Annotated in this window: 102 protein-coding genes (2 of these 102 only partly in view); 59 read left to right on the top strand and 43 right to left on the bottom strand. The window is 67.3% G+C overall.

Annotated features, from left to right (window positions below):
* Positions 1-458, top strand: partial view of a DUF2306 domain-containing protein gene (locus ACFOPO_RS05925; RefSeq protein ID WP_386701891.1) — the 3' portion only. It extends 232 nt beyond the left edge of the window; only the last 458 of its 690 coding nucleotides appear in the window; its start codon lies beyond the left edge, outside the window; it ends in the stop codon at positions 456-458.
* Here ACFOPO_RS05925 and ACFOPO_RS05920 read toward each other — a convergent pair.
* Positions 429-1,547 (bottom strand): helix-turn-helix domain-containing protein, encoded by a 1,119-nt coding sequence (locus tag ACFOPO_RS05920; RefSeq protein ID WP_386701889.1) that lies wholly within the window; start codon positions 1,545-1,547, stop codon positions 429-431. The genes ACFOPO_RS05925 and ACFOPO_RS05920 overlap by 30 nt on opposite strands.
* 3 nt (positions 1,548-1,550) lie before the next feature.
* A complete protein-coding gene (locus ACFOPO_RS05915; protein ID WP_386701887.1) occupies positions 1,551-2,549 on the bottom strand; it encodes an alpha/beta fold hydrolase in 999 nt (332 codons plus the stop codon).
* Between the two features lie 79 nt (positions 2,550-2,628).
* On the opposite strand from ACFOPO_RS05915, the gene ACFOPO_RS05910 reads away from it, so the two are divergent.
* The 3 genes from ACFOPO_RS05910 to ACFOPO_RS05900 all read left to right on the top strand — a co-directional run bounded on the left by ACFOPO_RS05910 (position 2,629) and on the right by ACFOPO_RS05900 (position 4,388).
* Positions 2,629-3,030: a DUF2784 domain-containing protein gene (locus ACFOPO_RS05910; RefSeq protein ID WP_386701885.1), complete on the top strand. Its 402-nt coding sequence runs from the start codon at positions 2,629-2,631 to the stop codon at positions 3,028-3,030.
* Positions 3,031-3,103: 73 nt separating this feature from the next.
* Positions 3,104-3,832 carry a hypothetical protein gene (locus ACFOPO_RS05905; protein WP_386701883.1) on the top strand — a complete coding sequence of 243 codons (729 nt, stop codon included), beginning with the start codon at positions 3,104-3,106 and terminating at the stop codon, positions 3,830-3,832.
* Positions 3,833-3,962: 130 nt separating this feature from the next.
* Positions 3,963-4,388: a DUF2141 domain-containing protein gene (locus ACFOPO_RS05900; protein WP_386701881.1), complete on the top strand. Its 426-nt coding sequence runs from the start codon at positions 3,963-3,965 to the stop codon at positions 4,386-4,388.
* Positions 4,389-4,423: 35 nt separating this feature from the next.
* Here ACFOPO_RS05900 and ACFOPO_RS05895 read toward each other — a convergent pair whose 3' ends face one another.
* Together ACFOPO_RS05895 and ACFOPO_RS05890 are read right to left on the bottom strand one after the other, a co-directional pair.
* Complete coding sequence (locus ACFOPO_RS05895) at positions 4,424-5,245, bottom strand: energy transducer TonB (protein WP_386701879.1); 822 nt, start codon at positions 5,243-5,245, stop codon at positions 4,424-4,426.
* A gap of 138 nt (positions 5,246-5,383) precedes the next feature.
* Positions 5,384-6,130 carry an SDR family NAD(P)-dependent oxidoreductase gene (locus ACFOPO_RS05890; RefSeq protein ID WP_386701877.1) on the bottom strand — a complete coding sequence of 249 codons (747 nt, stop codon included), beginning with the start codon at positions 6,128-6,130 and terminating at the stop codon, positions 5,384-5,386.
* Positions 6,131-6,364: 234 nt separating this feature from the next.
* Between ACFOPO_RS05890 and ACFOPO_RS05885 the strand changes: the two genes are divergently transcribed.
* From ACFOPO_RS05885 to ACFOPO_RS05875, 3 genes are all read left to right on the top strand, one after another.
* On the top strand, positions 6,365-8,287 hold the full coding sequence (locus tag ACFOPO_RS05885) for a M14 family zinc carboxypeptidase (RefSeq protein WP_386701875.1): 1,923 nt from the start codon (positions 6,365-6,367) through the stop codon (positions 8,285-8,287).
* A gap of 70 nt (positions 8,288-8,357) precedes the next feature.
* Positions 8,358-8,891 (top strand): hypothetical protein, encoded by a 534-nt coding sequence (locus ACFOPO_RS05880; RefSeq protein ID WP_386701873.1) that lies wholly within the window; start codon positions 8,358-8,360, stop codon positions 8,889-8,891.
* Positions 8,892-9,003: 112 nt separating this feature from the next.
* Positions 9,004-9,873 (top strand): DUF3883 domain-containing protein, encoded by an 870-nt coding sequence (locus ACFOPO_RS05875; protein WP_386701871.1) that lies wholly within the window; start codon positions 9,004-9,006, stop codon positions 9,871-9,873.
* A gap of 150 nt (positions 9,874-10,023) precedes the next feature.
* On the opposite strand, the gene ACFOPO_RS05870 is transcribed toward ACFOPO_RS05875, so the two are convergent.
* From ACFOPO_RS05870 to ACFOPO_RS05860, 3 genes are all read right to left on the bottom strand, one after another.
* Positions 10,024-10,818, bottom strand: coding sequence for a type I restriction enzyme HsdR N-terminal domain-containing protein (locus tag ACFOPO_RS05870; RefSeq protein WP_386701869.1), 795 nt, complete (start codon positions 10,816-10,818; stop codon positions 10,024-10,026).
* Positions 10,819-10,999: 181 nt separating this feature from the next.
* A complete protein-coding gene (aceE, locus tag ACFOPO_RS05865) occupies positions 11,000-13,699 on the bottom strand; it encodes a pyruvate dehydrogenase (acetyl-transferring), homodimeric type (protein WP_386701867.1) in 2,700 nt (899 codons plus the stop codon).
* Between the two features lie 328 nt (positions 13,700-14,027).
* Positions 14,028-14,345 carry a hypothetical protein gene (locus ACFOPO_RS05860; protein WP_386701865.1) on the bottom strand — a complete coding sequence of 106 codons (318 nt, stop codon included), beginning with the start codon at positions 14,343-14,345 and terminating at the stop codon, positions 14,028-14,030.
* Between ACFOPO_RS05860 and ACFOPO_RS05855 the strand changes: the two genes are divergently transcribed.
* The 4 genes from ACFOPO_RS05855 (at position 14,344) to ACFOPO_RS05840 (ending at position 19,527) form a co-directional block, all read left to right on the top strand.
* Entirely contained in the window at positions 14,344-16,521 is a 2,178-nt protein-coding gene (locus ACFOPO_RS05855; RefSeq protein ID WP_386701863.1) for a TonB-dependent receptor family protein, read from the top strand. The two genes, ACFOPO_RS05860 and ACFOPO_RS05855, sit on opposite strands and share 2 nt — an antisense overlap.
* A gap of 166 nt (positions 16,522-16,687) precedes the next feature.
* Entirely contained in the window at positions 16,688-18,670 is a 1,983-nt protein-coding gene (locus ACFOPO_RS05850) for a SpoIIE family protein phosphatase (protein WP_386701861.1), read from the top strand.
* Positions 18,670-19,095, top strand: a complete 426-nt coding sequence (locus ACFOPO_RS05845) for an ATP-binding protein (protein ID WP_386701859.1) — start codon at positions 18,670-18,672, stop codon at positions 19,093-19,095. The genes ACFOPO_RS05850 and ACFOPO_RS05845 overlap by 1 nt, the downstream gene beginning before the upstream one ends.
* 39 nt (positions 19,096-19,134) lie before the next feature.
* Positions 19,135-19,527 (top strand): STAS domain-containing protein, encoded by a 393-nt coding sequence (locus ACFOPO_RS05840; protein ID WP_386701857.1) that lies wholly within the window; start codon positions 19,135-19,137, stop codon positions 19,525-19,527.
* Here the strand turns inward: ACFOPO_RS05840 and ACFOPO_RS05835 are convergent.
* Positions 19,524-21,821 (bottom strand): NADP-dependent malic enzyme, encoded by a 2,298-nt coding sequence (locus tag ACFOPO_RS05835; protein ID WP_386701855.1) that lies wholly within the window; start codon positions 21,819-21,821, stop codon positions 19,524-19,526. The genes ACFOPO_RS05840 and ACFOPO_RS05835 overlap by 4 nt on opposite strands.
* A gap of 126 nt (positions 21,822-21,947) precedes the next feature.
* Between ACFOPO_RS05835 and ACFOPO_RS05830 the strand changes: the two genes are divergently transcribed.
* Positions 21,948-23,288, top strand: coding sequence for a hypothetical protein (locus ACFOPO_RS05830; RefSeq protein WP_386701853.1), 1,341 nt, complete (start codon positions 21,948-21,950; stop codon positions 23,286-23,288).
* A gap of 4 nt (positions 23,289-23,292) precedes the next feature.
* Here ACFOPO_RS05830 and ACFOPO_RS05825 read toward each other — a convergent pair whose 3' ends face one another.
* Complete coding sequence (locus ACFOPO_RS05825; RefSeq protein WP_386701851.1) at positions 23,293-23,955, bottom strand: response regulator; 663 nt, start codon at positions 23,953-23,955, stop codon at positions 23,293-23,295.
* A 141-nt stretch (positions 23,956-24,096) separates the two neighbouring features.
* Between ACFOPO_RS05825 and ACFOPO_RS05820 the strand changes: the two genes are divergently transcribed.
* The 4 genes from ACFOPO_RS05820 to ACFOPO_RS05805 all read left to right on the top strand — a co-directional run bounded on the left by ACFOPO_RS05820 (position 24,097) and on the right by ACFOPO_RS05805 (position 28,330).
* Positions 24,097-25,287, top strand: coding sequence for an OprO/OprP family phosphate-selective porin (locus ACFOPO_RS05820; RefSeq protein WP_386701849.1), 1,191 nt, complete (start codon positions 24,097-24,099; stop codon positions 25,285-25,287).
* Between the two features lie 63 nt (positions 25,288-25,350).
* Positions 25,351-26,334, top strand: a complete 984-nt coding sequence (locus ACFOPO_RS05815) for a Bug family tripartite tricarboxylate transporter substrate binding protein (RefSeq protein WP_386701847.1) — start codon at positions 25,351-25,353, stop codon at positions 26,332-26,334.
* A gap of 18 nt (positions 26,335-26,352) precedes the next feature.
* Positions 26,353-26,829, top strand: coding sequence for a tripartite tricarboxylate transporter TctB family protein (locus ACFOPO_RS05810; protein WP_386701845.1), 477 nt, complete (start codon positions 26,353-26,355; stop codon positions 26,827-26,829).
* Between the two features lie 13 nt (positions 26,830-26,842).
* The gene (locus ACFOPO_RS05805; RefSeq protein ID WP_386701843.1) at positions 26,843-28,330 is read left to right on the top strand and encodes a tripartite tricarboxylate transporter permease; all 1,488 of its coding nucleotides are present in this window, start codon (positions 26,843-26,845) and stop codon (positions 28,328-28,330) included.
* Positions 28,331-28,452: 122 nt separating this feature from the next.
* On the opposite strand, the gene ACFOPO_RS05800 is transcribed toward ACFOPO_RS05805, so the two are convergent.
* Both ACFOPO_RS05800 and rsgA read right to left on the bottom strand, forming a co-directional pair.
* Complete coding sequence (locus ACFOPO_RS05800; RefSeq protein WP_386701841.1) at positions 28,453-29,715, bottom strand: flavohemoglobin expression-modulating QEGLA motif protein; 1,263 nt, start codon at positions 29,713-29,715, stop codon at positions 28,453-28,455.
* A gap of 117 nt (positions 29,716-29,832) precedes the next feature.
* Positions 29,833-30,975: a ribosome small subunit-dependent GTPase A gene (rsgA, locus tag ACFOPO_RS05795; RefSeq protein ID WP_386701839.1), complete on the bottom strand. Its 1,143-nt coding sequence runs from the start codon at positions 30,973-30,975 to the stop codon at positions 29,833-29,835.
* 205 nt (positions 30,976-31,180) lie between these two features.
* Here rsgA and ACFOPO_RS05790 point away from each other — a divergent pair, with 205 nt between their 5' ends.
* Genes ACFOPO_RS05790 through ACFOPO_RS05780 form a run of 3 tightly spaced genes read left to right on the top strand, consistent with a single transcriptional unit; the run spans position 31,181 to position 33,776 of the window.
* Complete coding sequence (locus ACFOPO_RS05790) at positions 31,181-32,434, top strand: aminotransferase class I/II-fold pyridoxal phosphate-dependent enzyme (RefSeq protein WP_386701837.1); 1,254 nt, start codon at positions 31,181-31,183, stop codon at positions 32,432-32,434.
* A gap of 5 nt (positions 32,435-32,439) precedes the next feature.
* Entirely contained in the window at positions 32,440-33,069 is a 630-nt protein-coding gene (locus ACFOPO_RS05785) for an SGNH/GDSL hydrolase family protein (protein ID WP_386701835.1), read from the top strand.
* Positions 33,066-33,776: a class I SAM-dependent methyltransferase gene (locus ACFOPO_RS05780; RefSeq protein ID WP_386701833.1), complete on the top strand. Its 711-nt coding sequence runs from the start codon at positions 33,066-33,068 to the stop codon at positions 33,774-33,776. The genes ACFOPO_RS05785 and ACFOPO_RS05780 overlap by 4 nt, the downstream gene beginning before the upstream one ends.
* Here the strand turns inward: ACFOPO_RS05780 and ACFOPO_RS05775 are convergent.
* Positions 33,726-34,580, bottom strand: a complete 855-nt coding sequence (locus ACFOPO_RS05775) for a polysaccharide deacetylase family protein (protein ID WP_386701831.1) — start codon at positions 34,578-34,580, stop codon at positions 33,726-33,728. The two genes, ACFOPO_RS05780 and ACFOPO_RS05775, sit on opposite strands and share 51 nt — an antisense overlap.
* Before the next feature lie 67 nt (positions 34,581-34,647).
* On the opposite strand from ACFOPO_RS05775, the gene grxD reads away from it, so the two are divergent.
* Positions 34,648-35,574, top strand: a complete 927-nt coding sequence (gene grxD / locus ACFOPO_RS05770) for a Grx4 family monothiol glutaredoxin (protein WP_386701829.1) — start codon at positions 34,648-34,650, stop codon at positions 35,572-35,574.
* Between the two features lie 48 nt (positions 35,575-35,622).
* Here grxD and ACFOPO_RS05765 read toward each other — a convergent pair whose 3' ends face one another.
* Both ACFOPO_RS05765 and ACFOPO_RS05760 read right to left on the bottom strand, forming a co-directional pair.
* Positions 35,623-36,174, bottom strand: coding sequence for a DUF924 family protein (locus tag ACFOPO_RS05765; protein ID WP_386701827.1), 552 nt, complete (start codon positions 36,172-36,174; stop codon positions 35,623-35,625).
* 152 nt (positions 36,175-36,326) lie between these two features.
* Positions 36,327-36,893, bottom strand: coding sequence for a lysozyme inhibitor LprI family protein (locus ACFOPO_RS05760; RefSeq protein WP_386701825.1), 567 nt, complete (start codon positions 36,891-36,893; stop codon positions 36,327-36,329).
* Positions 36,894-37,115: 222 nt separating this feature from the next.
* On the opposite strand from ACFOPO_RS05760, the gene ACFOPO_RS05755 reads away from it, so the two are divergent.
* Positions 37,116-37,415, top strand: coding sequence for a hypothetical protein (locus ACFOPO_RS05755; protein ID WP_386701823.1), 300 nt, complete (start codon positions 37,116-37,118; stop codon positions 37,413-37,415).
* 87 nt (positions 37,416-37,502) lie between these two features.
* On the opposite strand, the gene ACFOPO_RS05750 is transcribed toward ACFOPO_RS05755, so the two are convergent.
* Complete coding sequence (locus ACFOPO_RS05750; protein WP_200609089.1) at positions 37,503-38,279, bottom strand: AMP nucleosidase; 777 nt, start codon at positions 38,277-38,279, stop codon at positions 37,503-37,505.
* 216 nt (positions 38,280-38,495) lie between these two features.
* Here ACFOPO_RS05750 and ACFOPO_RS05745 point away from each other — a divergent pair, with 216 nt between their 5' ends.
* From ACFOPO_RS05745 to ACFOPO_RS05715, 7 genes are all read left to right on the top strand, one after another.
* A complete protein-coding gene (locus tag ACFOPO_RS05745; protein ID WP_386701821.1) occupies positions 38,496-39,971 on the top strand; it encodes an amidohydrolase in 1,476 nt (491 codons plus the stop codon).
* A gap of 38 nt (positions 39,972-40,009) precedes the next feature.
* Positions 40,010-41,287 (top strand): amidohydrolase family protein, encoded by a 1,278-nt coding sequence (locus tag ACFOPO_RS05740; RefSeq protein ID WP_386701819.1) that lies wholly within the window; start codon positions 40,010-40,012, stop codon positions 41,285-41,287.
* Positions 41,288-41,406: 119 nt separating this feature from the next.
* Positions 41,407-41,811 (top strand): DUF1761 domain-containing protein, encoded by a 405-nt coding sequence (locus ACFOPO_RS05735; RefSeq protein WP_386701817.1) that lies wholly within the window; start codon positions 41,407-41,409, stop codon positions 41,809-41,811.
* A 43-nt stretch (positions 41,812-41,854) separates the two neighbouring features.
* Positions 41,855-42,502 (top strand): 2-hydroxychromene-2-carboxylate isomerase, encoded by a 648-nt coding sequence (locus tag ACFOPO_RS05730; protein ID WP_386701815.1) that lies wholly within the window; start codon positions 41,855-41,857, stop codon positions 42,500-42,502.
* 355 nt (positions 42,503-42,857) lie between these two features.
* Positions 42,858-43,805, top strand: coding sequence for a DegV family protein (locus tag ACFOPO_RS05725; protein WP_386701813.1), 948 nt, complete (start codon positions 42,858-42,860; stop codon positions 43,803-43,805).
* Between the two features lie 56 nt (positions 43,806-43,861).
* On the top strand, positions 43,862-44,206 hold the full coding sequence (locus tag ACFOPO_RS05720; RefSeq protein ID WP_386701811.1) for a hypothetical protein: 345 nt from the start codon (positions 43,862-43,864) through the stop codon (positions 44,204-44,206).
* The gene (locus ACFOPO_RS05715) at positions 44,203-44,874 is read left to right on the top strand and encodes an ATP-binding protein (RefSeq protein ID WP_386701809.1); all 672 of its coding nucleotides are present in this window, start codon (positions 44,203-44,205) and stop codon (positions 44,872-44,874) included. The genes ACFOPO_RS05720 and ACFOPO_RS05715 overlap by 4 nt, the downstream gene beginning before the upstream one ends.
* Here the strand turns inward: ACFOPO_RS05715 and fghA are convergent.
* The 4 genes from fghA to ppc form a co-directional block, all read right to left on the bottom strand.
* Positions 44,871-45,701 carry an S-formylglutathione hydrolase gene (gene fghA, locus ACFOPO_RS05710; protein WP_386701807.1) on the bottom strand — a complete coding sequence of 277 codons (831 nt, stop codon included), beginning with the start codon at positions 45,699-45,701 and terminating at the stop codon, positions 44,871-44,873. The genes ACFOPO_RS05715 and fghA overlap by 4 nt on opposite strands.
* 68 nt (positions 45,702-45,769) lie before the next feature.
* Entirely contained in the window at positions 45,770-45,895 is a 126-nt protein-coding gene (locus ACFOPO_RS05705) for a hypothetical protein (RefSeq protein ID WP_386701805.1), read from the bottom strand.
* Between the two features lie 83 nt (positions 45,896-45,978).
* Complete coding sequence (locus ACFOPO_RS05700; RefSeq protein WP_386701803.1) at positions 45,979-47,088, bottom strand: S-(hydroxymethyl)glutathione dehydrogenase/class III alcohol dehydrogenase; 1,110 nt, start codon at positions 47,086-47,088, stop codon at positions 45,979-45,981.
* A gap of 150 nt (positions 47,089-47,238) precedes the next feature.
* Positions 47,239-49,995: a phosphoenolpyruvate carboxylase gene (gene ppc / locus ACFOPO_RS05695; RefSeq protein WP_386701801.1), complete on the bottom strand. Its 2,757-nt coding sequence runs from the start codon at positions 49,993-49,995 to the stop codon at positions 47,239-47,241.
* A gap of 167 nt (positions 49,996-50,162) precedes the next feature.
* Between ppc and ACFOPO_RS05690 the strand changes: the two genes are divergently transcribed.
* Positions 50,163-51,803 (top strand): tetratricopeptide repeat protein, encoded by a 1,641-nt coding sequence (locus tag ACFOPO_RS05690; protein ID WP_386701799.1) that lies wholly within the window; start codon positions 50,163-50,165, stop codon positions 51,801-51,803.
* Between the two features lie 95 nt (positions 51,804-51,898).
* Here the strand turns inward: ACFOPO_RS05690 and ACFOPO_RS05685 are convergent, their stop codons facing one another.
* Positions 51,899-53,263: a glutamate--cysteine ligase gene (locus ACFOPO_RS05685; RefSeq protein WP_386701797.1), complete on the bottom strand. Its 1,365-nt coding sequence runs from the start codon at positions 53,261-53,263 to the stop codon at positions 51,899-51,901.
* A 472-nt stretch (positions 53,264-53,735) separates the two neighbouring features.
* Here ACFOPO_RS05685 and ACFOPO_RS05680 point away from each other — a divergent pair, with 472 nt between their 5' ends.
* Positions 53,736-54,788 (top strand): LacI family DNA-binding transcriptional regulator, encoded by a 1,053-nt coding sequence (locus tag ACFOPO_RS05680; protein WP_386701795.1) that lies wholly within the window; start codon positions 53,736-53,738, stop codon positions 54,786-54,788.
* Between the two features lie 12 nt (positions 54,789-54,800).
* Here the strand turns inward: ACFOPO_RS05680 and ACFOPO_RS05675 are convergent, their stop codons facing one another.
* The 3 genes from ACFOPO_RS05675 to ACFOPO_RS05665 form a co-directional block, all read right to left on the bottom strand.
* Positions 54,801-56,495: an alpha-amylase family glycosyl hydrolase gene (locus ACFOPO_RS05675; RefSeq protein ID WP_386701793.1), complete on the bottom strand. Its 1,695-nt coding sequence runs from the start codon at positions 56,493-56,495 to the stop codon at positions 54,801-54,803.
* Positions 56,496-56,504: 9 nt separating this feature from the next.
* The gene (locus tag ACFOPO_RS05670) at positions 56,505-57,992 is read right to left on the bottom strand and encodes an MFS transporter (RefSeq protein ID WP_386701791.1); all 1,488 of its coding nucleotides are present in this window, start codon (positions 57,990-57,992) and stop codon (positions 56,505-56,507) included.
* Between the two features lie 110 nt (positions 57,993-58,102).
* The gene (locus tag ACFOPO_RS05665) at positions 58,103-60,391 is read right to left on the bottom strand and encodes a Six-hairpin glycosidase-like protein (protein ID WP_386701789.1); all 2,289 of its coding nucleotides are present in this window, start codon (positions 60,389-60,391) and stop codon (positions 58,103-58,105) included.
* A gap of 217 nt (positions 60,392-60,608) precedes the next feature.
* Between ACFOPO_RS05665 and ACFOPO_RS05660 the strand changes: the two genes are divergently transcribed.
* The 3 genes from ACFOPO_RS05660 to ACFOPO_RS05650 all read left to right on the top strand — a co-directional run bounded on the left by ACFOPO_RS05660 (position 60,609) and on the right by ACFOPO_RS05650 (position 66,284).
* Positions 60,609-62,246 carry an alpha-glucosidase family protein gene (locus tag ACFOPO_RS05660; protein WP_386701787.1) on the top strand — a complete coding sequence of 546 codons (1,638 nt, stop codon included), beginning with the start codon at positions 60,609-60,611 and terminating at the stop codon, positions 62,244-62,246.
* A 6-nt stretch (positions 62,247-62,252) separates the two neighbouring features.
* Positions 62,253-63,251, top strand: a complete 999-nt coding sequence (locus ACFOPO_RS05655; protein WP_386701785.1) for an alpha/beta hydrolase — start codon at positions 62,253-62,255, stop codon at positions 63,249-63,251.
* Between the two features lie 285 nt (positions 63,252-63,536).
* Entirely contained in the window at positions 63,537-66,284 is a 2,748-nt protein-coding gene (locus tag ACFOPO_RS05650) for a TonB-dependent receptor (protein WP_386701783.1), read from the top strand.
* A 362-nt stretch (positions 66,285-66,646) separates the two neighbouring features.
* On the opposite strand, the gene yihA is transcribed toward ACFOPO_RS05650, so the two are convergent.
* The gene (gene yihA / locus ACFOPO_RS05645; RefSeq protein WP_386701781.1) at positions 66,647-67,267 is read right to left on the bottom strand and encodes a ribosome biogenesis GTP-binding protein YihA/YsxC; all 621 of its coding nucleotides are present in this window, start codon (positions 67,265-67,267) and stop codon (positions 66,647-66,649) included.
* Positions 67,268-67,484: 217 nt separating this feature from the next.
* Between yihA and ACFOPO_RS05640 the strand changes: the two genes are divergently transcribed.
* The 4 genes from ACFOPO_RS05640 (at position 67,485) to ACFOPO_RS05625 (ending at position 70,917) form a co-directional block, all read left to right on the top strand.
* Positions 67,485-68,375: a c-type cytochrome gene (locus ACFOPO_RS05640; RefSeq protein WP_386701779.1), complete on the top strand. Its 891-nt coding sequence runs from the start codon at positions 67,485-67,487 to the stop codon at positions 68,373-68,375.
* Between the two features lie 139 nt (positions 68,376-68,514).
* Positions 68,515-69,186, top strand: a complete 672-nt coding sequence (locus ACFOPO_RS05635; protein ID WP_386701777.1) for a thiol:disulfide interchange protein DsbA/DsbL — start codon at positions 68,515-68,517, stop codon at positions 69,184-69,186.
* A 126-nt stretch (positions 69,187-69,312) separates the two neighbouring features.
* A complete protein-coding gene (locus tag ACFOPO_RS05630; protein ID WP_386701775.1) occupies positions 69,313-70,140 on the top strand; it encodes a thiol:disulfide interchange protein DsbA/DsbL in 828 nt (275 codons plus the stop codon).
* Positions 70,141-70,158: 18 nt separating this feature from the next.
* The gene (locus ACFOPO_RS05625) at positions 70,159-70,917 is read left to right on the top strand and encodes an endonuclease/exonuclease/phosphatase family protein (protein ID WP_200609119.1); all 759 of its coding nucleotides are present in this window, start codon (positions 70,159-70,161) and stop codon (positions 70,915-70,917) included.
* 776 nt (positions 70,918-71,693) lie between these two features.
* Here ACFOPO_RS05625 and ACFOPO_RS05620 read toward each other — a convergent pair.
* Complete coding sequence (locus ACFOPO_RS05620; protein ID WP_386701772.1) at positions 71,694-71,882, bottom strand: hypothetical protein; 189 nt, start codon at positions 71,880-71,882, stop codon at positions 71,694-71,696.
* Positions 71,883-72,047: 165 nt separating this feature from the next.
* Complete coding sequence (locus ACFOPO_RS05615) at positions 72,048-72,935, bottom strand: NmrA/HSCARG family protein (protein ID WP_386701770.1); 888 nt, start codon at positions 72,933-72,935, stop codon at positions 72,048-72,050.
* 316 nt (positions 72,936-73,251) lie between these two features.
* On the opposite strand from ACFOPO_RS05615, the gene ACFOPO_RS05610 reads away from it, so the two are divergent.
* Complete coding sequence (locus ACFOPO_RS05610) at positions 73,252-74,259, top strand: NAD(P)-dependent alcohol dehydrogenase (protein ID WP_386701768.1); 1,008 nt, start codon at positions 73,252-73,254, stop codon at positions 74,257-74,259.
* 20 nt (positions 74,260-74,279) lie between these two features.
* Here the strand turns inward: ACFOPO_RS05610 and ACFOPO_RS05605 are convergent, their stop codons facing one another.
* Positions 74,280-75,209: a LysR family transcriptional regulator gene (locus ACFOPO_RS05605; RefSeq protein ID WP_386701766.1), complete on the bottom strand. Its 930-nt coding sequence runs from the start codon at positions 75,207-75,209 to the stop codon at positions 74,280-74,282.
* Positions 75,210-75,923: 714 nt separating this feature from the next.
* Between ACFOPO_RS05605 and ACFOPO_RS05600 the strand changes: the two genes are divergently transcribed.
* From ACFOPO_RS05600 to ACFOPO_RS05590, 3 genes are all read left to right on the top strand, one after another.
* A complete protein-coding gene (locus tag ACFOPO_RS05600; protein ID WP_386701764.1) occupies positions 75,924-77,015 on the top strand; it encodes a sensor histidine kinase in 1,092 nt (363 codons plus the stop codon).
* Positions 77,012-77,773, top strand: a complete 762-nt coding sequence (locus ACFOPO_RS05595) for a LytR/AlgR family response regulator transcription factor (protein WP_386701762.1) — start codon at positions 77,012-77,014, stop codon at positions 77,771-77,773. The genes ACFOPO_RS05600 and ACFOPO_RS05595 overlap by 4 nt, the downstream gene beginning before the upstream one ends.
* Positions 77,774-77,906: 133 nt before the next feature.
* The gene (locus tag ACFOPO_RS05590; RefSeq protein WP_386701760.1) at positions 77,907-78,452 is read left to right on the top strand and encodes an ester cyclase; all 546 of its coding nucleotides are present in this window, start codon (positions 77,907-77,909) and stop codon (positions 78,450-78,452) included.
* Positions 78,453-78,493: 41 nt separating this feature from the next.
* On the opposite strand, the gene ACFOPO_RS05585 is transcribed toward ACFOPO_RS05590, so the two are convergent.
* Entirely contained in the window at positions 78,494-80,902 is a 2,409-nt protein-coding gene (locus tag ACFOPO_RS05585; protein WP_386701758.1) for a PAS domain S-box protein, read from the bottom strand.
* A gap of 214 nt (positions 80,903-81,116) precedes the next feature.
* Entirely contained in the window at positions 81,117-82,700 is a 1,584-nt protein-coding gene (locus ACFOPO_RS05580; protein WP_386701756.1) for an MASE1 domain-containing protein, read from the bottom strand.
* Positions 82,701-82,792: 92 nt separating this feature from the next.
* Here ACFOPO_RS05580 and ACFOPO_RS05575 point away from each other — a divergent pair, with 92 nt between their 5' ends.
* Positions 82,793-83,455: a response regulator gene (locus tag ACFOPO_RS05575; protein ID WP_386701754.1), complete on the top strand. Its 663-nt coding sequence runs from the start codon at positions 82,793-82,795 to the stop codon at positions 83,453-83,455.
* On the opposite strand, the gene ACFOPO_RS05570 is transcribed toward ACFOPO_RS05575, so the two are convergent.
* The gene (locus ACFOPO_RS05570; RefSeq protein WP_386701752.1) at positions 83,452-84,234 is read right to left on the bottom strand and encodes a hypothetical protein; all 783 of its coding nucleotides are present in this window, start codon (positions 84,232-84,234) and stop codon (positions 83,452-83,454) included. The two genes, ACFOPO_RS05575 and ACFOPO_RS05570, sit on opposite strands and share 4 nt — an antisense overlap.
* Before the next feature lie 234 nt (positions 84,235-84,468).
* On the opposite strand from ACFOPO_RS05570, the gene ACFOPO_RS05565 reads away from it, so the two are divergent.
* The 10 genes from ACFOPO_RS05565 (at position 84,469) to ACFOPO_RS05520 (ending at position 92,856) form a co-directional block, all read left to right on the top strand.
* Positions 84,469-85,425 carry an acyl-CoA desaturase gene (locus ACFOPO_RS05565; protein ID WP_386701750.1) on the top strand — a complete coding sequence of 319 codons (957 nt, stop codon included), beginning with the start codon at positions 84,469-84,471 and terminating at the stop codon, positions 85,423-85,425.
* A 3-nt stretch (positions 85,426-85,428) separates the two neighbouring features.
* Positions 85,429-86,739 carry an NAD(P)/FAD-dependent oxidoreductase gene (locus tag ACFOPO_RS05560; protein WP_386701748.1) on the top strand — a complete coding sequence of 437 codons (1,311 nt, stop codon included), beginning with the start codon at positions 85,429-85,431 and terminating at the stop codon, positions 86,737-86,739.
* Positions 86,736-87,527 (top strand): DUF1365 domain-containing protein, encoded by a 792-nt coding sequence (locus ACFOPO_RS05555; RefSeq protein ID WP_386701746.1) that lies wholly within the window; start codon positions 86,736-86,738, stop codon positions 87,525-87,527. The genes ACFOPO_RS05560 and ACFOPO_RS05555 overlap by 4 nt, the downstream gene beginning before the upstream one ends.
* Positions 87,524-88,792, top strand: coding sequence for a class I SAM-dependent methyltransferase (locus ACFOPO_RS05550; RefSeq protein WP_386701744.1), 1,269 nt, complete (start codon positions 87,524-87,526; stop codon positions 88,790-88,792). Before ACFOPO_RS05555 ends, ACFOPO_RS05550 begins: the two co-directional genes overlap by 4 nt.
* Positions 88,789-89,328, top strand: a complete 540-nt coding sequence (locus ACFOPO_RS05545; protein WP_386701742.1) for a DUF2878 domain-containing protein — start codon at positions 88,789-88,791, stop codon at positions 89,326-89,328. The genes ACFOPO_RS05550 and ACFOPO_RS05545 overlap by 4 nt, the downstream gene beginning before the upstream one ends.
* On the top strand, positions 89,325-90,104 hold the full coding sequence (locus ACFOPO_RS05540; RefSeq protein ID WP_386701740.1) for a DUF1295 domain-containing protein: 780 nt from the start codon (positions 89,325-89,327) through the stop codon (positions 90,102-90,104). The genes ACFOPO_RS05545 and ACFOPO_RS05540 overlap by 4 nt, the downstream gene beginning before the upstream one ends.
* Positions 90,105-90,112: 8 nt before the next feature.
* Positions 90,113-91,186, top strand: a complete 1,074-nt coding sequence (locus tag ACFOPO_RS05535; protein ID WP_386702671.1) for an SAM-dependent methyltransferase — start codon at positions 90,113-90,115, stop codon at positions 91,184-91,186.
* A 1-nt stretch (position 91,187) separates the two neighbouring features.
* Positions 91,188-91,742, top strand: a complete 555-nt coding sequence (locus ACFOPO_RS05530; RefSeq protein ID WP_386701738.1) for a lipocalin family protein — start codon at positions 91,188-91,190, stop codon at positions 91,740-91,742.
* Positions 91,743-91,865: 123 nt separating this feature from the next.
* Entirely contained in the window at positions 91,866-92,021 is a 156-nt protein-coding gene (locus ACFOPO_RS05525; RefSeq protein WP_386701736.1) for a hypothetical protein, read from the top strand.
* 85 nt (positions 92,022-92,106) lie between these two features.
* Positions 92,107-92,856: a hypothetical protein gene (locus tag ACFOPO_RS05520; protein ID WP_386701734.1), complete on the top strand. Its 750-nt coding sequence runs from the start codon at positions 92,107-92,109 to the stop codon at positions 92,854-92,856.
* Positions 92,857-92,992: 136 nt separating this feature from the next.
* On the opposite strand, the gene ACFOPO_RS05515 is transcribed toward ACFOPO_RS05520, so the two are convergent.
* From ACFOPO_RS05515 to ACFOPO_RS05505, 3 genes are all read right to left on the bottom strand, one after another.
* Positions 92,993-93,190, bottom strand: a complete 198-nt coding sequence (locus ACFOPO_RS05515; protein ID WP_386701732.1) for a DUF4259 domain-containing protein — start codon at positions 93,188-93,190, stop codon at positions 92,993-92,995.
* A 230-nt stretch (positions 93,191-93,420) separates the two neighbouring features.
* Positions 93,421-93,804 (bottom strand): YbjQ family protein, encoded by a 384-nt coding sequence (locus ACFOPO_RS05510; protein ID WP_386701730.1) that lies wholly within the window; start codon positions 93,802-93,804, stop codon positions 93,421-93,423.
* A 109-nt stretch (positions 93,805-93,913) separates the two neighbouring features.
* Positions 93,914-94,381 carry a VOC family protein gene (locus ACFOPO_RS05505; RefSeq protein ID WP_386701728.1) on the bottom strand — a complete coding sequence of 156 codons (468 nt, stop codon included), beginning with the start codon at positions 94,379-94,381 and terminating at the stop codon, positions 93,914-93,916.
* A 97-nt stretch (positions 94,382-94,478) separates the two neighbouring features.
* Between ACFOPO_RS05505 and ACFOPO_RS05500 the strand changes: the two genes are divergently transcribed.
* On the top strand, positions 94,479-95,108 hold the full coding sequence (locus ACFOPO_RS05500) for a dihydrofolate reductase family protein (RefSeq protein ID WP_386701726.1): 630 nt from the start codon (positions 94,479-94,481) through the stop codon (positions 95,106-95,108).
* Positions 95,109-95,118: 10 nt separating this feature from the next.
* Here ACFOPO_RS05500 and ACFOPO_RS05495 read toward each other — a convergent pair whose 3' ends face one another.
* From ACFOPO_RS05495 to ACFOPO_RS05485, 3 genes are all read right to left on the bottom strand, one after another.
* Positions 95,119-95,523 (bottom strand): hypothetical protein, encoded by a 405-nt coding sequence (locus ACFOPO_RS05495; protein ID WP_386701724.1) that lies wholly within the window; start codon positions 95,521-95,523, stop codon positions 95,119-95,121.
* Positions 95,524-95,695: 172 nt separating this feature from the next.
* Complete coding sequence (locus tag ACFOPO_RS05490) at positions 95,696-98,599, bottom strand: TonB-dependent receptor (RefSeq protein ID WP_386701722.1); 2,904 nt, start codon at positions 98,597-98,599, stop codon at positions 95,696-95,698.
* A gap of 299 nt (positions 98,600-98,898) precedes the next feature.
* Entirely contained in the window at positions 98,899-99,699 is an 801-nt protein-coding gene (locus tag ACFOPO_RS05485) for a sulfite exporter TauE/SafE family protein (RefSeq protein ID WP_386701720.1), read from the bottom strand.
* A 122-nt stretch (positions 99,700-99,821) separates the two neighbouring features.
* Here ACFOPO_RS05485 and ACFOPO_RS05480 point away from each other — a divergent pair, with 122 nt between their 5' ends.
* The 3 genes from ACFOPO_RS05480 (at position 99,822) to ACFOPO_RS05470 (ending at position 104,147) form a co-directional block, all read left to right on the top strand.
* Positions 99,822-101,915 (top strand): transglycosylase SLT domain-containing protein, encoded by a 2,094-nt coding sequence (locus tag ACFOPO_RS05480; protein ID WP_386701718.1) that lies wholly within the window; start codon positions 99,822-99,824, stop codon positions 101,913-101,915.
* Positions 101,916-101,941: 26 nt separating this feature from the next.
* A complete protein-coding gene (locus tag ACFOPO_RS05475) occupies positions 101,942-102,841 on the top strand; it encodes a complex I NDUFA9 subunit family protein (protein WP_386701716.1) in 900 nt (299 codons plus the stop codon).
* Between the two features lie 82 nt (positions 102,842-102,923).
* The gene (locus ACFOPO_RS05470) at positions 102,924-104,147 is read left to right on the top strand and encodes a multifunctional CCA addition/repair protein (protein ID WP_386701714.1); all 1,224 of its coding nucleotides are present in this window, start codon (positions 102,924-102,926) and stop codon (positions 104,145-104,147) included.
* 84 nt (positions 104,148-104,231) lie between these two features.
* On the opposite strand, the gene ACFOPO_RS05465 is transcribed toward ACFOPO_RS05470, so the two are convergent.
* The 3 genes from ACFOPO_RS05465 to ACFOPO_RS05455 all read right to left on the bottom strand — a co-directional run bounded on the left by ACFOPO_RS05465 (position 104,232) and on the right by ACFOPO_RS05455 (position 108,485).
* Positions 104,232-106,754, bottom strand: coding sequence for a TonB-dependent receptor plug domain-containing protein (locus ACFOPO_RS05465; protein ID WP_386701712.1), 2,523 nt, complete (start codon positions 106,752-106,754; stop codon positions 104,232-104,234).
* A gap of 148 nt (positions 106,755-106,902) precedes the next feature.
* Positions 106,903-107,289: a VanZ family protein gene (locus ACFOPO_RS05460; RefSeq protein WP_386701710.1), complete on the bottom strand. Its 387-nt coding sequence runs from the start codon at positions 107,287-107,289 to the stop codon at positions 106,903-106,905.
* 17 nt (positions 107,290-107,306) lie between these two features.
* Entirely contained in the window at positions 107,307-108,485 is a 1,179-nt protein-coding gene (locus tag ACFOPO_RS05455) for a class I SAM-dependent methyltransferase (protein WP_386701708.1), read from the bottom strand.
* Between the two features lie 122 nt (positions 108,486-108,607).
* Between ACFOPO_RS05455 and ACFOPO_RS05450 the strand changes: the two genes are divergently transcribed.
* Positions 108,608-109,348: a pteridine reductase gene (locus ACFOPO_RS05450; RefSeq protein WP_386701706.1), complete on the top strand. Its 741-nt coding sequence runs from the start codon at positions 108,608-108,610 to the stop codon at positions 109,346-109,348.
* 212 nt (positions 109,349-109,560) lie between these two features.
* On the opposite strand, the gene ACFOPO_RS05445 is transcribed toward ACFOPO_RS05450, so the two are convergent.
* The 4 genes from ACFOPO_RS05445 to tsaD form a co-directional block, all read right to left on the bottom strand.
* The gene (locus tag ACFOPO_RS05445) at positions 109,561-110,415 is read right to left on the bottom strand and encodes a DUF6159 family protein (RefSeq protein ID WP_386701704.1); all 855 of its coding nucleotides are present in this window, start codon (positions 110,413-110,415) and stop codon (positions 109,561-109,563) included.
* Positions 110,416-110,620: 205 nt separating this feature from the next.
* Positions 110,621-111,103 (bottom strand): 2-amino-4-hydroxy-6-hydroxymethyldihydropteridine diphosphokinase, encoded by a 483-nt coding sequence (gene folK, locus ACFOPO_RS05440; RefSeq protein ID WP_386701702.1) that lies wholly within the window; start codon positions 111,101-111,103, stop codon positions 110,621-110,623.
* A gap of 8 nt (positions 111,104-111,111) precedes the next feature.
* The gene (gene folB, locus ACFOPO_RS05435; RefSeq protein WP_386701700.1) at positions 111,112-111,465 is read right to left on the bottom strand and encodes a dihydroneopterin aldolase; all 354 of its coding nucleotides are present in this window, start codon (positions 111,463-111,465) and stop codon (positions 111,112-111,114) included.
* 40 nt (positions 111,466-111,505) lie between these two features.
* A complete protein-coding gene (gene tsaD, locus ACFOPO_RS05430) occupies positions 111,506-112,540 on the bottom strand; it encodes a tRNA (adenosine(37)-N6)-threonylcarbamoyltransferase complex transferase subunit TsaD (protein WP_386701698.1) in 1,035 nt (344 codons plus the stop codon).
* A gap of 178 nt (positions 112,541-112,718) precedes the next feature.
* Between tsaD and rpsU the strand changes: the two genes are divergently transcribed.
* Positions 112,719-112,934: a 30S ribosomal protein S21 gene (rpsU, locus tag ACFOPO_RS05425; RefSeq protein ID WP_031371286.1), complete on the top strand. Its 216-nt coding sequence runs from the start codon at positions 112,719-112,721 to the stop codon at positions 112,932-112,934.
* Positions 112,935-113,080: 146 nt separating this feature from the next.
* Positions 113,081-113,093 carry the start of a GatB/YqeY domain-containing protein gene (locus ACFOPO_RS05420; protein ID WP_386701695.1) on the top strand. Its footprint extends 434 nt past the window's final position, so 13 of the gene's 447 nt are visible here — the first part of the coding sequence; it begins with the start codon at positions 113,081-113,083; the stop codon falls past the right edge of the window.

Raw genomic sequence — 113,093 nt, 5'->3', positions numbered from 1 at the left:
TGGGAGACGCGATCCGCCGGCGCGTGCCGCGCCTGCACCGGCTCAGCGGCGGCCTGTACACCGCCGGCGTGCTGATCGGCGGCCTCGGCGGGCTGTCGTTGTCGACGCATGCCACCGGCGGTGCCGCGTCCGGGATCGCCTTCGCCCTGCTCGCGGTCCTGTGGATGAGTGTCACCGCCATCGGCATCCGCCATGCCATCGTCGGCGACCTCGCCCTGCATCGCCGCTGGATGCTCCGCAGCATCGCCCTCACCGCTTCGGCCATCACCCTGCGGCTCACCCTCGGCATCGGCCAGGGCGTCATGCACCTGCCGTTCGTGCCGGTATACATCTTCGCGGCGTGGAGTTGCTGGACGGTCAACCTGGCGCTGTGCGAGCTGTGGCTGCGCTGGCCCTCGATCCGCGCGAAGTGGCTGTCACCGCGCCCGCTATCGCGGGCGGGATTCGGCCACGGTTGATGCCTGCGCCTGGCGATACATGCTCGGCGTCAGCGCCAGCTGCTTCTTGAACGCGGCGTTGAAGGTCGACTTCGAGGTGAACCCGCAGGCGTAGGCGATGTCGAGGATGGTGCGCGTGTCGCCGGCATCGGCCAGGCAGGCGCGCGCGGCCTCGATGCGCTGGCGGTTGATGTAGTCCCAGAAGTTGCCGGCGAAGCGACGGTTGATCACCGCCGACACCAGGTACTCCGGGTAGCCGCTGCGTTTGGCCAGCTGGCCGATGGTCAGGGCCGGTTCGGTGTAGAGGTGCTCGCGCCCCATCAGCTGGGTGAGGCGTGCTTCAACTTCAGCGAAGCGGGGATCGTCCGCGGCCGGGAGTTCGGTGGTTGGCTCCTCCGCAGGAGGCACCTGCGCCGCCACCGCCACTTGGCTCAGGCTCAGGTAACCGACCACGAACACCCACGCCACGACCGCGCCGTAGATCAGCGGATAGTCGATCCACGGGATGTGCAGCTGCCACTGCACAACCGCGATGCACCAGATCACGATCTGCGACACCGCCATCGCATCGATCCAGTGCAGCGACATGCGATCGGCATCGGAACGGCGCTGGAGCAGCTCTCGGCGATAGCGACGCACCCGGACCAGGCCGGCCACCACGTACGAGAGGCTGTAGGCGAACAGCAGGACATCCAGCCACGGCCAGCCCGGCCAGTAACCGCCTGCCGCCAGGTCCGCCAGGAAGGCCTGCATCTGCGCGCGATCCATCAGGAACCACTGCGCGTTGGCCGCCAGCGCGACGACGAAGCCGATCAGGTGGATGCCATCGCGCAAGCCCGGCGCGCGGCCCTGAGTCAGGGTGCGGACGTACAGGTAGAACGCGCTGCCATACAGGAACGGGAACAGTCCGACGAGGCGATACAGCTTGAGCAGGTCGAGCGACGACTCCCGGAAGTACAGCGACTTCACCGCCAGGTCGAATCCGATCACGGCGATCCACACGGCCAGCGTGCGGTTGGCCGGCACGTTGACCGGCCGCCGCCACAACGCCAGCGCCAGCAGCGCGGCTTGCGCGGCACCGATCAGGAAGACGAGGCTCCAGGCGTTCATCGGTCAGCGAGTGGCGTCGATCACGCCGAGCACGGCGTCCACGACCGCCTGCGGCTGGTCGAGCTGGATGTCGTGCGAGGTGCCGGCGACGTCGACGCGGCGGCCCTTCGTGGACGCGGCGACCAGGCGTTCCCGGGTCTGGTTGCGCGCGTCCGTCAGGACCTTGCGCACTTCATCCGGCAGGCCCGGGTAGTCGTTGCCAGCCGACAGCACGACGACCGGCAACGAGCCGAAGCTCGCATCGGCAGGAACCGGGGCGGCGAAGATGGCGACGTTCTCGTCCAGTTCCGAGTGCAGCGTTTGCCAGTACAACGGCTTGAGCTTGTAGGCGCGCGTCGCGGCGGCGACGGCCGGGCTTTGCCACTCCGGCGGTGCGCGCAGGCATGACTTCAGCGGGCCGTCTGCCGAGTCGAGCGTGCCGGCAACGGCGGCCTTCGTGCAGGCGTCGAGGAACTCGTTGCGCTGCGCGCGCATCGCTTCGTCGTCGCGCTGCCATTGCTGCGGCATCTTTGCTTGCGCTCCCTGCTCCGGCGGGTCGACCAGCACCAGGCCGGCCACTTCGCGGCGATGCTGCTGTGCATAGCTGCGCACGATGTTGCTGCCGAGCGAATGGCCGACCAGCAGCACCGGCGTCTTCAGTTTCGCCGCCTTGATCAGCGCGTGCAGGTCATCGACGTCGGCCTGCAGGTTTCGTGGCATCGGACCCTTGTCGCTGAAGCCGTAACCGGCACGGTCGTACGAACACACGCGCGCGCTCGCGGACAGCAGCGACTGCACGCGGAACCACGTGGTCGAATCGGCATTGCCGCCGGCCTCGAGCACGACGGTCCGCGGACCCTTGCCGCTGCAGCGCAGATTGAGCGCGCGCCCGGGCGCGATGGTCACGCGCTCGCCGGGCCTGGCATACGTATCCGGCGTCTGCTTCGGGACATCAGGCGCGGCATGGATCGCCCCGCTTGCGAGCAGGAGGATGGACGCGACGGCGCGGCACTTCACCTTCATGATCGTCCCGGTGATGGAAGGCAGGGCCGAAAGCCTGACAGGCCATGGCGGTCACCCGCAACCGGTAGAGTCCACAGCCATGCAAACGCTGTCGCCCCACTGCGCGGCCCTGCTGGCCGACGCGATCCTGGTGCTCCACGTCGGCATCGTCGCCTTCGTCGTGCTGGGCGCCGTGGCGGTGCTGGTCGGCGGCCTGCGCGGATGGCGCTGGGTCCGCGGCTACCGATGGCGGCTGGTGCACGTGCTGCTGATGGTCTTCATCGCCGCGCAGGCCTGGCTGGGCGCGCTGTGCCCGCTGACCATCTGGGAGCAGGCGCTGCGCGAGCACGCCGGGCAGACGGCCTACCGCGAATCGTTCATCGCCCACTGGCTGTCGCAGCTGATCTTCTTCGAAGCGCCATGGTGGGCGTTCGTCGCGGCGTACTCGGTGTTTGCAGCGCTGGTGGTGGTGGAGTGGGTGGTGGTTCGGCCACGGACCTGACCCCCTCGCCCGGGTCCTTGCGTTGACCCGTAATGTCGGCCCGGATTCCGCCCGTGGCCGCCCCGGAGCCGCCATGACCATCACCAACCGCCAGTCAGGCACCAACGTCCACGAGATCGCCGAGCACGTCTACCGGATCAACACGCCGGTGGCGCTGCCGGGGAACACGCCGTTCTCGTTCAACCAGTACCTGGTCGTCGACGACGAGCCGCTGCTGTTCCATACCGGGTTGCGCGGGTTGTTCCCGATGGTGTCCGAGGCGGTCGCCAGCGTGATGCCGCTGGAGCGGCTGCGGCACGTGGCGTTCTCGCACGTGGAAGCGGACGAATGTGGGTCGATGAACCAGTGGCTGGCCGTGGCGCCGCAGGCCGCGCCGCTGTGCGGCACGATCGCGGCGATGGTGTCGATGAACGACCTCGCTGACCGGCCACCGCGCGCACTCGCAGACGGTGAAGTCGTGTCGCTGGGCCGCCATCGCGTCCGCTGGTTCGACGCAGCGCACCTGCCGCATGGCTGGGAGTGCGGGTACCTGATGGAGGAACACACCTCCACGCTGTTTTGTGGCGATCTGTTCACGCAGCCAGGCACCGGGCACCTGTCGTTGACGGAAACCGACGTGCTCGGGCCAAGCGAGGCATTCCGTCATCAGATGGACTACTACGCACACGCGACCAACAGCGGCGCGATCCTGGAGAAGCTGGCGCAAGCCAACCCGCACACGCTGGCGTGCATGCACGGCAGCGCGTGGCGCGGCGACGGCGCGGCGTTGCTGAGGGCGCTGTCGGCGGAGCTGGCGCGCTGAGCGGACTCACCTTACGAATGGCCGAGCGGATCGCGTACGCATCTTCAGGGGCAGCCCCTGATGCTGCGCGCTGCCTATGACGTAATTATTCCTTCCCAATTCAACAGAACGTCAGGCTTGGACGCCGCCCATGTTCCGATCTGCCCTCCTATTGGCACTACTGTCGACTACGCTCACTGCCTTCGGGAAAGACAAGGATCCTGCTGGGATCACCGTGGTTGTTTCCGGGGTTCGGCAAGCGAAAGGAACATTGCGCGTGAATTTGTGCCCCGAAGCGGAGTTTCTAACTCCCTGTAAACGCTACGAGAAGCGCCGTGTTCGTGCCGCTGAACCCATGAGGTTTGTATTCGACGCAGTGGTGCCTGGCGATTACGCCGTCCAGGTCATCCAGGACGCGAATGACAATGGGCGTTTTGACAAGGACGTCTACGGAGCGCCGGCCGAGCCCAATGGCGTCAGCCAGAACCCCAAGGTCGCTATGCGGCCGCCGACGTTCAGCGAGGCCAAGTTTCACTTCGACGGCTCGCCAATTGTCGTACACGTGCATATCAAGTGAGGCACCAGACGCCTGGTGTACATCCAGCCGCCTGGTCAGCGGACAGCGAACTCCCCTTGCCCGAGGATGTCGTCCTTCAAACGCACTTCGATCTGGTAACGCCCCGGCTTCCAACCACCGGGTTGCGCTCCGGACAGGACGAAACGCTTTCGCCCGCCCTCCTCCATCGGCGACGTCTGTTCGTGACGGATCACCGGATGGCCGGCGTCGTCCAGGTAAATCCAGCGGACGCTCAGTGACTCGCCCGCCGCGTCCGGCGACGTCAGCACGTACTCAACGACCGCGCTCACCTTGTCGCTGGGCGCGAACATCGGCGTGAACATCGCCGCGCCCGTGTCGCTGCCTTCGGCGCCGAGCAGCGTATAGGTGGTGAGGACGCGCACGCCGCGGCTGCAGTGCGGCCACTCCGCCGGCGCGACGAACTCCACCGGCACGCGTGCCCTCGATCGAACGGGGACGCCGTACTCGAATGCGGGCCGGAACTTCCACTCCATCCCCGCGGCATAGGCAGCGCTGTCCAGGGAGGGATATCCGCTGGACTTCTCGACGACCGCGTTCTCCACCGTCCCTGCCGGCGAGATGGTCAGCACCAGCTTGGCCAGCCCCGTCAGCTGCCGGCACAGCGCCTCCTCGGGGAACTTGGGCGGCTGGTTGGTCAGCTTGAACGGCGGGACATAAGAAGGCAGCCGCAAGGTCTGCGCGGGATCCGAAGCGGGCGGCGGTGGCGGCGGTGGAAGCGGCGGCGGGGCGGGCACGGGCGGCGGCGGCGTCACTACCAGGTCCGCAGCAAGACAGCTCCCGGCCAGCGGAAGGGCAATGGCGACCGCAATCCACGCGACAACGTTGCGTGCTCTCAAGAGATCCCCCAGCGGGGCGCGACGGCCCCTGCAGCTGCGCGGCCTCCCCAGGCCTCGCGTCAGCCGGGCGAGTTTCGCACGGCCCGGGGCCCGCCAGTGGGCGGGACGGAGGCACGGCGCCTCCGTCCCGCCGAACGGTCAGCGCATGCCGCCCGCAGCCTTCAACAGCTCACCCGTGAGCCAGCGCGAGTCGTCCGAGGCCAGGAACACGGCGATCGAAGCGATGTCGTCGGGTTGGCCGATGCGTCCCAGCGGCGTCTGCGCGACGGCGTGGCCGTGGAAGTCGGAGCCGATGAAGCCCGCCGCATGCGTGCCCTCGGTTTCGACCATGCCGGGGTTGATCGAGTTGACGCGGATATTGCGCGGGCCCAGCTCCAGCGACAGCACGCCGGTGATGGCGTCCACCGCACCCTTGGTGGCCGTGTAGACGGCGCTGCCGGGCGGGGTGATGCGGGTGACGAGCGAACCGATGTTGATGACGCTGCCACCCTCGCTCAGGTGCTTCGCAGCCGCCTGCGTGGTCAACAGCAGGCCGAGGACATTGATGTTGAAGTGGCGGTTGAAGTCAGCCTCGGTGATCTCTTCGAGTGGCGTGAAGTTGTAGACGCCCGAGTTGTTGACCAGGACATCGAGCCGGCCGAACTTCGTGACGGCCGCATCCACGATGGCCTCGGCATCGGCCTTGCTGGAGACGTCGCCGCGCACTGCGATGGCCTTGCCACCGGCCGCGGTGATCTTCGAAACGACCGCGTCGGCGGCCTCCTGGCTGGACGCGTAGTTGACGACGACCGACGCGCCTTCGGCGGCCAGTGCGGTGGCGATGGCGGCGCCGATACCCTTGGAGGCGCCGGTTACGACGGCGACCTTGCCTGCGAGCTTGCTCATTGATGTTTTCCGGAAGTGGGGAGTAAGGCGATGGCAACTGGCCATTGCTTCCCCGATGACTTGGCGACCCACCGGCCGGAAATAAGGGGTGACTTTAGGGAATGAACATCCCGTCCACGGGATGGACAGGCCGGCTCACCTGCCGCCTATCGGCCAAGCCCGCGGTTTCTGGCCGCCTCGCAGAGGGGTGGCCGTTGCCCTTGTTGTTGCGCACCAGCCACAGGAGGGCATGCCATGCACGCGTCCGGAAATGCGCGTCCGCACCCATCGAGCATGCGCTACTGCACCCTTGCCTGCCTGCTGCTTTGCATCGCAGTGGTGGCGAGCGGTTGCAAACGCACACCGAAGACCCCAGCAACGGCCTGGGCATCGATCTCGAGCGACGACAAACGCGCGTTTACCCCAGGTGCGGATCGCGACGGCGATGGCGTCACCGACGACCGCGAACTGGAGCTGCGCAGCAAGCCGGACAACCGCGACAGTGATGGCGACGGCTACGACGATGGCTTCGAGGACCGCACCGCCGAGTTCGGCTTCGACCTCATCCGCGCCGACGCCGACCGCGATCGCGACGGCCTCACCGATGCACGCGAAGCCGAGCTGAAGACGCGCGCGGACTCGCCGGACACCGACGGCGACAAGTGGAACGACTTCGACGAAGTGCTCAATGCGTACTTCGGCTTCGACCCGCGCGTGCCCAGCCCCGACACCGACTTCGACGGCCTGACCGATGCACTGGAAGCCCGCCTGGGCTCCTCGCCCGACAAGGTAGACAGCAACGGCGACGGCATCAGTGACTTCATGGCGTACGCCAACGACCAGCCGCCCAACGGTCCACCGCTCAAGGGCGCTCAGGCCGACATGATGGGCATCACCTACAGCCAGGCGATGGCCGATGCGCTGGAACTGATCCGCAAGGGCGGCACCTTCCCGGTGGCACTCGCCGGCGAGCTGCCGTACCCGAAGGTCACCGCATCGCTGCCCGCAGCTGGGCTGCGACCGTCCGCCGCCCTGATGCAGAGCGCGCTGTACAACCCGCACAACTCGCCCGGCATCTACCCCACCTACGCGGCGATCGAGCAGGCGCTGTACTTGCTGGCACAGACCTTTGATGGCAATCCCAACAAGGACCTGGTGCGGCTGTACTACTGGACGCAGCGTACGGTGGAAAGCTGCGATGGCCGTAAGCCACAGCCGGGCCGCAGGATCTATGCGATCAAGGTGTCGGCGCGCCCGGGCGACAACGAGAAGGAGCCGGAGGTCGCCTTCCTCGGTGTCCACCATGCCCGCGAGCTGATCTCCGGCGCGGCGACCATGCGCCTGCTGAAGACGCTGACCGAGGGCTTCAGCAATGACGCCACCATCCAGGGCATCCTGGAGAAGCGCGAGGTCTGGGTGATCCCCGTGGTCAACCCGAATGGCTACGACCTCGCGATCGGCAACCAGGTCGACTGGCGCAAGAACACGCGCGGGACCAAGGGCCAGAAGCGTTGCGGCACCGACCTCAACCGCAACTATGCGTTCGAACACGTTTCGCTGTTCTCGCCTGCACAGCGCATGACCCTGCCGGGCGCGATCTCCAACGGCATCGACCCGGCCACCGGCAACCTCGACACCGATTCGCCTCAATACCCCGGCGAGGCGCCCTTCTCCGAGGTGGAGACGCAAGCCGTGCGCGGTTTGGCGCACAGCCAGTTCGCCACCAAGCGCAAGGTGGAAGTGGATGGCCTGATTTGCGGGTTGTCCTGGCACAGCTTCACTGGCGTGGTGATGCATCCGATCACGCACACGCCGATCGCGCCCAATACGGGCGTCGACCCTGGCCATGTCGGCATCTTCGACAGCCTGACCAAGGGCATGGCGATCGCCACCGGCTACAAGGACATCCAGGATGACTTCCCGACCACCGCCAACCTGGACGGCTGCGGCATGTCGGGCTATCCGAGCTATGGCGACGCCGCGGATTGGCTCTACAAGGATGGCAAGACGTTTGCGACGTCGATCGAGTCGTACTCGACGATGGAGAGGGGTGGCTGCTCGATTGCGAACAACTGGGCGTACAACTTCTATCCGACGGATGCGGTGAAGCGGGATCTGGTCGCGGACAACAACGTCAAGGCGGCGATTTCGTTGTTGCAGGAGTGCAAGGGGTGGTAGGGGATCCTTCCACCGACAACGTCCCTTGGTATTTAAGTGGACGAACGCTCACAGCCAGGAGCTGAATCTCATGAAACGACGATCGATAGCGACTGAAGCCGACGCCAGTCAACTGGAAGAGGCGGTCGTCCGATCAGCAGCAAAGGCGTTGGCAAAGCTCGCCGACTTGCATAGCGCTTCGGACGTTCTGCATACATTGTGGTCTATGAAGTTCAAACCTGTAGGCTTCGATCCATTGGACTCGGAATCGCCACTTAACATCATTGAACAACTGAATCAGACGTTCACGTACATTGCTTCTGCCCGAGCATTGAGGATCCTGATTAGGCTACATCCAGAGTTCGCACCATTCGCGTTGAACCTTGGTACGGCAGGAGGGACTGACATCGAGTCAACGCATGGCGACGGTGTTGCCTGCGAGGTGTTCGCTGCCGTGAACACGTCGAACAACCAGAAACTGCGCAATGACCTGCTAAAGGTCAGCACGACACACGCCGCGCACAAGTACGTCTTCTTTATGTGCCCCGGTTTCGATGAGGGCAGGCAGCGCCACCTAGAGCGATTGCCAGGGGTCCAAGTATGGTCAGTCGGCGGGGCGGTCTGATCTGCCGGGTCTCCGAGGCTGATGGCCTATAGGTGAAGGTGACTCGTTGCGTCGCCCATTCCTTGCGGGGCGATCCGGGGCTATCCTGGCGTCGCAGACGCGAGGGGCGCTGATGACAATTGACGACGGGATCGCCGGCTCTCCATGGACCGTCACGGAAGTGGAGGCAGTAGTTGCGGTTTACTTCCAGATGTTGCGCATGCAGGAGCTCGGCCAGAAGCCGAACAAGGCCGAGCATAACCGCAGGCTTCAGGAGCTCTTACCGGCGCGGAATCGCCAATCTATCGAATACAAGCACCGCAACATTAGCGCAGTCCTCAATCTGTATGGTGCGCAAGGCTTGACAGGCTACAAACCACTCCCAAACTTCCAGCGACTGCTGGTCGAGATTGTCGGCCGTGCCCTTGAGCAGGACCATGCGCTCGATGCTGCTGCCATCAGGAGCGTCGAAACACCGGCCGAAACTCCAGTTGTCGACGACTTCCGGGATTTCGTTGTCGAAGCGCCGAAGCCAAAGCACTCAGCGCGTGAACCTCGAGCAGAGTGGGTCAGACGCGCACCAATCAAGCGCGACTATCTCGAACGGGAAGCGCGAAATCGGTCGCTTGGTTTGGCCGGTGAACTACTTGTCATGGAGTTCGAAGCTCGGCGTTTGCACGAGATGGGCGCCAAATCGCTGGCAAACCGAATCGAGCACGTCTCCGTAACCAAAGGCGATGGCACCGGTTATGACATCTTGTCTTTCGATGGAGATGGGCGTGAACGGTTCATTGAGGTTAAGACCACGGCATACGTGGCCGAAACGCCATTCTTCGTGACTCCCAACGAGATCGGCTTCTCTGACGAGCAGCAGGACAAATTCCATCTATATCGCCTCTTCGGCTTCCGGAGAAAGCCGCAGATGTTTGCTCTCCCTGGCCCTTTAGCGGCCAGTTGCGAACTGGACCCGGTGAGTTATCGGGCCACACCATTAGGCTCCTAGCCCGGAAAACCCGCTGCGTGGCACATGGAATGTGCGATGAGGGCCACCTCGTTCGCGACCAAAACCAACGACTTGGATCCAAGAAGATAACCCGCCACGTCGCACAGACCGGCCGACCTATCTCGCTCCAGTCTTCAGAGTCCGCTCCGTTTAGGCGCCGCCGCCAGCCTCCTGAGCTGGCTTTGATTGCTTTGGTGTCGTAGCGCGCAGCGACTTGTTGGCCGCCTTGGCAACCTTCCTTCGAGCTTCGTCCGCCTTGTCGCCCTCAAGCACCTCGCGCTTTATTACTTCGTTAACCAGCACATCCTTGATCTGTGAAGAATCGATCCTGACGTCCGGCGACACGCGGCGAAGCTCACGGCGAATTACGTCGAGGATTGCATCTGTTTGGAGCATTGCCCCCACGAAGAATCGGGAAAGCGCCTGCTTCTGCGTGTGATACTCGCCAAGCACAGATCGTTGCCAACCTTCCTTGCACCAGAGATAAAGCAGCTCGATATCCCCTTCGGAACGGGTACTAAGTGCGCAGAAGTCAATCTCCAGAACCAACTCTTGGTCGATCGGCTTTGCGAAAATCAGGTGGTAGACGCGCCAAGTAACGCCATTGGTTAGCAGCACCCAATCAACGCCTTGATTCGCCGCATAGTCGATCGCCTGCTTGACGTGCTGATCTTTCAAGTCCAGACCGATCGCCTTAACTTCAATCAGCGTTTGCAGCTGATTGTCGATCTTAATGGCGAGGTCGCAGAACGTTCCGCGAATGGAGTGCTCTGACGTCACGTCTGAGTACTTGTCGTACCCAAATACATCAGCAAGCATGTCCTTGATGATTGTTACGGTGTCCGCCTCCCCGACATCTCGCGTCCTCGCAGCCGACAGGATCGGCTGGTAACGCTTAAGTCCAGCAACAAGGCGTTCCGCGACTTTCTTCGGTACGGCGGCCATTCCTTACTCCCGGGTAGGTAGCAGCCGCTGACAATACTCGGGTTTGACTTGCGTCACAAAAGGCGAGGCAGGGCCCGGCGCGGGGACGCCACCCTAGGCCACAGAGCCGATCAACGATGCCCCAGCTCGCCGTTGAGCTGGCGAGATAGAAAGCCCCGCGTGAGCGGGGCTTTCAATTTTGTTAAACCCCAATCGGATTCGGCTTCTCCCCATCAAGCTTATAAGTCTTGATGGCCCGCGCCACATCCTTCGCCGTCATCTTCCCTTCCGCCGCCAGTGCCGCAATCGCGGCGTGCGCGATGTAGTAACGGTCAACTTCAAAGTGGCGGCGCAGATTCGCACGCGTATCACTACGGCCAAACCCATCCGTGCCCAGCACCGTGTAATGCATCGGCACGAACTCACGGATCTGGTTGACGTACGTACGCACGTAGTCGGTGGCGACGATCGCCGGGCCCTGGCGGCCTTCCAGCAGCGTGGTGACGTACGGCTTGCGCGGGGTGGCTTCCGGGTTGAGGCGGTTGTGGCGGATGGCGTCCTCGCCGTCGCGCGCCAGCTCATTGAAGCTCGGGCAGGACCAGATGTCGGCGGTGACGCCGAAGTCCTTGTCGAGCAGTTCGGCGGCGGCGATGGCTTCGCGCAGGATCGTGCCCGAGCCCATCAGCTGCACGCGCAGTTCGCCCTTCTTGGCCTTGCCTGCGTCCTGCAGCAGGTACATGCCCTTGATGATGCCCTCGGCCGAGCCTTCCGGCATCTCCGGGTGGCTGTAGTTCTCGTTCATCAGGGTGATGTAGTAGTACTCGTCCTGCTGCTCGGTGAGCATGCGCTGCATGCCGTGCTGCAGGATCACCGCGACTTCGTAACCGAACGTCGGGTCGTAGCTGCGGCAGTTCGGGATGGTGCTGGCCACCAGGTGGCTGTGGCCGTCTTCGTGCTGGAGGCCCTCGCCGTTGATGGTGGTGCGGCCGGCGGTGGCGCCGAGCAGGAAGCCGCGCGAGCGCATGTCCGCTGCCTGCCAGGCGCTGTCGCCGATGCGCTGGAAGCCGAACATCGAATAGAAGATGTAGAACGGCAGCATCTGCAGGTCGCTGGTGCTGTAGCTGGTCGCCGCGGCCATCCAGCTGGCGAACGCGCCGGCTTCGGTGATGCCTTCTTCCAGCACCTGGCCGGCTTCGTCCTCGCGGTAGTACATCAGCTGGTCGCGGTCGACCGGCTTGTACTTCTGGCCGTGCTGGGCGTAGATGCCGATTTGGCGGAACAGGCCTTCCATGCCGAAGGTGCGCGCTTCGTCGGCGACGATCGGCACGCAGCGCGGGCCCACTTCCTTGTCGCGCAGGATGATGTTGAGCGACTGCACGAACGCCATCGTGGTGCTGATCTCGCGATCGCCGGTGGCCTTGAGCAGGCGGTCGAACACTTCCAGCTTCGGCGCTTCCAGCGAGGTGCTGGCCTTGCGGCGACGCTTGGGCAGGAAGCCGCCGAGCGCGTTGCGGCGCTCCATCATGTATTCCACTTCCGGCGACTTCTCGCCCGGGTGGAAGAACGGCACCTTGCCGTCGGCCAGCTGCGCATCCGTCACCGGGATGTTGAAGCGGTCGCGGAACATGCGCACGGCTTCGTCGTCGAGCTTCTTGGTCTGGTGGGTCGGGTTGAGCGACTCGCCGGCCGCGCCCATGCCGTAGCCCTTGACCGTCTTGGCCAGGATCACGGTCGGCATGCCCTTGGTGTTCACGGCCTCGTGGTACGCCGCGTAGACCTTGTGCGGATCGTGGCCGCCGCGGTTGAGGCGCCAGATGTCGTCGTCGCTGAGGTTGGCGACGAGCTGGGCGGTCTCGGGGTACTTGTTGAAGAAGTTCTCGCGCGTGTACTTGCCGCCGAACGCCTTGCAGTTCTGGTACTCGCCGTCGACGGTTTCCATCATCAGCTGGCGCAGCTTGCCGGTGGTGTCGCGCGCCAGGAGCGGATCCCAGTAGCTGCCCCAGATCGTCTTGATGACGTTCCAGCCGGCGCCGCGGAACTGGCCTTCCAGTTCCTGGATGATCTTGCCGTTGCCGCGCACCGGGCCGTCGAGGCGCTGCAGGTTGCAGTTGATGACGAAGACCAGGTTGTCGAGGCCTTCGCGACCGGCGACCGAGATCGCGCCGAGCGATTCGGGCTCGTCGGTCTCGCCGTCGCCGAGGAACGCCCAGACCTTGCGGTCGGTCTTGGGCATCAGGCCGCGGCTTTCCAGGTACTTCCAGTTGCGCGCCTGGTAGATCGCGGCGATCGGGCCCAGGCCCATCGACACGGTTGCGACCTGCCAGTAGTCCGGCATCAGCCACGGGTGCGGATACGAGCTGATGCCGCGGCCGTCGACTTCCATGCGGAAGTTGTCGAGCTGCGATTCGGTCAGGCGGCCTTCGAGGAACGAGCGCGCGTAGATGCCCGGCGAGCTGTGGCCCTGCACGCCGATGATGTCGCCTGGGTGGTCGCCGTCGGCACCGCGCCAGAAGTGGTTGAAGCCGACGTCATAGAGCGTGGCCGCCGACGCGAAGCTGGCAATGTGGCCGCCGAGGTCGCCCGGCTTGCGGTTGGCACGCACGACCATCGCCAGCGCGTTCCAGCGCAGGATCGAACGGATGCGCCATTCCATCGCGTGGTCACCGGGGCTCTTGGCCTCCAGGTGCGCGGGGATGGTGTTGATGTATTCGGTGGTCGGCGAGAACGGCAGGTGCGCGCCGGCGCGACGGGTGACTTCCACCATGCCTTCGAGCAGCTGGTGGGCGCGCTCTGCGCCCTCGCGCTCGATGACGGCCTGGACGGACTCGATCCACTCGCGGGTCTCGGTCGGGTCCGGGTCGTTCTGGAGAATGTCGGTAATCGCGGCGTGGAGAGAAGTCATGCGTATCGCGGCCCCTATTGGCCGCGCCTCGTGTGGGGCGGGGGTTTAGAGTCCGGATTCTAACAGGGCGACACCGGTGGACCAGCCTGCCGCAATGGGCCGCAGCGTTGCGACGAAAGGGGGATTGAAAGCCTGAAATCCCTACGGGCGCGAATGGGGCGGCGACCCTGCCCTCGCTGAATCCGTCATTCCCGCGAAGGCGGGAATCCATGGACGTGGTTGTCCCGGCGAGACATGAAGACCTTGGAGCGACGTCCCTGGATCCCCGCCTTCGCGGGGATGACAACAGAATGGGTCCCCGCCTTCGCGGGGATGACGGTCAGAAGCCCTACCTGCCCGGCGGCGCGATCGGCACGCCCAGCACTTCGCGCTGGAAATTGAGCATCTCCTCGCGGGTCACTTTCTCGTCGTGGTTGGCGTCCATGTGCTCGAACAGCGAGCGGGCGCCGGCGGCGTGCTCCATCGCGGTGACCACGCCGTCGCCGTCGAGGTCCATCGGCAACGGGTCGCTCGGCGGCGGCGGTGCGGCGACCGCCACGGGGGCGGGGGCGGGCGCCGGTGCCGGTGGCGGCGTCGACTGCGCCCAGAGCCAGGCAGGTACGGCGACAATGGTCAGGACCAGCAACAGGCGGACTGCGGTTTTCATGATTGGACCCCCCAGGGACGACATCTCGGCACACGGTATCGGCCGGCCTGTATGCGTCGCGTTGTCGCGCCGGGCCGGGCCGCCGTCGGCCATCGCCCTGGCCTGCCTGCTGGCCCTGCCGCCGGCGATGGCGCAGCAGGCGCCGCCGTCGGCCACCACCCTGGACACGGTCGAGGTGCTTGGCGCGCGCCACGAGCTGTCCGGCTTCCCCGGTTCGGTCACCGTCATCGATGGCGACACGCTGCGTGCCGGCCAACGCCAGGTCTCGCTGTCGGAAGCGCTGGTGCGGGCGCCGGGCATCACCGTGCTCGATCGCCAGAACTACGCGCAGGACCTGCAGGTGCAGAGCCGCGGCTTCGGTGCGCGCTCGACGTTCGGGATCCGCGGCATCAAGTTGATCGTCGATGGCATTCCGTCGTCGGCACTCGATGGCCAGGGGCAGGCGGCGAGCTTTCCGCTGAGCGCGCTCGATCGCATCCAGGTGCTGCGCGGGCCGCTGGCCCTGCAGTACGGCAATGCCGCCGGCGGTGCGATCGTCGGCGAGACGGTGCTCGATGGCGGCCACCGTGTCGATGTCGATGCCTGGGCCGGATCGAATGCGAGTGGCCGACTCGCCACCGGCATCGAAGGCGCCAGCGACGACGATGCCTGGCGCTGGAAAGCGCTGGGCAGTTACTTCACCACTGACGGCGACCGTCCGCACAGCTCGGCCGAGCGTGCGCAGGTCGACACAATCGCGCAGTGGGTGCCGGGCGAAGGCCAGCGATTGCGGTTGGTGGCGGGCGGTTTGCACCAGCCGTACACCGACGACCCGCTCGGACTCACCCGCGCGCAGTGGCAGCGCGATCCGCATGGCACCGATCCGGTCGCGGAGTTGTTCGACACGCGCAAGCGCATCGACAACGGGCAGGCCGGTGCACGCTGGGAGGATGCGTATGCGACGGGGCGCGAGTACTGGCTGGGCGGGTATGGCGTGACGCGTGACGTCGTGCAGTTCCTGGCGATCCCGATCGCGGCACAGCGCGCGCCGACCAGCGCCGGTGGCGTCATCGACCTGGGACGGCAGTCGTCCGGCGTTGAAGCCGGCCATCGCTGGGACGGCGAGCATGGCGCGCTGACCATTGGTGCCGAAGCCGGCTGGTTGCACGAGCAGCGTCGCGGCTACGAGAACTTCGTCGGCACGCAGCTCGGCGTGCGCGGGCGCCTGCGTCGCGACGAGGACAACCGCATCCGCAGCAACGAGGCCTACGTGCTCGGCGACCTGCGGCCGGCCGACGACTGGACCGTGCTCGGGGCCGTGCGTCATGCGCGCCTGCACTTCTCGTCCGACGATCACTACATCGCGCCGGGCAATGGCGACGACAGCGGCAGCCTCGACTACCGCGAGACTGCGGCATCGCTCGGCGTCGCGCGTGCGTTTGGCCATGGCGAGGTGTTCGCCAGCGTCGGCCGCGGTTTCGAGACGCCGACGGTGACCGAGCTGGCGTACCGGCCCGATGGCGGCGCCGGTTTGAATTTCGATTTGCAGCCGGCGCACTTCGACAGCGCCGAAGTCGGGGCGCGCTGGCGCCTGCATTCGGGCGACGCCAGCATCGCGGCCTATCGCATCGACGGCGAAGACGAGATCGTGCCCGCCGACAACCGCGGCGGCCGCGCCAGCTTCGCCAACGCCGGTCGTACCCGGCGCGAGGGCATCGAGGCGGGCATCAATGCGCGCTTGCACCCGCAGTGGTCCTACGTGCTCACCGTCAACTGGCTGCGGGCGCGTTTCACCGAGCCTTTCAGCTATCGCGTGGCCAGCGGTGGTGTCGAGCAGCTGCAGGAGGTGGACGCGGGCAATCGCATTCCAGGCATTCCGCAGGCCGACGGTTATGCGGAGCTGGCCTGGAACGATGCCAGTGGCCGGATCATTGCGGCAGTGGAAGCACGTGCCAGCGATCGCATCGCCACCGACGACCGCAATACCGACCATGCGCCGGGCTACGCACAGTTCGCGCTGAGGTTGCAGTGGCGCGCGGCGGCCTCCGGGTGGCGGGCGTTCATGCGCGTGGACAACGTGTTCGATCGCGAGTTCGCCGGCTCGGTGATCGTCAACGAGGGCAATGCGCGGTACTTCGAGCCGGGGGCGGGGCGCGGGGTGACGGTGGGCATCGGCTGGAGCGACCGTCCCCAGTAGCGTCATTCCCGCGAAGGCGGGAATCCAGGGACACTGTTCTGGCAGGCCAAGGGCGACGTCCATGGATTCCCGCCTTCGCGGGAATGACGGGGGTTTGGGGCCGTTAGCACCGGCATCACATGCCGGCGCTATGCTGCGGCGAAGGGGCTCCTGATCCGGTACCGCCATGACCCAGCTCATAGCCGAGTTGCCTGCGTCCGGTCGCGCCGTGCCCTGGTACCGGAGCCTGCGCACGCGGCTGGTGCTGTGGATCTGCCTGGGCTGCGTGGCCGTGCTGCTGGGGGCGACGCTGGTGGTGCAGGCGCGCTCGGCCAGGCTGATCACCGCGCAGAGCGAGCGCGAAATCCACACCCTCGCCGAACAGACCGCGCTGGGCCTGCACGCGACACTGGAGTCCGTCCAGGTCGGCGCGACCACCCTGGGTGAAGCCGTGCGCGGCGTCGGTCGCGATCCCCACACGCTCGATGCCCTGCTCCGCGCCACCGTCGCCGGTGACGACGACATCGAAGGCGCGATGCTGATCCTGGAACCCGGCGCACTCGATGACGGCGACGCCGCCTACAGCTGGTACGTGCGGCGCGAAGGCAAGGGCTTCTACACGCAACAGATGCGTTCGCGCGGTTACGACTACCACGACCAGCCGTGGTGGAAACGCACGATCGGCGAAGGTCGCCCGTGGTGGTCCGAGCCCTACCGCAATGCCGCCACCGGCGAGCAGATGTTCGTCACCTACAACCGGCCGATCCGGCGCAACCCGGGCGACCTGGCGTCGAAGCCGGTCGGCATGGTCAGCCTGGACGTGCCGGTCAGCCGGCTGCGCACCCTCATCGGCCAGCAGTCGCCCGACTCGCCGGTGCAGCGCATCGTGCTCAGCCCGGAGCACCTGTACGTCGTCCACCCGTCGCCCGCACTGGAACTGAAGGCGCGGCTGGAGGATCGCGTGCGCGCGGTCGAGGGCCGCATGCTGCAACCGTTGCTCGACGCCGTGCGCGAGCGCCGCAGCGCCGACGCCACCTATTTCGATCCGACCACCCACATTCGCCGCATCGCCATGGTGCAGCCGGTTCCGGACAGCGCTTGGACGGTCGCAGTGTCGGTGTCCGAGCAATACGCGCAGGAGCAGCTGCGCCGCACCACGCGCGCGGTGATCGCCGGCGGCCTGCTCGCGGTGCTGGTCGTGGTGCTGGTGCTGTGGCTGATCGCACGACCGATCACGCGGCCGCTGCTGGCATTGACCTCGTCGGCCGGCCACTTCGCCGCCGGCGAGTTCGACTGGCCGTTGCCGCACACGAACCGCCGCGACGAAGTCGGCCTGCTCGCACGCGCCTACGACCGTGCGCGAAGCTCGATCAAGTCGCAGCTGGCCGAGATCGACCGCATGGCGCGCAGCCGGCAGAAGCTCGAGAGCGAGCTGTCGATCGCGCGCGACATCCAGCTGGCGATGCTGCCGCCGGCGCCCACCTTGCATGCCGACGGCCATCGCCTGCAGGCGCACGCGTCGCTGGAGCCGGCAAAGGCGGTCGGCGGCGATTTCTACACGTTCTTCGTGCGCGACGATCGCGTGCTGTGGTTCGTGATCGGCGATGTCTCCGACAAGGGCGTGCCGGCGGCGTTGTTCATGGCGCGGGCGATGACGGTGCTGGAAGTCGCGACCAGCCTGGGCGGCACGCCCGACAAGGCGTTGCGCGTGGCCGCCGCGCGCCTGGTCGAAGGCAACGACACCTGCATGTTCGCCACCGTGCTGTGCGGTGCGATCGATGCCGGCACCGGCGAGATGGTGCTGGCCAGCGCCGGCCACGAGGCGCCGGTGCTGGTGCGCGCCGATGGCCACCGCGAGTTCATCGAGGTGCCCACCGGCCCGCCGCTGGGCGTCGACATCGCCGACAGATACCCGCTGTGGCGCGGCCGGCTGCAGCCCGGCGATGCGTTGGTGGCCTACACGGACGGCATCAGCGAGGCGCTCGATGGCGGGCAGAATGCCTTCGGCAGCGAGCGGCTGCTGTCGGCGCTGCCGGCCGGGGCCGATGCCCGCGGCCTGTGCGAAGCCCTGCTCGCGGCCGCGCACGGCTTCGCCAACGGTGCCGAGCAGTCCGACGACATCACCGTGCTGGCGCTGAGGTTCGATCCATCTACCGGGGGGAATGCCTGATGCGACTGCGCCTGCAGATCCCGTGCGAACGCACGCAGCTGGGGCTGTTGCTCGATTCGATCGAGCAGTCGCTGCTCGAGCATGGCATCGCCAGGGAACTGCGCGACGACATGCGGCTGATCGCCGAGGAAGTGGTCAGCAACGCGATCGACTATGGCGACGACGACGGCGAAGACGGCGAGCCCACGCCGCGCCGCATCGCGGTCGACATCGCCCGCGACGACGATGGCCTGCACGTCGAGTTCCGCGACAACGGCAAGCCGTTCGACCCGCTCGACCAGGAACCACCGGAACTGGACGCCGACATCCTAGACCGGCCGATCGGCGGCCTGGGCGTGCACCTGGTGCGCGAACTGGCGCGCAGCGTGCGCTACGTCCGCGAGGAACCCTACAACGTGCTGCACGTGGTGTTGCGTACCCGCTGAGTTGAAGTCGCAAGGCAAGTCCCCCACACGAGGTCGCCCATGGAACTCCAGATCCACATCGATCCGCCCAGCAACGGCTCGCAGCGCGTCGCCCTCGGCGGCCGCCTCGACACCCACAGCTATGCCGAACTGGACCGCCAGCTGGAACCCCTGCTGGGCGCCGACACGCAGTCATTGCTGCTGGACCTGAGCCAGCTCGAGTACATCAGCTCGGCCGGGATCCGCTCGATCTTCCGCGCGCGCAAAGCGCTGGCCGGGCACTCGGGCAAGGTGCTGGTCCTCAACCCGCAGCCGCAGATCCAGAAGGTGTTCGACGTGGTGAAGGCGGTGCCGCTGAACGAGATCTTCTCGTCAGCGGCGGAGGCCGATGCGTACCTCGACGCCATGCAGCGGAAGGTGCTGCGTGGCGATGACGAGGACGACGAGCTTTAGCCCTGCTGCCCCAGCGACGCGCGGATCTGCGCGTCCACCGCCGCGATCGCCGTCATGTTGACCACGCGGCGCGGCGTCGACGCCGGCGTCAGGATGTGGGCCGGCTTGTCCAGGCCCATCAGGATCGGGCCGATCGCCACGCCTTCGGTCATCACCCGCACCATGTTGTAGGTGATGTTGGCCGCATCCAGGTTGGGCATCACGAACAGGTTGGCGCGGCCCTTCAGGCGCGTGTTCGGGAAGATGCGGTGGCGCAGCTCCTCGTCCCACGCGGTGTCGGCCTGCATCTCGCCGTCCATCTCCAGCTTCGGCACGCGGTCCTTGATCAGCTGGTAGACCTTGCGCATCTTTGCCGCCGAGGCGTTGTCGTGGCTGCCGAAGTTGGAGTGCGACAGCAGCGCCACCTTCGGCTCGATGCCGAACAGCTTCAGGCGGAAGCTTGCCTGCAGCGTCGCCTCGGCGATCTGCTCGGCCGTGGGATCGCACTGCACGTGCGTGTCGAGGAAGAACCACACGCCCTGGTCGTTGATCACGCCGGTCATCGCCGCCGTGCCGGTCACGCCCGGGTCGAAGTCGAAGATGCTGCGCATGTAGCCCAGCTTCTTGTGGAAGCGTCCGACCAGGCCGCAGATCATCGCGTCGGCTTCGCCGCGCTCGACCATCAGCGCCGCGATCAGGGTCGGGCGCGAACGCAGCAGGTTCTTCGCCGCCGCCGGCGTCACGCCGCGACGCTCGGTCAGGGCGTGGTAGGTCTGCCAGTAGTCGTTGAAGCGCGGGTCGTCGTTGATGTTGGTCAGTTCGAAATCGACGCCGGCGCGCATGCGCAGGCCCAGGCGCTGGATGCGCGTGTCGATCACGTCCGGGCGCCCGATCAGGATCGGGAACGCCAGGCCATCGTCGATCACCGTCTGCACGGCGCGCAGCACGGTCTCTTCCTCGCCTTCGGCGTAGACCACGCGCTTGCGATCGCTGCGGGCGCGGTCGTAGACCGGCTTCATCACCAGGCCGGTGCGGTAGATGAAGGTGCCGAGCTTCTCTTCGTAAGCGCGCATGTCCTCGATCGGACGGTTGGCGATGCCCGACTCCATCGCGGCCTTGGCCACGGCCGGCGCCAGCACCACCAGCAGGCGCGGGTCGAACGGGCGCGGGATCAGGTATTCGGCGCCGAAGGTCGGCACCTCACCGCCGTAGGCGCTGCCCAGGTCGGACGATTCCATCCGCGCCAGCTTGGCGATCGCGCGCACGCAGGCGAGCTTCATCGCTTCGTTGATGCCGGTCGCGCCGACGTCGAGCGCGCCACGGAAGATATACGGGAAGCACAGCGCGTTGTTGACCTGGTTCGGGTAGTCCGAACGGCCGGTGGCGATGATGCAGTCCGGGCGGACCTTCTTGGCATCCTCCGGCAGGATCTCCGGGTAGGGATTGGCCAGCGCCAGGATGATGGGCTTGTCGGCCATCGTGGCCACCATCTCCGGCTTGAGGATGCCGCCGGCGGACAGGCCCAGGAAGATGTCGGCGCCCTCCACTATTTCAGCCAGCGTGCGCTGCGACGTGTCGCGCGCGTAGCGGGCCTTGTCCGGGTCCATGTGGTCGCGACCGGTGTAGATCACGCCCTCGCGGTCGAACGCGGTGATGTTCTCTTTCTTCACGCCCAGCGCGACCAGCATGTCCAGGCAGGCGATGCCCGCTGCACCGGCGCCGGTGGTGGCGATCCTGATGCTGCCGATGTCCTTGCCGACCACTTCCAGCGCGTTGATGACCGCCGCGCCGACGATGATCGCGGTGCCGTGCTGGTCGTCGTGGAACACCGGGATCTTCATCCGCTCGCGCAGCTTGCGCTCGACGATGAAGCACTCCGGCGCCTTGATGTCTTCCAGGTTGATGCCGCCGAAGGTCGGCTCCAGGCTGGCGATGATGTCGACCAGCTTGTCCGGGTCGCGCTCGTCGATCTCGATGTCGAACACGTCGATGCCGGCGAACTTCTGGAACAGCACGCCCTTGCCTTCCATGACCGGCTTGCCGGCCAGCGGGCCGATGTCGCCCAGGCCCAGCACCGCGGTGCCGTTGCTGATCACCGCCACCAGGTTGCCGCGCGCGGTGAGTTCGCTGGCGCAGTTGGGGTCGGCAACGATCGCCTCGCAGGCAAACGCCACGCCCGGCGAGTACGCCAGGGCCAGGTCGCGCTGGGTCACCATCGGCTTGGTCGCACTGACCTTGATCTTGCCGGGCGGGCTCAGGCGGTGGTAGTCGAGCGCGGCTTGTTTGAGGTCGTTGGCGGGCGAGGTGTCGGACATCACAGGGAAACCACAGGCGGGCCGCTGATTCTATCCGCTTAACGCCGGCGTCGAGGACGGCACGGTATGGCGCGGTTGCCGGCCGTTACGCACAATGCCGCCTCCGAGGGATGCGACGGTGCCACCGTGGAAGCAGGGAAAGGGCGGCAGGGGTGGTTCTGGCTGGCGGTCGTGGCCGCGGTGCTGCTGGTGCAGGCGCCCCTGGTCCTCAATCCCGGCTATTTCAGCCACGACGAGCTGCAGTGGGCCGCCTTTGCCGGCCAGGACGCCAACCTGGTCTCGCGCGGCTATTTGTGGACCGGGCTCGACAGCTTCCAGTACCGGCCACTGACCTTCAGCCTGTGGCTGTGGCTGTCGCAGCACCTGTTTGCCCACCCGTTCCTCTTCCACGGCGTGATGGTGGCCTGGGGCGGGCTCAACTGCGCGATGCTGGCGACGCTGCTGCGCCGCTTCGAGGTCGCGCCGGCGCCGGCCTTCGCCGCCGCGCTGGTGTTCGCGCAGAGCCCGTTCGCGATGCAGACCCATGGCTGGGTCGGCACCATTGGTGACCTGATCTGGGTCGGCTGCGCGCTTGCGACCGGCCTGCTTGCCACCGCGCAGCGCCCGCGCGCGCCGCTGGCCATCGCCGTGGGCGCGGCGGCGCTGACGGCCATCGGCCTGCTGTCGAAGGAATCGGCCATCGTCATTCCGGCCCTGACCGCGGTCGCCTGGCTGATGCTCGGTCGCCCCCGCAGCTGGGCCTACGCGACGCTGGGCGCACTGGTGCCGGTCGCGATCTACCTGGCACTGCGCCTGGGGGTGATCCTGTTCGCGCCGCGCCAGTCCAATTACGGCTGGAGCCTGGCCAACATTCCGCTGCGCTGGCTCGAGTACCAGGTGTTTCCGCCCATCGCGACCCGCCTGGGCATCACCGGCCTGCTGCCCGATGGATTCTCCGATGCGCGCACGTGGATCGGCCTCGGCGTCTGGCTGGCGCTGGCCTGGGCGTTCTGGCGCGCCGGCCTGCGCTGGTTGGTTGCCTTCGTGCTGCTGGGCGGCGCCGCGCTGGGGCCGGTGCTGATCCTGGCCGAATCAGCCAACCAGTACGGATACGGCTACACGGCGGCCGTCGCCGGGCTCGGTGCCGCGGCGTGGAGCCGGTTGGGTCGAGGCGGCCGCACCGTGCTGGTGCTGGCGGCGCTGCTGAGCTGCTGGCACGGCGTCAACGTGATGCGCCGCATGCATCAGATCGGGGAACTGCAATCGGTCTTTTCGCCGTCCCTGGCACGGGCGGTGGCCGCATCCGGAAACAACAGCGTGCGGATCCGCGCACTGGATCCGGGCCAGCATTGGATATACCTCCGCCTGTGCCACGAGATCCCCAGCTACGACGGCGTGCCCATCGGCGACCGCGTCGTCCTGGTGGCCACCGATGCGCCGGCCGACTACGTGATCGGCAAGGACGGCGCGCTGTCGCCGGTGCGCTGACCGCTCACGCGTCGACCCGGTAACCCACCCCGCGCACGGTGACGATGCGCAGCCGCGCCGATGCGATCCTGCGGCGCAGTCGGCCCACGTAAAGCTCGATCGCGTTGGGCCCGGCATCGTCGTCGAAGCCGAACAGCCCATTGCCGATCTCCTCGCGGCTGACAACGCGGCCGACCCGGCCAATCAGGATTTCCAGCAGGCGGAATTCGCGGTTGGGCAGGTCGATGATCGTGCCGTCGAGGGTGACCCTGCGCGCGGCGTTGTCGAAATCCAGGCCACCGATCCGCACCACTTCCGATGCCCGCCCGCGGCTGCGCCGCAGCAGCACGCGACAGCGCGCGTCGAACTCGCGCAGGTCGAAGGGCTTGGCGAGGAAATCGTCGGCACCGACATCGAGCGCCCGCACGCGCTCCTCCATGCAATTGCGCGCGGTTGTCACCAGCACCGGCGTGGTGTCGCCACGTTCGCGCAGGCCTGACAGCACGTCCAGTCCGCTCATGCGCGGCAGTCCGATGTCGAGCACGATCAGGTCGAAGCGCTGGTAGCGAAGCACGCGCGCTGCCGAGCATCCGTCGTCTTGCCAATCCAGCGCATGCCCATCGCCACGCAGCCTGCGGACGATGGCATCGGCGAGGCAGGCGTTGCCTTCGACCAGAAGTATTCGCATTCGGAGTGCTTCCTTGCACGTTTGTTCCGTCGTCGTTGCGTCATTTGCAATGACAGGTCAATGACAGGTTCGCATGCCTAGCCTGAATCACGCCAACGATTCCAACGCTCGGAATCGCCGTGAATCAGGAGAAAAAGCCGCATGCGAAAGGATCGCAGTCTGTCACGAAGCCTCACATTCACGTTGCTGTTGCTGGCCTTGGCCGCGCCTGTTGCGAATGCCGACGAAGGTGATGTCACCGCAACGCTTGGAGGACGACTGCATTACGACTTCGCACAGTTCGAGAACGACGGACGCGGTGCGCCCAATGTCGACGACACCGAGATCCGCAGGCTGGCACTGGAAGTCTCGGGCGATCTTTATGGGCTTGAGTACACGCTGGAGGCCAACTTCGCCGACCTGCAGGACGACTTCAGCGTCGAGGCGATCGAAGCGTGGGACGTGCTGGTCAGCAAGAAGTTCAATGCCGGCAAACTCACCGTCGGACAGTTCAAGCAGCACTTCACCCTCGACGACCGGATCAGCTCGAACTACGGCGTGTTCCTGGAACGTTCGCTGTTTGCGCAAACGCTGGCGCCGCTGTACCGGCTTGGCGCGGCCTGGCTCACCGCGCGTGACAGCTACACCATCGGTGGCAGCGTCTACAGCCTGGAAAGCATCGACGAGTGGCAGGTCAAGGGCCGCGCCTTCGCTGGCCGCGGCACGTGGGCGCCGATGCATGAGAGCGGGCGCGTCGTGCACCTGGGCCTGTCGGCGGCGCGCGAGTACTACGACCACCCCGGTCGCGACGGCGCACCGGCGCTGCGCATCCGTCCGCGCCCGGCGGGGCATCTGTCGAACGCCAGCCGGTTGACGCTGGTGAACTTCGGCAGCGGCCGCGACGCCGATGTCGACAAGACGTCCATCGAGTTCGCCGCCGTGCGCGGCCCTTTCCATGTCCAGTCCGAGATTGGCGATGCACGTTTCGACGACGGCGGCCAGAGTGGTCGCATAGATGCTGCCTATGCCGCCGTCGGCTGGTTCCTCACCGGCGAATCGCTGCCCTACGACCGCGGCGGCGGCCGCTTCGGTCGCGTCAAACCCAATCGCAGCAGTGGCGCCTGGCAGGTGGCATTGCGCTACGACACGATCCGCGGCCGGCAGAACCTCTACGGCGCCACCGACTTCAGTGATCTCTCGATCGATGCCGCGACTGCCGCCATCAACTGGCACCTGCGCTCCAACCTGCGCTTCCTGCTCGACTGGACCAGCAGTCGCAATTACGACCACCTGCGTGCGCTGACGCTCGACCGCACCCAGGCCCTCACCGGTCGCTTCCAGTACGACTTCTGACGTCTCCGCATCCGCCGCCGGCGCTTGCCGGCATTCGCTATTCGCTGCCCGTGAGGTCATTGCATGTCCCTGTTCCGCGTCCTGCTCCCCGCTGTTGCCGCCGTGTCGATGTTGTTGTCCGCGCACGCCGCGGCTGATCCGTCCCGCCCCGAATGCATCGCCCCGGCCTCGCCCGGCGGCGGTTTCGACCTGACCTGCAAGCTGGCCCAGACCGGACTGGTCGAAGCCAAGGCGCTGGCGCGACCGATGCGCGTGACCTACATGCCCGGTGGCGTCGGCGCGGTGGCCTACAACACCGTCGTCGCGCAGCGCCCGGCCGATGGCAACGTCATCACCGCGTTCTCCAGCGGTTCGCTGCTCAACATCGCCCAGGGCAAGTTCGGTCGCTACGACGAGAATGCGGTGCGCTGGCTGGCAGCGGTCGGCACCAGCTATGGCGCCATCGCGGTGCGCAGCGATTCGCCCTACAAGACGCTAGGCGACCTGATGGCTGCGCTGAAGAAGAATCCCGGCAAGGTCGTCATCGGTTCCGGCGGCACCGTCGGCAGCCAGGACTGGATGCAGACCGCGATGCTCGCCAAGGCCGCCGGCATCAGTCCGAAGCAGCTGCGCTATGTGGCACTGGAAGGCGGCGGTGACATCACCACGGCGTTGCTGGGCGGCCACATCCAGGTCGGCAGCACTGACATCTCCGACTCCATGCCGCAGGTGAAGGCCGGCAAGATGCGCATCCTCGCGGTGCTGTCGGACAAGCGGCTGACCCGACCGGAAATGACCTCGATTCCGACGGCGAAGGAGCAGGGATACGACGTCGTCTGGCAGGTCGCGCGCGGCTTCTATGTCGGGCCGAAGGTGAGCGCGCAGGACTACGCCTACTGGAGGGCCGCCTTCGACCGGCTGCTGGCGTCCAAGGACTTCGCCCGCCTGCGCGAACAGCGCGAACTGTTCCCGCTGGCGCTGACCGGGCCGCAGCTCGACGCCTACGTCAAGAAGGAAGTCGCGCGCTATCGCCAACTCGCGCGCGAGTTCGGCCTGGCCAAGCACTGACCCGGTCGAGGAGCGCCCATGACGACACCACCTGCCGCACTCGTGCAGCGGCTGTTTGCCGGTGCCTGGTTGCTGGCCTGCATCGCGTTCGCGGTGATCGGCTGGGATTACCAGGCCGAGTTCTCGTATGAGCCTGTCGGCCCGCGCGCGTATCCGCTGCTGTGCCTGTGCCTGATGGCATTGGGCCTGGCGTGGATGATCGTGCGCCCGCCGGCGCTCAAGCACGACGAAGACGACGCGCCGATCGATGCATCGCTGCTTAGCAAGGCCGCGCTGTGCATCGGCCTGCTGCTGGCCTATGCCGGGCTGTTCGAACCGCTCGGCTTCATCCTCAGCAGCGCCCTCGCCGGCAGCTTCATCGCCCTGCTGTACGGCGGCCGCCCGCTGCGTGCGGTGATCACCTGCACGCTGCTCAGTGCCGGCCTGTACGTGCTGTTCGACCGCCTGCTTGAAGTGCCGCTGCCGCTGGGCGTGCTCGAGCGCCTTTCCTCCTGACCGGCCTTTGACGATGAACGACACCCTCAACTACCTCGGCCAGGGCTTCGGCGTCGCCCTGACGCCCTACAACCTCGTCACCGCGTTACTGGGAACGCTGATCGGCACCGTGGTCGGGTTGCTGCCCGGCATCGGCCCCATCAACGGCGTCGCCCTGCTGATCCCGGTGGCCTATGCCTTTGGCATGCCGCCGGAATCGGCGCTGATCCTGCTCGCGGCGGTCTACCTGGGCTGCGAGTACGGCGGCCGCATCTCCTCGATCCTGCTCAACATCCCGGGCGAAGCATCGACGGTGATGACCACGCTCGACGGCTACCCGCTGGCGCGGCAGGGCCTGGCCGGCGTGGCGCTGTCGCTGTCGGCGTGGAGCTCGTTCATCGGCGCCTTCATCGCCACCTGCGGCATGGTGCTGTTTGCGCCCCTGCTGGCGCGATGGGCGATCGCGTTCGGGCCGGCGGAGTACTTCGTGCTGATGGTGCTGGCGATCGTCGCGCTCAGCGGCCTGGCCAACGACCGGCCGTTGAAGACGTTGCTGGCCGCGCTGCTGGGCCTGTTCCTGTCCAGCGTCGGCATTGACGCGAACAGTGGCGTGTACCGCTTCACCTTCGACAGCCTGCATGTCGCCGATGGCATCCAGTTCGTGGTGCTGGTGCTGGGGCTGTTCTCGGTCAGCGAGATCCTGTTGCTGCTGGAGAAGACGCACAGCGGGCATCGCATGGTCGAAGCCACCGGGCGGATGCTGTTCAACGCCCGCGAGGCGGCGGCGGTGTTCTGGGTCAACCTGCGCTGCGGCGTGCTCGGCTTCTTCATGGGCGTGCTGCCCGGCGCCGGGGCGACGCTGGCCAGCGCGGTGGCATACATGTCCGAGAAGCGCCTGGCCGGCGACGGCGGGCGATTCGGCCAGGGCGACCTGCGCGGGCTGGCCGCGCCGGAAACCGCGATCGGCGGCGCCGCGTGTGGCGCGATGGTGCCGATGCTGACGCTGGGCGTGCCGGGTTCGGGCACGACCGCGGTGATGATCGGCGCGTTGAGCCTCTACAACATCACGCCCGGGCCGCTGCTGTTCCAGGAGCAGCCGCAGGTGGTCTGGGGCCTGATCGCGTCGCTGTTCATCGCCAACGTGATGCTGATCATCCTCAACGTGCCGATGGTGCGCGTGTTCACGCGGATCCTGGCGGTGCCGAACTGGGCGCTGGTGCCGGCGATCGCGATCATCACCTCGATCGGCGTGTATGCCGTGCACGCGACCACGTTCGACCTGGTGCTGATGGTGGCGATCGGTGTGCTGGGCTATGTGCTGCGCAAGCTCGACTTCCCGCTGTCGCCGGTGCTGCTGGGTTTCATCCTCGGTGGATTGATGGAGCAGAACCTGCGCCGGGCCTTGTCGATCTCCAACGGCGAGCTCGGGATCCTGTGGGCGAGCCCGATCACGTTGGCGACGTGGGGCCTGGTCGGCTTGATGCTGGTGCTGCCGCTGTGGCGGGCATGGCGGAAGCGGTGACCCCTCTCCTTGGCCGCGTGCGCGGCCTCTCCCTCTCCCACAAGGGGAGAGGGAAGTGGCTGTTGCCCCTCTCCCCTTGTGGGAGAGGGAAAGGCGCGTAGCGCCGAGGGAGAGGGGCCGCTTCAGAGCTCCGGCGCCTTCCCGTCCACCACGATCTTGTCCAGCCGGATCCGGTTGGCGAACAGCGAGAACGCCAGCATCCCCGCCAGCCCGTTCGCGCGCGCCACCCAGTGCGGCAGCCAGCGCGCCGGCTTGATCACGCCATCGGCGAACAGCGGTTCGAACCGCTGCACGTCGGTCAGCGTCATCTTGCCGGCGAACAACCAGCGGCACAGCTGCAGCTTGCCGTCACGCAACGCCCAGCGGAAGAACGTGTGCACACCGACCAGGCCGCGCAGGTACACGGTGTCCTTGGTGAAGGCATGGCCGCCGGTGGTGGGCACGCCACGGAACACGCGCTGCGCCGAAGCGAAGCTGTCCTCCGGCGTTTGCCCGGCGTCGAGGAAGTAGCGGAACACTTCGATGAAGTCGGCCCCGGCCAGCGCCATCGCCACCGCCTCGATGCGCAGGCTGATGCGCTTCATGCGGCCGATGTCGATGCTGCCAGTGATCTGTTCGGCGAACGTCGCCAGGCCTTCCTGGGTCGCGGTGATGCGCGGCGATGACAGGGCCAGGCTCGGCAGGACCGGCTGCTCGCGGCCGTTGAGGGCGGTGAGCGAATGCACGAAGGCTTCGTGCTGCAGCAACTGGTGGCGGTCGTAGTCGCTGAAGGCGGCACCGTGGCGCAGGCGGATGCGGGTGGCGCCGGCGGCGGCCTTGGCGATCAGGTCCGGATCGAGCTCGACGGAGATGATGCGGCCGTCGAAGTAGGTGTCGAGCTCGCGCTGCAACTGCAGCTGCAGCGCGGTGGCGGAGATGGTGACGTGCTCGGCCGGCGACATCAGCTCGCGGTCGAGCTCGTCGGCAATCGAGATGAAGTGCTGCGCGGCTTCGCGTGTGGTCGGCCCATCGCCCGGCAGGGCTTCGTCGGGGCGACCGAACAGCTTGATCGAGTGTTCGCAGACCGCCGGCGTGCCGAGCGATTCGCACAGGGCCGCGGCCTCCGACCAGCTTCGTGCCGAATCGATGAGGTACTGGCCCAGCGGATGGTGCGGGTCGGCCTCGGTGGCGATGGCCTCCATTTCGGTGCGCGTCGCACTGAAATCCAGCTTGGGGTATTCGATCTGCGGGAGCTTGACCACGCCGCGGGCGTAGTCGGCGAGGAAAGCGTCCTCCTGGCCCGCCGGCCAGCTGACCAGGGCCAGCAGTCGCACATCCTTCGCCGCCGCGACCATGCGGGCATCGAGCGCGGCGTGGTGGGCGATCTCGGGCGCGAACTCGGTCATGTCATCGCAGTCGTTGCCCGGGTAAGGCCGCAGGCCGCAGCCGGGGTTGGATGCGCCTCGATCCCGGGTGCGGCCTGCGGCCTTACCCGGGCTACGCGTGGTTCGCGATCTGGTCGGCTAGTGCTTCCCATACTTCTCATCGAGGCGCTTGCTGAGCGACTTGTTCGCCACTTTCTCTTCGGCCTTCTGCGCGCGGCGGTTGGCCAGGCGGTTGGCGGCGCCGGCGACCTCGTCGCTGAGCTTGAGGTAGTTGGCGAAGCGTTGCGGGTCGAGCTTGCCGGCCTCGATCGCTTCGCGCACCGCGCAGCCCGGCTCGCGTGCGTGCTTGCAGTCACGGAACCGGCACTGCTCGGCCAGGGCCTCGACGTCGCTGAAGTTCTCGGCGACGTCTTCCTCGCCGGTCGGCTTGAGCTCGCGCATGCCCGGCGTGTCGATCAGGCAGGCGCCGGTCGGCAGCGGGATCAGCGCGCGATGGGTGGTGGTGTGGCGGCCGCGCGAGTCGCTTTCGCGAACTTCGCCGGTCTTCATCCGCTCGCTGCCGAGCAGGGTGTTGGTGAGGGTCGACTTGCCGGCACCGGAGCTGCCGACCAGTACCGCGGTGCAGCCCGGCTGCAGCCACGGTTCGAGCGCGGCGACGCTGTCAGGGTCGCGGGCATTGACTGCACGCACCGCCACGCCCTGCGCCGCCAGTTCGACCAGCGCCGCCATGGCGCCGGGCAATACCTCGGCGTCGGAGGCCTCGGCCTGGTCGGCCTTGGTCAGCACCACCACCGGTTCGACGCCGCCGCCGCGAACCAGCAGCAGGTAGCGTTCGATCCGGCGTGGGTTGAAGTCGGCATCCAGACCGCAGACGACGAACACGGTGTCGACGTTGGCCGCGATCAGCTGTTGCTGGTAATGCTCGCCGGCGGCGCCACGCTTGATGGCGCTGCGCCGTGGCAGCAGCGCCACCGCCTTGCGGCCTTCCACCAGCAGCCAGTCGCCGACGCCGGGGCGCTGGTCGATGGTGACCGTGCCCTTGCGATAGCCGGGCGGACGCTGCCATTCGGGAAGCGACTCGACCGGGAAGCCATGGTCGGGCCCGTCGGACACGATGTAACCGCTGCGGTGCTGCTCGATGACCCGTGCCGGCCGGGCCTTGGGGTGCTCGGCCATCAGGTCGAGCCAGACCTGGTCTTGTGCAGAAATTCCAACCGGAACCGGCGAACTGGCCTTCAAGGGCCAGCCAATGGCCTGCAGGGCGTCGAAACCGGGGATCAAGACTTTGCGGCGGATGGGTGCATGCCCGGGATTCTAGCCGTCATCCCTTCTGCACGGGGGCCGACGGCACTGACCCCGGTGATCCCGAGCGCGGCGAACGGTTAACGCTCACACCGGCAAAGTTGCACGTAAATGCGCCTTTTCCGCTGCCGTTCGCGCCAGTTTCGGCTAGTCTGGCCCTCCGACCTCCCATTTGTCCGCAGCAATGTCCCAGTCCCCCGTGAAGACCCGCGAACGCCTGTCCGAAGTCCGCTACGAGATCCGCGGTGAACTGGCCCGGCGAGCCCGCGAGCTGGAGACGCAGGGGCGCAAGCTGATCAAGCTCAACATCGGCAACCCGGGCGCGTTCGGCTTCCGTGCGCCGGAGCACCTGCAGCGCGCGATCGCAGACCACATCAGCGACACCGACCCCTACACCCACCAGCAGGGCCTGCCGGCGGCGCGCGAGGCGATCGCCAGCTTCCACAAGCAGCGCGGCACGCCCAATGCGAGCCCGGAGCGGGTGTTCGTCGGCAACGGTGTCAGCGAGCTGATCGATCTGTCGCTGCGCGCGTTGCTGAACCCGGGCGACGAAGTGCTGCTGCCCTCGCCCGACTACCCGCTGTGGTCGGCCGCGACCATCCTCAACGACGGCCGCCCGGTGTATTACCGCTGCCTGCCCGAGAACGGCTTCTTGCCCGACCCGGACGAGATCGCCTCGCTGGTGTCCAGCCGCACCCGCGCGATCGTGCTGATCAACCCCAACAACCCGACCGGCGCCGCGTATCCGCGCGAGCTGATCGAGAAGATCGTCGCCATCGCTGCGCGCCACAAGCTGCTGCTGATGTGCGACGAGATCTACGACTCCATCCTCTATGACGGCAACCAGTTCACCCCGATCGCGCCGATCGCCGGCGACCTGCCGTGCCTGTCATTCGGCGGCCTGAGCAAGGTCCATCGCGCCTGCGGCTGGCGCGTGGGCTGGGCGGTGCTGTCGGGCGACCCGGTCGCCAGCGGCAACCTGCACCACGCCATGGACCTGCTCGGCGCGTTGCGCCTGTGCGCCAACGTGCCCGGCCAGTTCGCGATCGAGGCGGCACTGCATGGCGAAGACACCATCGCGCCGCTGTGCGCGCCGGGTGGGCGCCTGTTCGAAGCGCGCCGCGCGGTGATCGACAGCGTCGCGGCCAGCAACCACCTGCAGCTGGTGGAACCGGCGGGCGCGCTGTATGCGTTCCCGGCGGTCACCGGCGCGGCGGCGCAGGGTTTCGACGACCACCGCTTCGCGCTCGAGCTGCTCGAGACCGAGGACGTGCTGGTGGTGCCGGGCTCGAGCTTCAACGTGCCCTACCGCAACCATTTCCGCGTGACCCTGCTGCCGCAGCCGGACGACCTGCGCGAAGTGTTCCGACGCATCGAGCGCCTGCTCGACCGTTACGCCGGCAGCGACGCCGCGCAGGCACAGGCGGCCGTGGCCTGATCGTCATGGCCAGCGTCCCCGCCAACGCACTGTCGTACCTGGCGCTCGGCGACAGCTACACGATCGGTGAAGGCGTGCCCGAGGACGGGCGCTGGCCGCGCCAGCTCGCCCATGCACTGCGCGAGGGCGGCATCGCCCTGGCCGACCCGCGCATCATCGCCACCACCGGCTGGACCACCGACGAGCTGGCGTGGGGCATCGATGGCGCCGAACCGCTGGGCGAGTGGGATTTCGTCAGCCTGCTGATCGGCGTGAACAACCAGTACCGCGGCCGCAGCGCGGTCGAATACCGCAGCGAGTTCGAGAGCCTGCTCAGGCGTGCGATTGCTTTTGCCCGCGGCCGCGCCGACCGCGTGCTGGTGCTGTCGATCCCGGACTGGGGCGCGACCCCGTTCGTGAAGACCACGCAAGCCACGCCGGCCGCCATCGCCGCCGAACTCGACGCCTTCAACGCCGCCGCGCAGGTGGTGTGCGAAGCGCATGGCGTGGCCTTCGTCGACATCACGCCGGTGTCGCGCGAGCGCGGCGGCGAAACGCTGATGCTGGCCGATGACGGCCTGCACCCGTCGGCGGCGATGTACACGCAATGGACCACGCTGGCCTTGCCGGTCGCGCGCGAGCTGCTGTCGCGATGAGCGACTCCGCCAGCGCGACGACGCACGCCGCGACGGCACCGTTGCCTGGCAAGCAGGCACGCGCGCTGGCGTCGGCCTTCCTGCCGCGCGAGCACTGGTACGGCCGCCGCGATTACTACTACGCCTGGAGCAAGTTCGGCACCGATCCGTTGTATCCCGGTGTCTGCGAGGCGCTGCGCGGCACGCAGGCGCCGTTGCTGGACATGGGCTGCGGACTGGGCCTGCTGGCGCACGCATTGCGCGCCGATGGCCAGCGCATGCCCTACCGCGGCTATGACAACGACGTCGACAAGATCCTGCGCGCGCGCAAGGCCGCGGCGCGCTGCGACCTGGGCGACGTCGCGTTCGAGACCGCCGACCTTGCGCAGGGCGTGCCCGCGCACCAGGGCAGCGTGGCCGTGCTCGACGTCCTGCAGTTCGTGCCGGTCGCGGCGCAGATGCAGGCGATCGACCAGGCCATCGCGATGATCACGCCGGGCGCGAAGCTGGTGATCCGCACCGGACTGGCGGACGGCAGCCATCGTGCCCACGTCACGCGCTTCGTCGATGTCTTCGCCAAGGTGGTCGGCTGGATGAATGCCGCACCGCTGAACTACCCCGATGCCGATGCCGTGCGCGCGCGCCTGGCCGATGCCGGGTTGAAGGCGACGTTCACTTCATTGCGCGGGCGTACGCCGTTCAACAACTGGTTGATCGTCGCCGGCTGATTGACCCAGCTGTTCCGGCAGCACCGTGCGATACCCGCGCTGCTGGAGACGATCAAGCACCGCCGCCAGCGTCTCGACATTGCGGCCATGGCGCGCACCTTCGTGCAGCAGCACGATCGCGCCGGGTGCGAGGTCGCGCTCGATGCGCGCGGCCACGCCGGCCGGCTCCTTCAACACCGCGTCGAAGCCGCGCGCGGACCACGCGACGCGCGCCAGTCCGTGGTGCTTGAGCGCGGATGCCACGAACGGGTTGGCCATGCCGACCACCGCGCGGAACCAGTGCGGCGGTGCGCCGGCCAGTTGCGTCAGCGCCGCCTGGGCGTCGTCGATCTGCGCCCGCATCGCTTTCGGCGGCAGCGCCCAGAACCGCGCCTGCGGATGGGTGTGGCTGTGCTGGCCGATGCCGTGGCCACGGCGTGCGATCTCGGCGACCAGCTCCGGCCGCGCCTGCGCGCGGTCGCCGACCAGGAAAAAGGTGGCGCGCGCGTTGCGCGCATCGAGCAGGTCGAGCATCGCCCGGGTGTCGTCGGAGGGGCCGTCGTCGATGGTCAGCCAGACCACGGGCTCGGTCGTCGGCAACCGCGTCAGCACGGGGCTGAGCAGGCGCGATTGCGGCCGCAGCGTCGCCCACACCAGGGCCAGGTGGCTGGCCAGCAAGGCCGCCAGTCCCGCCATCCAGCCCCACTGCCACCAGATCGCGACCACCGCCAGCTGCGAGGCGGCGAACAGCCATGCCCAGGCGTGGGGATGGCGCGGCGGCCGATGGAACGCGGGCGGTCGGTGGAAGTCGGGCATCGGATCCATGGTAGCGGGGTTGCCTCCCGGCCGCGGCGCCCCCACATGCACCACATCACCTCAAGGCAAAACCCCCATGTCCCTCGATCCCGCCCTGCGTTCGCGCATCGAAACCCTGCTGCAGTCCAACCGCGTCGTCCTGTTCATGAAGGGCGCGCCGGAGGCACCGCAGTGCGGCTTCTCGGCCAAGGCCGTCGGTGTGCTCAATGCACTGCTCCCGCAGGGCTATGCCCACGTCGACGTGCTGTCGGACCCGGCGATCCGCGAGGGCATCAAGCAGTACGGCAACTGGCCGACGATCCCGCAGCTGTACATCGACGGCGAACTGGTCGGCGGCAGCGACATCGTCGAGCAGATGGCCGGCAACGGTGAACTGCACGGCGTGCTTGGCCTGCCGGCACCGGACCGCAGCCCGCCGAAGCTGACCATCACCCCGTCGGCAGTCGAGATGCTGCGCGGCGCCATCGCCAATGCCGGCGAAGGTTACGCAGTCCAGCTCGACATCGACGCGCGCCACAACGCGCGCCTGCAGCTGGCGCCGGTGGATACCAATGCCGTGGCGGTCGAAGTGGACGGCGTGCGAGTGCAGACCGACTGGATGCAGGCGCGTCGCGCCGACGGCATCACCATCGACTGGGTCGATGACGAACGCGGTCGCGGCCTGGTCGTGAACAACCCGAACGCACCGCCGGCGGTGAAGGCGATCACGCCGGCCGAGGTCGCCGCACGCGTGGCGGCCGGCACCCTGCGCCTGGTCGACGTGCGTCCCGCGCCGGAGCGCCAGCTGGCCAGCGTCGCGGTCGCCTTCGACAGTTTCGACAATGGCTTGGAGGCGCTCGAAGCGCTGCCCAAGGACACCGCGCTGGCGTTCCTGTGCCACCACGGCGGCCGCAGCCAGCAGGCCGCCGAGCACTTCCGCGACCACGGCTTCCGCGAGGTCTACAACGTCATCGGCGGCATCGACGCGTGGGCGGACATCGACGCGAGCGTGTCGAAGTACTGATCCAGTTGATCGCAGGCAGGAGCGGGCTTGCTCGCTCCTGCTTCCAGTTCAAGCGAAACCACCGCCCGCATCCAGGTAAGCCTGCTCCTCCGGCGAACTGGTGCGGCCCAGCTCGCGATTGCGGTGCGGGAAGCGGCCGAAGCGTGCGATCACATCACGATGGCGACGGGCGTAGTCGAGGTACTCGTCGCCCATTTCGCCACCGATCGATGACGCCAGTTCGACCGACCGCTCCTGGTCGGCGATGGCTTCGGAATGCTCGAACGGCATGTAGAAGAAGACGCGCAATGCCGGGTCGACCTGGTGGTCGTAGCCACGCTCGATCGCGCGTGCAGCGTAATGACGCGCCAACGGATCGGTGGCGTAAGCATGGCCGCTGCCGCGAAACACGTTGCGTGGAATCTGGTCGAGCAGGATCGCCAGCGCCAGCGCGCCGTCGGGCGTCTCCATCCAATCCTCGAGTTCGCGGCGCGCGGCCTGGTGGTGCGCCGGCAGCCATTCCTCACGGCAGCGCGCGTCGAATGCTTCGTCGCGAGTGAACCAGCGTTCGTACCCTGATTGCTGCCAGAAGGCGAGGATGTCCTTGGGATCGATGTGCATTGCGCGGGTCCGTGGGGGATGGAGGTATCACCGTTCGCCCTGAGCGTAGCGCAGCGAAGTCGAAGGGTTGATGCACCGGAACACCCTTCGACTTCGGCGCTGCGCGCCTACGCTCAGGGCGAACGGTGAGTGTGGGTTGCGCTGGCGGTCCGCTATATCGACTCGTCCGCCAGCTGCGTTTCCAGTTCGTTGATCCACAGTTCGGTGACGCTCTCCAGCGTCACTGCATGGATCAGCGGGCGGATCGATCCGCCCGAGTACGACTGCGAGACGAAGCGCGCGTAGCGCTCGCGGAAGGCCAGCCAGCTGCGGTGGGCCTCGTCGAACACCGCCAGTGACTCGCCATCCAGCTGCCGACGCAGGTGCGCGACCACCGTGGCCAGTCGGGCCTCGGCACGCTGCAATTCACCGGCCGCCTGTTCGTTCATGTCGGACTGGGTCACGGCGGCATCGTCGCTCTGGCGGGCCACTTCCTCGGCCTTGGTGAAGTAGTTGTCGGCGATGCGCGCGGCGGTTTCGGCCTTGCCGATCAGGCGCTGCTCGAACTGGCGCAGGTCGTCGAGGTTGGTGTTGGCGCTGTCCAGACCCTGCTTGAGGTCGAGCAGTTTCTGGTTGCGCTCGATCGCCTCGACGGCGCCGCGACGCTCGACCCGGCGCTGGACGAAATAGAACAGCCAGGTGAGCACCGCGCCCGCCAGCAGATAGATGAATTTGTCCATTCTCCCCTCCCCCTCCAGCCCTCATTTTCCAGGGCACCAGTGTGCCTTGGAGGCGTCGCAGGCCCTGCGATGGCGGGCGGCCAAGGTAGCTGGCCGGGGCCTGACGACACTGCGTTCACGGCACCTGCACAAGACTGAACAACCCCGCGGGCCGCTCAGGCGGCCGTCACATTGCCACCGCCATTTTCCATGCCGCAAGTCACTTCCAGAGGGAACTCCACCATGAAGCAGTCTGTTGTCGCAGCCCTGTTGCTTGCAGCCCTGCTCGCTCCACTCGCAGGGAACGCGCAGAACATCCAGTGCACGCTGCTCTGCAATCCGCCTCGCATGATCTGCTACCCGGCCGGCACGATCCCGCCGATCAACCGCATCTGCCCGCCGAACCGCAACGCCGAGGCGCCGGTGGCCGAGTCGACGCTGGCACCGCCATCGCAGTCGAACGCTGCCCAGAGCGCGTGCTCGGCGGTGTCGGTGTTCAACGAGGAAACGCAGAGCTACGAGTGGCAGATGGATTGCGATTGATTGCAGCCATTGCACGGTGCGTGGAAAAGGCCGGCGATTGCCGGCCTTTTCTTTGCGTGGGCCCCGGGTGCGCTGCGCTTACCCGGGCTACTCGTCGAAGCGGAGGTGGCGCACCGACTTGCCGTTACGGCGAATGAGCCGCAGCGCTTCGATGCCGACGTTGATGTGGTTGTCGACGTAATCCGAGCTGACGCGTGCATCGGAGGCTTCGGTCTTCACGCCTTCGGGGATCATCGGCTGGTCGGAGACCAGCAGCAGTGCGCCACACGGAATCCGGTTGGCGAAACCGGCGGCGAAGATCGTCGCGGTCTCCATGTCGATGGCCATGCAGCGCATCGTGCGCAGGCGTTCCTTGAAGGCGTCGTCGTGCTCCCAGACGCGGCGGTTGGTGGTGAACACCGTGCCGGTCCAGTAGTCGTGGCCGAGGTCGCGGATCATCGTCGAGACCGCGCGCTGCAGCGCGAACGCCGGCAGCGCCGGTACCTGCGCCGGCAGGTAATCATCGCTGGTGCCTTCGCCGCGGATCGCCGCGATCGGCAGGATCAGGTCGCCGAGCTGGTTCTTGCGCTTGAGGCCGCCGCACTTGCCCAGGAACAGCACCGCCTTGGGCATGATCGCGCTGAGCAGGTCCATCATGGTCGCCGCGTTCGGGCTGCCCATGCCGAAGTTGATCATGGTGATGCCGTCGGCGGTGGCACTGGGCATCGGCCGGTCCAGGCCGATCACTTCGGCGCCGGTCAGGCGCGCGAAGGTGTGCAGGTAGCCGCCGAAGTTGGTCAGCAGGATGTGTTCGCCGAACTGGTCCAGGGGCACGCCGGTGTAGCGGGGCAACCAGTTGTCTACGATCTGTTCCTTGTCTTTCACGTACGAATACCTCGCGTTGTCTCTTGCCGGGGCCAGCGTGCTGGCACGTATGACAAGCTCCAACGCCCGGTCGCCAGCGTTGCTGGCGCCTACCAGGGCGGGGCTGCCTGGAGCTGCATTCTCTCATGCCCGGCCATGACCAATGTCGGGTTTGCATGGACCTGCCGCCGCGGCTAGGGTGCGGATACGTTGTTCGTGCCACCTCCGGGGAAAACCATGTTCCGACCTCTGGTCGCCGCGCTCGCCGCGGTGCTTTCCGTCGGCGTCGCCCATGCGGCTTCGCCCGACGCGCCTGCGTCGCAGTCTCCCGCCTCGAGCTCGAAGTCACGCTTCGTCGAGGACCCGTACCCGAGTACCTACCGCGCGATCGCCGCCGGCCCGGTCCTGATCGAGCATGCGACCGTGCTCACCGGCACCGGCCAGCGCCTCGACGACGCCGACGTGCTGCTGCAGGACGGCAAGGTGGTCGCGGTCGGCACTGCGCTGCAGGCACCGGCCAGCGCCACCCGCGTCGACGGCACCGGCAAGTGGGTGACGCCGGGCATCATCGACGTGCATTCGCACCTGGGCGTGTACCCCACCCCGGGCGTGAGCGCGCACAGCGACGGCAACGAAATGACCGGCGCGGTCACCGCCAACGTCTGGGCCGAGCACTCGATCTGGCCGCAGGATCCGGGCTTTGCCGCGGCACTGGCCGGCGGCATCACTTCGCTTCAGGTGCTGCCGGGTTCGGCCAACCTCGTCGGCGGCCGTGGCGTGACGCTGAAGAACGTCGCCGCCACCACCTACCAGGCAATGAAATTCCCGGAGGCGCCGTGGGGCCTGAAGATGGCCTGCGGCGAGAACCCCAAGCGCGTCTACGGCCAGAAGAGCGGCCCGGCCACGCGCATGGGCAACGTCGCCGGGTACCGTGCTGCCTTCATCGATGCCAGCGAATACCTGCGCAAGAACGGTGGTGGCAAGAAGAACGACACGGCGCCGAAGAAGAAGCACTGGTGGCAGTCGAGCAACGGCAACGGCGCCGACAGCGAAAAGGACACCGGCGGCAAGCGCGACCTCAAGCTCGACACGCTCGCCGGCGCCATCAACGGCGACATCCGCGTGCAAATCCACTGCTACCGCGCCGACGAGATGGCGATCATGCTCGACCTGGCCAAGGAGTTCGGCTTCAAGGTCGCCGCGTTCCACCACGGCGTGGAGGCGTACAAGCTGGCCGACCGTCTCGCCGCCGAAGGCGTGTGCGGTGCGCTGTGGGCCGACTGGTGGGGCTTCAAGATGGAGGCCTTCGACGGCATCCAGGAGAACCTCGCCCTGGTCGATCGCCCCGCCAACAGCTGCGCGATCGTCCACTCCGATTCCGACGAAGGCATCCAGCGCCTCAACCAGGAAGCGGCCAAGGTGATGGCGCACGCCAGGCTCGCCGGCATGGACATCGCACCCGAACGTGCGATCCGCTGGCTGACCCAGAACCCTGCCAAGGCGCTGGGAATCCTCGAGCGGACCGGCACGCTGGAGCCGGGCAAGATGGCCGACGTTGTGGTCTGGAACGGCAATCCCTTCAGCGTGTATGCGCATGCCGAGCAGGTCTACATCGACGGCGCGCGCGTGTTCGACCGCAATGACCGCAGCCGCCAGCCGGTGTCGGATTTCATGCTGGGACAGGGCGCTGCGGCGCAGGGAGGTGTGCTGTGAGCCGGAACCGACGTCCTTGGATTCCCGCCTTCGCGGGAATGACGATGCTGCTGGTGATGTCCGCCGCGGGCGCGCAGGAACTGCTGATCCGCAACGCCACCGTCCACACCGCGACCGCACAGGGCACGCTGCACAACGCCGACGTGCTGGTCAGCGGCGGCACGATCCGCGCGGTCGGCACGGGCCTGGTCGCGCCGGCCGGCGCACAGGTCATTGATGCCCAGGGCAAGCCGCTGACGCCGACGCTGTTCGGCGGCATCACCGAGATCGGCCTGGAGGAGGTGTCGGGCGAGAAGGCCACCAACGACGAAACGCTCACCCTCGGCGCCGACACCAAGCAGATGACGGTGCGGCCGGAGTTCGACGTGACCCTGGCCTACAACCCGGACTCGGTGCTGATACCGGTCGCGCGCATCGAAGGCATCGGTTGGACGTTGCTGGGTGCCGGCACCGGCACCGGTGGTTCGATCGTTGCCGGCCAGGGCGGCGTGGTGCGGCTGGACGGCAGCGCCGACCCGGTCGGGCCGCGCGACCTGTTCCTGCGCATCGGTGGCGATGCCATCGGCCTGAGCGGCAACTCGCGCGCGGCGCAGTGGATGATCCTCGACCAGCTCATCGATGAAGTGCGCGGGCGCATCCCCGCCGATGCCAACGCGGCACTGCTGACACCGGCCGGAAGGGCGACGCTGGCCCGCTACATCGGCGGCGGCGGCCGCGTCGTGGTTGCCGTCGACCGCGCCGCCGACATCCGCCAGTTGCTGCGCTGGTCGGCGCGCCACAACATCCGCATCGCCATCGCCGGCGGTGCCGAGGCCTGGCGCATGGCACCGCAGCTGGCCGCGGCCAAGGTGCCGGTGTTCGTCAATCCGCTCGGCAACCTGCCGTACGACTTCGACCAGATCGGCGCGACCATGCTCAACGCCGCGCGCCTGCGCGCCGCCGGCGTGCGGGTGGGCTTCACCCAGACCGGCGACGCTTCGCACAACGCCCGCAAGATGCGCCAGCTGGCCGGCAATGCCGTGGCCAATGGACTGCCCTGGGAGGACGGCCTGGCCGGCCTGACCCAGGTGCCGGCCGAAGCCTTTGGCGTGGCCGATCGCATGGGCAGCATCGCGCCGGGCAAGCGCGCCGACCTGGTGCTGTGGAGTGGCGACCCGCTCGAAGTCAGCGCCCTGGCCCTGCAGGTGTGGATGGACGGCCGCGCGATCGAGATGCGCAGTCGCCAGACCGAGCTGCGCGATCGCTACCTCAATCCGGCGACACCGGCAGAGAACGGCGGGATGCCGCGGGCGTATCCGCAGCCGACCGGGCGCTGAGTCGCCCGGCCCCGACCTCGTAATGGGGTCGGGGCCGGCAGCCGCTGATCGGCGCCAACTTCGGCAAAGCAGGCGGGTATGCTGGGCTGATCCCGTTCCTTTACTCGACGACCGACTCAATGACCTTGCCGCACATCGACTTCAACTGGCTGGCGGTGATCGCCGCCGCCGTTTCCGCGTTCGTCCTCGGCGGGATCTGGTACGGGCCGCTGTTCAAGCAGGCCTGGTGCCGCGAGGCCGGCATCGACCCCAACAGCGCCCCGGCCCATCCCAAGCTCACCTTCGCCACCGCCTTCGGCTGCAGCCTGCTGGCCTCCTTGATGTTCGCGATCTTCCTCGGCCCGGAGGGCAATGCCGCCAGCGGCTTCGGCGCCGGCTTCGTGGTCGGCCTGTTCTTCGTCGCGATGAGCTTCGGCATCAATTACGCCTTCGCCCAGCGCAGCGCGAAGATGTGGATGATCGACGCCGGCTACCACATCGCCCAGTTCAGCCTGTACGGGCTGATCATCGGCGCCTGGCACTGAACTGCTGCCACTGAACGCCTGCCACTAGAGAGAACCCTTCGCCATGGATAAGGCTCCGCTGGTCTGGTACTTCGACTTCATTTCGCCGTTCTCGTACCTGCAGTGGCAGAAGCTCAAGCCGCTGCTGCGCGAGTTCGAGATCGACGGGGCGCCGGTGCAGCTGGTGCCGATCGTGTTCGCCGCGGTGCTCGATGCCTGCGGCCAGAAGGGTCCGGCCGAGATCCCGGGCAAGCGTGAATTCACCTACCGGCACGTGCTGTGGCTGGCGCGCCAGCAGGGCGTGCCGCTGCGCTTCCCGCCGACGCATCCGTTCAACCCGCTGGCGGCGTTGCGCCTGAGCATCGCCGCGGGCAACACGCCCGAGGCGGTCGATTCGATCTACGACTGGCTGTGGGCGCAGGGCCGCGCCGGCGACAGCCTCGAGGCACTGGTGCCGCTGATGGCGGTACTGAACGTCCCGGCCGAGGCGCTCGATGCGGCGCCGACCAAGGCGGCGCTGCGCGCCAACACCGACCAGGCCATTGCCGCCGGCGTCTACGGCGTGCCGACCCTGGCCGTGCGCGGCGAGCTGTTCTGGGGTAATGACGCCCATGATTTCGCCCTGTCGGCGCTGCGCGATCCGACGGTGCTCGACGACGCCGAGATGCAGCGGGTGTCGCAGTTGCCGGTGGGGTTGCAGCGCCGGCGGTGAGGCGGCGGTCCCGGGTGCGCTTCGCTTACCCGGGCTACGCGCGGTGTGCATGTCGGTCCCGGGTGCGCTTCGCTTACCCGGGCTACGTGCGGTGTGCATGTCGGTCCCGGGTGCGCTTCGCTTACCCGGGCTACGTGCGGTGTGCATGTCGGTCCCGGGTGCGCTTCGCTTACCCGGGCTACGGTGGTGGGGTGTAGCCCGGGTAAGCGGAGCGCACCCGGGGCCCTCCACCCACGATCTCCGTTCAGGATTCCGCCGCGCATTGCTTTGCTGCACCCGCAGCGAGACCCGCGCCGCGAAGCAGGTATGCTGCGCGTCACAGTTTGACGCCAGCGCTGCAATTCGGAGGGGGAACATGCGCATTGGACTCGTGGTCGATTCGGCCTGCGATCTGCCTTTGGAGTACCTGGAGCAACACAACGTCGATGTGTTGCCCATCACCGTGCGCATCGGCGAGGCCGTGCTGGCCGACCGTCGCAACGAGCAGGCGACCCTGGAGTTCCTGCACGCCCACGTCGCCGAACGCGGCCACGAAGCAGAGACCACGCCCTACACCGTCCAGCAGATCCAGGACCTGTTCCTGAGCCGGCTGGTGATCGACTACGACTACGTCTTTTGCATGACGATCACCAAGACGCGCAGCCCGATCTTCGACAACGCGCAGCAAGCCAGCTTCGCGATCCTCAGCGACTACAAGGCCGCGCGCTCGGCCGCCGGCAACAACACGCCGTTCGCGCTGCGCGTGGTCGACAGCCAGAACCTGTTCGCCGCCCAGGGCATCGGTGCGGTCGAGGCGGTGCGTCTGCGCGAAGCCGGCGAAGGCGCGCCGAAGATCCGCGCACGCCTGGAAAACCTGGCGCTGCACACCCAGGGCTACATGGTGCCGCCGGACCTGTACTACCTGCGCGCCCGCGCCCGCACCAAGGGCGACCGCAGCGTCAGCTTCCTCAGCGCCGCGCTCGGCAGCGCGCTCGACATCAAGCCGGTGCTGCACTGCAATCGCGGCGAGACCGCCCCGGTGGCCAAGATCAAGGGCTTCGAGCCGGCGGTGGAAAAGCTGTTCGCGCACGCCGCGCAGCGCGTCGAGGCCGGCGAACTGCTGACCCCGACGCTGTGCCTGAGCTACGGCGGCGAACTTGACGACATGCGCAAGCTGCCCGGTTACGAGCGCCTGCGCGATGCCTGCGCCAGCAACAACATCGAGCTGTTCGAGTCGGTGATGAGCCTGACCGGCATGGTCAATGTCGGCAAGGGCGCGGTGGTCGTGGCCTTCGCCGCCGAGGGTCAGAAGTTTCACGGCTAATCATGGCCGTCACGGTGGCGGAGTAAGGTAGGCGGCACCCCACACCGGAATCGTGCATGGCCACTCGTTACTACATCCGCCTTCCCGATGCGACGCGCGCCCGCGGCAGCGATGCCGCGTTTTCCTTCAGCGCCGTCAGTGCCGAAGGGTTCGCCGAGCAGCTGCAGGCTGCGTTGCGCGACAGCGCGTTGTTCGACCGCTGGAAGGCGCGCCAGGAAGACCCCGACGCCGTCGATCCGGCGCTCGGCGCCACCGATGCCGCGGCCACCGTGCACGGCGAGCAGGAAGACCTGCACATCGACCTCGTCGTCACCTCGTCCATCTCCGGCACGGTGCTCAAGCACCGCCTGCGCCTGCTCGCCGGCAGCGGCTGGGAACTGCGGGACGTGACCTCGGCATGAGCCAGCGGTTGTTGTCGTGGAGCGGCGGCAAGGACGCGGCCTGGACCTTGCACACCCTGCGCCAGCGCGACGATGTCGAGGTCGTGGCCCTGCTGACCACCGTCACCAGCGGCTACGACCGCGTCGCCATGCACGGCATCCGCCGCGACATCCTGCATGCGCAGGCCGAGTCGGCCGGGCTGCCGTTGATCGAGGCGGTGATCCCGCCCAAGTGCGACAACGACAGCTACGAGGCCGCGTTCGCCCTGGCGCTGGCGCAGGCGCGCGAGCGCTGGCCGACGCTGGACTGCATTGCCTTCGGCGACCTGTACCTGGCCGACGTGCGCGCCTGGCGCGAGGCCTCGTGCGCACGCCTGGGCTGGTCGATCGACACCCCGCTGTTCGGCGCCGATACGACCGCGCTTGCACGCGAGATGATCGCGTCGGGACTGCAGGCGCGGCTGTGCTGCGTCGATACGCAGCAGCTGGCGGCGGACTTCAGCGGGCGCGCGTTCGACGACGCCCTGCTCGCCGCACTGCCGCCATCGTGCGACCCGTGCGGCGAGAACGGCGAGTTCCACACCCTGGTGCATGCCGGGCCGATGCTCCGCAGGCCCATCGCCGTGCAGGCCGGCGAAAAGGTGCTGCGCGACGAACGCTTCGCCTACGCCGACTTCCTTCTCGCCTAGTCCCTCAGCGCCTGTGCATGGTGAGCAATGTGCTCGCCGATGAAGGTGGCGATGAAGTAGTAGCTGTGGTCGTAACCCGGGCGCATGCGCACGTCGAGCGGATGGCCCGCGGCGTCGCAGGCGTCCTGCAACAGCTGCGGCCGCAACTGCGTCACCAGGAACTCGTCGGCGTCGCCCTGGTCGACCAGCAGCGGCAGGCGCTCAATGGCACTGGCCACCAGTTCGCTCGCGTCCCATGCCTTCCATGCCTCGCGGTCATCGCCCAGGTACGCGGCGAACGCCTTCTGTCCCCACGGCACCTGGCTGGGCGCGACGATCGGCGAGAACGCGGACACGCTGCGGTAGCGTCCGGGATTGCGCAGCGCGGCCACCAGTGCGCCGTGCCCGCCCATCGAATGGCCGCTGATCGCACGCGCATCGCTGGCGGGGAAGTGCGCCTCGACCAGCGCCGGCAACTCGCGGGTGACGTAGTCGTGCATGCGGTAGTGCGACGCCCACGGTGCCTGGGTCGCATCGACATAGAAGCCGGCGCCCTGACCGAGGTCGTAGCCGTCGGCGTCGGCGATGCCGGGGCCGCGCGGGCTGGTGTCGGGCGCGACCAGGATCACCCCGTGCTCGGCCGCGTACCGCTGCGCGCCGGCCTTGGTGATGAAGTTCTGCTCGCTGCAGGTCAGGCCGCTGAGCCAGTACAGCACCGGCAAGCGACGATCCTTCGCCTGGGGTGGCAAGTACACGCCCAGGCGCATCTCGCAGCCCAGCGATGACGACGCGTGCTTCCACACTTCCTGCTGCCCGCCGAAGCAGGCATGCCCTTCGATCCGTTCCATCGTTATCCTTTCGGGTCAGCTCTTGAGCACGCCGGATTTCTTCGCCGCGTGCGTGGATAGTGCATCCATCAGTGTCGGTGACAGGCAGTCGTACGGCTCCAGCCCGAGTTCGCGCTGCCGCCGGCGAAGTCGGACGCACCGCCCTTGCGCACGCCCTGGTCGACGGACGGGTGGATGGCCACTGCACTGTTCATGGTTCACCTCCAAACGTGGCGTCGCAGGTTCGCAGCGACGCGAGTGCGCCCCCGTGTGCTTTGCTCCGTCAGAAATGGATCATTCAAAAATGGATCACGGTGCGGATCGACTTGCCTTCGTGCATCAGGTCGAACGCTTCGTTGATCTGCTCCAGCGGCAGGTTGTGGGTAATGAAGGGATCGAGGTTGATCTCGCCCTTCATCGCCTGCTCGACCATGCCCGGCAACTGCGTGCGGCCCTTGACGCCACCAAATGCCGTGCCGCGCCAAACGCGACCGGTGACCAGCTGGAACGGACGCGTGCGGATCTCCTGGCCGGCACCGGCGACGCCGATGATGACGCTCTCGCCCCAGCCCTTGTGGCAGCACTCCAGCGCGGCGCGCATGACGTCGACATTGCCGATGCACTCGAAGCTGAAATCGACGCCGCCGTCGGTGAGCTCGACGATCACGTCCTGGATCGGCTTGTCATGGTCCTTCGGATTGACGCAGTCGGTCGCGCCCATGCTGCGCGCCAGCTCGAACTTGCCGGGGTTGGTGTCCACCGCGATGATCCGGCCGGCCTTGGCCTGCACCGCGCCCTGGATCACCGCCAGGCCGATGCCACCGAGGCCGAACACGGCGACGCTGTCGCCTTCCTTGACCTTGGCGGTGTTGTGCACGGCGCCGATGCCGGTGGTGACACCGCAACCGAGCAGGCAGACATTCTCCAGCGGCGCCTGCGGGTTGACCACGGCGAGCGAGACTTCCGCCACCACCGTGTACTCGCTGAAGGTGCTGGTGCCCATGTAGTGGTAGATCGGCTGGCCGTTGTAGGAGAAGCGCGTGGTGCCGTCCGGCATCAGGCCCTTGCCCTGGGTGGCGCGCACGGCCTGGCACAGGTTGGTCTTGCCCGACAGGCAGAACTTGCACTTGCGGCATTCGGCCGTGTACAGCGGAATCACGTGGTCGCCGGGCTTGACGCTGGTGACGCCCTCGCCGACTTCGATGACTACACCACCGCCTTCATGCCCGAGGACGCTCGGGAAGATACCTTCCGGATCGTCGCCGCTGAGCGTGAACGCATCGGTGTGGCAGACGCCGGTGTGGGTGATCTTCACCAGCACTTCGCCGGCCTTGGGCGGGGCGACGTCGATTTCGACGATCTGCAACGGCTGGCCCGGGGCAAAGGCGACGGCGGCACGGCTTTTCATGGAGGCGGATCCGGAACGGGGTTATGGAGGTGTCATCCCCGCAGGCGGGGATTCAGCCGATGATTCTAGGCCCCGTGTGTAAAGCCCGCGTTGCCCGATCAGCCCGTAGCCCGGGTAAGGCCAAAGGCCGCACCCGGGACCGCCCGACCCTCACCCCGTGTTCTGTATCCCCGCCGAGATGCCGTTGACCGTCGCCATGAGCGCCTGCAGCAGCTCATCGTCCGGACGCCCGGCGGCGCGCCAGCGCGCCAGCAGGTCCACCTGCAGCAGGCTGATCGGATCGACGTACGGGTTCCGCAAGCGGATCGACTGCCGCAACCGGTAATCGCCCGCCAGCAGCTCGTCGCTGCCTTTGATCGCCAGCACCGCGGCGCGCGTGCGCTCGAATTCCGCGGCGATGCCCGGATGGAAACGCTCGTGCAGGTCGCCGGCGAGCTGCGAGTAACGCTCGAAGATTGCCGGATCGGACTTGGCCAGCATCATTTCCAGATCGTCGATGAGCGTGCCGAAGAACGGCCAGTCGCGCGCCATCTCCGCCAGCGTGTCGCGCCCGTGCGTCTGCAGCGCCTGCTCCAGCGCGCTGCCGACGCCGTACCAGGCGGTCAGGCCGGCGCGGTTCTGCGACCACGCGAACACCCACGGGATCGCCCGCAACGACGACACATCGCCATCGCCGGCGCGCTTGCTCGGGCGCGAACCGATGCGCAGGCGTTCGATCACGTCGATGGGCGTGGCGGCTCGGAAATAGGCCGGGAAGTCCGGATGCTCGTGGACCAGCGCGCGGTAATGGCTGCGCGCGTTGGCCGACAGCTCGTTGGTGATGGCGCGCCAGGTCGCCTCGCGCGGCTCCGGCGGCCGCGGCCGCAGGGTCGCGCGCAGCACCGCGCCGGTGGCCTGTTCGAGGTTGCGCAGCGCGATCGCGCGGATGCCGTACTTGCGATGGATCACTTCGCCCTGTTCGGTCAGGCGCAGGTAACCGTCGACCGAACCGCGTGGCGCGGCGATCACCGCGCGCTCGGTCTTGCCGCCACCGCGGCTGATCGATCCGCCGCGGCCGTGGAAGAAGGCGATGCGCACGCCGCTTTCCTGCGCCAGTGCGGTCAGCGCGATCTGGGTGCGCTGCAGCGCCCAGCGCGAGGCGAGCATGCCGCCGTCCTTCGCGCTGTCGGAATAGCCGAGCATCACCACCTGGCGGTCGCCGCGCGCGGCGAGGTGCCGGCGATAGACCGGGTCGGCGAACAGCGCGCGCAATGTGTGGGGCGCGGCATCGAGGTCGTCGACGGTTTCGAACAGCGGCGCGACGTCGAGCGGCACGCGGCCGTCACCGTCGATGCAGCCGGCGATGCGTGCCAGGGCGAGCACCGCCAGCGCGTCGGCGGCGCTGCGGCTCATGCTGACGATGTAGGGGCCGAACGCGCGCGGACCGTAGCGCGGGCGCAGTCGCGCCACCGCGCGGAACACTTCCAGCGTCGGCCGTGCCTGGCCATTGCCGAGCGTCGGCGCCGGCGCGCTGCCGTCGAGCAGCGCATGCAGGCGCTGCGCGCGCTGTTCGCGCGTGTGCGATTCCCAGGCCGGGTCGGCGAGCAGCTCGGCCAGGGCGGCGTCGTGCGTCGCCGAATCCTGGCGCAGGTCGAGGCTGGCGAGGTGGAAGCCGAAGCATTCGACGCGACGGCGCAGGCGGCGCACGGCGAAGCCGCCGGCGTGCTCGCCCTGGTGCGCGGCCAGGCTGCGTTCGATCAGCAACACGTCGGCGAGGAAGGTCGCCGCATCCGGGTAACCGTGGACATGGTCCTCGGCGGTGGCGCGCAGGCGCGCGCCGATCAGCGCCAGCAGGTTGCGGTAGGGCATGTCGGCGTGGCGCGGACGCAGCGCCGCCGCGGCCTTGGGCAACAGGTAGCGGTACTCCTCGATGCGCAGCATCACCTCGTCGGCGACGCTGACGCGGCCCAGCGACTGGCTCAGCAGTTCGCCCAGTGCCGACACTTCCTGGCGGTACGCGCCCAGCACCAGCTTGCGCTGCCCGGCCAGGCTGGCGGCGATGGTATCGGCGCCGACGTTCGGGTTGCCGTCCATGTCGCCGCCAACCCAGGTGCCGAAGCCGATGACTTCCGGCGCCGGCGTCGCTTCGCCGTAGGCTTCGCGCAGGGCATCCTCGAACACTTCGTAGAACACCGGCAGCACGCGGTACAGCACTTCGGAGAGATAGAAGCCGACGTGCTCGAATTCGTCGGCCACGCTCGGCTTCACCGGCGAGGCTTCGGCGGTCTGCCAGCCGGCGGTCAGCGCCAGACGCATGCGCTCCAGGTCGGCGCGGTGTTCGTACGGCGTGCGGCTGCGGTCGATGTCGTCGATCAGGCAGGTGACGATCTGCCGTTCCTTTTCCAGCAGCGCGCGCCGCACCGCTTCGGTCGGGTGCGCGGTGAACACCGGTTCGATGCGCAGCCGCGACAGCAGGCTGGTCACTTCGTCCAGGCTCACGCCCTGCGCGGCCAGCGACGACAGCACCTCGCGCAGGCTGCCCGGCTGCGCGCTGGCGCCACGGCGCTCGTAGTCGCGGCGGCGACGGATGCGGTGCACGCGCTCGGCGACGTTGACCGCCTGGAAGTAGGTGGCGAAGGCTCGGACGAGATCGCCGGCGTGTTCAAGCTCGGTGCCGGCCAGCGCCTGCGCCAGTTCGGCGACCGGCGCCTGGCTTTCGCGGCGGCGGATCGCGGCGCGGCGCAGGCGCTCGACTTCGGCCAGGAACTGCGGACCGCGCTGCTCGGCGAGGATCTCGCCGACGAGGGCGCCGACGGTTTTGACGTCTTCGCGAAGCAGGGCATCGTTGGGCGCGAACTCGACGGTGCGCAGTGGCTCTTCGGCGGGCTCAGCACTCGACTGGGAGGCAGACACGGTGGCGCGGCTCATGGTCATCCGCCGAGCCTACCGCACTGCAACATTTAACGGCGACCGTTTCAGTCGCAACGGATGGGCGGGGTGGTCGCGGTCTGCCCCGGCGCCTGTTCATGGCCCCGGCGACCTGCCGGGGCCGTGGCTGACGTTCAATACCCTTGGCCCCTACCCGCGCGACTGCCATGACTCGAACGCTTGTTCTGTTGCTGAGCTGTTTCGCCCTGCTTTCCTGCGAAGCCCCGACCACCCGCGACGAGAAGGCCGCGGCCGCTCCGCCGCTGTTCGACACCTTCGGCCAACTGCACCGCGACATCGGCACGCGCGTGCCCGAAGCGCAGCGTTACTTCGACCAGGGCCTGCGCATGGCCTACGGCTTCAACCACGAAGCCGCCGGCCGCGCCTTCGCCCAGGCCGAGCGCCTCGACCCGAAATGCGCCATGTGCGTGTGGGGCCAGGCGCTGGTGCTGGGCCCCAACATCAACCTGCCGATGCCGCCGGAACTGTCCGCCGACGCCACCCTGCTGGCGTCGCGCGCGCAGGAGCTGGCCGCGAACGCCAAGCCCGCGGACCGCGCCCTGATCGCCGCGCTGTCCAAGCGCTACACCGCGCCCGCGCCCGACGACCGCAAACCGCTGGACGAGGCCTACGCCAAAGCGATGGGCGAAGCCGCGGCGCAGTTCCCCGATGACGACGACATCGCCACGCTCTATGCCGAATCGTTGATGGACCTGTCGCCGTGGGCGTACTGGACCGCCAACGGCCAGGCGGGCGAGCACACCGGCACGATGGTGGCGATGCTGGAGAAGGTGCTTCAGCGCAATCCGAATCACATTGGCGCGGCCCACTACTACATCCACGCCGTCGAAGCGTCGAACGATCCCAAGCGTGCCGAAGGCTATGCCGACAAGCTCGCTTCGCTGGCGCCGGGCTCCGGCCACCTGGTGCACATGCCGGCGCACGTCTACATCCGCATCGGCCGCTACCACGACGCCACCCTGAGCAACCTGGCCGCCAGCACCGCCGACAAGGATTTCCTGGCCGTGTGTCGCGGCAGCAATGGCGCGTACCCGCTCGGTTACGTCCCGCACAACTGGCACTTCGCGGCGATGTCGGCCGCGCTGCACGGCTCGCGCACGTTGACGATGCAGGCCGCCGAGCAGACCGCCAAGCGGGTCGACCCGCCGCAGATGGAAGCGATGAGCTTCATGCAGCAGTTCCTGGTCACCCCGCTGTTCGCGCAGGTCCGCTTCGGTGAGTGGGATGCGATCCTGGCGACGGAAGCGGCCCCGGCGGCGTTGCCGTTCCCGCGCGGCGTCTGGCATTTCGCACGCGGCATGGCGCTGGTGCGCACGGATAAGCCGGCTGCCGCGCTCAAGGAGCTGAAAGCATTGAAGGCCATCGCCGCCGACCCCGAGCTGGCGAAGGTCGGGCTGTTCGGCATGAACAGTGCCGACCGCGTGCTGGCCGTGGCCGAGCCGATGCTGCGCGGCGAGATCGCGCTGGCGCAGAAGCAGCGCAAGCCGGGACTGGCGGCGCTGCGCGAAGCCGTCGCCGCCGAGGACAAGCTCAACTACAACGAACCGCCGGACTGGCCGCTGCCGGTGCGTCCGTACCTGGGCGCGGCACTGCTGGATGCCGGTCGCGCCAAGGACGCGGTGGTCGTCTATGAGGAAGACCTCAAGACCTACCCGGAGAACGGCTGGTCGCTGTACGGCCTGGCGCAGGCGCAGAAGAAGCTCAAGCAGGACGCGAGCGAGACCGAGCGGCGGTATGCGGCGGCGTGGGAATGGGCGGACGTGAAGCTGGTGGCTTCGCGGTTCTAGGAAACAGGGGTCATAGGAAACAGGGGTCAGAGTACGTTTTCCACTCGTGCCGAGCGGAAATAGCACTCTGACCCCGGTTTGGGCGAAGCCCCTGGTCAGTACGCGAACTCGGTAAACACCGGATCGACGTTGCCGCCCCACGGGCCGTGGAACAGCTCGAGCTTGCGCTCGGCCGGGGTGATGCCGGCTTCGGCGAACTCCATCATCGGGTCCAGGTAGATCGATTCGTCGGCGCCGTTGCGGTTGAGGCGCGCGCGCCGGGCCAGGCCGTGCGCGGAAATCTCCAGCGACTTGCGCGCCAGGTCGAGCACCGTGCCGTTACGGAACGGAAGCTTCAGTGCCTGGCGCGGCACGCCGTCGCGCAGGGCATGGCGCTCTTCCAGGGTGAAATCCTTGACCAGGTCCCACGCGGCATCGAGCGCGGCATCGTCGTAGAGCAGGCCGATCCAGAACGCAGGCAATGCACAGATACGGTTCCACGGGCCCGAATCGGCGCCGCGCATCTCCAGGTATTTCTTCAGGCGCACTTCCGGGAAGGCGGTGGTGCTGTGGTCGGCCCAATCGCGCAGCAGCGGACGATGGCCCGGGTAGGCCGGCAGCTTGCCGTCGAGGTAATCGCGGAACGACTGGCCTGACGCATCGATGTACTCGCCGTCGCGGTAGACGAAGTACATCGGCACATCGAGCAGGTAGTCCACATAACGCTCGTAGCCGAAGCCGTCCTCGAAGACGAAATCGAGCAGGCCGGTGCGGCCGGCATCGGTGTCGGTCCAGATGTGCGAGCGGTAGCTGAGGTAGCCGTTGGGCTTGCCCTCGGTGAACGGCGAGTCGGCGAACAGCGCCGTGGCGATCGGCTGCAGCGCCAGCGAGACGCGGAACTTCTTGACCATGTCGGCCTCGGAGCCGACGTCGAGGTTGACCTGCACCGTGGAGGTGCGCGTCATCATGTCCAGACCGAGCGAACCGACCTTGGGCATGTACTCGCGCATGATCTTGTAGCGGCCCTTGGGCATCCACGGCATCTCATCGCGGCGCCACTTGGGCTGGAAGCCCATGCCGAGGAAGCCCAGGCCCATCGGCTCGGCGACCGCGCGCACTTCCTTGAGGTGGCTGGAGGTCTCGCTGCAGGTCTGGTGCAGGTTCTCCAGCGGCGCGCCGGACAGTTCCAGCTGGCCGGCCGGCTCCAGCGACACCGAGGCCTGGTCGCGGGTGAGCGCGATGACGCGGCCATGCTCCTCGACCGGCTGCCAGCCGAAACGGGTCAGGCCCTTGAGAAGCGCCTCAATGCCACGGTCGCCGTCGAAGGTCGGCGGACGCAGGTCGTCGGTGCGGAACCCGAACTTCTCGTGCTCGGTGCCGATCTTCCAGTCCTCGCGCGGGCGCGCGCCGGAGCTGAGGAACTCGACCAGGTCGGCCCGGCCCTCAATGGCTACTTCCTTGACATGACTGGGACCGGACACGTGCACCTCGCGGGGGGAATTCCATTTGCAGGGCAGGTGCCCCGCGCATCTGCAGGGCCGATGCCCTGCTCGCGCGATGTGGCCAAAGCGCGGAACGGCGGTGCAGTGTCGCGATTGCTCGCGCAAACGACGTGAAGGCACCCACCTGTCCTGCATCGTGGGGTCGTAACCGCTGATAGCAAGCCTTGCGCAGTGTAGCGGTGGCCGCGTTTGGAACAATGGCGGCCCTGAAACGCTGTAGGTCGTCATTTGGTGTCGACGGTGGCCGCCGTGCGGGACCCGGGTGCGCTTCGCTTACCCGGGCTACGCCCGATGTAGCCCGGGTAAGGCCAAAGGCCGCACCCGGGTCCCGGCGTCGACACCACAGCAACGTAGCCCGGGTAAGCGAAGCGCACCCGGGGCAACACCCACCCACACCCACTGCGCTGCGCTGCGGCATGCCTTACGGGACAGTGCTCCCTACACTGGCCGAATGTCCCAATTGCAGTTCGTCGGTCGCAGCAAGAAGACCAAGACCACCTCGCTCGACATCGCCCACCGGGCCGGTGTCTCGCAGGCGACGGTGTCGCGCGTGCTCCGCGGCAGTCCGCTGGTGAACGCCGAGACCCGGCGCCGGGTCGAGGACGCCGTCCGCGAGCTCAATTACAAGGTCGACCGCCACGCCTCCAGCCTGCGCACCCAGCGCTCGGGCACCCTGGCGCTGCTGCTGTTCGAGGACCCGACCCCGGACGAGTCACACATCAACCCGTTCTTCCTGTCGATGGTCGGCTCGATCACCCGCGCCTGCGCACGCGAGGGCCAGGACCTGCTGATCTCGTTCCAGCAGCTGTCCGACGACTGGCACGCCGACTACGAGGACAGCATGAAGGCCGACGGCCTGATCCTGCTCGGCTACGGCGACTACCTGGCCTACCAGGGCAAGCTGGAAAAGCTGGTCGAACAGGGCACGCGCTTCGTCCGCTGGGGCGCGGTGCTGCCGGACCAGCCGGGGCAATCGATCGGCTGCGACAACTTCAATGGCGGCCGCCTGGCCGGCGAGCACCTGGTGGCGCAAGGGCGTCGACGCATCGCCTTCCTTGGCGGCGCCTCCAGCCATTGCCCGGAGTTCTTCGACCGCTTCCGCGGCTGCGACGCTGCACTGCGCGAAGTCGGCGGGGCGATGGAGGCAATCCTGCAGGTCGATGCGGAAAGTTCGGAAGAGGACGGCTACAACGCCGCCGCGGAACTCATCGAACGCGGCGGCGCCTTCGATGCGGTGTTCGCCGCCAGCGACCTGATCGCGATTGGCGCGATGCGGGCCCTGGCCGACGCCGGGCTGCGCGTGCCGGAAGACGTCGCCGTGGTCGGCTTCGACGACATCCCGATGGCGCGCTTCGCCACGCCGCCGCTGACGACGGTGTTCCAGGACACCAAGCGTGCCGGCGAACTGCTGGTGGAGACGCTGATGCGCCAGGTGCACGGCGAGACGACGCAGAGCATCACGCTGCCGGCCTCGCTGGTGGTGCGCAAGTCGAGCGGGGCCTGAGGCCCCGATTCGTTACTGCGGGCGCTTCGTCCGCATCGCCGCATCCAGTTCGCGCCGAAGGTCGGCGCGGGCCACCGGCGCATCGAGCAGATACACCTCGACGCCATGCGCCGGCACGGTCGCCGCAAGCGCCTTGCCAGCGGCGACATCCACCTCGCCACCGCCGATCGCCGCCTTCCACCGCCCCGCCTGCAACCAGCGCTTAACCTCGAACTGCGCCGGCTGGTCACCCTTGTTGAGCAGCACCAGCGCGATCTGCGACACGCCTTCGTGCTGGTAGACGCGATAGAACGCGGCGCGATCGCCCTTGAGCTCCACATCGAGCTGCACGCCGCGCTGCAGAGCCGGTGACGCGGCGCGGACCTTGGCGATCCGCTTCAGGTTCTCGCGGATCGGGTTGCCGACCGCCGAATTCACCCGCTCCTGCCCAAAGTAATTGCGATTTCCCGCATGCTCGGCACGACCGCGCATGAAGCCGACTTCCGAGCCGTAATAGACCACCGGGATGCCGCGCGCGGTGAACAACCAGTTGTTCGCGTCGATGAAGCCCTCGTCGCTGGCATCCAGGCGGGGCATGTCGTGGTTGTCGTAGAAGGTCATCAGCTCGTACGGATTCGCGTACGGCCCGCCCTGCAGGTACAACCGCGGCTGCAGGTTTTCGAAGCCGTGCGGCTTGTCGCCGCGGCCGAACACCTGCGACATGCGCTCCTTCATCGGGAAGTCGAGCACGCTGATCGCGCCGTTCTTCGCCCACGTGTGCGGGGCGATCTTGGCCGGGTCGTATTCGAAGTTCTCGCCGAACATGAAAAGGCCCGGCCGCTGCGCGCGCATGCGGTCGGCGAACTGCTTCCAGAAGGTGTGCGGCATCCAGCCGATGGTGTCGATGCGCAGTGCATCGGCGCCCTGCCCCAGCCACTGCAGGTAGGCGCCGGACAGGTAGTCGAGCACGGCCGGGTTGCCGTCGTTGAAGCTGGCCAGTTCGGCGATCTCCGCCGGCGAGCGGTAGAAGGCGTGCAGCGGGTTGTGCACCGGGTCGAGCTTCTCCGGCGGCAGGTTCTGGTGGTCGGCGAGCAGCTTGCCGTCGCGATCGTAGACCTTGCCGAACTCCGGCTGGCTCTTCGGCATCGAGAATGCCGGTGAAGCGTGGTTGCCGACGATGTCGAGCACGACCTTCATGTCCTGGCCGTGCATGGCCTGGGTGAAGCCGGCGAAATCCAGGCCCGGGCTGGGCAGGTGCTCGTCGAGCTTGTAGAAATTGACGCCCCAGTAACCGTGGTAGCCGGTCTTGCCCTGGTCGGTCCAGAAGCTGCCCCAGCTGACCGGCTTGCCGCCGGTAAACGCGGCATCTGGCTGGTCGACGATGGGCGTGATCCACACCGCGGTGAAACCCATGTCGCGGATGTAGCCGACGTTGTCGAGCACGCCTTTGAAGTCGCCCCCGAGGTAACCGATGTTGTCGGTTTCGCCGTTCGGCCCGGGCACGGGCCGGTCGAACGTGCGCGTCGCCGGATCCGGACCGCCCTGTTCGCGATGGTCGTTGCTGGTGTCGCCGTTGACGAAGCGGTCGGTGACGACGAAGTACACCGACTCGCTGGCAAACGGTTCTAGCGTTCCGTAGTAGTCCGGCGCCCGGTCGGCAGCTGCTGCTTGTGCGGAGAGTATGGCCAGCAGCGTGGCGGCGAGCGGTCGGAACTTCGGGTTCGGCATCGATGGGTCTCAGTGGCTGGTGGCAACAGTGGCCGCGCGCGGGTCCTGCACGCGCAGGACGCACAGTCCGGCGACGAACAGGCTGACGGCACCAATCGTCAGCGCCTGGATCGGCTGGCCGCCGAAGAAGGTCTTGAGCAGGAAGCCGAGCAGGCTGGCCGCGACCAGCTGCGGGATCACGATGAAGAAATTGAAGATGCCCATGAACACGCCCATCTTTTCCGCCGGCACGCTGTCGGCCAGCAGGGCGTAGGGCAGCGACAGGATCGAGGCCCAGGCGAAGCCGACGCCGACCATCGACAGCAGCAGCCAGTGCGGGTCACGGATGAAGAGGAACGAGATCAGGCCGAGGCCACCGAGCCACACGTTGACCAGGTGGCTCATGCGCAGGCCGATGCGGCGCACCATCCACGGGATCACCACCGCGGCCAGTGCGGCGAAGCCGTTGTAGGCGGCAAACAGCACGCCGACCCAGTTGGCGCCTTCGTTGTAGAGGGCCGAGCCGGTGTCACTGGTGCCGTAGTGGACGCCGGTGACCGCGCCGGTGGTGTAGATCCACATGCCGAACAGCGCGAACCAGGAGAAGAACTGCACCACCGCCAGGCGGCGCATTTCCGCCGGCATGTCGTGCATGTCGCTGATGATGTGGGCGAAGGCGCTGTCGCGCCGCATCAGCGTCACCACCAGCAGCGCCAGGCCGTAACCGGCGGCCAGGCCAGCGAGCACGTAGAGCTGTCGGTCGAGGTTGTAGTGCGTCACCACGTAGGCGCCGGCCGCGCCGAGCAGCAGCCACACCGCGCCGTTGCGGCGTGCGCGCGCGTGGTCGAGCGTGCGTTGCGGCGCGCGCTGCAGCGTGTCGTGCGCGCGCAGCACCTCCGGCGGGTACTCGCGCGTGCGCACGATCGTCCAGCCGACCGAGAGCATCAGCACCGCGCCGCCGAAGTAGAACGCGTAGCGCACGGTGTCGGGCACTTCGCCCGGGCCGGCGGTGTTGCCCACGCCGACCTGCGCCAGGAACCACGGCAGCAGGCTGGCGATCACCGAGCCGACACCGATGAAGAAGCTCTGCATGGCGAAGCCGCTGGCGCGCTGCTTGGTCGGCAACTGGTCGCCGACGAAAGCACGGAACGGCTCCATCGAGATGTTGATCGACGCGTCGAGCACCCACAGCAACCCGGCGGCGATCCACAGCGTCGGCGAGTTCGGCATCGCGCAAAGGGCGAGCGTGGCCAGCACTGCGCCGACGAGGAAGTAGGGACGGCGCCGGCCCAGGCCCGTCCAGGTGCGGTCGCTGAGGTAGCCGACGATGGGCTGCACGATCAGGCCGGTCAGCGGCGCGGCGATCCACAGCGCGGGGATCTCGTCGACGCTGGCGCCGAGGGTCTGGAAGATGCGGCTGACATTGGCGTTCTGCAGGGCGAATCCGAACTGGATGCCGAGGAAGCCGAAGCACATGTTCCAGATCTGCCAGAACGACAGCTGCGGTTTGGTGGTCATTGCGTCCCGATCCCCTTGAGATGGTTAGCCGTCATTGCGATGGATCCCCGTAACCCGTCATTCCCGCGAAGGCGGGAACCCAGCGACTTTGACGTCGATGAGCGCGGAAGTCACTGGGCCCCCGCCTTCGCGGGGATGACGGCAACCGGGACCACATGCAGCGCCCCCACTTCGGCCGAGTTCAAAGACCCTTCGGCCCCACCCGTGCCGCCGGTGTAATGGGCGAAGTGGCTCAGGTAGCTCATGTTGAAGCCGTCGCGCAGGTCGAAGCGGCACGCCGCACCGGCGCGGGCATCGAAGACGACCGCGCTGGAGAGCTGTCGCGCCTGGCCGTGCGGCATCACCAGCGTCCCGGTCTGCTGCGGCTGGCCAGCGCAGTCCACGACCAGCGTCTTCACCGCCGCAGTGATGCCGGTGTTGATCGGGCCGTGGGTGTTGATGAAGTCCAGACGGACCGAGAACCGCCCGTCGGCCGGGGCCGTCCAGCGCCGCGGCCACGCGCCGGCGACCTGCGACTGCGGTCCGGCGCAGCGGGTAGGGCTGTGCAGTGATTCCAGGCCGTCGGCGCCGATCCGGGTCAGGCTGACGCACTGCTGGAAGGGCTGGGCGGTCAGCGTGACTGTTGTCGCCGTGGCGCCGGCATCGGCACTGCGCTTGCCGTCGACGTACAGGCGGGTGCCAGCGGGCAGCGTGACCTGCCGGTGCTTGCCGATTTCGCGCAGCTCGGGGGCATCCGGCGATGGCGGCGCGAACGACGCTGCATCAGTCGCCAGCGTCGCCGGCGCGCTGCGTGTGGCGACCAGTTCGACCACCGTGTTCTCGCCGTCGACGCGCGTCGTGCCGGCGATCAAGAGGTCACCCTCGATCGTGCGCGGTCGGCGCAGCGTGACCTTGCGGTCGGCCAGCTGCAGCGAGATCACGTCGCGATCGCCGAACAGCATTGGCACCAGCTCCGCCGGCAGCATCGGCTTGACGCTGCCGTCCTCGCCGACGCCGAAGACGCCTTCGATGACCATGTCCAGGTACGCCGCCACCGACCACAGCTGCCGCGGCGAGTTGACCACCGGCCCGCTGAGCGCGTCGTCATCGACGTGCACGGCCTGGGTGACCAGCTCGAAGTTCTCCATGTTCGATCCGGCCAGCGCCGCACCGCGCATCAGCGAGCGGATCTCGTGGGCGATGCGCGGCGCGTGCCCGACCGTGCGCGCGGCGCGCAGCGAGTAGGCGCTGACGAACGGCCAGATCGCGCGGTTGTGGTAGATCGCGGTGTCGGGCTGCTGAGGCCAGATCACCGGGCTGCCGCTTTCCAGTGCGGGGTAGCGCGACAGCGCGCGGCGCGCGCGATCCGGCGGGGCGATGCCGCTTTCGATCACCAGCGACAGGCCGAGCAGGTCGTATGCCTCGAACGGGACGGGATGCTCGGCGGTGCCGATGTAACTCATGTACAGGCCGCGGTCCTCGCGCCAGAACGCGCGGTCGATCGCCTCGGCCAGCGCATCGGCCTGGCGCGCATACGTTGCAGCGCGGGCGTCGCCGCGACGCCTGGCCATCTGCTCGCCCAGGCGCAGCGCCTGATACTGCAACACGTTGGTCGACAGCGCGAACGACTGCGCGATGAACCCGACATCGTTCGCGGTCCAGCGCGGGTAGGACTGCTCGCGCCAGTCGAGGTAGGAGGTCTCGCCGCGGTACAGCCCGACGTTGTCGTCGAAGACGAACTGCCGGTCCTGCGCGAGCGTGTCGGTCAGCGCGCGCCAGGTCTGGTCGTTGAAGCGGACGCTGTCTGCGTCCTTGCCGTCGACAAGATGGCGCGCCGCCAGGAACCACACCACCCGGTCACTGCTGATCGGCCAGCTGCCGCCCGAGCCGGTGTCCTGGGCGACGAAGAATCCACCGGGCGCCGCAGGCGGCCTTGTGCCGGAGAGCTTGAAGCGCAGCGAGGCGCGCGCGCGCTCGGGCGACACCCGTGCGAGGGCGAGGTCGGCTGCGTAGGAGAGGTCGCGGGTCCAGACGTAGCGCCACTTCTCGCCAGTCTCGAAGCACGGGCAGGCAATCGGCTTGCCGTTGTCGAAGGCGCCGTCGGTGATCGATGCGACCTGTGCTTCCTGCAGTTCGAGCTGGGCCATCGCGAACAGGCCGTCGAACAGCGGGCTTGCGGTTGAGCTGCGCAAGGACTGCGCCGGGATCGTGCGTGCCTTGGCAGAACCGGACAGCGAGTAGCCCTGGCCACCCTCAACCATCTCGACGTTCTGCCCGCGCCACGACAATCCGTGCTGCCATGCAACATCGGCTGGCGCAGCGGGTGACTGCGCGAACGCGGCCGAGCAGGCAATGGCGAGCGCACCCGCGACCAGCCCCGGAACCCTGGCCTGGCAGCGTGCAGTTGCGGCTTGACTCATGCATCGCCCCTTCTCGAACAGCGGCCATGGTAGTTCGCGGCACCGATGCGCACGCGCTTGCTGCATACGTATTCATCGCCCAGCAGGCGGACCTGGCAATCCCAGTGGCTACCCGCCGTGGAATAGTGCGCACCAATGCGTGCCCCCCGGCGCGCCCAACGACACAAGCGGCGCGCGGATGACGATGGCGGCAGTCACAACGGAAGGACAGGCAGCAATGCAGCAGGCCGTGCACGGCAAGGACGCAGCATGGTGGCGCGGCGCGGTGATCTACCAGATCTACCCGCGCAGCTTCCTTGACACCAACGGCGACGGCGTCGGCGATCTGCCGGGCATCATCGAGCGGCTGGACTATGTGGCCAGCCTCGGCGTCGATGCGATCTGGATCTCGCCGTTCTTCAAGTCGCCGATGGCCGACTTCGGCTACGACATCGCCGACTACCGCGACGTCGACCCGCTGTTCGGCACCCTGGACGACTTCGACCGCCTGCTGGCCAAGGCGCACGCGCTCGGCATCCGCGTGATGATCGACCAGGTGCTCAGCCACACGTCGGTCGAGCACGCCTGGTTCAAGGAAAGCCGCGAAAGCCGCGACAACGCGCGCGCCGACTGGTACGTCTGGGCCGATGCCAAGCCCGACGGCACGCCGCCCAACAACTGGCTGTCGCTGTTCGGCGGTGTCGCCTGGCGCTGGGAACCGCGCCGCGGCCAGTATTTCCTGCACAACTTCCTGTCGTCGCAGCCGGACCTGAACTTCCACAACCCGGCCGTGCGCGAAGCGACGCTGGACAACGTGAAGTTCTGGCTCGAGCGCGGCGTCGACGGCCTGCGCCTGGACGCGATCAACTTCTGCTTCCACGACCAGCAGCTGCGCGACAACCCCCCCAAGCCGGCGGAACTGCGCACCGGTCGCGGCTTCAGCCCGGACAATCCGTACGCGTTCCAGTACCACCACTACAACAACACGCAGCCGCAGAACCTCGACTTCCTCGAGGACCTGCGCGCGCTGCTCGACCAGTACCCGGGCGCCACCACGCTGGGCGAGATCTCCTCGGAAGACTCGCTGGCGACGATGGGCGAGTACGTCAACGAGCAGCGCCTGCACATGGGCTACAGCTTCGAGCTGCTGACCGACGACTTCAGCGCCGCCTACATCCGCGGGACGGTCGAGGACCTGGAAGCGAAGATGACCCGCGGCTGGCCGTGCTGGGCGATCTCCAACCACGATGTGCGCCGCGCGGTGACGCGCTGGGGCGGCGACAACGCTCCCGACGCCCTCGCGAAGCAGCTGGTGGCGCTGGTGTGCTCGCTGCGCGGCTCGGTCTGCCTGTACCAGGGCGAAGAGCTGGGGCTGACCGAAGCCGAGGTTCCGTTCGAATCGCTGCAGGACCCGTACGGCATCGCGTTCTGGCCGAACTTCAAGGGCCGCGACGGCTGCCGCACGCCGATGCCGTGGAACGGCGAGGCGCATTCAGGCTTCAGCGACGGCAAGCCGTGGCTGCCGGTGGCCGAGACCCACAGCGCGCGCAGCGTAGCGGTGCAGGATGCGCAAACCGATTCCGTGCTCAATGGCGTGCGCCACCTGATGCGCTGGCGCAAGGCGCATCCGGCGCTGGTCGCCGGCGACATCACGTTCCTGGACGCGCCGGAGCCGGTGCTGGCGTTCACCCGCCGCAGCGACGACGAATCGCTGCTGGTCGTGTTCAACCTGTCGTCGCAGCCGCAGCAGTGGGCGGTTCCGGCGCAATTGGGCGCGCCGGTCGCGGTGGATGACCACGGCCTGCTGGCCGGACGAATCGATGCAGGGCAGCTGCATCTGCCGGCGCACGCCGTCTACTTCGCGCGGATCGGCTGACACGCGATGTGCACGCGAGCCGTCCTCACCGCGCTCGCGCTCGCACTGGCGGCATCGCTTGCACTGACGGCACACGCCGAACCGGTGCGCGTGCAGCTGCAGGCGCCTGCGTTCGCGCCCGAGCAGGTGAAAGTGGCGGTGTACCTGCCACCGGGTTACGACGAGGCGTCCGACCGCCGCTATCCGGTGCTCTATATCAATGACGGCCAGGACATGGCGGCCGTCGGCCTCGAGTCCACGCTGTCGCGCCTCTACTCGCAGGACGCGATCGAGCCGGTGATCGTGGTGGCGATCGACATGCTCAGCGATCGCATGGGCACCTACGGCCTGTCCGATCGCGCCGCCGGCACCAGTCTGCCCGGCACGTCGCGCTTCGGGCCGATCGGTTCGCGCGCGCATGACTACGCGCAGTGGCTGGCCATCACGCTCGTTCCCTATGTCGACAGCCATTACCGCACGCGCGCGCAGGCCGCCGATCGCACCATGCTTGGCTGGTCGCTGGGTGCGCTGCAGGCGTTCGACATGGGCTGGCAGTACCCGGAACTGTTCGCGCGCGTGGGCGCGTTCTCGCCTTCGTTCTGGCTGCCGCCGCTGCAACAAGGTGGCGATGACCGCCTCGCCCAGGCGCTGGTGGAGCGCGGCCCGAAGCGCGACGGCCTGCGCATGTTCGTCGCCGTGGGCAGCAGCGAGGAGACCGACGATCGCGACCATGACGGCGTCTTCGACGCCCTCGATGATGCCCTCACGCTGATTCGCGGTGGCCTCGAAGGCGACCGCGATCTGCACGGCATGACGGGCCTGGGGTATCGGGCATCGCTGGCGTACGCGCCGTGCCGCCCGCAGTCAGACGTCGATTTCCTGCTGCTTGCCGACGGCCGCCACAACCAGGCGTCGTGGGCTCGCATGCTGCCGGTATTCCTGCACTGGGCTTACGCCACGCCCGCGGCGAGCGCGTTGCCGCGCTGTCGCGATTACCTGCCGGCGCCGGCTGCAGCAACGCCCTAGGCACCGATCACCGGTGCCGGGCCGTCCCGCTCCGTCCGCCCTGAAGCGGACGGCGCTGCCCGCGTGCGCCCGGAAAACGCTTGCACCCCCCGATTGCATGCAGGCGGCGGCGATGAATACGTATGCAATGGAATTTGTGCAGCAATGCCTGCGTCTACCATCGCGCTACGTTCTGGAACGGTCTTTCATATTGCCAATCCTGGCGCACGGGCTTCGATGATCGGCGGTGCAATCGCCGCCACTTACGCAAGCCGACTATAAAAACACTATGCAGTGGGAGGGGAGATGCAACTCAAGCGCAATCTGCTGAGCGTGGCACTGGCATCGGCGACGATGCTGATCGCCGCAGGCGCCCAGGCGCAGGAAACGAGCCAGCCGGGCACGCCTGGCCAGGACGCCACGACGCTGGACTCGGTGGTCGTCACCGGTATCCGCGCCGGTATCGAAAGCTCCATTTCGACCAAGAAGGATTCGACCTCGATCGTCGAAGCCATCTCGGCCGAAGACATCGGCAAGCTGCCTGACATCAGCATCGCCGAATCCATCGCCCGCCTGCCGGGCCTGGCCGCCCAGCGCGTGGCCGGCCGCGCGCAGGTCATCAGTGTCCGCGGCCTGTCGCCCGACTTCGCCACCACGCTGCTCAACGGCCGCGAAGTGGTCAGCACCGGCGACAACCGCAGCGTCGAGTTCGACCAGTACCCGTCGGAGCTGTTCAACGGCGTGACGGTCTACAAGACCCCTGACGCCAGCCTCGTCGGCCAGGGCCTGTCCGCCACCATCGACATGCAGACCGTCCGCCCGCTGAGCTTCAGCGAGCCGGTGGCCGTGTTCGGCGCCCGCTACCAGAAGAACTCGCTGGGTTCGGCTGCCGACAGCGACGGCGACGGCAACCGCATCAACGCCAGCTACATCGGCCAGTTCCTCGACAACACCCTGGGCTTCTCGATCGGTTACTCGCACCTCGAGACGCCGATCCAGGAAGAGCAGGTCGGCCTGTACGAGCCGTGGTCCGCGGTCGGCGCCGGCGCGCGCCCTGGCGTGCCCGCAGGCACGTTCTACTCCGACGGCATCAAGGCCCTGCGCCGCACCGGCTATGCCGAACGCGACGGCGTGATGGCCACGGTGCAGTACCGCCCGTCGAATGCCTGGACCAGCACGCTGGACCTGTTCCACACCGAGGCTGAGCAGGTCGATACGGCCAACCAGTTCGAAGTCCACATTGGCGGCTACAACGGCAACTACACGCCGGGCCTCAGCCTCACCGGCGCCCAGGTCAACGGCAACAACACCTTCACCGGCGGCGCCGCCAGCGGTGTGTATCCGCTGGTCCGCGGCATGTACAACAAGCGCGAAGACGAGATCAACGCGTTTGGCTGGAACAACGACTTCGCCGTGGGCAACGCCCGCGTCAACGCCGACCTGAGCTACTCCAAGGCCAGCCGCGACGAGCTCAATCTCGAGAACAACACCCAGCGCCTGCCCGCGCCGCAGCTCGACACGGTCAACCTGGGCTTCAGCAACAGCGACTTCTCGCAGTTGAACCCGGGCCTGGACTACTCCGACCCGGGCACGCTGTACCTGACCAACACGATCTACGGTTCGGGCTACGGCAAGGTTCCCAGCGTCGAGGACGAGCTCAAGGGCGCACGCGTCGTCGTCTCGCTGCCGGCACCGTCGGCCGCTGGCTGGCTGTCGAACATCGACATCGGCCTGAACTACGCCGATCGCGAGAAGCAGAAGACCCAGCCCGAGGGCAACATCAACCTCGGCCCGCAGGGCAACACGACGATCGCCTCTGACCTGCAGTTCGACCCGGTCAACCTCGGCTTTGCCGGCATCGGTTACATCCCGTCCTGGAATGTGCCGGGCGCGGTCGATCGTTACATGACCTTCAACCCGGTGTCCGACCTGTCGTACCTGGTGTCGAAGGCCTGGACGGTCAACGAGAAGATCACCACCGGCTACGTGCAGGCCGACATCGACACCGAATGGGGTTCGGTCGGTGTCCGCGGCAACGTCGGCGTGCAGATCCAGCACACCGACCAGTCGTCGAAGGCGAACTACTGGGACGGCACTGCAAACGGTGGCGCCGGTGCGGCCAAGCCGTTCGAAGACGGCACGACCTACACCGACGTGCTGCCGAGCCTGAACCTGGCGTTCTCGTTCGAGCATGACCAGACCCTGCGCCTCGCCCTGGCCCGCCAGGTCGCCCGCGCCCGCGTGGACGACATGCGCGCCTCGCTCGAGTTCGGCGTCGACACCTCGACCGGCAAGCCCGGCGCGAGCGGCGGCAACCCGCGCCTGGATCCGTGGCGTGCCAACGCGTTCGACATCTCCTACGAGAAGTACTTCGGCGACAACCGCGCATACGTGGCCGCTGCGTACTTCTACAAGGACCTGCGCAGCTACATCTACAAGCAGACGCAGGACAATTACGACTTCAGCAGCTTCGTTGCCGACTACGTGCCGCCGCCGGGTGGCGTGCCGGCCCAGACCACGGGCAACTTCACGGCGCCGTACAACGGCCAGGGCGGCATGCTGCAGGGCCTGGAGCTGAGCGCGTCGCTGCCGCTGGACATGCTGTGGGAGCCGCTGGAAGGCTTCGGCATCGTGGCCAACGCCAGCTTCAACGACAGCGACATCGAGATCGTCGATCCGGACAGCGCGAGCAGCGTCGGTTCGGCGCCGATCACGCTGCCGGGCCTGTCGGACGAGGTGTACAGCTTCACGGCGTACTACCAGCGCGGTGGTTTCGAGGCCCGCGTGAGCGAGCGCTGGCGTTCGGACTTCATCGGCGAGATCGGCAACTTCAACGGCAACCGCACGCTGCGTTACGTGGTGGGCGACGACCAGCTTGATGCGCAGATCAGCTACGAGTTCGGTGAGGGCACGATGTCGGGCCTGAGCCTGTATCTGCAGGGCAGCAACCTGACCAACTCGCCGTACCAGACCTACGCCAGCAGCAAGGACCGTCCGCTCGAGTACATCGAGTGGGGCCGCACCTACCTGGTGGGCGCGTCGTACAAGTTCTGATCCCCCTCCCGGGCTGAAGAACGAACCCCCGCCGGAGCGATCCGGCGGGGGTTTTTTATTGCCCGTCATCCCGGCGAACGCTCACCGTCATCCCGGCGAACGCCGGGATCCATCTTGACGTTGCTGTTGGCCGCAGGCTTCTGCCTTCCCGGGAATGACGGGTATACCTCACCGTCATCCCCGCGAAGGCGGGGATCCAAGGACGTTGGCTTTGGCTTCGACTTTGACTCGCGCCTTCAAGTTGAACCTCGCAAGCAAAGTCAAAATGGATCCCGGCTTTCGCCGGGATGACGGTGACAGTGCTGATGCGGTGCGACCCTGGATCCCGGCTTTCGCCGGGATGACGGTGACGGTGCGGAGCTTTAGAGGCCCAGCCAACCGGCGACTACGGCGCGCGCTTCTTCCACGCCCTGCTTCGACTCGCCCGAGAACGTCTGCACGCTGACCGTGTCGCCGAAGGCGCTGAACAGGTCGCGCTTCACCGCATGCAGGGTCTGCGTCTGCTGTCCGCGCCCCAGCTTGTCGGCCTTGGTCAGCAATGCATGCGCGGGCAGGCCGCGGTTGACCGCGTAGCCCAGCATCTGCCGGTCGTACTCGCGCAGCGGGTGGCGGATGTCCATCACCACCACCAGCCCCTTGAGCGACTCGCGGGTCTGGAAGTACTGGTGGATGAACGCCTGCCAGTGCGCCTGCAGGTCCTGCGGGACCTTGGCGTAGCCGTAGCCGGGCAGGTCGACCAGGTAGTTGCCGGGGACCGGCTCCTCGCTGGGCGGGGTGATGTCGAAATAAACCAGCTGCTGGGTGCGGCCCGGGGTCTTGGAGACCCGCGCCATCGCGTTCTGCTGGCACAGCGCGTTGAGGGCGCTGGACTTGCCGGCGTTGGAGCGGCCGGCGAAGGCGACCTCGGTCCCGCCCTCGGGCGGCAGCTGCTTGTGGTTGTGCGCCGCCAGCAGGTAGCGGGCGCGGACGAAGGGATTGGCCATGCCATAGGATCGCATGGCGACGCCCCCGACCGCCGGAATTGCCACCCTGACCCGCTGTTGGGGCCCTCGCAAAAGGCCGAAAGCAGCGCAAAACGCCTCACTCGGGCAGGTCCTGCGCACGATCTGCGTTGACCCGACCGGAAGCGGCGACGATAATTCCGCGGTTCCGGCGTCCGCAATCCTGGGCGCCTCTTAAAGTGTTTCGGAGCCCAGCTACATGAGCCAAGCCCGCGTCCTCGGCATGATCGGCCTCGCCGCAATGGCGGCCGCTGCCGTCGCCTACGCCCAGACCACCGTTACCCCGGTCCCGGACAACGCGCCGGTCCAGGCCGCTGCGCTGAACACCGCGCCGGAAAAGGTCGTCTGGGGTGACGCCAAGGCTGGCGCGACCAAGGCTGGCACCTGCGCCGCCTGCCACGGCCTGGACGGCAACCCGACCGATCCGCAGTACCCGCGCCTGGCTGGCCAGAGCGAGCGCTACATCGCCCATCAGATCTCCCTGTTCAAGAGCGGCGAGCGCAACACCGGCATGGCCGCGGTCATGAAGCCGTTCGCCGACGCCCTCAGCGCCCAGGACGCGCGCGACATCGGCGCCTACTTCGCCACCCAGAAGGCCGGCGCCGGCGTCGCCGACGACACCGTCGTCGCGACCGGCCCGAACTCGGGCAAGAAGTTCTTCGAAGTCGGCCAGCAGCTGTTCCGCTCGGGCGACAAGGCCCGCGGCATCCCGGCCTGCATGGCGTGCCACGGCCCCGACGGCGCCGGCAACCCGGGCCCGGCCTACCCGCACATCGCGGGCCAGCAGTCGGCCTACACCCAGCGCCGCCTCGAGGAATACCGCACGGGCACTACCACCCAGCGCGACGCCCACCTGTTCAACGTGATGGCCACGGTCGCCAAGCAGCTCAGCGACGAGGAAATCGGCTCGCTGTCGAGCTATCTGCAGGGCCTGCACCCGAGCCACGACGACCTGGCCGCCGCTGGCGCCCCGGCCGCGTTGCCGGCCGCAGCTCCGGGCCCGGCACCGGCTGCTGCCGCTCCGGCGGCTGCGCCCGCTCCGGCGCCCGCCCCGACCAAGGAGCCGGCGGCGCCCGCCTCCGGTTCATAAAAGGCGGAACTTTCGCCGGTGGCCCACGGTCACAGCGAATATCTCCTCCTGTTGTCTGCTTGCGCCGGTCGTGTCCACACGACCGGCGTTTTGTTTTCAGAATCCAACCCTTCCATCGCCTGCCCTCAAGAGCCCTACGATGATCCGTCGTCCCGTCCTGCGGTCCGCGTTCCTGCAAGCTCTGGTCCTGTTGTCCCTGCCAGCCGCCGCGATCTTCTCCGGTGCCGTGGCCGCTGACGCCCCGGCCGCCCTGGTCGAGGGCAACGACTATGTGGTGATCGACGGCGGCAAGCCGTTCGCGCCGGTGAAGGGCAAGGTCGAGGTGGTGGAGGTGTTCGGCTACACCTGCCCGCACTGCGCGCACTTCCAGCCGCAGGTCGCCAAGTGGCAGGCCAGCAACGCCAAGCAGGTCAACTTCGTGCCGATGGCGGCGCCGTTCGGCGGCTACTGGACGCCCTACGCCAAGGCCTTCTACGCCGCGCAGGAACTGGGCGTGGCCGGCAAGAGCCATGACGCGATGTTCCTGGCCCTGCACACCGACGGCACCCTGCCGCTGCGCAATCCGTCGGTCGACGAGATCGCCAGCTTCTACGCCCGCTACGGTGTCGATGCGCAGCGTTTCGCCGCCACCTACGACAGCCCGCAGGTGCAGGCGCGCATGGAGAAGGCCGAAGCGTTCATCCGCAGCAGCGGCGTGGAAGGCACGCCGACGCTGATCGTGAACGGCAAGTACCGCATCCTCGGCAACAGTTTCGACGACACCCTGCGTATCGCCGATCAACTCGTCCAACGCGAGCGTGCAACACACTGACTGCGTGCCCGGAATACCGGTCAGCCCTGGTGGCCGGTATTCTTGCTGTGACACCTCATGCCCGGCCCGGACGCCTGAGCGCCGGCCACACCTTCCAGCCATAGCCTTTTGCGGAGAAATCGATCCATGACCTCGCGCCTGCCTCACCTTGCCGTGGTTCTGACCGGCCTGCTCGCCCTGTCCGCCTGCTCCAAGCAGGCCCCGGCCCCGGCCGACACCGCCGCACCGGCGGCCCCGGCTGCCACCACCGAGGCACCGGCCGAGACCGCTGCCGCCGCACCGGCAGCGACGACCGAAACCGCACCGTCCGAAGCGCCGGCACCGGCCGCTCCGGCGGCGACCGCCACCCCGCCGGAAGGCCCGGCGCCGGTCCTGGGCACCGACTACATCGAAATCGCCGGCGGCCAGTCCTACGAGCCCACCAATGGCAAGATCGAAGTGGTCGAAGTCTTCGGCTACACCTGCCCGCACTGCGCGCACTTCGAACCGCTGGTCGAAGCCTGGAAGGCCAAGCAGACGGCCGACGTGAAGTTCGTCCCGCTGGCCGCGCCGTTCGGCGGCTACTGGATGCCGTACGCCAAGGCCTTCTACACGGCGCAGGCGATGGGCGTGCTCGACAAGACCCATGAGGCGATGTTCAACGCCATCCACGTCGACCACACCATGCCGGTGCAGCCGCTGCCGACCGACGCCCAGATCGCCGGCTTCTACGCCAAGTACGGCGTCGATCCCAAGCAGTTCGAAAGCACCATGAGCAGCTTCGCCGTCGATGCCAAGCTCAAGCGCGCCGCCAACTTCATCACCCGCAGCGGCGTCGACTCGACCCCGTCGATGGTGGTCAACGGCAAGTACAAGGTAGTCGGCAAGAGCTTCGAGGACAGCCTGCGCATCGCCGACCACCTGGTCGCGCAGGAGCGCGCCAAGTCCGCTGCCCCGGCTCCGGCTGGCGGCTGACCGGGCACCACCGCTCGAATGGAGACGCGCCGGCTCCGCCTGCTCAGTGCCAACATCCAGGCGGGGTCGAGCACGCGCGGCTACCACGACTACGTCGCGCGCAGCTGGTCGCACGTGCTGCCGGCCGGCAACAAGCGCGGCAGCCTCGACACCATCGCGCAACTGGCCGGCGAACACGACATCGTCGGCCTCAACGAGAGTGACCCCGGCAGCCTGCGCTCCGGGTTCACCAACCAGACCCACTACCTGGCCCAGCGCGGCGGCTTCGATTACTGGAGCCACCAGCCCAACCGCCGCGTCGGCGGCGTTGCGTCCAGCGCCAACGGCCTGCTGAGCCGGCTCGAGCCGCGCGAAGTCATCGACCACCCGTTGCCAGGCCGCATCTCCGGCCGCGGGGTGCTGCTCGCTCGCTATGGCGAAGGCGATGCCGCATTGCTGGTCGCCGTGGCGCATCTCTCACTGGGCGCCACGTCGCGCGCCGCGCAGCTGGGCTTCATCGCCGAGCTGCTGCACGACCACCCGCACGCCGTGCTGATGGGTGACTTCAACTGCTCGATCGACCGCCCGGAAATGCAGGCGCTGTTCCGCAGCACGCGCCTGCAACCGCCCGAGGGCGACGTACCGACGTTCCCGAGCTGGCGCCCGCAGCGCGCGATCGACCACATCCTGGTCGGCGACGGCCTGCGCACGTCAAACGCGCGCGCGTTGCCCGCAGCGCAGTCGGATCACCTGGCGCTGTCGATCCAGTTGGATGTGCCGGACAGCGCGCTGCGCTAGAACGCGGTTGCCGGATGGCTGCTAGCGGTCAGGCGCGGGCTCTGGACCGCACATCCCCAGACCTACTTCCCTCGCACGAGTCCAGTTCGCTGGGGAATGGGAGCCGCCATCGTCTCCAGGCGCCGCAGTCGGCGCTTCTCGGCCAGATCCTGGTCGCTCTGGTTTGAGGTCGGGCTGGCATTGGCCGAGTGAGTCGTTGCCGGTCCGGTAGCGCAACCCGCAACGACAAGGCAGAACATCAGACTCGTGGCTGTGCGTAGTTTCATGATCCCTCCAGAATGGTGGGGAAACGCCTTGGGTCGGAAGCGGACATTAGCACTCGCTCTTGGCTTTCGCCTGCGCAACGACCGCTTTCGGCCAGAAGCGGACATCCACTTTGGGCCAGCTAGACCGGCGTCGGGTCTACGCGCTTAGGGGCCCACGACTGATCAAGCCAGTGACGCGGACTTGGGCTACATGGGTAGTTGCTTCCCAAACCGACCACGAACCGAATTGCAGTAGTGAATCGAGATCGCTCGCCGAGGTCACGACTCGGGCTTGCGCACGTGCCACTTCGCCAGGGTCGGCGGATCCGCTCTCAAAGGTGACTTCGCCAAGAAAGAACTCACCGGTACGAGGGTGCTTATGGTTTGGGCGATACCCGGAACGCTTCTGCACCGCCGATGGCAGCAACGCTAGTTCGATTTCCAAGTGCGCAACGACGTCCAGCATCGTTCTCTCCAAAGGCCAAGCTTGACCCGACAAAGAATGTCCGCTTTGGGTCGAAAGCGGGCGCCTCAAATGTCGCACTCTGCTTCATCGAGTAGATCACGCATTCGCGTAGTGAACTCGATGATCTGCGCCTTGCTGAAATGGCAATAGGCCGGCAGCGAATCCGCTGGAACGTTCAGGAGGATCGCCGAACCGCATGCGATCACGTACCTGAGCTCGTCCGAAGTTAGTCGGATATCGATGGTGTCGCTCATAGACTCCCCTTTGATGCCAAGTGTCCGCTTTGGGTCGGAAGCGGACGTTAACACCGACCTTGGCGCGCTGGTAGTTTCCAACGTCCGCTAACGGCCAGAAGCGGACGTTCACCACTCGATGGTGGCGCTGGGCAACAACCCAGCGCTACTCCTCCCGCCTGGATGCTACTGGGTGGCCACCGGAAAGTTCGTCGCGGCCCACGAAGAGAACGCGCTCGGCTCCCGGCCTGCAATCCTGTTTGCAAGGTCGATCTGGTCCAACGAGGGGGAGCCGAGATAGGTGTACTCCTGGAAATACCGGAACGTCTGGGCAATCTCCGCCGGAAAAGCGTCGTCCTGGACTTGCGTGAAGGAGAACGCATGCCCCTGGCTATTGAGTGTGCGGATGATGTCATCGAAGCTCATGAAATCGCCGACAAGGGGCAGGTACTCGCCGTTGCCCGCCCGACCTGGGTCGGCGAAAGCGCCTGCAACTATGGGTCCGATTTCGTTGATGTCGCCCATATGGATTCCGCGAACGCCGGGGTCGAGCGGCAGAGCCCATCCCATTGAGCCATCCGCCTGCTTTTGCGGCGCCAGTGGGCCCGTCAGGTTCTGGTAGTACATCGGCGGGATCACGAACGTGTGGTGCTCGAATCCGGCTTCGCGGATGATCGCGTCCACCTTTGCTTTTCCGGTGTAATGCGGAACGGTGTACTTGCCACCGCTGATCTCTTCGACGTTGGGCAGCGTCGACCAGATCAGATGCCGGACGCCAGCGCGCTTGGCGGCCCGGATCGCCGCCGTCGCCTGCTTGACCTCGTCGGCGCCCTGTTCCCAGAAATTGGTGACAAGAAAGACGCCGTGCGCTCCCGTGAAGGCAGCCTCCAGGCCACCAGGCTGGTTCAGATCGGCCTTGTGAACTTCATGACCCAGGTCGAGGTGGCGACTTGGATTGCGGCTCAGGGCGCGTACGTGGAACTGGTCGTCCGCCCGGAGGGCGCGCACTACGGCACCGCCCTGCTGGCCCGATGCGCCGATGACGGCGATCACTTTTTTCGCTTTCGATATCACGTGGATTCCTCGTTTCCTGAGAGCCGCCCGCGACGTCGCTGCTGTACGCCGGTTTACGCGCGGCTCGCCTTGGCTGGCCTGTGTGGACTTGCATCGCAAATCTAAGCGCAAGGGCCCGCGTTGATTAGTCGGGAGATATGGATTTCAGTCATCCATCTGCAGAACCCCTGGCTGCCGTTTCGCATCCGTATTGCTCGCATGGATGGATGGGTCTAATCCACGAAAGGGTCTGGTGGACGGACGGGGCAGCGCGCAGGATCCAGCAGCGACGCACCGAATGCGTCCGCGACTCGAATTACCCTCCAGGTACCACGACATGCTTGCTTACAGACTGACCGCCCCCGACCTGAATGCACTTCACCTGTTTGACGAGGCGATACCCGAGCCTGGCCCGACCGAAGTCATCGTGAAGATGCGCGCCGCTTCGCTGAACTACAAAGACACCTTCTATCTCGCCGGAGACAAGGGCATTCGACTGCCTCGGCCCACCATTCCGCTGTCGGACGGCTCTGGTGAGGTGGTTGCCGTAGGGTCGCACGCAACACGCTTCTCAGTCGGCGATCGCGTCGTCGGAAACTTCGTGCAGGATTGGTTGTACGGCTCGATCCCCGAACATGCCGTGGATTCCAGTACGACGCTCGGCCATGGCATCGACGGCTGCCTGGCCGAGTACCGGGCCTTCAACGAACAGGGCCTGCTCCGCCTGCCCAGGAATCTGTCGTGGGAGGAAGGCGCGACACTCCCCTGCGCCGCGCTGACCGCGTGGAACGCGGTCCGTGACGTCCGGGCCTGGGAGACGGTGCTCATTCTTGGCACGGGCGGTGTCGCCCTGTTTGCACTTCAGTTTGCAAAGGCGCTCGGGGCCAAGGCGATCGTCACCTCGTCCAGCGACGCCAAGCTGGCACGCGCAGTCGACATTGGAGCTGATCAGGTCGTCAACTATCACAACAACCCGGAATGGCACCAAGAGGTCCGTAAGCTTACTGGTGGCCGCGGTGTCGAGCACGTCGTGGACACCGTAGGACCCGACACACTGGAACGGTCGATTGCGGCCGCTGCCCGGGATGGCCATGTCCACCTTGTCGGCCTGATCAATCCTGCCGGGTCCGTCAAGGCCTTGTCGATTCTCGGTGGGATGGTGAGCGTTCGAGGCGTCCGCGTAGGTTCGAGAAAGATGTTCGAAGAAATGAACGCCTTCATCGAGAGCAAGGACATCCACCCCATCATTGGCCATCGGTATGCATGGGATGATGCCAAGGCGGCGTTCATTCGCCAGCTCGATGGGCCCGACTTCGGAAAGATCGTGGTCGATATCGATGCTTGAGAGGCGCCGCGCAGGCGCCCTCATCGAGTCTTTGCGCGCGAGGTCGATAGCGGGTGCACGAACCCTTCATCGACGATCTTTGCCATGGTGAAATCGATGAACTCAGTCACCGCGCGCGGCTGTTGTCGCCGGCTGGAGTAGACCAGGTAGATGCCGGCGACGTTGGTGCCGTACTCGGGAAGCACTTCGACGAGTTGCCCCTCTTCCACATAGGGAGCGGTGGCGGTGGTTGGCAGGAGGCCGATGCCCACGCCCGTCAGCGCTGCGTCCAGCAGCGGATGCATCATGTTGGCCTGGAACCGCGCAATGACCACGACCTCTTCGTCACCGCGCGGTCCAGTCAGCTTCCAGACGGTCTGGCCCGCGGTCTTCGACGCCACGATGCAATCGTGCTCTGCCAGTGATGCGATCGAGACTGGCGTTCCACGCGATGCGAGGTAGCCGGGGCTGGCCACTAGCGCGTTACGAACGGTACCGATCTGTCGGGCCACCTGCGTCGGGTCGGCTTCCAGGCCGCCCCGAATAGCGACATCGATGCCCTGATCGATCAGGTCCACCTTTTCGTCGCTAAGCAGGAACTCCAGGCGAACCTTGGGGTGGTCAGCCAGAAAGTCGGCCATCCACGCCACTGGAAACCAGCGGAAGAAGTCCGCGGGCGCCGCCACACGGACGTTGCCGCTGGCAAGCTGACTGCCTTCCCCGACCTGCCTGGCCGCTTCGACCAGGGCTTCCACCTGCTCCGCGCTGCGCTCGTAGAACGTCGTCCCGGCGGAGGTCAGCGTCAAGCGGCGGGTGGAGCGCTGGAACAAGCGCACACCAAGATGTTGCTCGAAACCCTGTATCCGTCGGCTAACCGTGTTCGACGGCATCCCCAGACGCCGTGCTGCCGCGGCGAAGCTCCCGGCCCGCACGACGTGGACGAAGAGGGCAATGTCGTTCAGATCAACCATGGCTATCCTCAGGCCCTCGGGGGGGCATCGAGGCCCCTCCGCCTCGTCGTTTACTCATTCCAACGACAACACGCCTATGGCACGTCCGATTCCAGGCCGGAGCAGTACGTCCGGCGGTAGCTGTCGAAGCGCGGGTGTCCGCTTTGCGTCGGAGGCGGACGTTAGCACCGGACTGGGCGCCCAGGTAGACCCAAGGTCCGCTTACGGCCAGAAGCCGACGCTCGCCTGCGCTCATCGCATCGGGACCGGCCGCAGCAGTGCAGGCTCGAAGAACCGGCTCGCAATCGCCGCCAAGATGATCGGCGCGAAACCGATCACGGCAGCGAAGATAAGTAGCCCCGTGTTGCCGAATAACCCGGCCTTGTACAGCGCATAGCCCGAAAACAGTAAGACGTGAGTGACAGCCCCTGCGACGTACGCTGTGCCCACGACTCCGTAGAAATAGGAGGCCGTGACGCCGCCGTCGAGCCCGCGCCTACTACGACAGTGATGTCTTTCATCTCATTTCTCCTGAGGCGGCAGCTGCCGGATCGTACCTCGGCTACGAGTCCCACGTGGTTGCAACCGCCACTCACCCCATCGTGGCCCCCGGTCGTCACCCTCCGGCGCGTCCGCACGCCGCAATCCAGCTACGCTGGCACCATTGCGCAGGCTGCCGCCGCCAGCTAAGGCGGCGCGGCCAAGGGCACAGATCGCCAGAAGAGGGGCACGGACATGGCGACACCGGTAGTGGAGAACAGGTCCGGAATCGGCCGCCGGGGCGTGGCCATCCTGGGCGCATGGACACTGGTGGCGATGCTCTTCGCCGGTCAGGCCTGGTTTGCCGCGCAGGTGCGCGGTGAATCGCTGGCGTGGGCGCGTGCCAGCGCCATCTGGCTCGTCTGGGCCACGACGTGGGCTGCCCTCACTCCGATCGCACTCCGGCTCGAGGCGCGGTTTCCGCTCCAGCGGCCGCACGTCCTGGCCGCGCTTGCGATACACGGCGTCGCTTCGGCGACCTGTGCACTTGTCAGCCTGGCGCTGTTCGCGCTGGCGGCGCCGGTCGTCGGCGCGACCCACGCCGAACCCACCTGGCTGGGCACATTCAGCCGGCTGCTGGGTACGACGTTCCTGCTGAACCTCCCGGTCTATTGGCTGATCGTCGCCGCGGCGCACGTGGCGCGTCTCGTGCGGACGGCCCGGGAGGAGGACCGTCGGCGGCTCCGCCTCGAAGCGCAGCTGGCCGATGCCCGTCTGCAGGCACTGCGCACCCAGCTGCAGCCACACTTCCTCTTCAACGCTCTCAATACGATTTCGGTGCTGATGCACGAGGATGTCGAGGCCGCAGATCGCATCCTCCTGCAGCTCAGCGCGCTGCTGCGCCGCTCGCTCGACAGCACCGACCTGCATGAGGTGACGCTGGGCGAAGAGATCGGCTTTCTCGAAAGCTATCTCGAGATCGAGCAGGCCCGCTTCGGCGAACGCCTGAGCTACAGCATCCTCGTCCCTGATCTGGCTCTCGACGCGCGGGTTCCAAACCTGATCCTTCAGCCACTGGTCGAGAACGCGCTGCGCCATGGACTGGCCACGCGTGCCGGCCCGGGGCGAGTGGAAATCAAGGCGGACCGGCAAGGCGACTGCCTGCTGCTGCGCGTTGTCGACGACGGACGCGGGCTGCCACCTGCGATGACCGAGCGCATCGGGCTGGCGAACACGAGGGCGCGATTGCGCTTGCTGTATGCGGACCGGCAGCGCCTGGACGTGCGCAGTTCCGATGGCGGCGGCGTCATCGCCGAGATCGCCCTGCCTTGGAACACTGTCGCATGACCATCCGCGCACTGATCGTTGACGACGAACCAGCCGCCCGCCGCGGGATACTGCGGCTGCTGCGGAACGAGCAGGACATCGAAGTCATCGCAGAGTGCGGTGACGGCGCAACGGCGATATCGGCGATCAGCACGCATTCGCCCGACCTCGTCTTCCTCGATGTGCAGATGCCCGAGCTCGATGGGTTCGCCGTCATTGAAGCCGTCGGTGGCAACCGCATGCCGGCGGTTGTGTTCGTGACCGCATTCGATCAACACGCCGTGCGTGCGTTCGATGCCCAGGCGATCGACTACGTGCTCAAGCCGATCGATCCCGAGCGCTTTCGCCGCGCGCTGCAGCGCGCCCGTTCGCATCTGGCCCATCCCGATGACGACTTTGCCTGGCGCGTTTCCGAGGCATTGAGGTCGATCGATCGAGGAGAGCTGCAGCGCTACCCCACGCGACTGGCAATCCGTTCCGAGGGTCGCGTCCGCCTGGTCGACATCGACGAGGTCGATCGCATCGTCGCCGCAGGCAATTACGTCGAGGTCCACACCGGCGCGAAGCATCACCTGCTGCGCGAGACGATGACCAGCCTCGAGGCCCGCCTCGACCCGCAACGCTTCATCCGGGTATCACGCGCGGCGATCGTCAGCATCGCCAGGATTCGCGAAGTCCAGCCGCTCTTTGATGGCGACTTCGTCGTTCTGCTCAAGGACGGCGCGCAGGTGAACGGCAGCCGCCGTTACCGGGCGGCGCTGGACGTGTTGCTTCGCTGAGCGCAGCGCGGGCGCCGTCACCGCGCAGCCGCTACTCATCCCGCCGCAGCATCCGCCCGACACCAACGCAGCGCCAGCAGTCGTACGGGACCCCATCATCCGCAGCACGCACTTCCGCGTTTCGGAGATGGTCATGAAGACGTTCAACATCCTGCTATCCGCCGTGGCAACAGTCGCCGCCCTCGTCGGCGTGGTTCCCTGCAAGGCCACGGCGTCCGACGGCGTTCGCGCCGAGACGTTGGAGTCCAACAAGTCGATCACCCGCAGGGTGTACGAGGAAGGCCTCAGTCAGGGTCGATTCGAAGTGCCGTACGCCGCTGACTTCCTTGGCCACGGTGGCAGGAACACCTTCACCCATGCCGATGGCATGGCCGAAGCCAAGGGATGGCGCGAGGCATTCCCGGATCTCAGGATCACGGTCGACAAGCAGGTTGCCGAGCGCGACCTGGTGGCCGTGCGCTGGACTGCGCACGGGACCAACACTGGCGCCGGCAATGGCATTCCGGCGACCGGTCGCTCCGTGCAGGTCACGGGCACGACGCTGTTTCGCGTGGCAGACGGGCGAATCGCCGAAGAATGGACATGCGCCGATTCGCTCGGTCTGATGAAGCAGCTGGGTCTGTCGGCAGGCCCGGCAGCGGCAGCGAAGACCGACGCCGGCGCTGCGGCTGCTCCCTGACCCGTTTGCAGGCGCCCATAGCCAGGACGCCTGTTGCTTGGTCACCCCGTGCTGCGCAAACGCGCAGCGGCGAGGATTTCGCGCAGTGCCTGGATCGTTGCCGGCTTGACCAGGTGGAGGTCGAACCCTGCCTCCAGGGCCCGGTTGCGGTCCTCTTCCTGGCCAAATCCCGTCAACGCGATCAGCAACGGTCTGCGACTTTCGCGGGCGCGGACACGACGCGCGACTTCGTAACCATCCATGCCGGGCATCGCGATATCGATGAAAGCGATCTCTGGCCCGAAGGCATCGAACGCTTCCAGCGCTGCCGCGCCGTCATAAGTGACCTGCAGGTGCTGTCCAAGCGATTCCAGCAACAGCGCCAGGGTGTCGGCCGACGATGTCAGATCATCGACGACCAGGATGCGATGCGTCGGGAGCGCAGGGGCTCCCGAGAGCGGCTGCACCAGTGCGACAGGCGCGATCCCGCTGGAAATGGCGGGCAGACGCACCTCGAACTCGCTGCCGCGGCCCACGCCTTCGCTGCGCGCCTCTGTTCGGCCGCCGTGCAGTTCGACGAGGCTCTTTACCAGCGTCAGACCGATACCCATCCCACCGTGCGCACGCCCCAGCGACTGATCCACCTGTGCGAACATCTCGAAGACTTCCGTCAGCATCCCCGCCGGAATACCCAACCCGTTGTCGCTGATCGTAACGATTGCCGCATCGCGTTCCTGCCTTGCGACAATGCGGATCTCGCCGCCCGGCGCGGTGTACTTGGCTGCGTTGTGCAGCAGGTTTCCGAAGACCTGTACGAGCCGGCCAAGGTCAGCCTCAACGTACACCGGCTCATCAGGCAGCTCGACGACCAGTCGATGCGCATTGGAATCGATGAAGGGCTTGAGTGCCTCGACGGCGCCATGGACCGCAAGCGACAGGTCAAGCCGTTCCCGCCGCAGGTCGATGCGGCCGCGCGTGATACGCGATACATCAAGCAGGTCGTCGATGAGCCGCGCCATCTGCCTAACCTGTCGCTCCATCATCTCGCGCAGCCGGCGCGACTCCTCCGGCCTGTCTTCGATGTGCGGCCACAGCTGCAGTGCATTGGAGATCGGCGTCAGCGGATTGCGCAGTTCATGCGCCAGCGTCGCTAGGAACTGGTCCTTGCGACGGCTGGCTTCTTCGACTGCCTCTTCCGCGCGGCGGCGCGCGTCGATATCGAACACCACGCCCACCATGCCCGCGTACTCACCGGTTTCGGAGTACCACGGACGGCCCAGGTCCACCGCCCATCGATAGGAGCCATCCGCGGTGCGGAGGCGGTACTCGGTCTGGAACCCCTGGCGCTTTTCGTTTGCATCAAGGAACGCGTTGCGCCCCTGCTCCTGATCGTCCGGATGCGTCGCGGTGGTCCACCCCATGCCAAGCGCCTGGGCTTCGGTCTGACCGGTCAGCTCATACCACTGGCTGGACAGGAAGGTGCAGTACCCGTCTGGATCGGTCAGCCAGAGCGCGGCCGGCGAGGCATTCGCCATCAGCCGGAAACGCGCCTCTTCCTCGCGCAGAACCTCCTCCGCCATGCGCCGCTCGGTAATGTCGGCGACGGTGCCGGCGTAACCCGTCAATACGCGTGACGCGCCGCTGCCCTCGAAACTCGGAATGCCGCGCGCCTCCAGCCAACGGGTGGCACCGTCGGGACGATGGATGCGGTACTCGATTGCATAGGGCTCCGGCTCGGATTCCTTGACCACGGCCTCGGCCGCGGCCCGCAGACGGGGGGCGTCTTCCTCGTACACCAGGCGACGGATCTCATCGACGTGGCGCGGCGCCGATCCGCCCAGTCCGTAGATCTGCCCATACCGCTCGTCGTGCGTGACCGTGCCGGTCGCGGTGTCGTACTGCCACCATCCCAGCTGGGCGGCGTCGAGCGCAAGCTGGCGCTGCTCGGCCAGCGATGCAAGCCGTTGCGTCTGCGCCTCGCGCGCGGTTTCCAGGAGCACACTGTGCGTGGTCTCCGTGCATACGCAGTACATGCCCGCTATCCGGCCATCGTCGCCGGTGACGGGCGAGTAGGAGAATGTGAACCAGGTCTGCTCGTCGTAGCCCTTGCGACTCATCAGCAACGGCATGTTCTCGACGTAGCTGGCCTCGCCCTGGAGTGCACGGTGCGCCAATGGCCCCACCTCGCTCCAGATCTCGGACCAGATCTCCTCGAACGGCCGCCCCAGTGAAGACGGATGCTTCGCGCCGAGGATCTCCGCGTATGGATCGTTGTACACGAACCCCAGCCGAGGCCCCCAGGCGACGAACATCGGGAACTTGGACCACAGCAGCAGACTCACGACGCTGCGCAGCGATTGCGGCCACTGTGCTGGCGGGCCGAGAGTCGAGCCGCTCCAGTCATGGCTGCGCATCATCGCAGCGACCTTGCCCGGCGCGTCAAGGAACCCAAGGTTGGCGCTTGCTGGCATGGTCGGGCAGGGCTTGAGGTCAGGAGGCGAGTATCTCAGAAAGTCCGCAGGGACCGGGGCAGCGTGGTAAGCGGCATGCGCGGCGGCAGCGAAGCATCGGCATCCCGGCGTGCGTAGTTCTACTGATCCAGCCTCAGTGCTGCGACGCAGGCGCGCGACGGCAACAATGCGGTTCAATCTTCACGTTCTGGACGGGAGCACGGACATGCGCTCGCTATCCCCAGTGGTCCTCACGCTGGTTCGCCTGCGACGAGATGCCGGCCACACGCGCAATGACGCGCGTCCCACCGTGCAGGCCGCTGACCAGCCGAAGCTCGCCGCCGATCTCGCGCACCCGTTCGCGCATGCTGAGCAGGCCCAGTCCGCGCGGTGCATCGTGCCCTTGATCGTCGAGGCCGACGCCGTCGTCGCCGATCTCCAGCTGGATGTCGGCGCCCACGCGCTTCAGGCGTACGATGACCTGACTGGCCTTGGCGTGCTTCTCGACGTTGCGCAGCGACTCCTGCGCGATGCGATACAGCGCGGTGGCGACGTTGAGCGGAAGCTCGGGCAACTCCTCCAGTTCCGCGTGCACGTGGAGGCTGTCGGGCTGCGCCTGGCAAAGCGAACGCAGTGCCATCGTCAGGCCCGCGTAGTGCAGAAGGCTGGGGTGCAGTTCGTGCGAGAGCCTGCGAACATCCTCGGACACATCGGTCACGGCCGCCTGAAGTTCGCCAAGCAACTCGCGTTCGGCTCCCTTGGCATGCTGCCTGGCGATGCTCAACCGGATCGCGATCGAGGCGATGGACTGGTTGATGCCGTCGTGCAGGTCGCGCGCGATGCGGCTGCGTTCGTCCTCCTGCGCACGCATCAACTGCACGGTCATCGCCTGCAACCGTTGGTGTGCTTGCTGGAGCGCCTGCGTGCGCGTGGCGCGCTGCTCGACGACCACGGTCATGTACAGCAGAGCCACGGTGAGCAGGGCGGTCCACAGCTGTACGGCGATGGTCGTCGTCGCCAGGTCCACGCGGATGAAGGGTCCCACGCCGGCGATGCTGAAATGCATGGCAAGCAGGCCTGTGGCCAGCATCGCCAACGAGGCACCGACGGCGCGGAAGCTCACCATTGCCCAGATCAGGAACGGCACCGGTGCGACCACCAGCGCGGGCTGGAGGCGTTGCATCGGCAGGTGCCAGGTCCACAACAGGCACAGGGTCACCAGCAGTCCGACGCCGACTGCGATACTGGCGCCATCCGTTTCCAGCGGCACCGGGTTGCGTCGACGCATCGCCGTCCATACGACGGCGGGCACCAGCATCAGGTTGCCCAGGCTCTGCGCGAGCGTGACGTTGGGCCAGTCCGACAGATACGGTTCCAGCACGGTGCCGCGGATCGCGACGGCGATCCACGCTGCGCTGAGCATGGGGAGCGCCAGCCCGCCCAGCACCACGAAGGCGGTCAGCAGGCGGAAGTCCTCCAGCGGCGATTGCAGGCGGCTGCGCAGCGATTCCAGCGCCATCGCGACCGCCGGCGTAAGGAACAGGGAGCCCAGCATCGCGATGGTGACCGGCAGCGGCGGAACGCCGAGGACGCCGAATGCGGCCGCCTCGCCGACGGCGGTCCCGAGCATGCACGCCCACCAGTGCCGGCGTGGCTGCAGCAACAGTGCGCCCAGCAGGACTGCGCCCGGGAACCACACCATGTGGCTGCGCGGGTTCGGCATCCACAGCAGCATCGACGCCCACTGCGAACATGCCACCGACACGGCCACGATGCTGGCAACGGCGAGCGGGTGGCCCATCGCACGTCGCGTGTTCATGAAATCCTCCTGCGACTGCCCTGCCTGGGGGTGGTGGAGTACCCTCGTCACGGAGCCACCCTGCTCCGCCGTCCTATAGCATGGTGACGATGATGCCTGAGATGCGCGCCGATCGACCACGCGTCGTGCTCGCCGACGACCACCGCCTGGTGGCCGAAGGCTTGCAGCGCCTGCTCGAGGACGAATGCGAACTGGTGGCGTGCGTGTCCAGCGGAACCGCGCTGCTCGAGGCCGTGAGGCAGTACGAGCCCGACCTCGTCGTGACCGACCTGAGCATGCCCGATCGCAACGGCCTGAGCGTCATGCGCGAGCTGCGCGCGGCCGGCGTGCAGGTTCCATTCCTCTTCCTGACCATGCATGCGGACCCCGCACTCGCCGAACAGGCGCTGCGCGCCGGAGCATCGGCCTACGTGCTGAAGAGCTCGGCTGGCGAGGAACTGCTCCGGGCGATCCATGTGGTCCGCGGCGGCCGCACGTACATCACGCCCACGCTGGGCGCACGCGTCATCGCCGCGCCCGCCCGTGGGCAGAAGCAGGAGCTCACCGACAAGCAGATGCAGGTCCTGCAGCTGGTGTCTGCGGGCCTGCGGTCGAAGCAGATCGCCGCCGAACTGGGGGTGTCGGTGCGCACGGTGGAGTCGCACAAGTACGCGATCATGCAGGCGCTCAACGTGCACAGCACGCTGGAACTGGTGCGCAAGGCCGATGAGTACGGCCTCACGCCCGGGCTTCACGCGATCCGCCCTGTGCCCTAGAAGTCCCACCGCAACGCCAGCGTTACCGGGACGGAAACGCGCCGGCCCGTGTCGTTGATCCGCGCCAGACCCAGCGGCCCGATCGCGCTGTCGTCGCCTTCCAGGTCGTCGACGTAACGCACGCCGGTTTCGGCGACGAAACTGGCGCGTTCGGACAGCGGCACGCTCACGCCCACGTCCAGACCCGCGCTGAGCGCCCACTTCTTCTCGTAGAACGGCGCGTTGGGGATGAGGATGCCGGCGTCGGGGATCCCGAAGGTCGCGTCTATGTCGTCCGTCTCGGTACCGCCGAGGCGCGCAGCCACGTACGGACGGGCAAAGCCAGGATCCATGAAGTACCAGCGCACACCCACTTCCGCGCTCCACGCCTCATAGGGCGAGAACCGTCCATACACCGGTAGCGCGACATCGAGCGCGGGCACGTAGGCCTCGCCGACTTGCACACTCCCCGCCGAGGCGTGCGTCTCCCGGAGTTCGCCGAATACTTCCATGCGGTCGCTCATGCCCCAGGCCATCCGCAGCCCGTACGTGGTGGCCATGTCGTAGACGCGGTCGTGGCTGCGTGAACCGATGCGCAGCTGCGCACCGACGCCGGCCAGGGCCGGGTTGAGCGGCCCAAGATCAGGAACGTCGACCGTCGCGCCGTCGTGCACGTCACCGCTGACGGGAACATCGCCGCCGCCCAGCAGGGTCAGTGAGAGCCGCCCGGGTTCGGGCCCAGCGGCGTGCGCCGACGTGCAGGCCAGGAACGCGATCGTCGCGATCGTCATCGCTTTCATGAGCATCTCCATCGAGGGAAGGAAGGGTCGTGGGCGCGGCGCGTCCGCAAAGCACGCATCGCGGCGCCACCTCGACGTTAGCGGTGCTGCGATCGCGTGCCTTCGGTACAACTACGCAACTTCGCGCGATGTGCGCCGGTATTTCCCGAAGGACCGCCGGCCTACGCAAATCTACGGATGTGGCCGTTGGACGCTGCATGCCATAAAGCGTCCTGGATCCTTCGTCCCGAGCCAATGCCTCCTTCCGCTGCCCTGCCCTCGCGTTTGCACGCGGTCACCTCGGTCCGCCGGTGGTTCGACGCCGGCACCGCGCCCGGGCCCGGGCCCGACGATGTCGACCACGGCGACAGGCTCGACCTCGTCCGCGTCGTGCCCTTCGTCGCGATGCACCTGGCGTGCCTCGGCGTGTTGTGGGTCGGCGTGTCGGCCACGGCGATCGCCGTCGCCGCAACCCTCTACGCGGTGCGCTTGTTTGCGATCACCGCGTTCTACCATCGCTATTTCTCGCATCGCACGTTCCGCGCGTCGCGCCTGGTGCAGTTCGCCTTCGCCTTGATTGGCGCCTCTTGCGTGCAGCGGGGGCCGCTGTGGTGGGCGGCGCATCATCGCCACCACCACGCGAATGCCGATTCGCCATTGGACCTCCACTCGCCCGGCGTCCACGGATTCTGGCGCAGCCACGTCGGCTGGTTCCTCACGCGCCGCGCCTTCGACACTGACCTGTCGCGCGTACCGGATCTCGCGCGCTACCCGGAACTTCGCTGGCTGGACCGCTACGACATCGCCGTTCCCGTCGCGCTGGCCCTGGCGCTGTACGGCCTGGGCGCGTTCCTGCAACACGTCGCGCCTTCGCTGGGAACCAGCGGCATGCAACTGGTCGTCTGGGGATTCTTCATATCTACCATCGTGCTGTTCCACGTGACGGTGACGATCAACTCGCTGGCGCACCGCTTCGGCAGCCGCCGTTTCGAAACGCGCGACGACAGCCGCAACAACGCCTTGCTCGCCCTCCTCACCTTCGGCGAGGGCTGGCACAACAACCATCATTTCTTCCCGGGAACGGTGCGCCAGGGCTTCCGCTGGTGGGAGATCGACCTGACCTGGTACGGCCTGAAGCTGCTGGCGTCCGTCGGTCTCGTGCGCGACCTCAAGCCCGTGCCGGCCTGGGTCCTGGCACGGGCGAGGAACTGACAGATGCGCATCGCGATCATCGGATCGGGCATCGCGGGGCTCGGCGCCGCGTGGCTGCTGTCGCGTGAGCACGAAGTCGTGCTGTTCGAGGCCAACGCCTACCCCGGCGGGCACACCCATACGCATGAGGTGAGCGTGGACGGAGTCTCGCTCGCCGTCGACACCGGCTTCATCGTGCACAACCCCGTTCACTATCCCCTGCTCACGCAGCTGTTCGGCGAACTGGACGTGTCCACGCAGGACACCACCATGAGTTTCTCGGTGCACAACGAACGTACCGGGCTGGAGTACAACGCGACCTCGCTCGCCGCGCTGTTCTGCCAGCGGCGGAACCTGCTGTCGCCGCGCTTTCTTCGCATGCTGGCCGACCTGCTGCGCTTCTACCGCATCGCGCCCAGACTGCTCGCCGGCAGCGAGGCCGGCCCGGCACTGGGCGATTACCTGCGCGAACAAGGCTTCGGGGCCGCGTTTCGCGACGATCACCTGGTCCCGATGGCGTCCGCCCTTTGGTCCGCGCCCGCCGATCAGATCCTGGACTTTCCTGCCCGGCACCTGGTGCAGTTCATGGCGAACCATCAGATGCTGCAGCTCGCCGGGCGATCGCAGTGGAAGGTCGTGCGCGGGGGCTCGTGGCGCTACGTGGAAGCGCTTCGGCAACGGTGGACGGCGTCCCTGCGCCTCGCCACGCCGGTGCATGCCGTCCGAAGGCTGGAGCAAGGCGTCGCACTGACGACCGCCGACGGGGAGGAAACCTTCGACCAGGTCGTGCTGGCCTGCCACAGCGACCAGGCACTTTCCCTCCTGTCCGACGCGGACGATCGCGAACGCGACGTACTCGGCGCGATCACCTACCAGCCCAATGACGTCGTCCTCCACACCGACGAGCGCCTGCTGCCGCGCAACCGCAAGGCGTGGGCGGCCTGGAACGCGCACATCGGCGCCGATGCGGCGCAGGCGTGCACGGTGAGTTACTGCATGAACCTGCTGCAAGGACTGCCGGTCTCGACACCCGTCGTGGTGACGCTCAATCGCAGCGACGCGATCGATCCGCGCCGCATCCTCAAGCGCGTGCGCTACCACCATCCGGTGTTCACGCGCGAAGCGGTCGCCGCGCAGGCGCGCCGGGGCGAGATACAAGGCCGTCGCGGAACCTGGTTCGCAGGCGCGTACTGGGGCTGGGGGTTCCACGAGGACGGGCTTCGCAGCGCCGTCGAGGTCGCACGTTCACTCGGGGTCGCGTGGCCGGAGGTCGTGCCGGAACCGCGCGCAGTGGATGACGCTGCGCCCGGAGAGCTCGCATGGGGCCGCGCATGAGCGACGGCGGCGAACGCATGCGACCACGCAGCAGCGCACTGTACGAAGGCACGGTGCGGCACCGCCGCTTCGCGCCGCGTCGGCACGCCTTCAACTATCGGATGGCGCAGCTGTTCCTCGACCTCGACGAAGTGGATGCGATCCTTGACGCGCATCCGCTCTGGTCCACGCGCCGCCGCAATCTTGGCGAGTTCCGCCGTAGCGACTACCTGGGCCCGGCAGATGTGACCCTGGCAGAGGCCGTGCGTCAGCGGATCGCGAAGGCCACCGGCGCCAGTCCCATCGGGCCGATCCGCCTGCTCACGCACGCCCGCTACTTCGGCTACGTGTTCAATCCGGTGAGCTTCTACTACTGCTACGGGCCCGACCACCACACACTCGAGCACGTCGTGGCCGAGATCACCAACACCCCATGGGGGGAACGGCACGCGTACGTGTTGCCGGTCGCGGACGCGGAGCCGCGCGGACGCGCGCTCCACTGGCAGTTCGACAAAGCCTTCCATGTCTCGCCGTTCATGCCGATGCAACGCCGCTATGCATGGACGTTCACGCCACCCGGCGACACTCTGCACGTGCACATGGACGTTTGCGACGACCAGCGGCGCGAGTTCGACGCCACGCTATCGCTCCAGCGCCTTCCACTCGACGCGTCGGCGCTGTCGCGCGTGCTGTGGCGATATCCCGCGATGACGCTGCAGGTCGTCGGCGGCATCCACTGGCAGGCGCTCAAGCTGTGGCTCAAGGGCACTCCGGTCCATGACCATCCCGCGAAGGGTTCCGCACCATGAGCAATACCGCACAGCACACCCTCCCGCTGCCTTACGCCAGTGCCATCGACCGGCTCCTGCGCGATCGCGTTGTCGCCAAGTTGGGCGCGTTGCAGTCCGGTGCCCTCACGCTGCACGACCCTTGGGATTCGATCACGCTGGGTGAGGCCACCGGCGCCCCGTCACCGGCATTGCGCGTGAGCGACGCCCGCTTGTATCGGGCTATCGCGCTGGGCGGCAGCGTCGGGGCCGCCGAGGCGTACATGGACGGCGCCTGGACGTGCGATGACCTGGTCGGACTGGTGCGACTGCTCGTGCGCAATCGCGACCTGCTGGACGACGTCGAGCGCGGTCCGGCCCGCGTGGCGGGCTGGGCGCTCAGGCTGGTCCATGCGCTGCGCAGGAACACCGCCTCGGGTGCACGCCGCAACATCGCGGCGCACTACGATCTTGGCAACCCCTTCTTCCGGCTGTTCCTCTCCGAAGACCTGATGTACTCATCGGCGTCGTTCGAACGCGAAGACGACACGCTGGAGGCGGCCTCCACGCGCAAGCTCGAAACGATCTGCCGCAAGCTGCAGCTGCGGGAAGGCGATCGCGTGCTGGAGATCGGCACGGGCTGGGGCGGCTTCGCGCTGCACGCCGCGCGCGAGCACCGGTGCCACGTCACCACCACCACGCTTTCACGCGAGCAGTACGAGCTTGCGTGCGAACGCGTCGCCCAGGCCGGGTTGCAGGATCGAGTCACCGTCCTTATGCGTGACTTCCGTGAACTCGACGGCACTTACGACAAACTCGTCTCGATCGAGATGGTGGAAGCCATCGGGCCGGATAACCTTCGCCGTTACTTCGCCTGCATCGGCGAGCGGCTCACGCTGCAGGGCCTGGCGCTGGTCCAGGCCATCACCATAGAGGATCACCGCTACGAGCAGGCGGTGCGATCGGTGGACTTCATCAAGCGTCACGTGTTCCCGGGCTCGTTCATTCCGTCCATCGCGGCCATGATCTCGGCGAAGGCCGCGGCCAGCGATCTTGCGCTGCTGCACCTGGAAGACATGGGACTCTCGTACGCGCGGACGTTGCAGGCGTGGCGGGAGCGCTTCCTGGACCGCCTGCCGCAGGTGCGGGCGTTGGGTTTCGACGAACGATTCATCCGCATGTGGGAGTTCTACCTCGCCTACTGCGAAGGCGGCTTTCGCGAGCGTTCGATCGGTGTCGCGCAGATGCTCTTCGCTCGGCCCGGCTACCGGCCACAGCCGCAGGCTGCGACGACTCCGGAGGCATGATGCACTCGTTGGCGAACTTCGCCGGATTCCAGATCGCGTGGTGGGCGTGCGTGCTCGGTGCGGCCCATGGCACGCCGTGGCTGGGTGTCGTCGCGTGCGTGGCGTTCGTCGCGCTGCAGTGGCTCGCCTCGTCGCGCCGCCGCGCGGACGCGTGGCTGGTGGTCTGCGCCGCATTGATGGGCGTGACATTCGACGGGCTTCTCGCGCAACTTGGCTGGATCGATTACCGCGGCAGCATCGGCGCTCTTGCCGCGCCCGCATGGATCGTCGCCCTGTGGGCCGCCTTCGCGATGACGATCAACCACTCGCTCGCATGGCTGCGCCCGTGGATGGCGATCGTGCTTGGTGCCGTTGGTGGACCGATGGCCTATCTCGCTGCCGAGCGGGTGGGCGCCGTTGAGTTGAGCGCCTCCGTGCAGCCGACGGCCGCACTTGCGATCGGGTGGGCGATCGCGACGTGCGCGCTCACGCTCGTCGCGCAACGAGGGCGTGGCGGTGGCGTGTCCCGACCGATCGCCCTGGACGGCTCGCGATGAGCACCGGCAGTTCTCTGCTGCTCGTCTGGGGGCTCGCGGCGCTCGCGCAGACGCTTGCGTGGTGGTGGCAGCAGCGGCACCGCAACGCCGGGCTGGTCGATGTTGTGTGGGCGGGCGGCGTCGCCGCGGCGGCCGTGCTGCTGGCGGCGCTCGGAGATGGCGCCACGGCGCCGCGCCTGCTGCTCGCGTTGCTCGGCGGACTCTGGGGCCTTCGCCTCGCGTGGCACCTCTGGCGGCGCGTGGGCGGCGAACACGAGGATGGGCGCTACGCGGCGTTGCGGGAGGGCTGGGGTGATGCACCGCTGGTATGGTTTGCGCTGTTCCAGGCGCAAGCGCTGCTGGTGGTGCTGTTCGCGCTGCCCTTTGCGGCGGTGGCGTGCAATCCGATGGAATCCACCGGACTTCAGTGGGCCGCCGTGCTGGTGTGGGCGGTGTCCGTCGCGGGCGAATCGGTCGCCGATGCGCAACTCGCCCGCTTCCGCTCACGTCCCGACAGCCGCGGCCGAACGATGCGCACCGGTCTATGGCGCTACAGCCGCCATCCCAACTATTTCTTCGAGTGGCTGCACTGGTTCGCCTACCTTCTGCTCGCCGTGGGATCGCCGATCGCGTGGCTGGCATGGTCCGGCCCGCTGACGATGTACGTATTCCTCCGCTGGCTCAGCGGCGTTCCGCATACCGAGCGCCAGGCGCTGCGCACGCGCGGCGACGACTACCGCCGTTACCAGCGCTCCACCCCGATGTTGTTCCCCTGGTTTCCGAAGGAAGATCGATGAGCACCGTGATGCGTGCGGCCCCCGACCTGACCACCCGCGATCTGCCCAGCCCTGGCCTGCTCGGCATGGCCGAGCGCGGTCTGCTGCCCGATGCAGTTGTCCGTTTCGGCATCCGCCGCCTGTGCGCGCAACGCCTGCAGGAAGAGCATGCCGGCGGGCTCGAGGTACAGTCACAACGCATGACGCAGCGGTTGTCGATGCTGCGCCACAGCCCGATCGCACTGCATGCCGATGCGGCGAACCGCCAGCACTACGAGCTGCCGGCTGCGTTCTTCCAGGCCTGTCTGGGCGCACGACTGAAGTACTCGTGCTGTTACTACCCGACCGGCCGCGAGACGCTCGATGAAGCCGAAGACGCCATGCTTGAGCTCTACTCCGAGCGCGCGCGGCTTGCCGACGGCCTGGACATCCTCGAACTCGGGTGCGGCTGGGGTTCGCTCACGCTGTGGATGGCGCAGCGTTACCGGCGTTCGCGCATCACGGCCGTGTCGAACTCGCATGGGCAGCGCGAGCACATCCTGGCCCGATGCCGCGCGCTGGGCCTGGACAACGTTCGTGTCATCACCTGCGACGTCAACCAGCTCGAGCTCGACCGCACCTCGTTCGATCGCTGCGTGTCCGTGGAGATGTTCGAGCACATGCGCAACTACGACGTGCTGATGCGGCGTATCGCCCGGTGGCTGCGTCCCGGCGGCAGCCTGTTCGTCCACGTCTTCTGTCACCGGACCCTGCTCTACCCGTTCGAGATCGACGGCAAGGACGACTGGATGGGCCGCCATTTCTTCACCGGCGGCCTCATGCCTGCCGCCGACACGCTGCTGCATTTCCAGCAGTCGTTGCGGCTGGACGAACGCTGGACGATGGGTGGCGAGCACTATGCGCGCACAGCCAATCACTGGCTGGCCAACCACGATGCGCGACGCGATGCGATCATGGGCTATCTGCGCCAGGCGTATGGCGATGCCGCGGGACTGTGGAACCAGCGCTGGCGCATGTTCTGGATGGCCTGTGCGGAGCTGTTCGGTTACCGCGACGGCAAAGAATGGCAGGTAGCTCACTACCGTTTCGTGCGGGAGGATTGACATGAAACTTCCATCCGCAGTCGTCGCCGGTGTGCTCGCATTGTGCGGTTGCGCCCATACGGCGCCAACCGTGCCCACCGCCACGGAGGTGGACATCCCGCGCTTCATGGGCGACTGGTATGTGATCGCCCACATCCCCTCGTTCCCCGAGCGGGAGGCATACAACGCGATCGAGTCGTACTCGATGCGCGAGGACGGCCGCATACAGACGCATTTCCGCTACCGGCGTGGGAGCTTCGATGCGGCGGTGCGCACGATGGAGCCCATCGGCACCGTCCGCGAGGGCACGGGCAACGCGGTATGGGGCATGCAGTTCGTCTGGCCAATTCAGGCCGAGTACGTCATTTCCCACCTCGACCCGGATTACACGCTCACCATCGTCGCCCGCAGCAAGCGCGATTACGCCTGGATCATGGCGCGCACGCCCACGATCTCGGACGCGGCGTACGCCGATGCCGTGCAGCGACTTCGTGGCATGGGCTACCGCATTGACGACCTGCGCAAGGTGCCGCAACGCTGGCCGGAATCCACCGGCGACGGCGACACCGGACGCTGATCCCTGCGTACAACTACCGAGTCGGACTGCGTGCTTGTCCGCTGGATGCCGGGCGCATAGCGGGACACGCTGGCATCACCGCGCGTGCCACGCGCGGTTCGCCCTACGGATGAGGAAGATTCCATGCGCACTCCAGTTCTCATCGGCGACGTCGCGGTCACCCTGACGGTCGATGCGGCCGCTGCGCTCAATTCCGTGTTCGGCGCGTCGGCGTTCACAGCCGGCGTCCCAATTGGCATGGCGCACGTGAACGCCTGGTTCTATGAGCCGGACCGGTAAACCGGATTGCAGGATTACCGCCACGCACCCACGGCCGGCCGCAAACACGCTGTCGCGGCCGGCCGCGACCCTGTATGGCGCCTGGTTGCTCACGGCCCTGCTGTTTGCCAGCGGCAGGGCTGGCGGAGTCACCATCGAGCGAACCACGGGGCACGCGACGGACCTGCGCACCGGTCGCCTGCTGTACGAGGAACAGCATTGGATCCGAACCACGTCCAGTGAACGCAGTCGACTGGTCGTCTACAGATGCCCCGATGGACGCGCGTTCGCGCGCAAGCGCGTGAAGGACACGATGATTACGGGCGCACCGGCCTTTGACTTCAACGATGCCCGCGACGGTTACCGCGAGGGCGTGGAAGGCGCGTCGGCCACGCGTCGCGCGTACTGGCGCGCGTCGGCGCTCTCGCCCCTGCGGGAGCGGACCGTGGTCGTCGGCCCCAACACGGTGATCGACGCGGGCTTCGACGACTGGGTGCGCGAGCGATGGAACGCACTCGCAGGCGGTTCGACGTCACGCGCGCAGTTTGTCGTGCCCAGCCGCGACGCGCAGGTGCCCATACGCGTGCAGCGGGTGGATGCACCTTCGGCCGGCCTCGTACGTTTCCGGCTCAGCCTCGATAGCTGGCTGGACTTCGTCGCGCCCAGCATGCAGATCACCTACGATGCCAGCACTCGACGCCTGCGCACGTTTGAGGGCATCGGGACGATACGTGGACCCAACGGCGCGCCGCTGAAGGTGCGGATAGTTTTTCCGAACGCTCCGCAACGCGCCGATTCGTCCACGAGCGCCTACGAAGAAGCGTTGAAGATGCCTCTCGCGGCCCGGTGCGAATGATGGCAAGAAGCTCTGCGCGTGGACGGACCCCATGTCCCGCGCCGCCCTGCCGAGCGTCCGCTATCGGCCAGAAGCGGGCGTTCGCCAACGCCAGAGTCAAGCCGAGCCACGAAGTGGCTTCGGCTTGAATGAGTTGTTAGGCGGTAATGGCCGACTCAAGCGCCTTGATGGACGACTCCCAAGTCTCAAATTCGCTCTCCTCCCAAAGCTCTTTGGGCTCCGAATCTTGCCCCATTATCCGAGTAAGAGCCTCTCGCGCCCTGGATAGGAGTTCTTGTGACGGTTTGGCAGCGATGTGTCGGCTTGAATGAAGTGTCGGGCCCGCTACCCACAATGTTCAGACCACCAGGATCTTGCAAAGGCCGGCGATGAGGCTTCCGCCCCAAAGTATGGAAAGAATTACGCCTTTGAACCTGCGCGCCCTCATCTGCACCCCGCCCCCGAGCATGTCTGCGCGCATTCTGAGTGCTCCCGGGCGACACCGATCGCCATGCGAGACTTATTCTCAGGTGACGATTGATTCGGAGGCCACTCAGCGTGACCACCGTCTCCCTTCGTTTTGCGTCAGTCGCGGTTCGGCTCGACGACCACCGCCGTGCCATAGCACAGCACTTCCGTAAGCCCGGCCATCAGCTCGGTGGCGTCATAGCGGACCGCGATGATCGCGTTGGCCCCCAGTTGCCTGGCGTGCTGCACCATGTCCCGGTAGGTCTCGTGCCGGGCCTGCTCGCACAGCTCCGTGTAGATGGTGATGTTGCCGCCGAAGATGGTCTGCAGGCCGCCGAGGAAGTTGCCGACGATGGAACGGGACCGGACGGTAATGCCACGCACGAGACCGAGATTGCGAGTGATCCGGTGGCCCGGGAGCTCGAACGCCGTCGTGACCATCGAGTCGTTCAACAAGGACTGCATCGAACGGTTTGCAGCGGAGTTGTATGGATCGCTCATGGGGAGTTCCTTTGGCCATGTTCAGTCAGCGTAGCCCGGGTAAGCCGAAGGCGCACCCGGGGATACCTCGGGATCGCGGAAGCTCCCGGGTGCGCTTCGCTTACCCGGGCTACGTGGGTTCGAATTCGCTGCGTGTGTGCTGGCCGAGTTCTTCGGCCAGTCCGATGAGGATTCCTTCGGGCCCGCGGATGTAGCACAGCCGGTACATGTCCTGGTACTGGACCACTTTGCCGACGAGCGTCGCGCCGCGTTTGCCGAGTCTGGCGAGCGTGTCGTCGATGTCCATCACGGTGAACATGGCGCGCAGGTATCCCAAGGCATTGACCGGTGCGTCGCGATGATCGGCGACAACCTGCGGAGCGTCGAACCGGCACAGCTCGATCCGGCTGTGCCCGTCCGGCGTACGCATCATGGCGACCTCGACGCGCTGTTGGTGCAATCCGGTGACGCCATCGGCCCAGTCGCCTTCGATGGGCGCACGCCCTTCGAGGTTCATGCCGAGCTCGGCGAAGAACCCGATGGCGGCATCCAGGTCTTCCACCACGATGCCGACGTTATCCATGCGCTTGATCGTCATTGGTTTTCCCTGGTCCCAGCCCGCGAACCCCCAGCGTAGCCCGGGTAAGCCGCAGGCGCACCCGGGATGTCGATCACCCCCGCCCCCGTTCGTCGTAATGAAGAACCCCAACCAAAGGCGCGACATGGGCAGCCTTATCGTCGAGCAGATCATCAGCGCGGACGGCTACGCGGCCGGGCTGGACGGCAGCATCGACTTCTTCGTGAATGCGCGCAGCATCAACGAGGCGGACAAGGATCAGCTGCACTTGCTGGAGCGCGTGGGCGCCATTGTGCTGGGACGAACCACTTACGGAATGTTCGCCAGCTACTGGCCCCAGGCCGATCCACTGGAGGAGCCCGTGGCGGCACCGCTCAATGCGCTGCCCAAGTATGTCGTCTCCAACACGCTGACCCAGGCACCCTGGGAAGGCAGCGGTGAGTCGGCGACGGTGCTGCGCGGTGATGGCGTCGCTTCCGTGCGATCGCTGCGCGAGCGCGTGGATGGCGACCTGATCGTCTGGGGCAGCCTGACGCTGTGCGACGCCCTGCTGCGCGCGGGCCAAGTCGACCGCCTCCGTCTGCGCATGGTGCCCGTGCTGATTGGCGCCGGACGCTCGTTTGCGCCGCGCGACATCGGCCAGCGCGCACTGGCGTTGAAGTCGGTGAAAGAGTACCCGGAGGGCCTGGTGGTATTGGAGTACCAATGCCCGCGCAATCAAGCCGAGCCGCGAATCGGCTCGGCTTGAATGTCACAGGTCAGATCCCTCGCGGGTACTCGACCGGCCCGTAAGGAATCGCGGACTTGCCATCCTGCCTCAGCAGGTACATGACCTTCTGCTGGGTATCGACGAGCAGGACATACGGCTGGTCATCTATGGACTCGCGGCCGCTGAGCTTGTGCCGGACCAACCCATCGGGCAACGGAAGGATGGCCACCGGCCAGTGGTGCTCGGCAATCTGCTGTTGCGAAGGCGTTCCGTATGCGTCGAGGAAAGCCATCGCCTGCGGACTGCGGGGATCGACCTTTCGGTTCACCACGTCGGATGTCGCCGTGTCGGCCTGCGGCACGCGCAGTTCGTTCTTGCGAACGGACTCGGATTCTGCGGACTGGTGCACCACGACCTGCATGGCGAGAAGTACGGTGAGCGCAATACCTTGCATGGGAATCTCCTTGGAAGGACCTTCGAAGGACTTCAACCTGCGGCACGGCCGGGCCTGGCCGGTCCGGGGTCGGCCAGATGGTGAACCGGCCGACCGGGCAAGTCCAGCGGGGGGACACCAAAGAAAACGGGCCGCGTGGCGGCCCGTTTCCCTGCTTGCTGGTCAGCCGCTATCAGAAGCGATAGTCAGCACTCACGTACCAGAACGCGCCCGGCAGGTCGTACGTACCGGCGTCGTAACCGTTGAGGGAGCAGGTCAGGCACACCGGCGGCTCCTTGCCGAAGATGTTGTTCACGCCGACCGTCAGCTTCAGGCCCTCGGTGAAGGCGTTGGACCAGTTGAACTGCGCGTCGTTGAACGTCGTCGAGCCCAGCTCGTTGAACTCGGCATCGCCCAGGCAGCCCGGTGCACCGGCGACCGGCACGTTGTCGCAGTCTTCCTTCACCGACGAGATGTAGCGCACCGTCCAGCCGGCGTTGAAGTCGCCCTTGGTCCAGCCGAACTGCACGTTGGTCTGCCATTCCGGGATCGCACTGTCGTCGACTTCCACGCCGACCTCACGCTGCGAGCGATTGCCGTCGACGTCGACGGCCTCGTAGTCGTTGACATAGGTCGACTGCAGCGAGGCGTTCAGGCGGCCCCAGCTCCATTCCGGACCGGCCCAGTTGGCCTTGATGTCGACGCCGTCGGTCTTGATCGAACCCAGGTTGTCGAGGAAGTTGTTGGGCGGGTTGAGGTTGCCGCCGGCGCCGCGGGTGAACGGCGTGCAGTTGACCGAAGTGACGCCGCCCTCGCGCAGGCAGGTTTCCAGCAATGCCTGCAGATCGCGGGCCTGGATCGCGTCCTCGATCTCGACGTTGTAGTAGCCCACCTCGAAGTCGAGGCGGTCCGACCACGACTGGCCGGCACCCCAACTCGGCGCATACACCACGCCGAAGGTCCAGTTGTCCGACTTCTCCGGCTGCAGGTCCGGATTGCCACCGGTGAAGGTGGTGATCTGGGTGTTGGCCTGGACGAAGTTCGGCGGCGCACCCTGCGCCGCGCAACCCGCGGCCAGGTCAGGCGATGCCGGACCCGGGCGGCCGGTCGAACCGCAGGGATCGACCAGTGTCGCGCCGAACTGGGTCAGGCCGTACAGCTCGCCCAGGTTCGGTGCACGGAAGCCGGTCGAATAGGTGCCGCGGACGACGACGTCCTCGATCGGCTGCCAGCGGAAACCGACCTTGCCGGTGGTCTCGTTGCCGAAGGTGGAGTAATCCGAGTAGCGGATCGCCGCGCTGAGGTCCAACGACGCCAGCACCGGGAAGCTGAACTCGGTATAGATTTCATCCACTTCGTACGACGCCGACACCGGCGCGGCGAACGAGTCCTGCGATTCGCCGGTCTGGCGCAGCGGGTCGGGATTGAAGTCGCCGCGATAACGGCGGTGCTCGATGCCCGCGGCGAAACCGGCGGTGCGATCGCCAATCGCGAACAGATCGCCGGTGATGTTGCCCTGGAACAGGTCCAGCACCTGCTTGCTCGAGTCGATCTGGCGGGTGCGGATGTAGTCGATCTGCTGCTGCGTCATCGGCCGGCCCTGGCCACCGAACAGGTCGAGCGGCGTGCAGCCGGCGACCAGCGCGCAGATCGCCGGATCACCCAGCGCGAGCTTCATCTTGGCCACGTTGTAGCCGTTGAGGAATTCCTGCGTGGCCTTGTTCTCGGAGTGGGCGTAGTTGACGTCCCAGCCGAGCGTGCGGTCGCCGATGCCGAAGGTGCCGTCGAGACCGATGTTGAAGTAGGTCGTGTCGACATCCTGGTTGAAGATGCGCGGGCCGACTTCGACCGGGCGACGGGTCACCACCAGCAGGTTCGAGGCCGCGTCGAGCGTGTAGCCGAACGGATTGAACGGGTTGTCCTGGTGGATGCTGATCGTGTCGGCGATGCCGCCGGTACCAGCGCCGGGGCCGACGAAGATCGGTTCGGGCGCGGCCTGGTTGGTCGAGGTGCGGTTGTTGTACAGGCCCTTCACGTGCAGGCGGACCTGGTCGCTCAAGTCATAGCTGGCGCTGGCGAAGATCGACTTGCGCTTGCTCGGCGTGAGCAGGAAGTTGTACGGCGCGAAGTTGAAGCGGTCCGACAGGTCGAACTGGTTGTAGGTGCCGCCGTTGGGGTTGTTGGGATCGAACACCGGCGTGGTCGTGCCGTTGTTCAAGGTCATGTCGTACCAGTTCTCGGTGTCGGCATCGCAGCCGCCAACGCCGGTGGTCGGACGGGTCGGATCGCAGAAGAAGAAGCGGCCCTGCGGGATGCCCGAGCTGCCACCGCGCACGCCGGTGCCCGGGGTCGGGAAGCGCGACTGCTCCCAGCTGCCCGAGCTGATTTCCTGCTGCTCGAAGTAGCTGGCAGTGAAGATGCCCGTCCAGCGCTCGCCGCTGCCGCCGATGGTCAGGCTGGCTTCGGTGGTCTCGCCGCCGTCCTCGTACTCGCCGTAATAGGCATGCGCTTCGGCGCCGTCGAAGTTGCGACGGGTGATGATGTTGACCACGCCGGCGATGGCGTCGGAACCGTAGATCGCCGAGGCGCCGTCTTCCAGCACTTCGATGCGTTCGACGATCGCCAGCGGGATGGTGTTGAGGTCGGCGCTGCCGCTCACGCCAGACGCGGACGATTCGTTGACCCAACGCACGCCGTCGACCAGCACCAGGGTGCGCTGCGAACCGAGGTTGCGCAGGTCGACCTGGGCCGAACCGGCGCCGATGCCGCCACCGTCCGGCGGATAGCCGAAGTTGCCGGAGGAATTGAACTTGGCGTTGAGCGCCTTGCCGCTCGAGCTGAGCTGCTGCAGCAAGTCGCCCACGCTCTGCAGGCCGGTGGCCTCGATCTTGCTGCGGTCGAGCACGTACACCGGCTGTGCGGTGACGACGTTGGTCTGCTTGATGCGGCTGCCGGTGACGGTGACCGTGTCGAGGGTCGTGGCCGACGAGGGCTTGGCGGGTGCCGCTGGTTCCTGCGCGGCAGCGAGGCCCGGCAGGCTGAGCAGCAGCGAAAGTTGTATGGCTCTTGTGAGGGACTGACGGCGTGGTGCTTTCATCGACTCTCTCCAAAAATAGAAAAAATCTGGCTGAACAGCTGTACGCGCCTACCCCCCTGCAGGCGGCGTCCCTGAGTTGTAAACAATTCGTAAAGCCGCCACAAGCGGCAAAGAGTCAGCGTCACTTTCGGCACAGAACGCCGGATTTCACGGTTCTACAGATGGCGTACGCCGTCTGGGCCGTAATTCCAAACCCGTTGAGCGGTATTCGTATGGAAAACCGACCCAAACGGGCAAAAGTCGCTCAGCTTTGTGAGCGTGGCGTCAACGCCGCCGTACGTCGGGAAGTCGCGTTGCGGTCAGCCGCCGAGCACCAAGCTGGTGCCGACCAGGGCCAGGAAGCCCGCGAACACGCGCTTGAGGGTGTCGCCTGACAGCCGGTGCGCCAGTCGCATCCCAAACGGCGCGGCCAATACCGATGCCGCCGCGACACCGATCGCTGCCGGCAGATACACGTAACCGATCGCATGCGCGGGCAAGGCACCGGCGGGCGCGTGCAACGCATAGCCGACCGCACTGGCCAGGCCGATGGCGACACCGCAGGCCGAAGAGGTGCCGACCGCGCGCACCGGCGCGATGCCACGCCAGACCAGCAAGGGCACGGTCATGCTGCCACCGCCGATGCCGACCACCGCCGATACCGCGCCGATGCCGACACCCGCCGCCGTCATCGCCGCACCGGTCGGCGCCGGCAGCGTGGGATCGCCCGCGCCGCGGCTGCCACCGAAGGTGAGCTGCGCCGCCGCCAGGAAGCAGTACCCGGCGACGATCCAGCGCAGGACGCTGTCGTCGACGCGCACGGCCAGGCCGCTGCCCAGCCAGCCCCCGATCAGCAGGCCGGGCACCATCCAGGCCACCGTCGGCCACAGCACGCTGCCGCGTGATGCATGCGCGCGCGCCGATGCCGCCGCCGTCAGCACGATGCTGGCGAGTGAGCTGGCCAACGCCGCGTGCATGGCCGCTTCCTTCGGAACACCCATGCCGGGCAACAACCACGCGAGCGCCGCCACCAGCACCAGCCCACCGCCGACGCCGAGCAGACCGGCAAGAATGCCGGCGACGCAGCCGAGCGCGAGGAAGATGAGCAGTGCGGTGAGCATGGAGGCAACCATGGAACTCCTTTCAGGATTTTCTTGAATCGAATCGCGTTGCTGATCGGCAACTGACTGCCGCGCACGTCGTGGCGACGGACACTTCACAACGCTGGGCTATAGTCCCACGCATGCTCCCCCGCCCGTTCACAATCGTACTCGCTGCGTCCATTGCAGCGGTCGCCGCAACTGCCTGTGCACAGAGCACGGCAGCGGCACCGCCGGTGCAATTGCCCGCATTGCCCAAGGGCACCGTCGATCCGCAACTGCCGCGCGTGCGGGCCGCGCTGGAGGCCGCCGAGCTCGGCCGCTTCGATGCCGGCCAGTACGCCGACATCGCGCGTCATCCGCTCTACGGCTGGGTCGAATACGCCAGCCTGCGCCGTGACATCGACAACCTCGCCGCCAGCCAGGCGCAGTCGTTCCTGTCGCGCTATCGCGGCCAGGCCGTCGCCGAATCGTTCCGCGAGAGCTGGCTCACCGCGGCGGCCCGCCGCCAGGATTGGGCCTCGTTCCTCGCTGCGTGGAGTCCCACGGTCAAGGGCACCGCGCTGCGTTGCGGCGAGCTGAGCGCGCGCCTCGCGCAGGGCCGTGCCGACGCGCAATGGACGAGTGATGCGCAGGCGATCTGGCGCAGCACCGGCAAGTCGCTGCCGGACGAATGCGATGCGCCGATGGCCGCGCTGTCGGCACAGGGCGGCCTGACGCCGGACCTGCGCTGGGAACGCATCGACCTGGCCGCCGCCGAATGGCAGCCCGGGGTGATGCGCGCCGCGGCACGCGGCCTGCCCGCTGACCAGCTGACGCTGGCCAACGACTACGCGTCCTTCCTCGATGCGCCGCACGAGCGCGCGCTGACCTGGCCGAAGACGGCGCGCAGTCGCGCCATCGCTTCGCAGGGCCTGGCGAAGTTCGGCAAGGCCTCGCCGGCTTCGGCCGAAGCGGTGCTGCCGCGCTACGCCGATGCGTTGGGGCTGAGCGACGAGGAGCGCGGGCGCGCGCTGTACCAGATCGCGCTGTGGTCGGTGGCCTCCTACGAACCCGATTCGGCGCGGCGCCTCAACGCCGTGCCCGCGGCCGCCTACGACGATCGCCTGCACGAGTGGCGCGTGCGCGAAGCGATGTCGCGCTCGGACTGGTCCGCCGCCTTGGCCGCGATCAGCAAGATGGGCGCCAAGCAGCGCAGCGACACGCGCTGGATGTATTTCGAGGCACGCTTGAACGAGCGCGCCGGCAGCAAGTCCACGGCCGAACGACTGTACCGCGAGGCCGCGAAGAAGCCCGACTTCCACGGTTTCCTGGCCGCCGACAAGCTCGACCTGCCCTACGCGCTGTGCCCGTGGCTGCCCAACGACAGCGCCTCGGCGCAGGCGGCGATTGCGCGTGATCCGGCGATCGTGCGGGCGATGGGGCTGTTCCGGATCGACCGCGTCGGCTGGGCCGTGCGCGAATGGGACGATGCCCTCTCGCGATTCAACGACGAGCAGCGCCGCATCGCGGTGGAAGTGGCACAGGGCAATGGCTGGTTCGACCGCGCGGTGTTCGCACTGGGCAAGGACGCGCAAGGCAAGGCCATCCCCGACGAGCTGCGCCTGTACGGCCTCCGCTTCCCGCTGCACCACGAATCCACCATCCGCCGCGAAGCCAGCAGCAACCGCCTCGACCCGGCCTGGGTCGCCGCCGAGATCCGCGCCGAGAGCGTGTTCTATCCGCGCGCGCGCTCCAGTGCGAATGCCATGGGCCTGATGCAGATCCTGCCCGGCACCGGTTCCGGCGTCGCCGCCCGCATCGGCCAACCCTGGGGCGGCGCGGAAAGCCTGTACGACCCGGACACCAACATCATCCTCGGCACCGCCTACCTGCGCGAGCTGATGGACAAGTACGGCGGCCAGCCGTACCAGGTGATCGCCGGCTACAACGCCGGGCCGTCACCGCTGTCGCGCTGGCAGTCGCAGCGACCGGGCATGGATCCGGACTTCTGGATCGAGACGATCAGCTACAAGGAAACGCGCGACTACGTTGCCCGCGTGCTGGCCTTCAGCGTGCTCTACGACTGGCGCCTCAATGGCGATGCGCTCAGGGTCAGCGACCGCATGCGCGGGCGCGTCGATGGCCGCCGCACGCAGTTCGTCTGCCCGCAACCGGCGACGCCAGTGCAGGCAACGCCGGCGACGGCGACGCCCGCACAGGGCCCCGCCCAACCACGGCGCCCATCACAGCGCTGAAGGCGATCCGACCGTAAACTCGCGGCATGGCACAACGTCATGTCGTCGTCCTCGGTGGGTCCGGTTTTGTCGGCCGGCATCTCGTCGCGCGCCTGTTGCAGGGCGGCGACCGCGTCACCGTGCTCAGCCGCGGCGTCGATCCCGGCAAGCGCGCGTTGCGCCCGACCGGTGCGAGCCTGATCGAAGGCGACGTCAGCGACCGCAGCTTCCTGTCCGCCGTGCTCGACGATGCCGATGCCGTTATCAACCTGATCGGCATCCTCAACGAGAAAGGCGATCGCGGCGATGGCTTCGAGCGTGTCTTCGTCGGCATCACCGAGTCGCTGATCGGCGCGATGAAGGACATGGGCGTGCGCCGCCTGCTGCAGATGAGCGCGCTCAATGCCGGCCACGGCGACAGCCATTACCTGCAATCGCGCGGCCGCGCCGAACAGCGCGTGCGTGCTTCGGGGCTCGACTGGACGTTGTTCCGCCCGTCGGTGATTGCCGGACCCGGCGATGGCCTGTTCTGCCGTTTCGACGGACTGCTGCGGTTCGCGCCGGTGCTGCCGATCGGCCGCGCCGATGCCCGCTTCCAGCCGGTCTGGGTCGGCGACGTCGTTGATGCGTACGTGCACGCGCTCGACGATCGCCGGACCATCGGCGACAGCTACGACCTGGTGGGACCGGACGTGATGTCGTTGCGACGCATCGTGCGCCTGGCGGCGCGCGGACGTGGCCGTTACCGGGCCGTGCTCGGATTGCCGAACAAGCTCGGTGAGTTGCAGGCCAACATCGGCGAGTTCCTGCCCGGCAAGCCGATCAGCCGCGACAACTGGCGCTCGCTGCAGCTCGACTCGGTGAGCTTCGAAGACGGCCTGCGCCGCCTGGGCATCACGCCGACGGCGATCGAGCCGAAACTGCCCGAGATACTCGCGGGCTGCTGAGACGTCGTCATCCCCGCAAGCAGCCCGTCATCCCGGCGAACGCCGGGATCCAGGCCGCACGTCTCGGCTAACATCCCCCACCATGAAGACCTATCTCGTCGGCGGCGCCGTCCGCGACCGCCTGCTCGGCCTGCCGCCCGGCGACCGTGACTGGGTCGTCGTCGGCGAATCACAGGCGTCCATGGAGGCCGCCGGTTTCCGCGCGGTCGGCCTCGACTTCCCGGTGTTCCTGCACCCGCAGACCGGCGAGGAGTACGCGCTGGCCCGCACGGAGCGCAAGAGCGGTCGCGGCTACCGCGGTTTCGTCGTCGATGCCGATCCATCGGTGACGCTCGAGCAGGACCTGCAGCGCCGCGACTTCACCATCAACGCCATTGCCCAGGACGAGTACGGACAACTCGTCGACCCTTACGGCGGCGCGCGCGACATCGAGGCGCGCGTGCTGCGCCATGTCGGGCCCGCATTCGCCGAGGACCCGCTGCGGGTGCTGCGTGCCGGTCGCTTCATGGCCCGCTTCGCCCCGCTCGGCTTCACCGTCGCGCCCGAAACGATGGCGCTGATGCGCACGATGGTCGAGTCCGGCGAGCTGTCGGCGCTGGTGCCCGAGCGCGTTTGGAAGGAGCTTCGGCGCGCGATCACCAGCCCGGCGCCATCGGCCTTCCTGCGCACCCTGCACGATGCCGGCGCGCTCGCCGCGGTGCTGCCGGAAGTCGACGCGCTGTACGGCGTGCCGCAGCGCGCGGAGTTCCACCCCGAGGTCGACACCGGCGTCCACATCGAGCTGGTCTGCGACATGGCGGCACGGCTGGCGCCCGGCGACGAGCTGATTGGCTTCGCGGCGCTCACCCATGACCTGGGCAAGGCGCTGACGCCTTCCGACGAGCTGCCGCGCCACGTGGGCCACGAACACGCCGGCGTCAAACCGCTCAAGGGTTTGTGCGAGCGCCTGAAGGTGCCGACCGAACACCGCCAGCTGGCCGAAGCCGTGTGCCGCGAGCACCTCAACGTGCACCGCTTCGACGAGTTGAAGGCGAAGACCGTGTGCGAGTTGATCACGCGCTGCGACGGCTTCCGCAAGCCCGCACGCATCGCCCAGCTGGCCATTGCCTGCGAGGCGGACAAGCGCGGGCGCACCGGCCATGAGGATGACGACTACCCGCAAGGTCGCGCGCTGCGCGAGGCGCATGCGGCGGCAATGGCGGTGCGGTCCGACCAGGTGGCGGCAGGCCTGAGTGGACCTGCGGTGGGCGAGGCGATGCAGAAGGCACGCATCCGGGCCATCGCCGAGGCGACCGGGAAGCGCTGAAAAAAACAACGCCGGGCGACCTTCCCCGTCGCCCGGCGCCATGTCTCCCCTGTCGGTCTGGTCCTACCGCCCAGTCACCAGCAACTAGAAGCGGTAGTCGAAACGGACGTAGTAGCTGCCGCCGTTCATGCCGAACGGCATTGTCTCCCACCCGTACTTGAAGCCCAACTGCGGGAACGGTGCACCGGTCACAGGATCCCACTTGTCCGGGTACTGGTCGAAGATGTTGTTGCCGCCCACGGTCACCGCCATCGCATCGTTGATGGCATAGCGCACCTGCGCGTCGAACAGCCACTTGCCGTCCCAGGTCTGCTTGATGCCGGGCGTGAAGCCCTCACCCGACACCGACCCGTAGTAGTTGGCGCGGCCGGTGACCTGCCACGGACCCTCTTCCCAGATGCCCTGGAAGACGTGGTGCGCGCCCGGCTGGCCTTCTTCCAGCAAGGTCACCTGGGTGTCGTCGAACAGCTGCGTCGGCGACAGGATCGGCGACTGCGAACGACGCGAGCGCACTTCGGTGTCGTTGAAGTGGACCAGTGCCGTCAGGTTCAGCGTGCTGCCACCGGCGAAGGTGGTGTTGTGGTTCACCGTCAGGTCGACGCCGGTGGTGCGGGTGTCGATGGCGTTGGTGAAGAACAGCACCTGGCCGACGCCGATCGGGTCGAGGATGGCGTGGATCGGGCAGTTGCTGTTGGTCGGCGTGCAGGGATTGCCGTCGGTGCCCACCGACTCCGGCGCGATGTTGCTGGAGAAGATGATGCGGTCGTCGATGTCGATCTGGAACACGTCCAGCGTCACCGACAGGCGGTCATTGGGCTGGTAGACGAAGCCCAGCGTGCCGCTGGTCGAGGTCTCTTCCTGCAGCGGCTCGATGCCGAAGGCACGCGTGACGTCGCTGTCCTGGCGCGCGGTCAGCGTGTCGGTGAGGATGCCGTCGGAGTTGAGGTTGGTCGAACGCTGGCTGTAGAACAGCTGCTGCACGCCCGGCGCGCGGAAGCCGGTGGACAGCGTGCCGCGCACGGCGAAGGTCTCGGTCGCGTCGAAGCGCGCCGACAGCTTGCCGGTGGTGGTGTTGCCGAAGTCGGAGTAATCCTCGAAGCGCACCGCCGCGCCGAGCAGGAACTTCTCGCTCAGGTTGGTTTCGGCATCCAGGTACACCGCCCAGCTGTCGCGACCGTCATCGACCGCTTCGGTCGGCGAGAAGCCGGGGAAGCCCTGCATGCCCGGCTGGGCGATGTCGCCGGTCTGGCCGACGATGACGACATTGCGGTCGTTGTTGCGGCCGTAGGTGTACGACACCGGATCGCCCGGGCGGATCTTGTAATCGTCCTGGCGCCATTCCAGTCCCGACGACAGGTACAGCGGCGTGCCGCCGATGCCGTCGACATAGCCGCTGAAGTCGAGATTGAACGTGGTCTGGTCGCTCTGCAGCTCGCCGGTGTCGGCGCGGGTCAGCGACGAGGCGAAGATCGGGCCGCCGGGGTTGGCCGGATTGATCGGCTCGTACCACCAGCTGACGTTGACCGAGTTGCCTTCCTCGAACCCGAACTTGTTGCGCGCGGTCACCACCGACACGTCCCAGTCCCAGCGTTCGTTGATCGGCTGCCTGAAGCCGACCGCGATCGAGGCGTCCTCGACGGTGGTCAGGATGTTGGGCAGGAAGCCATTGGGGTAGAGCTCCGGCACGGTGCGGTTGTCGCCGGCGCTGCGGAAGAAGCCCGACGAGTCGCCCTCGCGCTTGGACGCGCCACCGAACAGGTACAGCTCGCCACCGGCCAGCGGCAGGCCGCTGTTGAACCACAGGTAGTAATCCTTGGCATCGGCGTCACCCAGGCGCTGGGTCACGCGCGGCGGATCCACGCGCAGGCTGTCGGGGCCGGCGCGGTTGGTCTCGTTGCGGTTGCGCGCTTCGGCCGACAGGTTGATGAAGCCGTCTCCGCCGACCTTGAAACCGGTGTTGACCGAGCCGTGCAGCATCTCGCCGTCGCCGGCGTAGTACTGCGAGCCTTCCACCGAGATGTCGGTGTGGTCGGTCTGTTCCTTGAGGATGATGTTGATCACGCCGGAGATGGCGTCAGAACCATATTGCGCCGCGGCGCCGTCACGCAGCACTTCGACGCGCTCGATCGCCGACACCGGGATCGAGTTGATGTCGGTACCGGCCGAACCGCGGCCGATGGTCTGCTGCACGTTGACCAGCGCCTGCTGGTGGCGGCGCTTGCCGTTGACCAGCACCAGCACCTGGTCCGGGCCCAGCGCGCGCAGCGTAGCGGGGCGCAGGATGTCGGTACCGTCGCTGACGAAGGTGCGGGAGAAATTGAACGACGGCTCCAGCATCTGCAGGATCTGGCCGAGCTCCATCGCGCCGGTGGCGTTGAGCTCTTCCTTGCCGATGACGTCGACCGGTGCGGCCGTGTCCTCGGCAGTGCGGCCGCGCACGCGCGAGCCGGTGACCTGGATACGGTCGAGGGTGGTGGCCTCGGAGCGGACTTCGGCCGCAGTGGGCTCCTGTGCCAGGACGGCAGGGCTGAACAAACTGGCAGCCAGGCTGGCCGTGACGGCCAGGGCCAGGCGATTTCGGGTGATTGCGCGGGTGATGGCAGGCATCGGTGGTTCCTTCACTCAGGGTGGGCGGACTCCCCCTGTTGAGCCCGACCGAGAGCTTTAACCACCTTTTAACCTTTGCGCAATACCTAGCGTCGCTTTGCCATGTCTGGTGTGATGGCGGTTTTATCGCCAAATGACGCCCGTCACACTAGCGAAAGCGGGTTTCCAGCCATTGCAGAGCCCGCGAAACGGGCGTCGCCGCCAGCATCAGACCGGCCAGGACGCCGATGGAATTGGCCAGCGCGTCGGCCGAATCAGCCTGGCGGGAGGCGGTCAGTGCGCCCTGGGCGATTTCCAGGCCGACGCCCAGGGCGATCAGCCCGGCCGCCGCCAGCGCCTGCGGCCGGCGCCGCTCGAACAGCATCACCGCATAGCCGCTCAGGACCAGGTAGGCCAGGAAATGCTCCAGCTTGTCGACGCCGTCGAACGGCGGCGGCGGCAGGTCCGAGGCGGCCAGCAGCGAGGTCACCACCACCGCCGCGATCATCAGCAGCCACACGAGCAGCCACAGCCACGGCCAGCGCAGGTCGCGCATCAAACCCATCCGGGCCGTCACAGGCGGAAGCTCAGGTCGCCGACGAGGAAGGCGGCGCCGAACTCGACGCCCTTGCCGAAGCCCATCACCTGGAAGCGCTCGCCCATCTCGGTCGGCAACGTCAGTCGCTTGACCTCCTGGGTCCGGCGCAGCCGCTCGCCCTCGTCGGCGATACGTTCGATGCGCTCGAGCACGCCGGCCAGGCCGTTGCCGAGCAGGAAGCTGGCCTGCGAGCAGTAGCCGGCGAAATCGAAACCGGCAGAGACGCCCGCTTCGGCCAGCGCGGTGAAGTCGACCGAGGCGGTCAGGTCCTGCAGGCCCGGCCACAGCAGCGGCTCGTTGTGCATGCGGTGGCGATAGAACGCGCGCAGCGTGCCGTCGTCGCGGTCGGGCTGGTAGTACTCGCTGCGCACATAACCGTAGTCGACGAACAGCATCGCGCCGCTGCGCATGCCGCCGGAGACTGCCTGCACCCAGTAGGGCAACTGCGGCAGGGCTTCGGAGCGGTACCCGTGTTCGAACTCGCGGCCCAGGTTGCGTTCGACGTGGCGCACGGCGTTGCCGAGGAACGCATCGGCCGGACGCAGGACGCGCACCAGCGCACCCTCCTCGATCGCCACATGCTCTTCGTAGACCTCGCCGGCCTCCATCGCGAAGCGCGGCGTCGGCAGCGCATCGATGACCTCGTTGGCGAACAGCACGCCGTCCCAGTCATCGCTGAAAGGTGCGTCGAGCCATTCGACCAGCTCGAACAACGGCGGCGTCAGGCGCTGCTGCAGGCGCTCACGCTGTCGCTCGCGCAGCTCCGCGCTGGGTTCGAGGATGGCGTAGCGGTCGGGCAGCGCATCGAGTTCCATCAGGCGCTTGAGCGCGACCTCGGCGAACGCGCCGGTGCCGCCGCCCAGTTCCAGGAAGCGGGCTCCCGCGCCGATCTGCTGCAGCACCGGGGCAACGCTTTCGGCGACGCAGGCGGCGAAGATCGGGCCGATCTCCGGCGCGGTGACGAAGTCGCCGCTTTCGCCGAACTTGCTCGCACCGGCGCTGTAGTAGCCCAGGCCCGGCGCGTACAGCGCCAGCTCCATGAAGCGCGAGAACGGGATGGCCCCGCCGTGTTCGGCGATCTGGGCGCGGATCAATGCATCGAGGCGGGCGCTATGCGCCAGCGCGTCGGCGTCGGGGGAAGGAAGAGACGACATGCCCCCAATTATCCCCGACTATCCCTTAGCCCGGGTAAGCGCAGCGCACCCGGGATCAATGCGGCCGGTCACGCCCCAACCCCGGACGCGGCCTCCGGCCTTCTCCGGGCTACTCTACTCACATGCCAGCCCCCCGCCCCGTCGCCCTGATCACCGGCAGCGCCAAGCGCATCGGCGCGCAGATCGCGCGCACCCTGCACGCCGCCGGCCATGACCTCGCCCTGCACTACCGCAGCTCGCGCGCGGAAGCCGATGCACTGGCCGCCGAACTCGAAGCCCACCGGCCCGACAGCACCCTGGTGCTGCAGGCCGACCTGGCCGAGTTCGACCGCCTGCCGGAACTGGTCGCGCAGACCGTCGGCCACTTCGGCCGGCTCGACGCGCTGGTCAACAACGCGTCGAGCTTCAGCCCGACGCCGCTTGGCACGGCGACGCCGGAACGATGGGACCAGCTGTTCGCCAGCAATGCGCGCGCGCCGTTCTTCCTCGCCCAGGCGGCCGCACCGCACCTGCGCGCGGCGCACGGCGGCATCGTCAACATGGCCGACATCTACGGCGAGCGGCCGTTGCGCGACCACTCGCTCTACTGCATGGCCAAGGCGTCGTTGCTGATGATGACCCGCTCGCTGGCGCTGGAGCTCGCGCCCGAGGTGCGCGTCAACGCGGTGTCGCCCGGCGCGATCCTGTGGCCGGAGGAATCGGCGAATGTCGCTGCACAGGAAGCGATGCTCGGTCGCACGCCGATGGGCCGCACCGGCACGCCGGCGGAAGTCGCCGAAGCAGTGCGCTGGCTGCTGGTGGATGCCAGATACAGCACCGGTCAGGTGCTGCATCTGGACGGCGGCAGGCTGCTGAACGCCTGACTCCCTCTCCCTGGCGCTTTGCGCCTGTCCCGCCTCCGGCCCCCAGCCACCGCGCATGGCGCGGTGGCGTTCGGCGATGCGCGAGCCAATGGCTCGCAAGCGACATCACCTCACCCCACAAGGGGAGAGGGCAACGCCCGGCACCCGATTTCCCTCTCCCCTTGTGGGAGAGGGACGGCCACGAACGTGGCCAGGGAGAGGGGCGCCTTTGCTTACTTCGTAGCGAACGCCTGTTCCAAACGCAGGCTCTGGAACTCCGGCGGCGTCTCGCCTTGCGTCGCGTAACGGTACAGCGCGGCCGAGTAGATGCCGCTCAGCGCCGCCTGGTACACACCCAGCAGCAACAGCGCGATCACGAACACGATCACGATCGCGACGGCCAGGCCAATCGACAGCTGCGCGGCGACGAAGGCAATCAACGCGCCAACGATGCCCACGCCGATCATGATCAGGCTGAAGGCCAGGCCGATACCGACGTTGCCGATGGCGTTCTCGCCCCAGGTATGGCGCAGCAGGCCGGCGCTCTTCTTCAGCGCTTCGACCGGACCGATCTCTTCGCTGACCAGCACCGGCGCGATCAGGAACGTCGCCAGCGTCCACGCCGCACCCAGGCCACTGCCGAGCATGCGCACGAGGAAGTTGTTCTCCTTGTTGCGCAGGGCCTGCAGCAGCATGCCCACCGTGGCCGCGATCGCGGCGTAACCAAGGATCGCCGGCAGTCGCGCCTTGGCGGCATTGATACCGTCCGCCAGCGTCGGATCGCCGCCTTCCAGGCGGATCATCGCCGCGCCGACCAGGGCGCAGTTGAAGAAAATGATCACCGTGTACTGGCAGAAGTAGAACAGGAACATCCACACCAGGCCGGTCGCACCGAACCCGTGCTGGAAGATGCGCCAGCCCAGCATCGGCACCATGAACGTCGCCAGCACCACCAGCGTGGCGGCGGCCGAGACGATCGGGAAGACCATCAACTCCTTGTCAGAGCGCAGCACCGCCGCACTCGCCTTCACCAGCTCCCAACTGCGCGAGAACTTCTCGAACATCGCACTCCCCTTGCGGATGCCCATGGAGCTGACCCCCATGGATCGAGAGCGCATCCTCGGGCCGCGCGGCCTCGAGGGCAAGTGGGGTGGGTGCGGAAAGCGGACCGTCGACCCAATTGCACCCGTCATTCCCGCGAAGGCGGGAATCCAAGGACGTTGGCTTTGCGCTCCGCCACCGAACAGCGCACGTCCTTGGGTTCCCGCCTTCGCGGGAACGACGTGCCCTGGTCTAGAGCGCGACCGCCTCCCACACCGCGCCATGCTCCGGATGCGCGGCCCACAGCTGCGCCAGCGTCTGGCCGCTGCCGGGCACCACCACGTCGGGCGCGATCTCGGCCAGCGGCCGCAGCACGAACGCATGCTTCAGTTCCGGCCGCGGAATGCGCAGGTTGCCGTCGCCTTCCAGCACACGGTCATCGAACAGCACGATGTCGATGTCGAGCGTGCGGTCGCCATAGCGCGGACCGCTGCGGTCGCGACCGTGGAGGTCTTCCAGCGCGTGCAGCCAGGTGTTGAGCGCCTGCGGTTCCAGGTCGGTGGCGATGATGGCCGCGGCGTTGAAAAAGTCAGGTCCGTCGAAGCCGACGGCGCGGGTGCGGTACACCGGCGACAGCACGACCTCACCAAAACGCTCGCGCATCGCCAGCACGGCAGCGCGCAGGTGCTTGATGGCGTCGACGTTGCTGCCGAGGCTCAGGTAGGCAAGGCTCATGCGCGACGTCAGCCCGCCGAACGCACAATCGACACGCCGACTGCGCGCGCGCCGCGCACCGCGCCGGGCTTGCTGAGCTTGAGCCGCACCTGCTTCACGCCGAACTCTTCGAGGATGATCGCGGCCACGCGCTCGGCCAGCGTCTCGACCAGGCCGAAATCCGACTGCGACACGTAGTCGACGATGCGCTTGCTGACCGCCTTGTAGTTGAGCGTGTCCTCGATGGCGTCGCTGGCCGCCGGGATGCGGTTGTCGAAGGCCATCTCGATGTCGAACACGAGCGGCTGGCGGATGCGCCGCTCCCAGTCGTAGATGCCGATGAGTGCCTCGATCTCGAGGCCTTCGATGAAAACGTGGTCCATGGGGGCGATGGCCGCAACGATGTCAGAGGGGTGGGGAATGTTACGGCGAACCCACGACTTCCAGCGTTGCCATGTCCCAGCGCGGCGTCACCCGCACCGCCAGGTCGCCGTGTTGGCCGGCCTGCAGCCGCAGCGCGCCGGCGAAGGCGATCATCGCGCCGTTATCGGTGCAGAACGCCGGACGCGGGAAGCTGACGCGACCACCACGCTTCTGCGCCATCTCCTCCAGCCGCGCACGCAGGCGCTTGTTGGCGCCGACGCCGCCGGCGACCACCAGCGTCCCGCAGCCGGCCGCGTCCAGCGCGCGCCCGCACTTGATCGCCAGGGTCTCGACCACCGCGTCCTCGAAACCGCGGGCGATGTCGGCACGGGTCTGGTCGGACTGGTCGCTGTCGCGCCAGGCCAGCAACACCTGGGTCTTGAGCCCGCTGAAGCTGAAATCCAGGCCGGGCCGGTCGGTCATCGGCCGGGAGAACCTGAACGTCCCCGGCGTGCCCTGCTCGGCCAGCGCCGCCAGCTGCGGACCGCCCGGGTACGGCAGGCCCATCAGCTTGGCGGTCTTGTCGAAGGCTTCGCCGGCAGCGTCGTCGAGGGTCTCGCCGAGCAGGCGGTACTGGCCGATGGCTTCGACATGCACCAGCTGGGTATGGCCGCCGGAGACCAGCAGCGCCACGAACGGCGGCTCCGGGCGGCCGCGCTCGGGGTCGTCCTCCAGCAGCGGCGCCAGCAGGTGGCCTTCCATGTGGTGGACGCCGATGGCCGGCACGTCGAGCGCCCAGGCCATCGAGCGGGCCACGCCGGCACCGACCAGCAGCGCCCCGACCAGGCCGGGACCGGCGGTGTAGGCGACGCCGTCGAGGTCGGAGGTGGTCATGCCGGCCTCGGACAGGGTCTGGCGGACCAGCGGCAGCAGCTTGCGGACGTGGTCGCGGCTGGCGAGCTCCGGCACCACGCCGCCGTACTCGGCGTGCAGGGCGATCTGGCTATATAAAGCGTGCGCGCGCAGGCCGGTGTCGGTGTCGTAGACGGCCACACCGGTCTCGTCGCAGCTGGTTTCGATGCCTAGGACTTTCAAAGGTCGGTTTCCCGGGGGGATCTGGTGTGCCGGCAGCGCCTCTGGAGGCGGTTCCGGACTGAAATCAAGGGCCTGCGCACTTGATGGGGGAACCATGTTGCACCTTCAAGGCGGCCATCGCTATAATGCGCGGCTCTTCCCCGGCCTGCCCGGGCCGGTTCCCGAAACGAGATTACGTATGCCCAGCGTCAAAGTCCGCGAAAACGAGCCTTTTGAGTTTGCTCTGCGTCGCTTCAAGCGCACCTGCGAGAAGGCCGGCGTCCTGGCCGAGACCCGCAAGCGCGAGTTCTACGAGAAGCCGACCCAGGAACGCAAGCGCAAGGCCGCCGCGGCGGTGAAGCGCCAGGCGCGTCGCGCCTCGCGTGACGTGACCAAGCGTCAGCGCCTGTACTGATCGCCCCAGCGGGCCCCGCGCAGCGCGCGGACCCGCCAACGAGCGCATCACACAAGCCGGCCGCGCCCATGCGCCGCCGGCTTTTTGTGTTTCTGAAATTTGTGTTCCGAGTTTTATGTCCCGAATCCTTGCCAGGGAGCTGCCCGATGAGCCTCAAGA

This window comes from Lysobacter sp. GCM10012299 (assembly GCF_042649405.1).
In the GTDB taxonomy this organism is placed as follows: Bacteria; Pseudomonadota; Gammaproteobacteria; order Xanthomonadales; family Xanthomonadaceae; genus Lysobacter_J.
Note: the sequence above shows the minus strand (reverse complement) of the source record. Positions and strands in the feature narration are given on the sequence as shown.

Coding starts and splice junctions, on each gene's coding strand:
- ACFOPO_RS05555 (WP_386701746.1), top strand. CDS start 86,736: ATGAGCGACGGCGGCGAACGCATGCGACCACGCAGCAGCGCACTGTAC.
- ACFOPO_RS05550 (WP_386701744.1), top strand. CDS start 87,524: ATGAGCAATACCGCACAGCACACCCTCCCGCTGCCTTACGCCAGTGCC.
- ACFOPO_RS05620 (WP_386701772.1), bottom strand. CDS start 71,882: ATGAGCGACACCATCGATATCCGACTAACTTCGGACGAGCTCAGGTAC.
- ppc (WP_386701801.1), bottom strand. CDS start 49,995: ATGAGCCGCGCCACCGTGTCTGCCTCCCAGTCGAGTGCTGAGCCCGCC.
- ACFOPO_RS05790 (WP_386701837.1), top strand. CDS start 31,181: ATGTCCCAGTCCCCCGTGAAGACCCGCGAACGCCTGTCCGAAGTCCGC.
- ACFOPO_RS05880 (WP_386701873.1), top strand. CDS start 8,358: ATGAAACGACGATCGATAGCGACTGAAGCCGACGCCAGTCAACTGGAA.
- ACFOPO_RS05730 (WP_386701815.1), top strand. CDS start 41,855: ATGGATAAGGCTCCGCTGGTCTGGTACTTCGACTTCATTTCGCCGTTC.
- ACFOPO_RS05605 (WP_386701766.1), bottom strand. CDS start 75,209: ATGGTTGATCTGAACGACATTGCCCTCTTCGTCCACGTCGTGCGGGCC.
- ACFOPO_RS05725 (WP_386701813.1), top strand. CDS start 42,858: ATGCGCATTGGACTCGTGGTCGATTCGGCCTGCGATCTGCCTTTGGAG.
- ACFOPO_RS05465 (WP_386701712.1), bottom strand. CDS start 106,754: ATGCCTGCCATCACCCGCGCAATCACCCGAAATCGCCTGGCCCTGGCC.
- ACFOPO_RS05535 (WP_386702671.1), top strand. CDS start 90,113: ATGCGTGCGGCCCCCGACCTGACCACCCGCGATCTGCCCAGCCCTGGC.
- ACFOPO_RS05490 (WP_386701722.1), bottom strand. CDS start 98,599: ATGAAAGCACCACGCCGTCAGTCCCTCACAAGAGCCATACAACTTTCG.
- ACFOPO_RS05815 (WP_386701847.1), top strand. CDS start 25,351: ATGTCCCTGTTCCGCGTCCTGCTCCCCGCTGTTGCCGCCGTGTCGATG.
- folB (WP_386701700.1), bottom strand. CDS start 111,465: ATGGACCACGTTTTCATCGAAGGCCTCGAGATCGAGGCACTCATCGGC.
- ACFOPO_RS05690 (WP_386701799.1), top strand. CDS start 50,163: ATGACTCGAACGCTTGTTCTGTTGCTGAGCTGTTTCGCCCTGCTTTCC.
- yihA (WP_386701781.1), bottom strand. CDS start 67,267: ATGGCCAATCCCTTCGTCCGCGCCCGCTACCTGCTGGCGGCGCACAAC.
- ACFOPO_RS05765 (WP_386701827.1), bottom strand. CDS start 36,174: ATGCACATCGATCCCAAGGACATCCTCGCCTTCTGGCAGCAATCAGGG.
- ACFOPO_RS05545 (WP_386701742.1), top strand. CDS start 88,789: ATGATGCACTCGTTGGCGAACTTCGCCGGATTCCAGATCGCGTGGTGG.
- ACFOPO_RS05480 (WP_386701718.1), top strand. CDS start 99,822: ATGCTCCCCCGCCCGTTCACAATCGTACTCGCTGCGTCCATTGCAGCG.
- ACFOPO_RS05585 (WP_386701758.1), bottom strand. CDS start 80,902: ATGCCAGCAAGCGCCAACCTTGGGTTCCTTGACGCGCCGGGCAAGGTC.
- ACFOPO_RS05760 (WP_386701825.1), bottom strand. CDS start 36,893: ATGGACAAATTCATCTATCTGCTGGCGGGCGCGGTGCTCACCTGGCTG.
- ACFOPO_RS05910 (WP_386701885.1), top strand. CDS start 2,629: ATGCAAACGCTGTCGCCCCACTGCGCGGCCCTGCTGGCCGACGCGATC.
- ACFOPO_RS05875 (WP_386701871.1), top strand. CDS start 9,004: ATGACAATTGACGACGGGATCGCCGGCTCTCCATGGACCGTCACGGAA.
- ACFOPO_RS05455 (WP_386701708.1), bottom strand. CDS start 108,485: ATGTCGTCTCTTCCTTCCCCCGACGCCGACGCGCTGGCGCATAGCGCC.
- ACFOPO_RS05745 (WP_386701821.1), top strand. CDS start 38,496: ATGTTCCGACCTCTGGTCGCCGCGCTCGCCGCGGTGCTTTCCGTCGGC.
- ACFOPO_RS05810 (WP_386701845.1), top strand. CDS start 26,353: ATGACGACACCACCTGCCGCACTCGTGCAGCGGCTGTTTGCCGGTGCC.
- ACFOPO_RS05720 (WP_386701811.1), top strand. CDS start 43,862: ATGGCCACTCGTTACTACATCCGCCTTCCCGATGCGACGCGCGCCCGC.
- folK (WP_386701702.1), bottom strand. CDS start 111,103: ATGAGCCTTGCCTACCTGAGCCTCGGCAGCAACGTCGACGCCATCAAG.
- ACFOPO_RS05920 (WP_386701889.1), bottom strand. CDS start 1,547: ATGAACGCCTGGAGCCTCGTCTTCCTGATCGGTGCCGCGCAAGCCGCG.
- ACFOPO_RS05460 (WP_386701710.1), bottom strand. CDS start 107,289: ATGCGCGACCTGCGCTGGCCGTGGCTGTGGCTGCTCGTGTGGCTGCTG.
- ACFOPO_RS05675 (WP_386701793.1), bottom strand. CDS start 56,495: ATGCCGAACCCGAAGTTCCGACCGCTCGCCGCCACGCTGCTGGCCATA.
- ACFOPO_RS05820 (WP_386701849.1), top strand. CDS start 24,097: ATGCGAAAGGATCGCAGTCTGTCACGAAGCCTCACATTCACGTTGCTG.
- ACFOPO_RS05485 (WP_386701720.1), bottom strand. CDS start 99,699: ATGCTCACCGCACTGCTCATCTTCCTCGCGCTCGGCTGCGTCGCCGGC.
- ACFOPO_RS05650 (WP_386701783.1), top strand. CDS start 63,537: ATGCAACTCAAGCGCAATCTGCTGAGCGTGGCACTGGCATCGGCGACG.
- ACFOPO_RS05870 (WP_386701869.1), bottom strand. CDS start 10,818: ATGGCCGCCGTACCGAAGAAAGTCGCGGAACGCCTTGTTGCTGGACTT.
- ACFOPO_RS05495 (WP_386701724.1), bottom strand. CDS start 95,523: ATGCAAGGTATTGCGCTCACCGTACTTCTCGCCATGCAGGTCGTGGTG.
- ACFOPO_RS05740 (WP_386701819.1), top strand. CDS start 40,010: ATGACGATGCTGCTGGTGATGTCCGCCGCGGGCGCGCAGGAACTGCTG.
- ACFOPO_RS05580 (WP_386701756.1), bottom strand. CDS start 82,700: ATGAACACGCGACGTGCGATGGGCCACCCGCTCGCCGTTGCCAGCATC.
- ACFOPO_RS05700 (WP_386701803.1), bottom strand. CDS start 47,088: ATGAAAAGCCGTGCCGCCGTCGCCTTTGCCCCGGGCCAGCCGTTGCAG.
- ACFOPO_RS05885 (WP_386701875.1), top strand. CDS start 6,365: ATGCACGCGTCCGGAAATGCGCGTCCGCACCCATCGAGCATGCGCTAC.
- ACFOPO_RS05845 (WP_386701859.1), top strand. CDS start 18,670: ATGCGACTGCGCCTGCAGATCCCGTGCGAACGCACGCAGCTGGGGCTG.
- ACFOPO_RS05510 (WP_386701730.1), bottom strand. CDS start 93,804: ATGAGCGATCCATACAACTCCGCTGCAAACCGTTCGATGCAGTCCTTG.
- ACFOPO_RS05470 (WP_386701714.1), top strand. CDS start 102,924: ATGAAGACCTATCTCGTCGGCGGCGCCGTCCGCGACCGCCTGCTCGGC.
- ACFOPO_RS05785 (WP_386701835.1), top strand. CDS start 32,440: ATGGCCAGCGTCCCCGCCAACGCACTGTCGTACCTGGCGCTCGGCGAC.
- ACFOPO_RS05655 (WP_386701785.1), top strand. CDS start 62,253: ATGTGCACGCGAGCCGTCCTCACCGCGCTCGCGCTCGCACTGGCGGCA.
- ACFOPO_RS05915 (WP_386701887.1), bottom strand. CDS start 2,549: ATGAAGGTGAAGTGCCGCGCCGTCGCGTCCATCCTCCTGCTCGCAAGC.
- ACFOPO_RS05505 (WP_386701728.1), bottom strand. CDS start 94,381: ATGACGATCAAGCGCATGGATAACGTCGGCATCGTGGTGGAAGACCTG.
- ACFOPO_RS05835 (WP_386701855.1), bottom strand. CDS start 21,821: ATGTCCGACACCTCGCCCGCCAACGACCTCAAACAAGCCGCGCTCGAC.
- ACFOPO_RS05755 (WP_386701823.1), top strand. CDS start 37,116: ATGAAGCAGTCTGTTGTCGCAGCCCTGTTGCTTGCAGCCCTGCTCGCT.
- rpsU (WP_031371286.1), top strand. CDS start 112,719: ATGCCCAGCGTCAAAGTCCGCGAAAACGAGCCTTTTGAGTTTGCTCTG.
- ACFOPO_RS05900 (WP_386701881.1), top strand. CDS start 3,963: ATGTTCCGATCTGCCCTCCTATTGGCACTACTGTCGACTACGCTCACT.
- aceE (WP_386701867.1), bottom strand. CDS start 13,699: ATGACTTCTCTCCACGCCGCGATTACCGACATTCTCCAGAACGACCCG.
- ACFOPO_RS05860 (WP_386701865.1), bottom strand. CDS start 14,345: ATGAAAACCGCAGTCCGCCTGTTGCTGGTCCTGACCATTGTCGCCGTA.
- ACFOPO_RS05640 (WP_386701779.1), top strand. CDS start 67,485: ATGAGCCAAGCCCGCGTCCTCGGCATGATCGGCCTCGCCGCAATGGCG.
- ACFOPO_RS05850 (WP_386701861.1), top strand. CDS start 16,688: ATGACCCAGCTCATAGCCGAGTTGCCTGCGTCCGGTCGCGCCGTGCCC.
- ACFOPO_RS05665 (WP_386701789.1), bottom strand. CDS start 60,391: ATGAGTCAAGCCGCAACTGCACGCTGCCAGGCCAGGGTTCCGGGGCTG.
- grxD (WP_386701829.1), top strand. CDS start 34,648: ATGTCCCTCGATCCCGCCCTGCGTTCGCGCATCGAAACCCTGCTGCAG.
- ACFOPO_RS05575 (WP_386701754.1), top strand. CDS start 82,793: ATGCCTGAGATGCGCGCCGATCGACCACGCGTCGTGCTCGCCGACGAC.
- ACFOPO_RS05530 (WP_386701738.1), top strand. CDS start 91,188: ATGAAACTTCCATCCGCAGTCGTCGCCGGTGTGCTCGCATTGTGCGGT.
- ACFOPO_RS05805 (WP_386701843.1), top strand. CDS start 26,843: ATGAACGACACCCTCAACTACCTCGGCCAGGGCTTCGGCGTCGCCCTG.
- ACFOPO_RS05825 (WP_386701851.1), bottom strand. CDS start 23,955: ATGCGAATACTTCTGGTCGAAGGCAACGCCTGCCTCGCCGATGCCATC.
- ACFOPO_RS05625 (WP_200609119.1), top strand. CDS start 70,159: ATGGAGACGCGCCGGCTCCGCCTGCTCAGTGCCAACATCCAGGCGGGG.
- ACFOPO_RS05715 (WP_386701809.1), top strand. CDS start 44,203: ATGAGCCAGCGGTTGTTGTCGTGGAGCGGCGGCAAGGACGCGGCCTGG.
- ACFOPO_RS05525 (WP_386701736.1), top strand. CDS start 91,866: ATGCGCACTCCAGTTCTCATCGGCGACGTCGCGGTCACCCTGACGGTC.
- ACFOPO_RS05600 (WP_386701764.1), top strand. CDS start 75,924: ATGGCGACACCGGTAGTGGAGAACAGGTCCGGAATCGGCCGCCGGGGC.
- ACFOPO_RS05570 (WP_386701752.1), bottom strand. CDS start 84,234: ATGAAAGCGATGACGATCGCGACGATCGCGTTCCTGGCCTGCACGTCG.
- ACFOPO_RS05475 (WP_386701716.1), top strand. CDS start 101,942: ATGGCACAACGTCATGTCGTCGTCCTCGGTGGGTCCGGTTTTGTCGGC.
- ACFOPO_RS05595 (WP_386701762.1), top strand. CDS start 77,012: ATGACCATCCGCGCACTGATCGTTGACGACGAACCAGCCGCCCGCCGC.
- ACFOPO_RS05660 (WP_386701787.1), top strand. CDS start 60,609: ATGCAGCAGGCCGTGCACGGCAAGGACGCAGCATGGTGGCGCGGCGCG.
- ACFOPO_RS05800 (WP_386701841.1), bottom strand. CDS start 29,715: ATGACCGAGTTCGCGCCCGAGATCGCCCACCACGCCGCGCTCGATGCC.
- ACFOPO_RS05630 (WP_386701775.1), top strand. CDS start 69,313: ATGACCTCGCGCCTGCCTCACCTTGCCGTGGTTCTGACCGGCCTGCTC.
- ACFOPO_RS05840 (WP_386701857.1), top strand. CDS start 19,135: ATGGAACTCCAGATCCACATCGATCCGCCCAGCAACGGCTCGCAGCGC.
- ACFOPO_RS05680 (WP_386701795.1), top strand. CDS start 53,736: ATGTCCCAATTGCAGTTCGTCGGTCGCAGCAAGAAGACCAAGACCACC.
- ACFOPO_RS05670 (WP_386701791.1), bottom strand. CDS start 57,992: ATGACCACCAAACCGCAGCTGTCGTTCTGGCAGATCTGGAACATGTGC.
- ACFOPO_RS05735 (WP_386701817.1), top strand. CDS start 41,407: ATGACCTTGCCGCACATCGACTTCAACTGGCTGGCGGTGATCGCCGCC.
- ACFOPO_RS05705 (WP_386701805.1), bottom strand. CDS start 45,895: ATGAACAGTGCAGTGGCCATCCACCCGTCCGTCGACCAGGGCGTGCGC.
- ACFOPO_RS05565 (WP_386701750.1), top strand. CDS start 84,469: ATGCCTCCTTCCGCTGCCCTGCCCTCGCGTTTGCACGCGGTCACCTCG.
- ACFOPO_RS05500 (WP_386701726.1), top strand. CDS start 94,479: ATGAAGAACCCCAACCAAAGGCGCGACATGGGCAGCCTTATCGTCGAG.
- fghA (WP_386701807.1), bottom strand. CDS start 45,701: ATGGAACGGATCGAAGGGCATGCCTGCTTCGGCGGGCAGCAGGAAGTG.
- ACFOPO_RS05445 (WP_386701704.1), bottom strand. CDS start 110,415: ATGGGCATCCGCAAGGGGAGTGCGATGTTCGAGAAGTTCTCGCGCAGT.
- ACFOPO_RS05775 (WP_386701831.1), bottom strand. CDS start 34,580: ATGGATCCGATGCCCGACTTCCACCGACCGCCCGCGTTCCATCGGCCG.
- ACFOPO_RS05635 (WP_386701777.1), top strand. CDS start 68,515: ATGATCCGTCGTCCCGTCCTGCGGTCCGCGTTCCTGCAAGCTCTGGTC.
- ACFOPO_RS05540 (WP_386701740.1), top strand. CDS start 89,325: ATGAGCACCGGCAGTTCTCTGCTGCTCGTCTGGGGGCTCGCGGCGCTC.
- ACFOPO_RS05905 (WP_386701883.1), top strand. CDS start 3,104: ATGACCATCACCAACCGCCAGTCAGGCACCAACGTCCACGAGATCGCC.
- ACFOPO_RS05610 (WP_386701768.1), top strand. CDS start 73,252: ATGCTTGCTTACAGACTGACCGCCCCCGACCTGAATGCACTTCACCTG.
- ACFOPO_RS05450 (WP_386701706.1), top strand. CDS start 108,608: ATGCCAGCCCCCCGCCCCGTCGCCCTGATCACCGGCAGCGCCAAGCGC.
- ACFOPO_RS05780 (WP_386701833.1), top strand. CDS start 33,066: ATGAGCGACTCCGCCAGCGCGACGACGCACGCCGCGACGGCACCGTTG.
- ACFOPO_RS05560 (WP_386701748.1), top strand. CDS start 85,429: ATGCGCATCGCGATCATCGGATCGGGCATCGCGGGGCTCGGCGCCGCG.
- ACFOPO_RS05855 (WP_386701863.1), top strand. CDS start 14,344: ATGATTGGACCCCCCAGGGACGACATCTCGGCACACGGTATCGGCCGG.
- ACFOPO_RS05590 (WP_386701760.1), top strand. CDS start 77,907: ATGAAGACGTTCAACATCCTGCTATCCGCCGTGGCAACAGTCGCCGCC.
- ACFOPO_RS05890 (WP_386701877.1), bottom strand. CDS start 6,130: ATGAGCAAGCTCGCAGGCAAGGTCGCCGTCGTAACCGGCGCCTCCAAG.